Below are 115,343 nucleotides of genomic sequence, written 5' to 3'. Positions count from 1 at the left end.
GCCGCAAAAGCTATTTAAATGGATATCACCTCGCATACCCGAAATATCGCCGTCACCCTAGAAGGGTGCGGCTAATTCTACAAAGCCTGCAAAAGCAGGCTAAATTTCTTTAGCCCACAAAGGTGGGCTTGGTAACGATAGCCCCAGACTTCTAGCCTGCGGGCGTTATATCGGGTATGCGAGACAACATTTATCCCAATATTGAGCGCAGAAACCCATAATTTGCTACTTGAACCGACAAAAGAGCGATCGCATTTTCCACTCAGTAATTTTTGTAACAAATCCCGCAGACTACACTATAGTAATTCTCCAGTAGCCAATCGCTACAGTATGGGGAATTACCAATCCAATTGGGGAAAATTTGCGCCTAAAGCGAATTTAAACCCTAAATATGCTAAGAAAAACGTAAATCAATTCAATTATCTCTTAACAAGAAAGTATTTCTCTCACCATAAAAAAATATTTGCAACAGGATGAATCAGATTATTTTACAATTTGTAATATTCCGCTAAACACCTGCTAAATCAGCAAGTTCAGCAATTAACACCTGGGTAAAAACGCAATTTTCGCTTTACAAAACTCAACATTTGTAGAGTTAATTACTAATTAGCAATTATGTTGAAATTGATCCCCATTTATTTTTAATTCAATGTATGTAATGTGATTATTCTTAATTTCAGGAAATAACTCTACCCACACTTCCCCTCTGTTCAACAGACTCAGGAAACGCAGGGTAAATCACTCAGTAACCAGGGGATAATGCCCACTCGCCCTGAGCGGAGCCGAAGGGATGCCCTAAACAGTAAAATTATTTGCATAGCAAGCAGCGATGGCAAGATCAGCTACATCTACCAATCGCAAAGCCAAGTCTAAAACCCTGTCTCCCACAATTCCCAAGTGGGCAGATAATACAGAATTGGTGGGATTGGTGTTTGACCTAGAGGCGACTAGTTCGACTTCCCTCTATTCCCAGTACACAATTGGACTTCATGCTTGGTTTCTCGACCAAGTCAGACAATTTAATCCGGAACTTTCGGCTTACCTCCATGATGGGGAGTCAGAAAAGCCCTTCAATATTTCGGCGCTGGAAGGTCAACTCCTCCCTAGTGGTAGACAACTGCATCTAGAAGCCAAGCAAGTTTACCATTGGCATGTTAACGCCCTTTCTCCCAGGGTGGCACAGTTTCTCGTGCAATGGTTGACCCAATTGCCCCAAACTTTAGCTTTACGAGATGCACCTTTGCAAATTAAACAGGTGAGTCTCGCCCATTCCCCCACCACCTACGCCCAATTGTTAGATTCAGCTTTAGAGAAACAAACTAACGTGACTCTGAGCTTTGTTTCGCCTACCAGCTTTCGCCGTAAAGGTCATCATTTCCCCCTCCCGGTGCCCGTGAATTTGTTCCACAGTTATTTGCGGCGCTGGAATGACTTTTCGGGAATGGCTGTAGAAACGGAAGCTTTTCTCGACTGGATAGATGAAAGCGTGATTATCCATCAGCACCGCATCGAGTCGGTGAAAGTAGCGGCGGGTAAACGGGGTTCGGTGACTGGGTTTGTTGGGGCGATTTCTTGTGGTTTGAGTAAAACTGCTTTAGCTAATACAGAATTTACTAAATTATTTTATGCTCTAGTTAAACTCGCACCATACTGTGGTACAGGACATAAAACAACTTTTGGTTTAGGACAAACGCGCTTGGAATGGGTGGAACCGGAAGTTAATACATCTACCCAGGTATTAACAAATCTGTTGGGGGAACGGATTGCAGAATTAACGGCGATATTTACCGCCCAACGCAAACGCACGGGAGGCGATCGCGCTGATAAAATAGCTGCAACATGGGCAACTATTCTCGCCCGTCGGGAAATGGGGGAATCATTACAAGCGATCGCCCAGGATTTAGAAATGCCCTATACTACGGTGAAAACCTACGTTAAGTTAGCGCGACGGGCGTTGAAACAGGAAGATTGAAGTTTAAAAAGCACTCGCCTTGTGATTATTGAAACTGAGTGAGTAACCAATTACCCACTTGAGATTGATTCATTTCCCGACTACGACGTAAAGCTGCTTCTAAAACAGCGATCGCTAATCCTGGCAATACCTGCGATACTTGAATACGTTTACTACCCTGCTCGGCTATAGCGTAGGCGATAATTTGGGCATTTTGCACATCTACTACCCAATATTCTGATACATTTAACTCTTCGTAGAGACTCCGCTTTGTACCTAAGTCATCAAGTAGTGAAGTTTTCGCAATCTCAATTACTAAATCTGGTGCAGGATACAAATCAAGGTTGACAATTCCTGTTCCTGTGGGGATAGATTGGGCACGTTCTTTCACATAATAGGCAATATCAGGCTGACAATCTTGAATTCCAGTTTTGCGAAAGGTAGTTGTATCTAAACCTGTGGCGGGAATTCCTTTGAGGGCTGCAAATAGAGTGACTGCAAAGATGATTACTACATGGTTTTGACCATGATCAAAGCTAACTGGTGCTATTTCCAGCCTCATGTGTCCTTTGTAATAATAACTTTTGCTCTGATTGCTCAGTACATTGGTGAGGGTTTGTAAATATTCTTGCCAAGAAGCCAGAATCCATGTATCTGTTGGTAATTGGGTCTGAGTTTCACTCATGTTTAACCGTTGATTCACCCTTATGCCTATAAGCTATATCTTTTTTATAGCAAAAGGCAGATGGCAGGAGGCAGTTCGACGAAGTCGTTCTCGAAGAGTAGGCAGAAGGTAAAACTCTTGCTATTCCTAGCGTTCACGCTTTCAAGATGTCCTAACCTATGTGACTACAGCCATAACTCAAATTCTCAGCTTTTTGTTCAGTATTTTGACATCTAAGGGAACTCCAAAAAATAAATTATCCAACTTGTAGGGGCACGGCATCTACAAACTTTCGGTATTACCGATATTTTATCGGTGCCGTGCCCCTACCCCCGTGGGTATTTTTTTAATTGGAAGTCCCTAAACTCAAATATTGGACTTCAGAACGCGAATTTTCGAGATTTTTACGCGGATGATGGTGTTCCGAAGGCGAAGTTTCCTGTTCTGAGGTGGAATGATGGTGTTCGAGAGGCGAAGCTTTGAGATTTTTACGCGGATGATGGTGTTCCGAAGGCGAAGTTTCCTGTTCTGAGGTGGAATGATGGTGTTCGGGAGGCGAAGCTTTGAGATTTTTACGCGGATGATGGTGTTCGGAATGCGAAACTTTGTGTTCTGAGGTGGAATGATGGTGTTCGGGAGGCGAAGCTTTGAGATTTTTACTCGGATGATGGTGTTCGGAATGCGAAACTTTGTGTTCTGAGGTGAAATGATGCTGTTCGGAAGGTGAAGCTTCGAGATTTTTACTCGGATGTTGGTGTTCAGGAGGCGATCGCTAATATTTTCTTACCCAAGTTTTATTATTAAAATAAATTCAATTACGTTTCGATGAGCGTACAGGTATTGTATACATCTTCGCAGGTGAAGATCTGCAAGTTGTAATTTACCGTGATGGCAAGTGGAGGTTTAGATGAAACCAGACTTTGATACTATGAGTATTGCTGAACTGCGAGCTTATCTACTTTTACATCGAAATGATGATGAGGCTTTTTACAAACTTGCCGATCGCCTAGAAGCCAGTTCTGAGGATACTGACTTATACCCAATTCCAGATACACCAGAAAACATTGCCATCATGGAAGCAGCGATTCAAGAACAGGTGAGGAAGTTGGAACAGAAGCGACAAGGTTAAGCGATCGCTCAATCGCTTAACTCTCAATTTTTTGTGCGTGAACAGGTAAACTTTTATTGGCGAAAACCTCTGCAATCATTTGTGCGCGGGAGGAAACTTCTAGCTTGCGGAACATCCGCTTTAAGGCTTGCTTGACTGAATTTTCTGTAATCCAAAGTTGAGCGCCAATTTCTGCATTGGTGTATCCTTGTGCAACTAATTCTGCAATTTGTATTTCTCTGGGTGTAAGGCGATGAATTGCTAACGCTGGCTGTGGAGAATGCACGGTTGCTACCCAAGTTGATAAGTGCAAACAAAGGGCACTTAAATCTAACAGATTTTGCGTATCAAAGGCTGGCTTTCCTTGCTCGCGGGTTAAGCCGACACCACCTATTAATTTACCATTGCTAACCAATGGCCCTGCCATCACATGCCAATGATCCTGGCGCGGACAAATCAATCGCCAGGTTTTAGGCGATACTACTAATGCTTCGTGAACGGGGGTATGTCGCTCAACTATGTGACGCAATACGGGGTTGTGTTCAATGGATAAGGCGAGTTGAAAGGTTTGTTGTAGCTTGCTGTCAACTTTGGGAAGGCGATCGTAAAAGAATAAACCACACCTTTTTGCTGCAAAGTATTCTCCCAATTCTAGCAATACTTGCGATCGCAATTCTTGTTCGGTTTTGGCTTGGGCAATGGCTGTAAATAATGCTTGTAAGTTCGCCATGAGGGCAAGTTGTACTCGTTCGAGGACTAGGCGCATTCTGGTAATCATTTTAATCTGAGCCTGTGTGCAAATGCAGGAGAAATCTTATGTCTCAGTATGCTCATCCTGAAGTTTTAGTTGATACGCAATGGCTGTTAGAAAATCTCAACAATCCTCAGGTGCGGATAGTAGAAGTTGATACCAATCCTCAACTATACAAAGATGCTCATATCCCCGGTGCAGTTTTCTGGAATATCTTCTCTGATATACTTTTACCCAATTTGCAAATTAATTTTGACCCCGCAGCTATGGCAAATTTGCTGTCGCGTTCGGGTATAAATAATAATCAAACTGTGGTAGCTTACGGTAGTTATCCGGGTACGGGAGCTTGGATTTTTTGGTTATTAAAAGTGCTTGGACATGAGAATGTGCTGGTGCTGAATGGGGGATATCAAAAATGGATGGCGGAAAATCTCCCGGTAGCAACAGGTTTATCAGATTTTCCACCAAGCGAGTATTGTATCTCAGATATTGATTTAGAAAAGCGAATATTTTTGGAAGAAGTTCAAGCTTCGATTGGTAACCCAAATCGGGTATTGTTGGATGTGCGATCGCTTGCAGAATATCGTGGTGAATTCTTTTTCGATCAACCGCCTGTGGGGAAGGAACGCGCTGGACATATTCCCGGGGCTGTACATGTTGAGCATTTGCTGACTTTAAATGCGGATGGAACTTTTAAGTCTTTTGCCCAGTTACAAGCACTGTACGCTAGTCAGGGAATTACACCGGATAAAGAAATTATCCCTTACTGTGCTATTGGTGGGCGATCGGGTTTTACATGGTTTGTGTTGAAATATTTACTGGGTTATCCCCAGGTGAGAAATTTTGACGGTTCGTGGAATGAGTGGAGTCGAGTTCCTGATGTCGCTATTGAGAGATGAAAAAAGGTAGGGGGAAGAGGATTTTGGGGTTTTTGCACAGATGAGGGAATTATAACTAGTGGTTTGTCCCATTAGTTTTGATGGGTAAAAACGAACCGCGAAGACGCGAAGTACGCGAAGGAAGAGAAAAGAAGAAGAAACTTACCCCACATAATTAATGAGACAAACCACTAGATTGAACCGCCAAGACGCCAAGGACGCCAAGTTTGCAGGAATATTAATCAGAGGCGTTTCTAATTCACCTGAGACGAGATTAGCTTTCTTACTAATGAGAGAGAAACTAAAAATCTATTCTGTTCTATAGTTATTCACATTGCTGCGGATTCGGAAATGGTTGTTACTTTGTCGGAAAGTAGCAACCTTAATTTAATGCATTGTGAAAAAGCTAGATGTCTTTATTGATAGCTGAGTTTATCGTGACATCTGGTTAATTTTGCTTGGGCTGTTGGAGGGTGAGCCAGTGGAGACGCCGAAGATTCATGATTTTATTCCCAAAAAGCTTTCGGGTAAACAGGGGTTGTTGGTGGGGTTGGGGCTAGGTTTGATTTTAGCTATTGGTGGGATGACGATATTTTCTCGGTTTGGTGCGCAGCGTTCGGCTGCTCCGCCTGCTCCTCCTGCTGCGGCTAAAAATTCGGCTTTACCTGTGGAGGTTCAACAAGTTGGTACAAGTACGACGGAGGAAAGTTCGGATTTTGTGGGGGCGTTGGAAGCGCAGCAAAAGGTGACGTTACAACCGCAAATTCAAGGACGAATTGAGACGATTTTTGTGTCTAGCGGGCAACGGGTGGAGAAAGGTACGCCGATTGCTGCTTTAAGTTTAGATCAGACTCAGGCGAATGTAGCGAGTGCGATCGCAGCTGCGAATGCATCTCAAGCTGGGTTAAAAACGGCTCAAGCTCAACTCCAGCAAGCTCAGGCGCAACGCACTAAGGCGGCGGCAAATGTGGAGTTGCAACGTACCCAATTTAACCGGACGCAACAATTGGTGGCTGAGGGCGCACAAGCAAGACAGCAGTTAGATTTAGCCAAAAATAATTTACAAGCGGCGATCGCGGATTTACAAGCGGTTGATAAGGAAGTGGCGGCGGGAAATGCGGCGATTCGGCAAGCGGAAGCGAATGTTCGCGCGGCGCAAGCTAGTACGGCGGCGGCGCAGGTGAATGTAAATCAAAAACAAGTGGTATCGCCGATTACTGGTGTTGTCGGTGAATTCCCGGTGAAGGTTGGGGATTATGTGAATACTGGGCAAACAATCACCACAATTACTCAAAATGATGCCTTAGATTTGAATCTGTCTGTACCTTCCAATCGCTTGAAACAATTACGTGTTGGCTTACCGGTGCAGTTAATCGATCCTACCACTCAAAAGGCGATCGGTACGGGGTCAATTAACTATATTTCACCCACAGTAAGTCCTAATCAACAGTCGATTTTGAGTAAGGCTCGCTTTGCTAATTCCCAAGGTAGATTAAGGGATGGGCAATATGTGCAAGGGCGGGTGATTTGGAATCGTCAACCGGGTATTTTAATTCCGACTGTGGCGATTTCCCGGATTGGTGGACAAAGTTTTGTGTTTGTGACGGAAAATACTACGGTGAATGGTAAACCGCAGCAAATTGTTCATCAACGCTTAGTCAGGCTGGGCGAGATTCAAGGGACAAATTACCAAGTCCTCGAAGGGCTAAAACCAGGGGAAACAATTGTTACCTCTGGAATTCTCAAATTACGAGAAGGCACACCAATTCAACCACAATCTGAAAATTAGGACAAACGCTTGTGTCGATTGCGAATAATTTTATCAAACGTCCGGTATTAACTACCGTTTGTTCCCTACTAATTCTAATTTTGGGTGGTGTGTGTATTCCTTTACTGCCCTTAAATTACTTACCTGATATTGCGCCGATTCGCGTCCAGGTGTCAGCTAACTATACTGGGGCGGATGTGGCGACGGTGGAAAGTGCTGTGACAACTACCTTAGAACGGCAACTTAACGGTGTTGAGGGGATGCAGTACATGACCTCGAATAGTTCTGCGGGGAGTAGTCAAATCTCCGTATATTTTGGGTCGGAAACTGATAAAAATATTGCCCAGGTAAACGTACAAAATCGCCTTGCTAGGGCGACACCCCGCTTACCTACAAGCGTGCAACAATTGGGGGTAACTGCACAAACGGCTTCGACGAGTATTTTGTTGGTGTATACCTTTTATGCGGAAAATAACGAGTACGATCCGCTATTTATTAGTAATTATATTGATTTAAATTTACGCGATCAACTACTGCGTACTCCTGGGGTGGGGGATTTGACGATTTTTGGTGAAAAACGCTATGCAATGCGGTTGTGGCTTGACCCCAATGCGTTAGCGAGTCGCCAATTAACTGTGGCGGATGTGGCGACAGCATTGCGATCGCAAAATATTCTCGCTGGGGCGGGTACTATTGGTCAAGCACCCATCCCCCCCGGACAAAGTTATGAAATTCCCCTGCGGGTGAACGGACAATTTAAAGATGCGTCGGAGTTTGAGAATTTAGTCATTAAAGCTGGAAGTGATGGTAATTTAATTAAACTCAAAGATGTGGGTCGGGCGGAACTCGGCTCGGAGACTTACAGTAGTAATGCGAGAAATAATGGTAAACCCGCCATTGGGGTGGCGATTTATCAGTCACCGGGAAGTAATGCGCTAGATGTGGCGAAGAATATTCAGGCGCAAATGAATGAACTGATTAAGGACTTTCCCCCTGGTTTAAAAACTCAAATTGTTTACGATACGGTGGGATTTGTGCAAGCTTCGCTGGAAGAGGTGATAAAAACTCTAGTAGAAGCGATCGCGTTAGTTGTCTTGGTAATTTTTCTGTTTCTCCAAGACTGGCGTGCTACAGTGATTCCGATTATTGCGATTCCTGTTTCTCTAATTGGGGCGTTAGCATTCGCCTATGTATTTAGATTTTCCCTGAATAATTTAACTTTATTTGGCTTAATCTTAGCTACTGGGTTAGTAGTTGATGATGCGATTATTGTTGTCGAAGCGATCGCGGGTAAAATTGAACAGGGTGTGAGGCCTTTACAAGCTTCCTTTGAAGCTATGGAGGAATTGAGTGGTGCGATAATTGCCACATCTCTAGTATTAATGGCGGTGTTTCTTCCTGTGGCCTTTTTCCCTGGTTCCACCGGAAAACTGTATCAACAATTCGCCTTAGTTATTGCCTTTTCCATTACTATCTCTACATTTAACGCCCTCTCTTTCACTCCCAGCATGTCTGCAATCCTGCTGCGTCCACCACAACCTAAACGCGGCCCCTTGGGTTGGTTTTTCAATAAGTTTAATCAAATTTTGGCATGGATTATTCGCCGCTATTTAGCAATTGTTAATTTCTTAATTCGCCTGCGTTATGCTGTGGTGGCTTTATTTGTTGTCGGGTTAGCCGGGACTTATTTTATGTTTACCCATGTCCCCACTGGATTTGTCCCGACTGAGGATCAGGGGATTGTTTTGGGGATTATTCAAGCGCCAGATGGGGTATCTCTAGCTTACACTGATGAAGTAATTACCAAGTTGGAGGCCATTCTCCAAAAAGAACCGGAAATTGATAATGTGTTTGCGACTTCCGGCTTTGGCTTTGCGGGTAGCGGCTCAAATCGCGGGGTATTTTTCGCCAAGCTGAAACCTTGGGAAGAACGCACGCAAAAAGAACAAAGTGCTTCAGCAATTTTAGGGCGAATTAATGGTGCATTCCAAACCATCCCCCAAGCAATTATCACCGCCGTCAATCCCCCACCAATTCAAGGTTTTAGTACTTTGGGTGGTTTTGAGTTACAGTTGGAAGACCGTACCAACGGACGATTAACAATTGATGATTTTTATGCCAATGCTCAAGCCATCATCGCCGAAGCTAACCAACAACCAGCCCTGAGAGGGGGAGTATTTACCCAGTTTACTGCCAGCACTCCCCAATTTCAAATTGATTTCGACCGCAATCGCCTGCAAGCGTTGAATGTAGATTTTCAGCAAGCTGTAAATACCTTGGGTGCGGCGATTGGTTCCCAGTATGTGAATGATTTTACCTTGGGACAACAAAGTTATCGAGTGTACGTCCAAGCTGAGGGGAATTATAGGCGATCGCCAAATGATATTAATCAGTTGTATGTGCGATCGGCTAATAATCAAATGATTCGCTTGAGTGAGGTAGCAACGCTGACACCAATTACCGGGCCTTCGGTAATATCTCACTACAATGGCTTCCGTGCTATAAATATTCAAGGTAGGGAAGCTCAAGGTTTCAGTAGCGGACAAGCAATCCAAGCTATGCAACAAGCTGTAAATGCAGCCGCCTTACCTGGGGTAGGTAGCAATTGGACAGGAACCGCTAGGGAAGAATTATCTGCGGGTAATTTGGGAATTTTGATATTTGGCTTTGGGCTTGTGATGGTGTTTCTCACCCTTTCCGCCCAGTATGAAAGTTATATTGACCCAGCGATTATTTTATTAACTGTACCATTGGCGTTGTTGGGTGCGTTGAGTTCTTTAGCGTTGCGCGGGTTGGTAAATGATGTTTACGCCAACGTCGCTTTAGTGATGTTAATCGGCTTGGCTTCCAAAAACGCTATTTTGATTGTCGAGTTTGCTAACCAAGCCTTGGAACAAGGGATATCTATTCCCCAAGCTGCTTTAAGCGCCGCCCAAGAAAGATTTCGCCCGATTGTCATGACTTCAGCTTCGTCATTGCTGGGATTTTTCCCCTTAGTCATCGCTTCTGGTGCTGGTTCTGCTTCTCGTTGGTCATTGGGAACGGCGTTATTTGGTGGTTTACTAGTAGCAACGGTGTTAAGTTTGCTGGTTGTGCCGGTGTTGTATGTAATTATTAAGAATTTGGAAGTCCGTTTCTTAAAACGCAAACCAAATCGTCCAAGTACGCCACCTGATTCTGATAGAGATGGAAATGAGCCAGCAACGGTGACTGCTGTTAAGTCGAGTGCGATCGCTCATCCCACAGATAGCGATCGCTATCCTCATGATGGTAATTCATAATTGGGTAGCAGTGCGATCGCATTAATTTTGATTGGTAAAAAACGAACCGCGTTCGCGAAGCGTCTCGCAGAGAAGACACGAAGTGCGCGAAGGAAGAGAAAAGAAGAAGGAGTCAATTAACTTTCTCATTTCTCTTGTTTTCTTGCTACCCTTTGGGAACGACTACTCTGCGAGAACGCCTCCGGCGAACTTCAAATGTGTACTTTGTGTACTTCGTGCTTCGTTCCTGAATGTAACTTACTCGATAAGCCATTTCATCTTCTCGTTTTACTGTTTCACCTACTCGATAAGCCGTTTCATCTTCTGGTTTCAGTGTTTCACGCACTCGATAAGGCTTTTCATCTACTCATTTTCTTGTTTCATCTACTCGATAAGCCGTTTCATCTACTCGTTTTTTTATTTCACCTTCTCATTTCGGTGTTTCACGCACTTGTTAAGCCATTTCATCTACTCATTTTGGTGTTTCACGCACTTGATAAACTTTTTCCTCTTCCGATTTCCGTATCATCCATTAGCTATCACCCGCATTACTGACAAAAATTACGGGCGGGTTCACTTTTAAGTTATTACAACAGGTAAAAATTTAGCTCCCACTTTGGCAAATGTACAGATAATCGAAGTATCCCCTGGTAAGCTAGCCAAAGCTCATGAATACCAAACTTATCGCTTTCTCGGCAATTGTGTCTGCAGGTTTAGGTGCGGGAATCGGTTTTATTGTGGCTTATTTACTTCCTAGTCCCTATACCAGCCAAATGTATAAAGATTTAGGGCAAAAATATGCGATCGCAGGTGCAGTTGCTGGCTTGCTCATCGGTTCTAGCCAAGAAATGATTCGCGAACTCAAGCAAGAACGGGATGCAGAAGAGGAGTTTTTACGGGATTTCAACAAGGCTGTGCGCTCAGTTAGCAAACGAGAAGATTAAGATACAGTATACCCAGAACAAGCCACCAGATAGAGGAATTATGAGGAAACTGATGATAGCTTGAGATGATGGCAGTAAATAACAACCAAGAGTGTGAATCAGTCATTATTAATTGCTCTTACTCTCTTAGCATCCACCCTGTTACCAGTCAACATGGCTGTGACTGTGGAAGGTTCAAGCAATCATCCAATCAAAATGTCTTCATTTAATCTTAGTTCCCAAAAATGGCAAAAGCGTGTATTACTAATCTTTGCACCGTCTGTTAATCACCATGCTTATCAACAGCAGATACAGTTATTGCAACAGTATGATAGTGGTTTTACCGACCGGGATTTAGTTCTGGTTCAGGTTGTGGCAACAGATACAAGTTATGCCAATGGACAGTTAATCGATGAATCTTCTGCGGCTAATTTGCGATCGCGCTTTGGAGTTGACGAAGATAATTTTCGCGTCATTTTGGTAGGTAAAGATGGTGGTGTGAAGCGCCAAGATGCAGCACCAGTCCAAGCCACAGCAATATTTGACCAAATTGACGCTATGCCCATGCGCCAACAAGAAATGCAACAGCAAGGTAGAAGGTAACTATTATGATCGTTGTCCATCATCTTAACAATTCGCGATCGCAGCGCGTGCTATGGCTGCTAGAAGAATTAGATATTGAATACGATATCAAGTATTACGAACGCGACCCAAAGACGATGCTAGCACCAGCTTCCCTACGGCAAGTTCATCCCCTTGGCAAGTCACCAGTGATTACAGATGCACAACAGACCATTGCTGAGTCGGGCGCTATTATTGAGTATATAGTAGAGCGCTATGGTAATGGTCGGCTAGTTCCAGAATCCGGTACACCAGAGCGTCTGCGCTATACCTATTGGTTACATTACGCTGAAGGCTCGGCAATGCCACCTCTACTGATGAACCTGATTTTCAATCGTTTTCCATCTGTTGATAACAGTGTCAACGACGCATTTATTACGCCCCAGATTCAGCTTCACTTTGATTATATAGAAGCTGAACTTGGTAAGAGTACCTGGTTTGTAGGCGAAGAATTTACCGCCGCCGATATTCAGATGAGCTTTCCCCTAGAACTTGTTGCTATGCAAGCCGAACTCATCCAGAATCGACCAAAGATTCAGCAATTTATCGAACGCATCCATGCTCGACCGGCTTACAAACGCGCCCTTGAACGTGGTGGTAAATACAACTACGCCAACAGCATTTAATCAAAAACCCCACAGGTTAAAGTGGGGTTTTTTTGGTGTCAGTAAATCACACTACAATATTACTCACCTGGCAATAATTGCTTGACGATATTTAACCCATTACTCATAGTTTCATCCAACAATTTTGCATCGACATTTTTATCATTCGGGCTGTGATAATTTGGTTCATCACCCCGGTGGAAAAACAACACCGGCACTTTTTTACTCGCAAATGATGCATGATCGCTGCCACCATTATTATAGGAACCGGCTGTTTTAATATCTGGATCTATCGTTTGAGCGATCGCAGTTAATGCAGATGTGCCACTGATAAATAACTGCTGATTCACTCCCACCATATCAAAGTTCAACATGGCTTTTAACCCAGACAGAAATTCTGGTTTAGCTGTATCTACAAACGCTTCCGATCCATGTAACCCGTCTTCCTCGCCATCAAAGGCGATAAACCAAATTTGCCGAGCGAGTTTTGTGTTCGCTAAGTTACGCGCCATCCCTAGTACAACTGCTGTACCAGAAGCGTTATCGTTTGCCCCTGGGGAACCCTCCACAGAGTCATAATGTCCGCCAAGTATCAATTTTGGCTGTGTCACTCCTGGTAAATGGGCAATCACATTTCTACCTGTAACTACTTGCTGTTCTCCATTCACATTCAGAGTAACATTTACTGGTGTTTTTTGTTCTAGTAAGGGATTACCGCGATCGCCGGAAATTCCCAAGACGGGAATGGAAACTTTTTCTCCCAATCCCGCGCTAGTTAAATTCCCTGGTTCGTTGTTAACAACTACCAAACCAATCGCCCCAGCAGCTACCGCATTTTTCGCTTTTTGCGAGAAGCGAATTTTACCACGCCGTACAATAGCGATCGCACCTTTAACATTAACTTTGGCAAAGTCTTCTGTTTGTCCAAGGTTGGGAACTACTACCATTGGTGCATTCAAGTTTCCCTTAATTGTGCCATCCAGCGCTCGACCGGGAATAGTTGTACCATTGATAACTAAGTTAGAACCTAAGTCTACAAATTTCTCGTAAGTAAAAGTCTGAATTTTGGTCACATAACCAGCCTGACGATACCTTTCCACAAGATAGGCGCTGGCTTTTTCCATGACTGGCGTACCAGTGACACGGGGGCCGAAATTTACCAAAGCTTGGACATCTGCATAAATTTGATGAGTTTGATGAATTTGATTAGTGCGATCGCTTTCTTGTGCCTCAGCTTTGGGTAGAGATGCCACAATATTACTGACACGAGTTGATGGGAGACTGCAACCGGTTGATATTGACACTAGAATAGCTGCTAGTGCCATTTTAAACCAACAATTTGTAAGCTTTGGGGATAAAGGAGACATTTTCAGTAGATAGCAGGAGTAAGAAAAAACAATACTTTCCCTATATTTACGAGTTCGTCTGTGATGTCAAAATGTTCCCAGCTGGTGTGAAAAAGCAGGAGAGCAGGGGGTAAGGGGGATTAATCACTTTTTTATGTGTTCTGCCTGACAAACAAAGCCCACTTACGTGGGCTAATTAAATGTATCTTCATTAGTTTTTGACACTCCCCTGCCTAAAGGCGAGGGGATTCTTAAGACATTACTGTCTTAATATCCTGACTAATCAGGTTCCCAGGCTCACCGCGTTTGCTCATAGAGCGCGGTGATGTCTCCTTAGGTTTTTTTGGGCGTTTAGAGCCTTTCGGCTCAGGTTTCGCGGAGTCCCCGCGTACCCTAAAGGGTTCGGCAGTTGCTCTACTTGGGGAGACCCCAAGACCGCACTGCCTCACCATGCTTAATGCTCTATCTTTGATATTTTTTGCAGCATTAATGTCCGCATGACTCATGAATCCGCAACTCGTACAAATGAACTTTTCGTCATCACGATTATTAGCGTCTACATGACCACAGTTTTGACATTTTTGGCTGGTGTGTTTTGGATTGACCTTAATTACAACCTTTCCATGCTTCTCAGCAAGATACTCGATTTTAAATATCAATTCACCCCAGCTTGCATCAGAGATTGACCGATTTAAAGCTCTCTTTCTTGACTGTCCATTCTCTAAAAATCTGCCAGTACGTGCATCTATTTTTGGCTTGCATCTTTTCTTCATTGCTGAAACATTCAAGTTCTCAACAGCAATAGCGTCAACGTTTCTAGAAACAATCTTATTAGCTATATGCCATTGATATGCTTGACGTTTATCAGCAATTTTTTTCTGAAACTTACCTACATTTGTGGCTGCTTTTTTGCGATTATTACTGCCCTTTAACTTTCTACTAACTTGACGCTGCCTGTTTTTGAGGATGCGTTTAGTTTTTTTATTGGTTAAGAATTTAGGATTTTCAATCTGGTGTCCATCAGATAAATGCACCAATTTAGTTAATCCTAAATCACAACCAATTATTGATTGAACGTCAGACAATGGTCTAGCAACATAGTCTGGTACTGTTTTGTCTTCTATTTTGATAGAAACATACCACCCATCCTGACGCTTACGGATTGTTGCGGCTTTAATTGTGAAACTGCTGGGTATTTGACGAGAATTGTAAAATCTCATCCATCCTACCTTGGGTAGATAGATTTTATTTTTCTGTATTTTAATACCCATCTGGTAAGTAAAAGATGTGAAATTAGAGCGATTTTTAAATTTAGGAAATCCTCTACCCTCAAAGAAGTTTTTGTAAGCGGTGTCAAGACGTTTAACGTTTTGCTGCAACACTGTTGAGTCAATGCTAGCAAACCAATGTCTAGCTTTTTTTAATGTGGGCAACGCTGTAATTTGAATATCGCCAGCAGTACGTCTAGGATTGGCTTTTTTATCATCCTTCCAGGGTTCACCTGTAGCACCATTTTTGCTAACAAAACAAGTTATAGGGCAAGCCTCAGCTTTAGTTCTAACATCACAATAGTCACCTTGAATAAATTGTTGAGCGTATTGAGTTAGTCTGTCATTCAAACACCAGTTGTAATGGCTCCTGAGTATATCTACCCAGCTACACATTGTCGATGATTGCGTGGTGTTAGGTCTGAGTTTGTATACATAGTTTGCTAGCAAGTTTTATCACCCCCCTTTTGTTTTTAAAATGTATTGATTCTACTGTAACCATAGACAACAACGCAATATGAAATCAGAAAAAATATGGCAAGTTTTTCACCAGACGAGTATAGACATGAGGGAAACGCTATATCACTACTCAATTACCACTTTGTTTTCATCCCTAAGCGTAGAAAAAAGATATTAGTTGGCGCAATAGCAGAAAGGTTGCAGCAAGTTATTTGTGATGTATGTAATGAGAATAGGTGGAAAATTATTGCTATGGAGATAATGCCAGATCACGTGCATCTATTTTTGAATGCAAAACCTACAGACAATCCATCTTTGATGATGAATAGAATTAAAGGAAGGGCAAGTCATCACCTAAGAAAAGAGTTTCCAGAATTGCTTAAGCTTCCTACTCTGTGGACACCCAGCTATTTTGTATCTACTGCTGGAAATATATCCACAGCAAACGTAATTCAATATATAGCCCAACAAAGAGATTGAGCAACTGAAGCGTAAACGCTTTAACCCGTTTTCATCCCTTGTCTAAAGTACAGATGTAGCTTGTAGCGTGGCGGAAAGCTACATCTTCAAGGGTTTTCAACGGGGAATCCTATAATTGCAGAGTTCGTTAATCTTCACAAATTCTTACTAGATTTAAAAATCAGAAAAACCCCTAAAAAGACGAAAAAGTATCTAAATCCATAATCGATAAAATCTAAAGCAGTTTTGGTAAAGCTGAGGGATAAAAGACCAATACCTGCAAATAAAATCCCACTAATCATCAAAGAACAGGATATTATAGTTCTTCTTAAATCTCTAATCGCGTCAATTAGCTGTTTATTTTCTACCACAATCAACACCCTGAAATAGTTAAATAAGTACTTTACAACAAATGTAACTATTGACAGAGTAGGGTTAGGCTACTTTTTACTTTGACCATTGACCGCGCCAATTTTAGATTTTAGATTTTAGATTTTAGATTATTTCGGTTCATGCCCCGCCTCCGAAGTTCAGAGCGCCGGCTTCCGGCGCTCTGACTTCTCTCCTTGTGGGTGGAACAAATCCAAAATCGTCAATTTAAAATCCCCAAGCTGCATCCCGGAATCGGTGCAGTCAATCCAAAATCGTAAATCCAAAATCCAAAATTGATTGACATACTATTTCCAGTTCGGATTGTACCCCTTCGGGGAAGCAAGCTACGCGCAGTCTCTCGTTAATTTACCGCGTATTCTCAAAATTAATCCCCTCACTTATGGCTGTAACTTGGTGAAGAATTATTTGCAAACTAACACAGCACTAGAAAACAGCGATCGCTCTTTGTGTAACTAAAAAGAAAAAATAGCTCCTTCAAAAGGGCTTTTGAAGGAGTGATAATGAGGGCAGGAATTATTAATTAAATAGTATTTTTCATCCGTTATGGTGTACCCAGTTCATGACGGCTACTTATCGATAATTGAATGCTGGTATATGATTAACCCGCATCAACATTCAACCGTTTTCCGAATGGAGAGCATTTAAAGCCAGTTCAGAGGGATGAGATACTCCGTTAGCTGCGAGATTGACTTTTTCTAGTCTACGAAGCACAATCATACCGCGAGAGCGATTTGATGAGGAGTCTTTATCCACACAAGCTGCATATAGACGCTGAATTGAGCATTTCCAAAATCGGGTATATCGTTTGGGATTTGTATCTGCAATGGTGACTTCTTGAGTTTTTGGATCGTAGTCTGCCAATAAGGAGAAGTGTCCACCTTCTAAACTGGGATTTTCATGAGCAATCCGAGTATTGAAGTTAAGAATGTGAACATCAGTTTCATCACAAACAGCAGCTTCAACTTCCTTGATAAATACTTCAAACGTCATACTCGGTTTATCAAAATGTTCCATCCGAATAGACAGAGGTAAGCCTTTTCTTTCTATATATATTTTACAGGTGTCATAGGTTTCTGCTAAGGTCATACCATCATCTAAAACCGACGCGATCGGTAGCTGGGTGACGTAGAAAATCTCATCCACAGTCGTCAGATATCCCAATGCAGTCAGAGCATATGCGATCGCAGTGACATTACAACAGAAAATAGGCTGTTGAAACTGATGTAGTTGAATGATTTCCAAATCTCGCTTGGAAATCTGAGCTATGTTTTCAATATCCATTGATTTTTACTTTAATAGCTAATACCTAACTTTTGTATTGTGTCGCGGCACTTTTTACAGTCACATATTCTATTAGTAGTTTTGCGAAAATACAAGCACAGATAAGAGATTTAAGCAAATCAATTGGCATAGATAAGCTTAAACTCATCTACTTTGCGGATTTTAACTTTAATTAAACTTTTATGTATTGAGCATTTTACCCAGGTGTAAATACACCTGAGTTCGATATAACAGATTTATTTGGACTGACGCTCAGTTGTATTTTCTGAGTTTTGCGCCTCATCTCCCAGTTTAAGACTCTGGACTTTTTTTAAACTTTTGCAATAACAACTGCAAGGCTAAAGCCAATAAACCCACAGCTACTAAACCAAAGATTCCCGAACCCAAGGCGAATAAACCGACTACTAAGGTACGAACTGCGGAAGTTAAGCGCAGCACCAATTGATTATCTGAGTGTATTGGCTTGCTAGCAAAATTTGTAGCGATCGCAATCATCACCGAATAGATTGCGTAACCTAATCCTCCGGAAACGATCGCGCCACTAACACAGCGTACCGGACTTGTTTGGACTTCTGCGGAAGTCTCTGGTTGAGGAAGGGAATTTGGATCAGTCATACAATTTTAGATTTTGGATTTTGGATTGAGTAATTAAAGGCAGAAGGCAGAAGGAGTAAAATTTTTATATCCTGGTTTGGAGTAGTTATCTTTGGAGAGTTAGCTTCAAGGAGTAATGAACAATAATCCTCCTCTGCTTCCTCTGCTTCCTCTGCTTACACAGCGATAGGGTATTTTTGTCTTTAGCAGTCCCTAAACTGACGACGCGATTTTAATTCCATGTGAAGTGGTTCGCGTCACAAATAATTCTAAATCTTCGTCGGGGATGGCGGCTCTAATTTTTTGCTTAATTATTTCTGCTTGGGGTTGAGACTCAACTAAAGCAAACACTGAAGGGCCGGAACCTGACATCATGGTTCCTATCACACCTTCTTGTGCTGCAAATAATTCTCGCAGTTGTAGAACTTGGGGATACTCTGGTAAGACTACTCGCTCTAAATCATTATGTAATTTTTGGGCGATGTCAGTTACATCTTTATTGGCGATCGCTTTCACCATCCCCCCGGAATGCACTGCATTGGCACGAGCTACCAAGTCAGCAGTATCTTTAATATATGTATTGCCATACTGTTGACGATAGGTTTTGTACGCCCAAGCTGTGGAAACTTCCAAGCTGCGATACTTCGCCAATACTATATATATATTGTCTAAACTTGGTAGCGGTGAAAGTTGTTCGCCTCTCCCCGTCGCAATCACTGTTCCCCCTGCAATACAAAAGGGGACATCTGAACCGAGAACCGCACCTAATTCTTCTAATTCTGTTTGCGTTAGTCCTAAATTCCAGAGTAAATCTATCCCCACCAACACAGCTGCGGCGTTTGTCGAACCACCAGCCAACCCAGCTGCTACAGGTATATGCTTGTCGATGGTAATTTCTACACCACCATATTTAGCAAAGGTATCGGGAAATTCTTTCACCATCAATTCCGCCGCCCGATAAGCCAGATTTGTTTTATCTGTGGGGACTTGGGGGTGCTGAGAGTGGACGCGAATTGTATCTGTGCTGAGGGAACGCACGCTAATTTGATCGGCTAAGTCGATGCTTTGCAAGATCATCGCTAATTCATGAAATCCATCGGGACGGTCGCCAATGATTTCCAGATACAAGTTAATTTTAGCAGGGGCAATGAGGGTGTAAGAACGCATAGTAATTTTGGATTTTGGACTTCGTCGTGAGCGCTCAGTCGAACGATTTTAGATTTTGGATTTTTCTCCAAAACCTGCTAATCATCGGTTACAAGTAACTGATTTGCTAAAGTTACCCATTGAGAGACGCTGAGATCTTCAGCGCGTACTTGGGGATTTATCTCTAATTGTTCCAGTAAGTGAGTCAGGCGATCGCGTTCTACTACTGGTTGTAAATTATTTCGTAACATTTTCCGCTTGGCACCAAACCCTAATTTCAGCAAGTTCTCAAATTTTCGCGGATCATTTGCAGGTATTTCGATTGCTCTGGGACGCATTCTCACGACTGCGGAATCTACTTTTGGTGGGGGATAAAATGCACTAGCGGGGACTGTACAAATTAACTCACATGCTGCTAAATATTGCACCCTAATACTCAACGCCCCAAAGTTTGTCGTACCGGGTTTAGCATATAACCTGTCCGCAACTTCTTTCTGCACTAATAATACTATTGAATCAAATGGTTTCGGATTCGGATTCGCAATTGTGCCTAAGAGTTTTTCGATTATCGGCCCTGTAATGTTATAAGGTATATTCGCCACTACTTTATTTTGATTTTGAAAGTTAGGAAATGCGGCTACAATTTGCCCAACATCCAAAGTCAAAAAATCTCCTTGTAACAGCAAAAAATTTTCTTTTTTACCCAATTGCTTTGCCAATAAATCGCACAAATCGCGGTCAATTTCCACCGCCAATAAAGACTGCACCAACGGTAATAACCGACGAGTCAGGATACCTGTACCGGGGCCAATCTCCAGAATGCGATCGCTCTGTTGACAATCTGCCGCCTTGACGATTGCCTCTAGAGCCTTCTCACTTTTGAGCCAATGCTGCGCAAAGGCCTTGCGCGGTCGAACCATCTATTTCTCCTTCTATATCTACATTCCAGCCTTACACCAAAAATCCGTTTCTTACTTTTTTCTTACTTTTCACTCCCCCTTTTTTCCCGATTTTGTCCGGTTATATCTTGACAAATGCACTAAAATCTGATTCAGATGAGCAAAAGATTGGTAAAAATCAGACTTAAACCATTGTCTCTGAAGATGAGACTATTGACTTGGAAACTCTTGCTAAGGTATTATATAGATAATGGAAAAGGTGTGCGCATATAAAGTAATTCCTGCTAAAAAATATCTAATTATCAACCAATAGAGTCTGCTTTTCACCTCAAATTAAAAATAGGGAAATTGAGGCGATCGCCATTCAAACCTATTGCAGAAGACCAAGAGCTAGCAAATCAATTTCCGCCAGACAATAATTTAGCGAAATTCTCATAGTGAGCGTTGTATATTACTGAAAGTATTTTCAGCAAATCTGAGATAAACGCGAAAAAAACCATGTCAGACACACCCGCAGATAGCATTTGGATCGTCACCGACGACACCCCACAAATAGCCATTCCCGACAACAATCAAGGCGGGAATTTTAGAGGAATTAACCGCAGTGACGAAACCAGAGAAACGACAGGAAGCAAAGGCGTAACAGATGCAGTTCCAGTTTCTGCGCAAAAATTAGAACAAGAAATGACAAAATTTCTGGGAGTAGTAGGACGTTTATTCAATCAAGCAGAACAGCACACGCAAGTAAAATCGGGAATGCAGTTAGAAGAAATTGAACTATCAATAGAAATTAGTGGCGAAGGAGAAGTCAAGTTAATTGGTAGCGGTGCAAAAGCTAGCGGGAAAGGCGCAATCAAACTGACATTTAAACGCCAAGCAGCAACATAGGAGCAGATAGCGATCGCACTATGCAAAAATCTTTAGGTAATGTGTAAGACTAATGACACGTAAAACACTTCAAGGTTTAAATCCAGACAGCTACCAACACCCCTTTGATCGTAAAGCCTTGGCGACACTGCAAAAAATGCCAGGGTTACCACTACTGCTGAAAAAAATTAATGAGTATGGTATAGATCGTCTGCTGCGACTACAAACACTGGGTAACGAGTTTCGCGTCAACTCCCGTAACTTCCCCAAATTGCACAACGCTTTCATCGAAACATGCAAAATTCTGGACGAACCCGTACCAGATTTATATCTTTATCGAGGTACAGGACATATTTCCACCTATGCGATTGGCGTTGAGAAACCATTAATCGGCGTCAACCTAGAAACCCTGGAATGGTTGGAAGAGGAAGAACTATTATTTGTTTTTGGACATGAAATTGCCAGAATCAAAGGTAAATATTTAACATATCAACAACTGGCAGTAGTCATGCCATTTTTGAAAAACGTCATCAGCAGTACCACCCTAGGATTTGGTGGATTAGCCGCCAACGGTATAGAAATTGCATTATACAACTGGATTATGATGGCGAAATTTACCGCCGATCGCGCTGGATTGTTAGCATGTCAAGATATTGATATTGCGATCGCATCTTTGATGAAATTGGGTGGATTACCAGGTGAATACTTAACACCAGAGGTAATCGAAGACTTTACACAGCAAGCGCGTGAATTTAATTTCCAAGAACTTGAGGGATTAGACCAAGTTACCAAAATATTTAGTTTCATGGCATATCAAATTCCTTGGCATGTTATGCGAGCATCAGAATTATTGAAATGGGTAGAAACTGGCGCGTATACTCAATTAATGGAATCAGATCCTGCTCAACCACCGCCACAAGAGACAACAGAAGAGTCAGAAAATGTCAAAGATTGGGATTTCTTAGGTAACTGGTAGTTTAAAACGAGTATAATTTAGCTCCAGAGGCTAATTTTTCATCAAATTAGGTAAATCGGATGCTGAATGGTGCAGTTCTCCGCAATCGCTACAAAATCATCAAACTTCTGGGAAGCGGTGGGTTTGGAGACACCTATCTAGCAGAGGATTTAGGTATACCGATCAATCCTAAACCCAAGTGCGTCGTCAAGCGCCTGAAAACACAAAACCTCACCGACGAACAATTGGAATGGGTAAAAAACTCATTTGAGCAAGAAGCAGCCACCCTGTACAATTTGGGAAATCTTCACCCCCAAATTCCCAAATTATCAGAATATTTTCAAGTAGGGAACGAATTTTATTTAGTACAGGACTTTATTGATGGCGATGATTTCACCAAAATCATCACCCCGGGAAAAAATTTTCCTGAGACAACAGTTATCCAGCTTTTAGCAGAAATTTTAGAAGTGTTGGTAGTTGTCCACCAACAAAACATTATTCACCGAGATATCAACCCCAAAAATATCATGCGTCGTCGCCTCGATGGAAAAGTCATCTTAATAGACTTTGGCGCAGTCAAGCAGATAATGTTTCAGAATTCCGGACAAACTAGCCTGACTATGGGGGTAGGGACACCGGGTTTTATGCCTTTGGAACAATTCAATGGTAGACCAAAATTAGCCAGCGATATCTACGCCATTGGCATGGTGGGTATTCAAGCACTGACAGGAATACCACCACATTTATTAGATGATGATGAAAATGGTGAAGTAATGTGGCAGAATCGGGTAAATATTAGCGATTGCTTTGCCCAAGTATTAACAAAAATGGTGAGTCGTCGCGTAACTCAACGTTATCAAAATGCGACAGAAGCGTTACAAGCTATAAATTTATTAAATCAACCTCTTGCGCCCACAATTCTTGCAGTACCCATACCCAACCAAAATACCACAACCGCTTTAGCCCTCAAAAGTTTTCAATTTGAAGTTGTAACGGTAAATGCTACAGGGAAAATCACCAACCGCCAGAATCGTGAAGCGAAATACTTTGTCGAAAATTTGGGAAATGGTGTCACCTTAGAAATGGTGCAGATACCAGGGGGAACCTTTATCATGGGTTCGCCAACGACTGAAGCACACCGAAACAATGATGAAAGTCCACAGCATCAGGTAACAGTACCTGGCTTCTTCATGGGTAAATATCCAGTTACCCAAGCGCAATATCAAGCAGTTATGGGTGGTAACATTTTTCAGAAACTTCTTGGTAATAACAATAATCCTTCTCACTTCAAAGGTGAAAACCGACCAGTAGAAAATGTGAGTTGGGCTGATGCGGTTGAATTTTGTCAAAAGTTAAGCCAAAAAACAGGACGCACCTACAGACTACCCAGCGAAGCCGAATGGGAATATGCTTGTCGTGCAGGAACAACCACACCGTTTTATTTTGGCGACACCATTACCACTGATTTAGTTAATTACACTGGAAGTTACCCTTACACCTCCGCACCCAAAGGTGAATATCGTTTCAAAACAACACCTGTAGGAAAATTTCCACCAAACCCTTTCGGTTTATATGATATGCATGGCAACATATGGGAATGGTGTCTAGATAAATCTCATCATAATTACGAAGGTGCGCCCACAGACGGCAGTGCATGGCTGAGTGGTAATGATAACAATTATCAGTTGCTGCGTGGTGGTTCTTGGAATAACAACGCCAAGAATTGCCGTTCTGCGAGTCGCAACGCCCTCTCCCGCGCGTATCGTGACAATCTTGTGGGTTTTCGCGTAGTTGCGGTGGCTCGCGTAGTTGAGGTTGCTGTAGCGTGAGAATTCCTTGCCCTTTGCACTCTAGCCCTTTTGCCCTTTACACTTCTTATTCTTTTCCCTTCATTCCCCGCCTTCGGCGGAAAAAAATCTTTCAAAAAACTAATCAGACGTAGGTTGGGTTGAGGAACGAAACCCAACATTCCCACCCCAACACCCAACGCTGATGTTGGGTTTCACTTCGTTCAACCCAACCTACGAAGAGATTAATAAAATTATAAAAAAGCTAGGGGACATCCAATTTTTTAAATACCCAATCAATTTGTAGCTAGTAGGTTGGGTTGAGGCTTTGCGAAACCCAACATTCCTCGCATAACACCAAGCGCCGATGTTGGGTTACCCTACGGGAAGCCGCTCCGCGTCTACGTTCCTCAACCCAACCTACGAAGAGATTGATAAAATTATAAAAAAGCTCTCAAACAACAATTATATCTGCTCCCTCACCCAAGCACGAAACGCTCTCATCGCTGCATTTCTCCCCTCAGTTTTACTGCGCATTAAATATTCAGGAATAACTTGAGTAATAGGTAAATTAGGAAAAATTGCACTAGCAGTAGAGGCTACATATTTACCATTAATCATCACATTAATTTCTAATCTATTGCCCTTCCATCGCCATAATTCCGGCACACCTAACACCTCATAATTATTAAACCGCGTCCGCGAGGTAATATCAATTTCAATCGCTAAATCAGGCGGCGGATCGACAGTTAAATCAATTCTATCCTTCCCCCTTACAGCCGCTTCATTTTGAATGTAAAAACAATCATCAGGTTCTACCCCAGCATCCATTTTTTCTCGATCAAAAGTAGTAGATCCCAAACTCCAAAAGTCTATATCAAGTTCTTCTAGTAGAATTTCTACTAAATTGCCAATAATTTTCTTACTTACTTCATGTTCTGGTAGTGGAGCCATGATTTCCAACATTCCCTGACTGTAAGATATCCGCGAACTGCGATTTTCACCCAATTCAGCCAAAATACTTTTGTATATTGACCAGGATATATTTTTAATTAATAATTGATGTCCTACAGGTACAATTAGCTGGTTGAGTTTAAGTAACATAACTTGCCTCGCTGGTAAAATTCACCTAACTAGTACCAATTTCATCATACATTTAAAATAGCCGTTGGGCGCACCATAAACAATTTTAATGAAATATTTTGCATGATTTACTGCGATACTTCTTACTGTGTCACAGGAATCTCAATCACAAATTCTGCACCTTGTCCTGGTGTAGAATTACAAGATAATTTACCACCATGTCTATCAACTACAATTTGGTGACTAATTGATAAACCTAAACCAGTTCCTTTACCCACATCTTTAGTAGTAAAGAAAGGGTCAAATAACTTAGAAATAATTTCTGAATTAATTCCCTTACCATTATCTGCAATCCGAATCGCTACTATCTGACTATTAATAACTTCCGTACAAATGCGAATTTGGGGATTTTTGATATCTTCTACAGCATCAATAGCATTACTTAAAATATTCATAAATACCTGATTTAATTGCCCCGGATAGCAATCTATCAGGGGAAGTTCACCATATTCTTTCAAAATAACAATTTCTGGATGCTCTGGTTTAGCCTTGAGACGATTGTGGAGAATCATCAAAGTACTATCAATACCCTCATGAATATTCACCAGCTTAAATTCAGCTTCATCCAAGCGGGAGAAATTACGCAGCGATAGCACAATTTCTCGAATGCGCTGAGTTCCTACCCGCATGGATTGCAGAAGTTTGACTAAATCTTCTTTGATAAATTCTAAGTCAATCTCCTCAATTGCTGCGGCAATGTCTTCTGGAGGATTGGGGTAATATTCTTGATATAGTTCTACCAAGTGCAACAAATCTTGAGTGTATTCGCTCGCCGGAATTAAGTTACCATGAATAAAATTTACCGGATTGTTAATTTCATGGGCAACACCTGCAACCATATTCCCAATAGAGGACATTTTCTCACTGTGAATTAGTTGAATTTGGGTGTGTTGTAATTCCCGCAATGTATCTGCTAAATTCTGCGCTTGTTGTTGTAATTTAATTTCCGCTTGTTTGCGTTCAGTTATATCAGTTGATACGCCAAGAATTTGTTTCACCTTCCCCGCTTCATTGCGGTGAAAAGGAGTTTCTCTAGTGTAAAGCCAGCACCAATCGCCATTGGCGCGTCTGATGCGATATTCAAACTCAATAATATCCCCATCGTCAGCAGTCAGAAATTTTCCATGCTGATGGGCGACGGTTTCGCGATCGCCTGGATGCATAATAGTAGGAAGTAGATTATCTCCCATCTGCTCAATCTCTGCATTTGAGTAACCCAGAAGCTTGACAATTTCTTGATTAGCGTAAACATTACGCTGTTCTTCCAAATCAAAAATGTAGAGAATATGGGGAGAAGAATCAGTAATTCTTTGGATAAAATGTTGACTAGCTTGGAGTGCTTCTTCTGCTTGTTTACGCTCAGTAATATTAAAAGTTGTGCCGACAAGCCGATAAATTTCACCCGCGTGATTTCTTAAGGGATTAATTGTCGTAAACCACCAAGTTTCTTCATCGAAAAAGATGAGACATTCTTCGTAGGTAATAGTCACACCTTGAGCGATACAGCTTTGATATCGTTGATGTATAGCTACACCGTCAATCTCCCCAAATACCTCTTCTGGAGTCTTACCGATTATCTGTGCATTACTAAATCCTGTAGCTTGTTCTGTCGGTGAATTCCAGCCAGCAAACCGCAGTTCACCATTTTCCAGAACATTCACCACAAAGATTAATTGGGAAACACCATCATAAATACTGCGTAAAAACAGTTCTTGTGCTTGTAATTGAGTTTCCGCATATTTGCGTTGCGCAGCTTCCCGATAAGCATCGCTCATATCAATTAAACAACCATACCAAATTATTTCCCCAGCCGCTTGACGTTCAACACGAGAAAATGCTTTTACCCATTTTTCCAACCCATCAGGCGTAATTATCCGCCAATCTTGTTCAAAATTTTCTAGGGTTTGCGCGGAGTAATTCATCGCTTGGAATACTCGCGAATCATCTTCTGGGTGAATCTGGGAAAATAATAAGGAAGCATCTGCCATTATCTGTTGCGGTTCGATTTCAAGAACTTCGCGACATCCAGAAGAAACATAGGGAAAAGACATCTTCCCATCTGGATACAGACAAAATTCGTACAGCATCCCCGGAACATTATCTGCTAATCGCTGTAACCTAGCTTCAGTACAACGTAAAGCGGCGGTACGTTCTGCAATTCTAGCTTCTAATTCTTCATTGAGTTGTTTAAGTTCTGCTTCTACTTGTTTGCGATGAGTAATCACCTCCGTAAAGATAATAATTCCGCCAACTTCCCCAGATGCTTCATACCAAGGATGTATTTCCCACTTCACCCATTCAGGTTTACCATTAGCACCGATGAAGAAATCTTCAGCAGATTTTTCCCTAGCACCAGCTAAACAACGTTGATGAACTTCCCGCCAACCCTGGGGAATTTCTGGGAAAATTTCATAGTGAGAGCGACCGATAATTTCTGCATCACCCAAGTTATAATCTTCTCGCCAGCGCCGACTCACACAAAGGTACTGCATCTGGCAATCAAAAACAGCGATCGCAGCTGGTATGTAGTCAATAAACAACCGCATCTGCTGTAGACTAGACTGGAGGCTATTCAAGTAACTATTAGACTCCACTACCTGACGTAGTTCTATTAATTCTTGTTGCAGAGATTCATAGGTATTTTTATCTACAGAGATGAGATTGCAAGCCATAATTATTTTTACTTGCCTAATTGGGAGCTAAAATTAACTTTCAAGCTTTATTGTTCCCAATTCAATCTTGATAATTCGTAATTCGTAATTTCTTCTTGACAAAGAATTTAATCCATAGAGTAGAGACACAAAAAAATAATGACCAATGACAAATGACCAATGACAAATGACCAATGACTAATTTTAAGTCAACAACTCACCCAATTGATGCTGAATTAGCAATGCTTTCAACGTAGCATTTTCCGCTTTCAACGCCTGAGTCTCCGCTTCCAATTCACTAATTCTCGCTTTCAAAGCTTCCTTAGTTGTACCTTGTCGATGAATTACAACTTCTCGATAAATTGCTAAATTAGCATCCTCACTCATCCATCTTTGATAAGTCTTAGTATGCTCTTGCACTGTATGTCCCATATAATCTGCCATTGTTTTGATGGGAACCTGCAAGCGATGTCCGCGAATAGCGTAAGCGTGACGCAATTCGTAAGGACGAAAACCTAAATTAGCCGCTCTAAATCTAATATGCAGTTTTGCAGTTTTATTACTCAGCGTTCCCTCATTGTAAGGAAACTTAATATTTTTTAAATCAAACAATTCTACCCAATGGGGATGTAAAGGCGGAATTCCACAACTACGTTCGCCGGTTTTCGTCCCCTGAGTTAAACTAGGGTTTAAATAAACTAAATGAAAAGTATTACTAGGATTAATAAAAGCCTCGATATCAACAGCAAATAATTCATGAGGTCTTAAGCCATAACTTGCTAACATACCATAAGCCCATTGCCATTGCTCTGGTAGCGTAAAATTCTCTCTAATAGCATAGGTTGATAAAGGCATTCCCACTTGCGTAAAGCCTTGAATAATCTCTTCATCTGTGGGAACTTTCCGAATAGTTGGTTCCGGTTTAGGAGTAGCATAAGCAGCAATAGTTTTTAACCCATTAATTCCGCAAAATTCACAAAACTTCTTTAATTGCCATACTAAAAAAAATCTACCAGATGTATTAGGTTTAGTTTTTTCCAGCGCTTTCTCTAAAGCAGATAAAGATAAAGGTAAATCTTGAGGTAGCTTTTTCAAATGTCGCCAATAATGAGTTTCCCAAGTACGTATACCTTGGCGATTCTGCTCATGGGTTTTCCAAAATTCCCGCTCATAATCTTGAATCCATTCACCAATAAGCTTGGTAGAATTCTCCTGTTCGGGTAACGCTATCTTCTGCGCTTGTTTACCTAATAATTCTGGCGTCCAACGAAATTGCTTAGTGATTAATAATAAATCTAATTCCCTAGCTTTGACGACTGCCGTTTTTACACCAACATCATTAGCAACAAAACCAAAGGAAATGGTATACTGCTTACTTGGACTCCCATTTTTACCAACATCCCCCGGTTTACAGGGAAAAGTCCCCTGTAAGCCAATAGTTTTAGCACTAGTGAGCTTAAGTTTCACCTTCACCCTATCCAAACTTAACGCCGAGTTAGCTTGTGCAACAGCGTGTTTGATTCTTAAATATTCACGTTCGGCTTTCACACCTTCATCAGATGAAGCATGTTTAGCTTTCCATTGTTTCCACTTAGATGGTTCCCATTGATCAATTCCCACACCATCCCATTCAGCATTACGGAGGTCGTAAGTAGTAGATTCATTGCTAGACATAAGTAATTCTCGCAATTTCTAATTACTGTAAATTTTACGCTTTAAAAGTAGCTATAGCCTTGAAAATAAACGATGACAAACCCAAAAGTAAAGCTAGCTTCAACTAGCGCCAAAGTTAGCAAAAGCTATAAAATTATACGGAAATAAACTTAATAACACTGAAGTTAATAACACAACCCAACAAATATAAAATTATGCATACCACAATTGATACAACAAAAAGATATTTTTTAGGATTTATTGCAGCTGCGATCGCAACTAGCCTGAGCAGCTGTAACTCTAATCCCACCCCTAATCAAGAGAATATTAGCCAAACACCCGCGCCAACCACAACAGCTGCCATATCATCCCCATCCCCCAGCCAAACCCCCAGTATGGCGCAATTCAGAGCCAAATCAGAGGACGTTCAGACACCCACTCCTACAGAATCCCCTACAGATACACCCACACCCGCAGAATCTCCCACCACCAGCAACCAAACAACAGATGTCACTTTATATACAAGTGATACCCAATGTCAGCAATTAATTCCCCAAAAAGTACCAGTATCAGCCGATGAGCCTGTAAAAGCTGCGGTAGGTAAAATTTTAGAGAAAAGAGATTCAGGGGATTTTAGCTTATCGAGTTATCGAATTAACGTGAAAAATGGCGTTGCTACCGTTGATTTGCGCGTAGCACCTAACTCAAAACGCCAAATAGCTTCCCTTTCAAGTTGCGAACAATTTGCATTATTTGGTAGTGTCCGCAAAACATTAACAAGTAACGCTCAATGGAAAATTAAAGATGTGCGTTTTACCGAACGCGGTGAAGAAATTGTGTTTTAGTCAGTTGTCAGTTGTCAGTTGTCAGTTGTCAGAAGATTCATTTTTATTGTTCCTTGTGAGCGCATCTCATGGAGTCTCTTGCAAAAATCCTAATTTTCGCCTTCTTCTTTGCGTCTATGCGTGAGATTTTCTAATGATTAGTCAAAAAGGCGTTGCATATTTGCGGGATGAATTCAGACTTTTGGACAAAACTAAAAGTCGATTCTTTGCAACGGCAGTTGCTTCAAGTCGGGAAACCCGCCCAACGCACTGCCTCGCCTTTGCGCCTTTGCGTGAGATAAAAATCATCCCATCAATCAGCAACGCCGTCAAAAAAGCCAAAATATTTATACAAGAAGTCTATTCTTGATTGGGATTATGAGACGACAACCATTGTTCAACTAACTCTGTCATAATATCGCTCATTTGTCGTTCACTAGAAACAGCAGCAGCTTTTAATTTTCGATGTAAATTTTTCGGAAGATAAATAGTAGTGCGGATATATTCGGGATTAGTACTTTTGCTTAAAGAAGTAGGTTGAGTCTCAGTTATTGGTGGATTGTCTCGTTGTTGACGACTGCGAGCAGCATCAATTAAATCATCAAAACGACTAGTTTTTTTCTTATTATTCACAATAAAATCCTCCAAAAATAATTCGTAATTCGTAATTCGTAATTCGTTTGAATACATCTTTATCTACAAGTAGCAGATTTTCAATGTGGGTTTAAATCTATACTGAAAATCTCTTTAATTTTGAATTTTGAATTTTGAATTTTGAATTGTTATTTCCTGACCTACCTCAGCGTAACAGCGCCAAGCAATATGAGCGTAAGAATCTTTGACTGCATTCACAGGTACACCCTCTAAAGCAGCTCTTTGAAATACAGCCAACCGTCGAATTCCCGATTTAAATATCGGTATTCCGGCTTTTTCCAAAGCTGCTCTCGCTTCTTCTCCTGCTTTATTGGGATGAGGAGGAATCAGAGTCAGTAAAATGCGATAATTAGTTTTAAATTGCTTGAGAGATTCAACCATTTGCATAGTTGCAGCTAGTGCGATCGCATCTGGAGTCGTAGGTATAACTAACAAATCGCAACCTTGCGCAATAGTTTTTAATTCATCTGGGTTTGGTCTAGCTGGTGTATCAATCACAATATGTTCGTAAAGTTTTGCTAAAAGTATTCCCTGCTTTTCATCCGCAACTTTAAATGGTAAACAACCCCGGTTCGACCAATCCAACGCACTCCGGTTCAAATCACCATCTACTAGCAATGTATCAGCCGTATTTTGTAAGTATGTCGCCAGGTGTAGCGCGGTAGTAGATTTACCTACGCCTCCCTTAAAAGCCGCTACCGTAATAATCATTTTCAAGTACTCGCAAATAATCCCAAGATTCTACTGCATATCTAAACATCTAGATGTTAAATAAACATTCAGATGTTTAGATGTTTATTGAATGTTTGGACATTTAGATGTTTTATTTATGTAATTTACGTACATAAATAGTATGTATACAACTATTAAGTTTACAAAATATTTTCAGTAAAATGTAGACACTCAATAAAATATATACATACTATATTTAAGTATTAAGCAAATATTTTAAGAAACTCTTGCTACGTATAGGTTTCAGCAATTTTTAAATCAAGCATAATTTGCAAATTTAAAACAAAATGGTAGAGTTAACCAACCTCAAAACTAAAAAACGCCTGATGACTCAGACGTTTTAAACAATATTTGGAAAATAAATAAGTAATAGCAGTCAGCGCTAGCGAAAGCGCTCAATACCTTTTAATTGATTTAAATTTCGCGATTTTGAACCTTTGAATTAAATTTCGGTTCGCCAATAGCAGCTTTATCACCTAACTCACAAAGTGTTTTCGCTTCCTCAAGAGAATAGTTTTGTTCTAACTTAATCTCTGACTGTGTACAAAAACCTTGTCTAAACCACTCATAAGAGCGTTGATCCCCCCAAAAAGTGCGGTGGTTATCGCTTTGTCTTTTATACTGTCCTTGGGTGTTAGCTTTACAACCCTTATCTCTCCAAGCCGGGCCTTCTAACCATCTAGATTCATTATCACCTAAATCTATAAGGTAGCCGTCTTTTGATTCTGAGACGGCTTTAGCAACAACTTTTGCACTCGTTAAACGTTTCACGCAGTCAGCTAGGGCATTTTTTTTACACTCAGCTAGTGCTGCATCAGGAGATATGCCCAGCTTAGTATATTCCTTAACACAAGCTAATACTGCTGCATCTTGAGCTTTAGCCATTGTGTCAGTTAAACCTATGCCAGCTATAGCAAAAATACTAAATAAACCAACAATTTTAACTTTTTGGGAGGATTTAAGATGAATCATGGCATTATTTCATCAAATATTGATTAATTTACCATAAATTGTCTAAGTATACGGATAAAGATATTGAGAATCTTTATATTTACCAAGTAATCATCAAACCTGAAGTCAGAAGCATAGATAAATTAAATAAAAACTAGAAATACAATATGTATTGCCAATGGAAAAGCGCAAGTTGAGTAAATGAGTGGCTGGGGAATATTTACCAAACAACCCAAACACCACTCTTTACAACATCAGAGTTGTACAGTGTGAGCCTAACAGTGGTATATAGATAGATAGACAGGTTGAGCGAAAAAGTCTACAATCTGAACTTATTGCAGTAAATTTACCTATTCGCAATCAACCTAAGCATAGTAAAGATTTTCTAGTGTTTCAGGCTTGATGCTGGAGCGCTCTATTAATATTATGAAAGTCTTTTAGTAGAGGGCAGAAAACCGATGGATGTAAAGCTGATTTTAGTGGGATTAACAGTCGTATTCACAGTTTTGTGCTTGTTTTTTGGCACAAAAAATGGATTTTATGATTCCGATAACTATCACGGCAATGGTTCTGCACATTAAAAGAGGTTTGAAAATCGGCTTTTGACCCTCTGAACTTCGGAAAAGTTAACCAATTTTCCGAACTGGGGCCGGGTTAGGCTATGATATCCTCCCCCATCAAAAAAATCCGCATTTTCAGGGTGAAGGGGCGCAAAATGAAACTTACCCCTAGTTCACAAAACCAAAAACAACCCCTTAATTTTTGGCTTTTGGGATATTTCCATGACGATGAGGTTTAAGGGGAGGAGAACATGAGGGATCGAATTTCGTCGTCCTCTCGTGTTGATGCTGATGAGGGAACTAGCGAACTAGAATGTTTACCTTATAGTGTCCAACACAATGATGAGGGCGTATGTTTATTGATACGGATGGGGCCGTATCGCATCCTGTTAGATTGTGGTTTGGGGGATATTTCTTCACTGGTGAGGGAGTTAAAAAAATTGGCGCGTCAACGCAATTCCTCCCAACCAGTGGATTTAGTGTTGATTAGTCACGCTCACCCGGATCATGCTAGGGGTTTGCTAGCACTGCATCAGGCTTTTCCCCAATTAGCTATCTACGCCAGTGAAGTAACCAGCAAGTTGCTATCATTAAACTGGCTAGAAAAAGATCCTCAAGAAATTCCCCAATTTTGTCAAGCCTTACCATTGCGATCGCCTGTAGAATTTCATGAAGGGTTAGTAGCAGAATTGTTTCCCGCCGGACATCTTCCAGGGGCGGTGGCGATTTTACTTACCTACACAACCTCCCAGCGTTCCTACAAGTTACTATATACAGGAGACTTTTTCTTATCTAACTCCCGGTTAGTGGAAGGTTTGAGATTAGAAGAATTACGCGGCTTAGAGCTAGATGCTTTAATTATTGAAGGTACTTATGGCACATCACGCCATACCCACCGCCGCAACCAAGAAAATCAATTAGCCGAAAGAATTTATCGCGCAATTAGCGATCGCAGTTCTGTTATACTGCCCACACCCGCATTAGGGTTAGGTCAAGAACTGCTCATGCTATTACGCAGCCATCACCACTTTACAGGGAGAGATTTAGATATTTGGGTAGATGGTGCTGTCGCTAAAGGCTGCGATGCTTATCTAGAACTATTACCCCATCTCCCCCCATCAGTTCAAAACTTCGCCCGTCATCAACCGTTATTTTGGGATGAAAGAGTACGTCCTCGTGTGCGGCGGTTGCAAGCAGAACATCGTCCCCATATCGGGAAGACACCCTGTATAGTTCTCACAGACTCCACAGCCGACTTTACCCAATATTGTCAGCCAGAAACAGGCCCTTGGCTAATTCTCCTGCCAGAAAAAATTGATATAAAAGTTAAAAAAAAATATTTAGCACCCACCACCATTGAAGGTTATCTCCTCGCCCAACATAGCGATGGACCTGGAACTACCCAATTAATCCATAATTTACGACCCCAGCATGTCGTTTTTGTCCACGGTTCCCCAGCCTACCTAGCAGATTTAACCAGTTTAGAAGAACTACAAAACCGCTATCATCTTCATTCCCCAGCCGCCGGTATTTTAGTAGAATTGCCAATTGGCGATACATTTATCCAACCCGCCGCCCCAGAAACCAACTACGAAGGCGAACTCACAGAATCCGACAGCATCATCACAATTAGCCTTCCCGACACAATTACCGCCGATCCCCGTTGGCGACAATTTGCCGATACAGGTTTAATCGAAGCCCGTTGGCAAGGGGAAGAATTAGTCTTAAGGGGATTATCCCAGCGAGAACTACTCAATCAAAACAGCGATCGCTACATCTTGACAGATGTAGACTGTTGTGGTAATTGTCGTCATCAACGCGGCCAGCGTTGCTGGAATCCCAACTCCCCCCTGTATAACTTCAAAGTCACCCTTGAAGGTTACTGTCCCGCCTATGAGAGGTTGATGGAAAATGAGTAGAAGGGAGACAAGGGAGACAAGGGAGACAAGGGGGACAAGGAGGACAAAATCAATTCACGCATTCACGTATTCAGAAATATTTTTGACTTTTGACTTTTGACTTTTGACTTTTGACTTTTTATGCCCAATGCCCCATGCCCAAAAATTAAGAGTCCAGAGTGGAAATCTTGACCCTGGACTCTCAACTTTCGACTATTTGGAATTATTCAGGATTAGAGTCAGTGTAACGGTTGCGGATACGCTCTGCTTCCGGACAATCTTCGGTCATCAGAGGTTCTACATTACCGCGAGGTACTGACGCTAGCTTTTGGGTTACAGCACCAATACTTTCCAGCCGAACCATTTCTTCCCAAGAACAAACTTCATCTTCTTCTTCTGTTTCATAGCGTAGGGTCACTAAATCTCCCTCTATATCAATGATGCGGGCGCGTTCTATCCAGCGTTGCTGGTCCCGCAAGAATACACATACCTCCCGCCCATCGCAACACAATTGATAAATCTTGCGGTGTAGCATGTACTGCTTCTGCCTTTTTAAACAACGTAGTTAAACCTTTCAAAATCTGGGTTATGCCCCAGTGCATAATAACCTTAAGAAGTCAGTTTTACGGTTACGAATAACTAAGTGTTGTGACCCTCACCCAAGATTTGCTCCTAGTTGTCAGAATCTCAGGATTTTTAGAGTCATCACCGCCTAGCCATCGCGTGGGTGAAACTAAAACTCCTTCAGGGTAATTCAGCGAATGTATTCTTCGTAGAAGTCATACAATTCGGGATTTGTCCTAACTAGGTTAATCCTTGCTGGTGAGTTATGCCTACCATTATGTAATAATAGATACTCCAATATAACCATTGGTTGCGGTTGTTTGAGTTGCCTACTTGTAGTCATTGGCATTGCTGGGAAGTCCGGGAACTCGGCTGTACTTTTACCCCTATGTATTTGATCTTAACTCATTCTTTGGCTGTCCTGAATGGTTTTAAACAATAACAAGCCAAGAGTTTTTAAGTTGAGGGTTATTTGACTGATGTGACAAGTCCCGTTTAGGAGCGACTACGCAACGCCAAAGTCAACTTTTGTAGGGGTATCAGCAAGATTTGTTCTTTAAGGGAAATTCCATGAGTACTGTAGAGGATGCTTCTCGCTTAATTTGACCAGCACGAACCGCTGCATATAACTCGGTTAGGGCTAGCAAATCGTCAGACTGATAACACTTCGTTGCCAGAACTTGATGCAGTAGACCCTCTGATTCAACACTCAGACATCCAGTTTGGAAAGCAGATTCAACAATTGTGCGAATCATGTTGATTAGGGCTTAGTAAGCAATTTGTTACCTCCAGTATGGAATAAACCCTAATTTCCCAAACTGATATAAAACAGCGCCCATAGTGATTATAATTACACGATTATGTGATCTCCATCATAGATAAAACCCATACTATCTGACCACTGAATCGCCTTGATTTTAATACAGTTGAGAAATAAACCAGCCATAGTTTTCTACAAACGAAATGAAAATCAGACTAATGAATATGATAATCAAATATACATGATTTTTCAGTAAATGCCGATAGCTATTTGGTTAAATAAATCCTAAACTATAGCTAACTAAGGGAAAAACTGGCGGAAATCCTCATCGCGATCGCTTAACTTTACCCAATCGAGATTTAAATACCGTAATTTTTGCACCAAGCGATCGCAAGCTGGGCGTTCGGTTGCATAATGACCAGCATCAATTAAAATCAAATTGCGATCGCGACTTTCCTGAAATTGATGAAATTTACAATCAGAAGTCAGATAAGCAGTAGCACCAGTCTTGACAACCGCCGAAATATAACTAGCGCCAGAACCCCCTAATACAGCAATGCGCGAAATTTCTTGTTGTAAATCAGCAGATGGGGAAACTAGCAAATTCTTGGGAGTAAGGCGACTGTGGATAACTGCCAATAAATCCTTTAAACTCATCACAGGCTCGATTGTGCCTACTCGACCATATCCTAAGCCATTTTGGGTAGGGACAATGGGCGTTGCATCCTTCAATTCTAAAATTTGCGCCAAAACATCAGCCGTCCCGTCCTGTACTTGGTCAAAATTGGTATGAGCGCTGTAGATGCCGATATTGTGGAGAAAAGCTAACCGTACCATATCCGCGATCGCATCACCAACGCGGAAAGATTTGGCAGGAGCAAAAATCAGGGGATGATGGGCAAAAATTAGATTAGCATGAGATGCGATCGCTTCTTCCATCACCGCCAAAGTTGGCGTCAAACACACCAAAACCCTAGCAGATTCCTGTAAAATCCCCGGCTCCACCTGCCAACCACAATTATCCCAGCTTTCACACCAAGCCGGATTCGCCCATTCTTCAAACCACGTAATTAAGTCAGCAATTTTCATGAAATTTTAGTAGCTCACAAGCGGGCTAACTATTTTATGCCTAATTAAGCGCCAAGAAAACTGTGGCTTAAGTAATATTTAACGATCGCCATCAGCTATTTTGCTTTTAAGTGGCTGTTGACGGTTGACTGTTGACTGTTAACAGTCTTTAAAATTCTAACTAGAGATATGGACAACTAACTCTCTAACATGATTTCGCTGACGGTGTTCCCAAACATAAATTCCTTGCCAAGTTCCAAGTACCAAATGACCGCGATTAATGGGGATATGTTCGGAAGTGTGAGTCAATGCTGAACGGATATGAGCCGGCATATCATCAGGCCCTTCCGCATCATGAATGTACTTGCCTGATTCTGGTACAAGTTTCGCCATAAAATTAGCCAAATCTACCAACACATCAGGGTCAGCATTTTCTTGAATCACTAAACTAGCGGAAGTGTGGCGTAAAAATAGAGTACAAAGACCAGTTTCCACCCCCGACTCGGCAACAATCGCTTCAATTTTTGAGGTGATATTTTGAAAAGACTTGCCAGTAGTGGAAACTCTGAGTAGCTTTTGGTAATGAGTCATTTGCAATCAGTTAAAAGTCCACTGAGCGTCAGAATACGCTTGCTGATTGAGAATATATCACACAACTGGGGAAGAGATGGTCTGTCCGGTGAGCCAAAGTTCCAAGTGTAGGTTAGACCATTACCTGGGTCAATTGCTATCAGGAAACTCCAAAAAATAAATTATGCCAAATTGTAGGGGCGGGGTTACCCCGCCCCTACGAGTTGCGGGTTTGGTAAGTTAATGATTGGAATATTTTTTTATTTGGAAGTCTCTAAGAAATGTTTATTTCAAGAGGTAAGTTATGACTGATATGACTGCTGAGGAATTGTTAGAGCTTTATGCTGCTGGGAAGAGAGATTTTAGCGCTATTAATTTGATTGGAGTTAACTTGAGTGGTTTCAACCTAAGCGAGATAACCTTTACATGTGCTGAATTGGCACAATCTAATTTGATAGGTATTAAACTCCAAAGAGCCAACTTGCGAGGCGCTAATCTCTACGGTTCTGGATTGCTTGATGCTGATCTTACTGAAGCCGATCTTAGAGATGCTATTTTGGAGAATACTGACTTCAGTGGTGCTAATCTCAAAGGAGCTATTCTGGACGATGCTATCAAAGATGCTGTCTTGGAAGACACCATTATGCCAGACGGGCAAATTGTAACCTATTACCCCTGGGAAATACCAAATTAAATTTGACAATTCATAATTGATTTGATTCTGATAGTGCGATCGCTCCTAGCTCATAGCTAAAATTTAATTAGAAATCCAGATGACTGAGGAAATAGAAAGAGCCGATAATGATTCACCGTGGAAAGAAATATTAGAAGCATACTTTCCCCAAGCTATGCATTTTTTCTTCCCAGAAACAGCCAAATTAATTAACTGGGAACGTCCCCATGAATTTTTAGATAAAGAATTTCAGCAAATAGTCCGTGATGCCGAACAAGGCAGAAGATATGCAGATAAATTAGTCAAAGTTTGGCAAATACAAGGAGAAGAAATTTGGCTGTTAATTCATGTAGAAATTCAAGCCAAATCAGAAGATAATTTTGCCCAAAGAATGTTTTCTTATAACCTGCGGATATTTGACAAATTTGGTAAACCAGCAATTAGCTTGGCGATTTTGTGCGATGCTGACCCAAATTGGCGACCAAATCAATACAGTTACAATTATCCCGATACCAAGCTAAATTTTGAATTTGGCACCATCAAACTTCTCGATTATCAAAACAGATGGACAGAATTAGAAGCCAGCGATAACCCATTTGCAACGGTTGTCATGGCACATTTGAAGACACAGCAGACAAGTAAAAAACCAGGAGAACGCAAAACTTGGAAATTCAGTTTAATTCGGCGATTATACGAACAAGGACTGCAAGAAAAAGATATTCGTAACCTCTACCGATTTATCGACTGGGTTATGATTTTACCAAAAGCATTGGAAGCGGAGTTTTGGCAAGAATTTAAGCAATTTGAACAGGAGCGAACTATGAGCTATGTAACCACTGGTGAACGTATTGGCTACGAACGCGGAGAGCAAGAAGGTAGACAAAAACAAGCACAAGAGCTTGTGCTACGTCAAATAAAAAAACGGGTGGGAGAGTTAGCGCCAGAAGTTCAAGAACGCATTCAATCGCTTTCCCTAGTGCAATTAGAAGCACTGGGCGAGGCTTTGTTAGATTTTTCAGCACTAGAGGATTTACTTGGCTGGTTAGAAGCAAATATTACCTAGTAGTTGTAGCCAGTCGTGTTTGCAGAAGAAAACCCAACATTTATATTATTTTGTTGGGTTTTCTAGCCCCTAGCCCCTAAATTTATTTTTTCACCACTTGTAAACGCTGAGTTATCATTGTCATCCCATCTCCCCGTAAAATTACGGCTGAAAGCCATTGACTACCAGGAGTAGAGGGAGCGCGTCCGACTTTAAACAAACCGCCAGAATTGAGTAATTCTAAATCTACAGGTGTGGGATTGAGATATTTATCTGCTTGAATAGGTTCTTCTATGGCTGTTCCTAAGAGGAATTCATCACCTAGTGGTTCTTGGACGATCGCATCAAAATTATATTGCTGTCCAACTCTCACTTGTTGTGGTAACTTAACATCAACTTGCGGTGGTTTGCTACCAGAAGTGAGTAAAGTCCGTTCGGTCAAAATATCTTGACGGACGATTTTACCACCTGAGATGCGCTGACGGGACTTAATTGTGGCATTCAGCGCCATATTATTACTGTTAGCAGAAGGTAAGCCACTGATATTTGTGACTGTTTCCGCGACAATGACATTCCCTTCAGTGCGCCAAGATTGCAACTGAGTAGTGTATCTTAATTTGGGATATCGCTTCCAGAGGTCAATTAAGGCTTTTTCTAGGGTTTGGCGATTTAAACCGTCGCCATGAGTAAAATTAGGGCTGTAGAATTCGATTACCTTTTTTACATCACCTTGGTTGGCGGCTGCATCAATTTGTGTTAACAAATTCGTTAATTGCGCAGGTGCGTTTTGGGCGTATTTCTCGGCGGCTAGTCTTTGGGATATGGGTTTTTTGGCTGGTTGTAAGTTGCGTGGCGTACTAGCTTGACTAGATTGCCAAGTACTTGCAATGCTCACTGTCAGTATGGATAAAATTAGCCAGATGCTAGCGGGGAATTTGCGGTAGCGTTTCAGTAATAAGGTAATAATCTTAGTCATTGGCAAGAGTTTACTGATTTTACTTGATAAGGTAGGAAATTGTTTTATCTTAGTGAAGCTAAACAATAAATGGTAGAGGTTTAATGGTAGAAGAAGCACCGATTAGATTATTAGTAGCAGCCAGTGGGACTGGCGGACATCTATTTCCGGCGATCGCTCTGGCAGAAAAACTGTCAGAATATGATATTCAGTGGTTGGGCGTACCCAATCGCTTAGAAACTCAGCTGGTTCCTCAGCAGTATCAATTGCATACTATTGCAGTTGAGGGGTTTCAGCAAGGTTTTGGTATTTCCTCTTTACCTATTTTAGGTAAACTGCTGAGTTCGGTTCTCAAAGTTAGACGCATCCTCAAGCAGGGAAAATTTCAAGGCGTATTTACCACCGGCGGTTATATTGCAGGCCCGGCGGTGATTGCGGCGCGTTCTTTAGGAATTCCCGTAGTTTTTCACGAATCTAACGCTTTACCGGGAAAAGTAACCCGATTTTTTGGCCCTTGGTGTCATGCTGTGGCTATAGGCTTTGAAGCAGCTGCCCAGTATTTACCCCGTGCTAAAAATATATATGTGGGTACGCCAGTGCGATCGCAATTTTTAGATGACAATCATCACCCATCCCTAGATTTACCCATTCCTGATGGAGTTCCCTTAATAATTGTCTTTGGTGGTAGCCAAGGCGCAGTGGCGGTAAATAAGTTAGTTCGCACCGCCGCACCAGCTTGGTTTGATACTGGCGCTTATGTTGTGCATTTAACTGGCGAGAACGATCCAGAAGCGGATAGTTTAAAACATCCCCAGTATATAGCTTTGCCGTTTTATAACAATATGGCGGCATTGTTGCGGCGAGCAAATTTAGCCATTAGCCGTTCTGGTGCGGGTAGTTTAACAGAATTGGCGGTGTGTGGAACACCAGCGATTTTGATTCCTTACCCCTTTGCCGCCGAAGACCATCAAACCTATAATGCTAAGGTCTTTACTCAAGCCGGCGCAGCTTTAGCCTTTAAACAATCGGAGTTAACCCCGGAAATTTTGCAAACTCAAGTTTTAAACTTGTTGAACTCCCCCACAGAGTTAGCCAAAATGGGAGAGAAAGCAAAAGCGATCGCTATTCCCGATAGTGCAGATAAATTGGCACAATTAGTCCGGGAAGTAGTCGAGAGATAGACGTTGCTCAGGGATTTCCGACTAAAAATATCCCATTCCTGTGTAAGCACAGTCAGCAGAGTTAGAAGCATCTCATATTTATCTTCACTCTCCAAACTGGATAATTTAATTGCTGGAATTCCCTAAACCAACCTATTTTTGTTTCTCGCTAAATTTATAAAATTTGATATTTTTGCTTAATTTTATATTATGCTTTTTGGAAAAAAAGCTAAATTTTGACTATTAAAGCAGATTGCCAGTGGGTGAGGTACAGATAATCGTTGATTGTAGGGGCACTGGCACTGCCATGCCCAAAAGCGCGTACCTCATTTATCTGAAATATGCTGTAAATCAGGTTTATTTAAAAATTTTGGTGCTACTTTTAGTTGATGCATACATAAATTTATTATAATAATAATTTCAATAGCTTTTCAGCACATCAATATATTCTAGAGGGCATGGCAGTGCCATGCCCCTACCATCTTTCCTATTCTTCTTTTAAATGGGTATAAAAACACATTTTGATAGGGAATGTTTGTATATTATTTTTCGCCTAATCTGGTAAATGAATTGGCGAAACTGATTGCGCATCAATGTCAACCGTAAATTACCATATTATTAATGATTATTAATACCATAGTCCCAAATTATCAATATTATTCCTGATGAAGATGACAATTTGATTCATCTGCCGATATGCTGAATTTATAACGAGTTCTCATTTAGAGCAAATCAGAATGTTGATAGGTAGGGTTATGCAGAGGTTGACTTATAGTCCTCTAGTGATTACATTTTTCCTAGCAGTAGCAGGGCAATCAGCCATTGCTAAAAGCACGATAAATCATGCTCAAATGGGGATCAACTATGTCCAGATATCTCCAGATTCTACCGCAGAGCAGGCGATAAAAGTTGCTCAAAGTTCTAGTGAAATTGACGAGAAAGCAGCTGTAAAGTTAATTGAGAAACTACCACAAGTTAAACGCAAAGCCAGAGAAATTGAACGCTTATCTCGCGGAACTATTCGCGTAGCAACGATGCTTGACAGTTCCCCAACGCCAGAGACACCCTATTACACAATTCGTGTAGTAGAGAATCATGTAGACCACGTTGATACAATTTATCTATTTCGCGTCTTCAATCCTGGTGGTGAAATCCGAGTTTACGATATTCTTACAGATGATTATATCCCATTGCCAAATTGGAAACCTAACGGAAGGTAGGGTTTAGGCACTAGGAAGAGAAATGTTGATGGTTGGTGTGAGTGTAATTCTCTTTTCAAGGCTAGTATTTTGATGGGTGAAAATCTACATAGCAATGCCCAGCCAAATCATGATATGGTTGGCATTGCCAAATATACAAAATTATTGAGTAAAAATAATTCTCAAATGACTGAAAATAAGCCCTTAAGTCCTTGGAATTATAAACCTTGGTGGTGTCAGCCTTGGTCTATTCTCCTCACAGGTATAACTATCATTAGTGGTAGTTGGTTAATTTTTAAAACTATTTGGTTAACGGTGCTGATTTCTATCCCGATATTAATTTGGATGGGTTTCTTTTTATTAATTTGGCCGCAGCTAATTATGCGTAGCGGGATTTTAGATTCATATCAAAACAACAATCTAGAACAATAGATATAAATCATTGAGGATTGCTAGAGTATTCCTTCTTCCCTGTTCCCTATTCCCTGACTACGCCAATAATTTCAGGTATATTAACTTTTGACTCTTAGCTAATTTGAAGTAACCCTGACTACAACAGGATTTAATACAAAGCATTACTTGAGTTAGACGTTCCCAAAATTATTAATAATTAATCTTTTGGTTGTGCGGTCGAATTTCTGATTCACGGACTTCTCTTGCTGAGAAAAACAGAGATATTTTTTCAGTGATTTATATCTCACAAAAATAGGAATGTTCCGTTTACCGCACTTTTCCAATGTAATTACTAAATGGTATTAGAGGTTTCTCTATGCAGAAAGCCAACGATCAACAATCTTACTTCCGTAAATACCTTTCACTCGCACCTGTGCTGGCGGTTTTAACTATATCAATCGCCTTCTCTACCTGGGCTATTTTTAACTTCGTCTTCCCAGATTTGCTATTCCATCCTATGCCATAAGGGGAGATAATTGGGATTGGGCGATCGCACTTTACATGCGATCGCATCACTCATGCTGATTATTTAATTTCTTGCATACTTTTGACAATTTTTGTGACCAAATTCCTGGGTGTAAATCTCACAAGTTCCGCCAGTAATTTATTTTTTAACCCCGGAATAGCCACAGTTTTACCAGCCATTAACGCCTGATAACCGATTTTAGCCACTGTTTTTGCATCCATCATATTATTATTTTCTACCTGTCTAGCACCAGCAATTCCCGTTCTTTCATGAAAAGCTGATTGTGTAGGGCCTGGACATAAAGCTGTGACAGTTACACCAGTACCTTCTAATTCACTCGCTAGTGCTTGGGAAAATGATAAAATATAGGCTTTAGTTGCAAAATAAACAGCCATTAAAGGGCCTGGTTGAAAAGCCGCAGCCGAAGACAGATTTAAGACTTTTCCTCTACCTTCTTTGACCATATCTTTCAGGAATAACTTAGTTAAATGAGTGAGACATACTAAATTTACTTGCAACATTTCTAATTCAGTATTTAAGTTTGTCTCATTAAATAACCCATGAATCCCAAATCCCGCATTATTTACCAGCACATCAACTTGAATTACTTCTTGTTGTAATTCCTGAAAAATCTCCTCTGGTGATGTTTGGATAGATAAATCTTTGACAATAGTTTTGACAAAAATGCCAAATTGCTCTCGGAATTTATCGGCGACTTCAGCTAATTTATGAGCAATTCTATCTACTAATACCAAATTGTAGCCATTCATCGCAAAAATATAAGCTAATTCGTAGCCGATACCATTAGCCGCACCAGTAATTAAAGCCGTTTGTGTACGGTTTTTGGGAATTGTTGTATTCATATGACAAAATATAGAAATTTTACTTGATAGAGTTTGTAGGGATTTTGAGTAATCGACATTGGAACAAATCAGATGAGTTTATGGTCGTTACTTTTTTAAATACTTGCTTGATGCTTTTTAGCTCAATTACTGTCGTTTTCTCGAAATTTAACGCCATAACCAAATTTAAGTCAAATTTTTAGATCCTGAGTCATTAACGCTAGTAATTACGCCAGCATATTTTGAATATACTTTGCTAAATATCAAGCAGTTGTAGTTATCAGAACAAACTGGGAAAATTATAAAGTTCTAACTTAATCAATCACAAGTTTATCTAATACCAAAGTTATCTTCTCAAAATCCGTAGGCTGATTTTTTCTCATTCTCCAGTGAATCTCTACAGTAATAAGCTACAATAGCCTATTTATTTGGATAATGATAGTGAAAGTTTTTGTTTTTATATCTACATATTTAGGAAAATATAATCTAATCTGACTGTGATATTATTCATAAGTAAATATCAGGATATATCAGCAATATAAAAATTTAATTGTGATGAAAATGACCATAAAAAACCTCCTAAACAGGTAGTGCTTAAGAGGGTAAAATAAGCTGTTTTTTGATAAAAATACGATTAATTAACCACTTGAGAACCGTGGCTGCGGGGATCATCTTGACTAGCTGTTGGTGTAACTGGTGCGGAAAATTTAGAAACCTTGCCGCTAGTTTGGGCATAAGGTAAAGGAGAATTACTTAGTAAAGCTTCCAAATTACTAGCCATGACGGTACGCGGTTGATCGCCAATCGCCTGAGCGATCGCTTCCCCATCCTTACCCAAAAATACAAAATGGGGAATTCCATCTACCCGATATTTCAACATTTCCGGCAGCCATTTGGTATTATCGACATTCAGCATGACAAAATTTAGCTTGTCAGCATATTGCTGTTCTAACTCAGCTATATCTGGAGCCATTTTTTGACAGACTGTACACCAATCAGCGTAAAATTCCACCAGCGTGGGTTTACCGTTAGCGATCGCAACTTCTAGGGGTGTGGAGGATTCGCCTAACTTGGAGAGAGAAGCTGTAGTTGTTTCCGTTCGCAATCCTAAAACTAAAGCAACGCTAAGAGCGATCGCGACTATAGCGACTAAGAAATTTCTCACGCGCCCGCCTACAATTGATTCAGGCTTGGCTGGAAGATTAACAGGTGAATCTGGTGTCATAACAGAATTATTAAAACTTATTAAGCAGGATCATCTTCAGTTTAGCGGAAGGGGCTAGGGACTAGGGAAGACAATTGTACAGGGGACTTACAAAAAATAAATTACCCATATTCCGTAGTGCGAGCATCTTGCTCGCTGTTGTTCTAAAGCGAGCAAGATGCTCGCACTACAAATTGATTGGGTATTTAAAAAATTGGATGTCCCCAGACGCGATTCATCGCGTCTCTAAAAACTGACAACCGACAAATCTATGAAAAAACGAGTAACCTTAACATTTCCCAAACGCGCTGTGCAAATGCCGGTAACCTATAGACTGGCAAAAGAGTTTAACGTAGCTGCTAATATTATCCGTGCCCAAGTTGCACCTAATCAAATAGGTAAATTAGTGGTTGAACTATCGGGAGATATCGATCAGCTAGATGCGGCGATTGAATGGATGCGATCGCAAAATATCAATGTCTCTCACACCTTGGGCGAAATTATCATCGATGAAGATACTTGTGTCCATTGTGGTTTGTGTACTGGGGTATGTCCCACAGAAGCGCTGACTCTGCATCCAGAGACATATAAATTAACATTCACGCGATCGCGCTGCATTGTCTGCGAACAGTGTATTCCTACCTGTCCTGTCCAAGCAATCTCTACTAATCTATGATGATCTCGAATAAATCGGCCATAACATTGCGATCGCCTATTAACCTATTCTTAGCCGGAGAGTCATACACTACTAACAATGAAGGTTTACCAGCGACATCATTAAATAGAGTCATACCTTCTGCATGATCTTCCCGCTTTCCATAGGGAACATCTTGGACAAACTCTGGGTAACTCAGAGTATTTTCTGCTGAATTCGCACCCACTTGCCAACGGTAAATTTGTACTGGGCCATCTAAATCCATCGTCGGCCCGGCTAAAATCAGCACATCCTCTTTATCTAGACACAAATCGCGAATTCCTAGACCATTTAACCAGAGAAAGTGTTTTTTATATCCTTTGTTTTGCTCACCAATTGACTTTAATGTCATCAGTCCCAGGTGAGAATTTTCTAATTCGATTTCTAGAATTACAGCCCAACCACGCAATACAGGCCCTCGCAAACCTAGAAAAATGCGATTTTGATAAATACTAATTCCTTCAATATCAAAGCCATTATCTTTTCCCGGAATTGCTGCTTGAATATAAAAGCCTAAATGGGGATCGTTTGCTAAGGCTGTCATGAGCAAATTACCCTGGTTAGTTAACTCTAGTTTAGCGGCGCTTAATTGCTCATTTGGTTTATCTGGATGGGGACAAGATGAAAATAATTCTCCATTTACTAGGGGAATTCTACCTAAAATATAGCGGTTAGGTTCTGATGTTATTGTTGCTAATCTTTCAATATTTTTTACATCAGTATATTTGCTTTTAGGTTTTTGGCGTTTGTAGCTATGAGAACCAACAAACCATAAGTAGTAATCTGCATAAGCTAGTCCTTCAATATCAATTTCTTCGCTTTCTGGCGCTGGTAAATCAATATATTCTGCTATGGGGAATTGTTTATGGTCGCCAAATTTGTTACTTTCAATGAGCGAGAGTCTTTCTAAAGATGAGCTTTCGTCAGATCCTAACCATAGATGCTGCTGTGGAGTTAGCGCGATCGCACTCAAGTCTTTTCTGTGTTTAGCAAAACTCTCGAGGAAAGTTAAATATACTTGCTCTAAAAATGTTTTGTTATACATTTGACATAATTATTTCCACAATACATTTATAAATATTCTATTTGTGGTGTAATTTACACCAAATCTAGCTGTGGAGATAAAAACAATACCACCTTTGGTATTACTGCTATTTATGTCAACTATAGTTAAACTGAAATTAGCGATCGCAGATAATAACTGATGCTTGGGAAAAATCAGAATTTTGATCAAAATTTGAGTTACAAAACATCAAAAATTCCCTATGCAAATCTTTAACGAATGTTATGATGCAGTAATCAGATTGCGTATTGGGATTGGTGTAAGTGATGGAATTAGCGACAAATACTCCAGTGCAAACTCTCGGAAACTATGCATACGAGGCTGTACAAAAACATTATAAGAAAATTCTCAAGTGGGAAAAATCAGTCAAGAAAGATGAAGATCCCGAAGCATTACACCAAATGCGCGTAGGGATGCGGAGACTGCGTACTGCTGTCAGTAGATTTGCGATCGCTTTAGATTTACCCAAGCCTGTTAGTGATAAAAATATCGGTAAAATTGCTCGAAAGCTGGGTAGCTTAAGAGACTTAGACGTACTCAAAGAAAATTTAGAAAAAGACTATAAACCACGGTTATCTCATAAAGAACAGACATATTTGCATACAGCATTTGATGCGATCGCCAAACAACGGGAACAAGCATTATCTTTAGTCCTGACAACCTTAAAAGATGAAGCTTATAAGTCTTTCAAGCAATCAATGGAAGATTGGTTAGAAAAACCCATCTATAAAGATTTAGCTGATATTAGTATTGGACAAGTTTTACCAGATTTACTATTACCAGAAGTGAGTGAATTTCTCCTGCATCCTGGTTGGTTGATAGGAACTGAATTTGTAGACTCACAGTTAAAAATTCATCAAAATTGGGAAGCCGAAAAGATAGAACAACAATTAACCAAAGAAGGCGAAACACTACATGATTTGCGCAAACAAGCAAAACGTGTACGCTACCAAATGGAACTCTTTTCTGATTTATATAGCGAGTCTTACGCCGCTTACATAGTAGATGTGAAAAGTATCCAAGATATTTTGGGTTCGATGCAAGATAGCGTCGTCTTAACTGAGTGGCTAGAGAATGTCTTTAAGTCAGACATGCACAGTCATTTGCATGGACTGACTAAATTATTAGCAGACAATCGCTATCAATTATGGCAGAATTGGCAACCATTGCAAGAACGATATTTAAAAATCGAAACTAGACATGGTTTTCACTTAACAGTATTACATCCCAAAGAATCAGGTTTTTCTCCTGAATATGAGACTAACGCCCAGAAAGTTGGATAGGTGCTTCTAGGGATAAAACGTAAACACTGCTTTGGGGAATCTGGACAATTCTCGTATTTTCTGCGGAACGCAAACCGGAAACTAAGCCAATAGCGCTTCCCAGCATTGCACCTCTATCAAATTGTTCCGGATCGCCATTGCTAATAAAGCCTAAAGTACTGCCGGTAATTCTACCCCAAACAGAACCATTTTCTACAGCCTTATCATTAGCTCGTTTATGGGTAATAGTAGTACCAGGAATCATTTGACTCGATGCTTTAATCGAGACAATTCGCCCATTAATTACTAAGGATTGGGCGATAATTTTTGCACCGCCATCAGTCGGTTTTAAAACAATAGTTACCGGAGTATTTTCTGGTGCTACCACATTACCTTGAGCATCTTTAATTGCACTTGCTAAAGGAAGTGTCAAAGGATAATCTTTTTTTTGCCCCACATCAACAGTTACAGGGGCAGGAAATGACACAATAATAGCTGTATCTTGAGGGATAGTCATCTCTTGAGAAATTGCTTGGGGTTGAGGTGCTACGCTAGGAACTTGTTGCGCCATAGCTGGAACTGTAACAGCACCTAATAAAGATAGAGAACAAGCAAGATTTAAGAGAATTTGAGTTTTCATTGTCGTTTTCCTGTTGATATGAGTTATGTTGGCGAGGTTTTAACCCCTTCACTCCATCAATAGGTTTGCGATCGCAATTTTATGCAGACTGATTATACACCTGGGTTATTAAGTTTTGTAAATCTTCAATTGTCTCAAATGCGATCGCGCCTCGGAAAATCGCTGTTAACCTATCCAAATCAGTAATTTGGCTAATTTGTGACATTAATTGTAATCCCTCATTACCAAACTTCATTTCCAGCGTCATTTGAAGATTTGCTAGTGCTTGTTCCCGTTTACCTTGTTGTTCGCCTCGTTGTTCCCCACGGATTTCACCTTCACGCAAAATTTCTTGATACCAGGGTGACTCGCGTAATACTGTCATATCCCACCTCATAATTTGTTTCACTAAAGCGCTATCTAGTACAAACGTAGCAAAAAATGCTAAAACCGTTTCCATTTGGTTTAATTGTTCATCCGCTTGCAATAAACGTAAGGCTTCTCTAATTTTAGATTCGTCTTCACCACCTTGAAGAATTGGTACAAAGGGCAGTAAAGATGGTACAGGTTGTTCAAAAGCGATATTAGCATCAACTTCCCATAAGTTAATTACACGATAATCTTGATAGGCTGTTATCCCTGCAATATTCGATTCATATCTTGTAGGAATTTCTGTATTACTCGTTTTCAGAATATTGATTAATACAGGATAAGTTGGTAGATTATATTTTTCTTCAGCTAATCCCGCATAAGCACGCATTCTTTTTGGCATTTCTGGTTTGTAACGCAATTGTAATTCATTGAGAACCAGAAATTGTCCATACTGGGGACTTTCAACGCGGATAAGTACATCACTTTCTCGACTAATCCATTGAAATTCCGAATTGAGGATTTCATCTGCTATTAAATCAGGTATCTGCGTTACCCACTTTACCCAATTATTTGGAGCCAAACTAATTAATTTTTTAGTGCTAATATCAGCCGATTTAGACATAAAAAAATATAGATTCACCCATACATAAAATTTATCATACTTGATTTTAGATATTGAATTACGAATTATAAATCAGGACTTACGCGATAAATCTCCCAAACCTCTTTACTTCGTGTTCTTTGCGTACTTCGTGGTTCGTTTTTTCATGATTTTGCGTAAGTCCTATAAATAATATTTAGCTGCTTCCGTCATCTTAAAATGTAGTAAATTTTCATCGCCTAGTTCTTGAACTACTTCAGGTTTACATGGAAATTTACCCAACACATTCATAACTTCTAATGCTATAGATTTAGCTAAAAGCGGCGGTACAGAATTACCAACTTGACGAAATCCATGCCATTTAGTCACATGAAATCTAAACCAATCAGGATAAGAATGTAACCGCGCTGCTTCTCTGACTGTGATACATCTAGGCGTAAAAGGATGAATTGGGCGAGGCGAAGTAAACGAACCCCGATACATATCTGTACCTGCTCTTAAGGTATTACAAACACCAGCCGGATGCAATTTATGAAATCGACTAATTGGTTCTCTTTCGCCTTGAACTGTCGCTGCAAAACGTTCTCTAGTCGCATCTGAATGCTTGGTGCGGAAGCTAGAAGAGAGAATTCGCGAGTCAAATTTACGCGGGTAGGAATAATCATTATCTAAAGTCTGAATACCGCGAAGTATCAGAGCATAATTACTGGGTTTTCCATATTCTGCTGCTACCCAATCTCTTAGCAGTAACTCAGGATATTGTTCAACTTCTGGGATATCGCCAATTGCATCCCAAACTGTCGGACTTATGGGTAATAAAGATGATTTTTTCTTTGATGATGTATGAGGTTTAGCTATTTGCGTCAGCCGTTGGGGATATTTTGGTAATATTACATCTTCTCTTGCGCCTAACAGAAATAATCTTTCTCTCGCCTGTGGAACTCCATAATGAGCAGCGTTCAGAATTTGGTAACTTTCTTCTACTTGATAACCTTTAAGTTGAAATTCATAAATCAAATTTTGCAGAATTTGTTTATGTTCGCCAATAGTAATACCTCTGACATTCTCCATCACAAAAAATTTTGGTTGTAATTCCAAAACTAAGCGATAAAAATGAAATACTAAAGAGTTGCGCGGGTCATCAAAAAGTCGTTTCCCAATAATAGAAAAACCTTGACAGGGACTACCGCAGATGACTACATCAATTTCTCGATCGCCAATTTGCGATCGCTTTCTTATCTCTTCCCCGGTAGTATCCACTACAGTTTGGCATAACACCGTCCAAAAGGGAAAATTATATTCGTGAATTGCACAATGAATCGGATCAATTTCCACCGCCGCTAATACATCAAAGCCAGCTTGTTCAAAGCCAAGAGTCATCCCACCTGCACCTGCGAACAAATCAACTGCAATGGGTCGTTGGCTAATGCTGAGTTCTGAATTCTTCTTTCTCAGTCTCATTTATAATTTAGACTTTGACCTATAAAATCTGTTGCGGTGCGTAAACCAGCGATTACACGGAAATTATAATTTAAAGCAATATATTATATCACATCTCAACCCAAAAATTAATAATTTAGAAATAACTATTGTACAGACGCGATTCATCGCGTCTCTAACAAATCACAACTGACAACTGACAACTGACAACTGACAACTAACCAATCCGATTGTGATACGCTAACTGCGAGACAAAGCTATTAGGTACTGAAGATGACTAAACTGCGGGTAGGTTTGCTGTTTGGCGGTCGTTCTGGAGAACATGAAGTTTCAATTAGTTCAGCAAGAGCGATCGCAAAAGCTTTGAGTGCAGATACAAATGCTAGTAAATATGATATTCTGCCATTTTACATCCAAAAAGATGGTTTTTGGCAAGCAGGAGAAATTGCGCAACAAGTTTTAGACTCTGGCGCTGTTTATCAAAGTTCTGTTACCTCTCCTAATCTTTGGCAATTTCCTCCCCAAACACAAGAAGTAGATTTATGGTTTCCCATTCTCCACGGGCCGAATGGGGAAGATGGGACAATTCAAGGGTTACTCAGTCTCATGCAAGTTCCTTTTGTGGGTTCTGGGGTGTTAGGTTCGGCTACGGGGATGGATAAAATTGGCATGAAAATTGCCTTTGCTCAAGCTGGCTTACCCCAAGTAAAATACAAAGCAGTCACGAGAGCGCAAATTTGGTCAAATCCTTGTGTATTTCCCAAATTGTGCGATGAAATTGAAGCGGAACTCGGTTACCCCTGTTTTGTCAAACCCGCCAACTTAGGTTCATCGGTAGGAATTGCTAAAGTGCGATCGCGCCAAGAATTAGAAGCGGCGTTAGATAATGCAGCTAGTTACGATCGCCGGATTATAGTTGAAGCTGGAGTTGTCGCCAGAGAAGTAGAATGTGCAGTTTTAGGTAACGATCAACCCCAAGCCTCGGTTATTGGCGAAATTACTTATAATAGCGATTTTTACGATTACGAAACAAAATATACTCAAGGGCTAGCAGATTTACTGATACCTGCTCGGTTACCAGAAGCGATCGCTAGTCAAATCCAAGACATGGCATTAAAAGCCTTTGCGGCTGTAGATGCTGCTGGACTTTCCAGAGTAGATTTCTTTTACGTAGAAGCCACAGGAGAAGTATTGATTAATGAAATCAATACCCTACCGGGATTTACCGCAACTAGTATGTATCCTCAACTTTGGGCACACAGTGGAATCTCTTTCCCGGAATTAGTTGATAAATTAATCCAACTAGCTATAGAGAGAGATGCTACAGTCGCAGGAAAGAGTTAACCGCAGCCATGCAGTTAATAAATAGTTTTAAAGGTGGCAAACATCGGATTTTTGCGCCAAGTTTGCAGATTTAGTAGCTTAAACTGCAAACAAAAGTTACTTCATTACAAAATCTGACTACGGATACATGATACTTGCTTCCTCCAGTATGATCTTGGATCTAGAGGGGTAAAAATCTGAAAGTAATCTATGGAAAAAAGTCAGACTGTACAGCACGAGGCAACCCAACCTGCTGGGGTCACTCCAGAGCTGACAAACAGTAAATCGAAAACCATCCGTAGCTCGCAATTTCTGATACATCTGCTCACGCGCCATCCTTGGCTGTTGTTGATTGGGTTATCAGCAATATTTGTTGCAAGTGCTGTGCTTGCTTTATATAACCTGGGTTCTGTTGGGAATGTACAACAGCCAGAAGAGGTAGAGAAAAATCTAGATGTCGCCACCGTAGCCGAAGCAGTCAATAATACGCCCTCTGAGAACAATAATCCCACACCTTTGTGGATGGTTGCAGCGATCGCTCTCAGCTGTGCTAGTGGATGCTTAATCATTTTGCGCGTCCTCAACCGTCCAGCAAATGGTAAAACAATCCACAAAACAGCTAGACGTTATCCCATCCGCACAGTCCCTAGCAAACCACCAACAGTACAACCATCACCAGCCAAAAATCCTCCGGTTTTCGTCCCATCCTCATCATTCACTCCCCTAGTCTCCATGCAATCTCAGACAAAACCGCGCATGACAGTTCTACCACCAGAACAAAGCTATCGTCCAGAAAAAAGCAAAGAGTCTTTAGCAGATTTGATGGATATACGTAAGCAGAGTTCTTTGTCTGCAATTTTACGCAACTAATCATTCTTTTTAATTCACTCTTTTTTCAATCAGGTTATGGTAATTCCATAGCCTGATTTATTATTTAAGCGCATGTGCTTCTAACATTGCAGTCAACAGTCAACCGTCAACAGTCAACCGTCAACAGTTAACAGTTAACCGTCAACAGCCCTCACAATAGATTGCATTCTAGCGAAAATGCCAAATTGGCACCCCACTAACAGTTAGTAAAATTAAAATAAATTAGATAAACGACTTCAAGGGTATTGTTATCAGGGTCTACCAAGCCGCTCTGTTAAACCTACCCAAAATTACCCAAGTCTAGACTTAACTGGACAATGGTAGTTTTGGTGTTAACTTCCTGTTTCATAGTGGTCTTAGGATGACTCCTAAGAGGTTTTTCCACTCCGCAAGCTGACACGGTAGAGCTTACCGCCAAATCTGAGCATTTTGGAATATAGATTCCATCAAACCAACGCTCTAGATTCTTTGATGCGTTTAAATCTCTATCCTCAATGTGATTGCATTCTGGACAGACGTAAACGCGATTTTTCAACGGCATCTTATGACGATGCTGACCACAATTAGAGCAAATCTGAGAACTAGGAAACAACCTATCTACTAGCGTTAATTTACTAAAGAATTTCTCGGTTTTGTACTCTAATTGACGTTTTAATTCATACATACCACAATCAGCGATTGCACCTGCTAACTTATGATTTTTCAAAAATGCTTTGATTGACAAATCCTCTATTTTTATCTCGCTGTGGTTTTTAGCTAAAAAGTGGGTCAATTTGTGAATAGCATCTTTACGAATATTGCTGATTTTGGCGTGTATTTTACTTAGTTTCTTAACAGCTAATCGCCTATTTTTAGAACCTTTCACCTTACGACTAACACTACGCTGTAAACGCTTCATACGCTTATTCATGCGTTTGTAAGCTTTGGGATTTTTAAACACTTTACCATTGCTAGTTACAGCTAATTCTTTGATGCCAATATCAACGCCTACAATAGGTCTATCAGCATCAACAGATGGTTTTTCAATCTCATACTTGATTGAAATAAACCATCTGTCAGCTTGGCGTGAAATGACACAATTATGAATGAGCGTACATGGTAATGGTTCAGCTAATTTTACCCAGCCAATAGAAGGTAATTTAACACGCTTACCATCATTTTTAATTAATGGTTTTGCTTTGGTTCCAGCTTCTAAATAGAAAGAATCACGTTGACCTTTCTTTTTGAAAAGAGGTTGTTTTGATACCTTTTTAAAACATCTATCCCATGCTTGGCGTAAATCTGTTAATGCTTTTTGTGGTACGTTCTTGTTAGTTTCATAATACCAATAATTAACAGATTTAACCTCAGCAATCAACTTTTTGTGTAAATCAATTGCCGATGGTATTTTAATCGACTTGTCACAAGCGCGAAGTTCTAACACTTCTTTTATGTGAGCATTCGCCCAATTATAAGCATGACGCGCTACACCACAAGCTTTTTTGAATGATGTTTGTTGCTTGTTATTTGGTATCAGTGCTGTCTTGAAACTAAGTAACATTGCTCGACCTCCAATGTTTTATGTGTACATTCCGGTAATTTTGTCTATATCTGGGTAGAATTTAGCTTACAGTTTCAAACCCTTAAATCAAAATAGTTGATTTATTACTAAGCATGTAAAAGATAGTTTAGTTCTGCAGATAGCCATTCTTTAAACATTTTATCCAAAATCTCTTGATGTCTTTCTGGCGTTAACTCAGCCGGAATAAATTCTTCTACCATAAAAATGTAACTGGCTTGGTCTACAATCAGCGGCCCTAATAAATCTCCTGGTCTAGTACTAAACACAACTGCTGCGATATCTGGCTTCAAATTCCAGCGATAAAATTTGCCTTCATAACCACAATTAATGCGGCGTCTCTCATCAATATCATAAATGTGCGCAGCTTCATAAAAGCTGAGTTCGCCTTCTTCAATTTGATAACAAATCTCTTGAGCTAATTGTATATGTGGGACTACTATCTGATAAAGAATAACTTGATCGTAATCAAGCTGATTTTCAGAAAAATATTTTTCCACATCTTTGTTAAATAAAATCTGCGATAATTTTTTACTCAACAAACTATCGCGAATTCCCGCTTCCCAATCATCCGCAACAATTAGCTGATCGGCTAGCCATGCTAAAGTATCGCTGGCTTTGACTAAACGATTTTCATAGCGTAGTCTATCCGCTTCTGTTTGGATTTCTTCAGGAGTTAATGTTATTTCTCTTTCTTGGGCTGCACGATTAATAATTTTTTGATATAAAATATTATTACATAACTCTTTAACCTGTAAAGTCTTTTTGAGATATTCAATAATCTCTTCGGGAAAAATAATATGTCCTTTGAAGTCAATCATTTTTGTCTGTGTTGTCATTGTTCTAAATTTTGAGTAAAAATTGCCAATTGTAAGATATTTAAATTATAAGAATCACTCACAGCCCCTTGTGCGATCGCTTCTCTACTTAGATTTCCAGCGTCTAAGTTGCATAACTACTAATAAAGGCTGTTATCCTGACGATGGATCGTGCAACTTAAAAGCAGAATTTATTTGGACATATTAATCCACAGTAGAAAAAGTACCTTCTACTTGAGAAAATTAGCTTTCACACAGGGCAGATTAATTTATATTTATAGATTAAAGAATTCTGCCAAAAAAAGGTGGTCATTTTGGCGAAAAATATATTTATTTATCTGTATTTATCTGGATATACTTACTAGCTGCATCCAAATTGGTGAGAAAAAAATCTCAGGATATGTAGTATTTGTAGGATTGGTATTGCTACGTATATTGCAAAATTTATACCAATACTGCTAACTAAATAGGACTGACGCAGTGTCAGATATTTTTCATGCTTTTTGTCAATTGTCAATAGTCCATAGTCCAAAAACCTGAATTTTGACCATTGACTTTTGACTTTTGACCAGCCTTGTCAGGGTTTTTGTGTTCGGTGTGTAAGTCCTACTAAATAGATACCCGACTTTTTGAAAAAGTCGGGGAGCTGAACAATATGAAAAATCCTCATTGAGTGAATGAGGATTTGATCGGCTGTCAAAGCTCAAAAATCTAGCCCGCAGTTGCAGCTATTTTAAAGAATCGCGAGAATGGGTAATCAGGTTTTGATTAACGGCTTCGGGAAACAACAACAAATTATTACCGCCTTTGAGACTAGCCTGTTTTTTATCAGATGTTTCCAGATAATCTAGGTCATGAATTTTATTTAACCCCTGAGAACCACCGTTGTTAGAGGAAAGGTTAGCTGACAAGCTTCTATTAGTAGTTGAGACAATTGTACTTTGAGGTTGGCTATTTTCTTTAATTAAACGGCTATAAGTTCTTTGGGGAATAAAGTGCAGGGGATTGTAACCCACAAAACGGAGTAGTAGGACACAAGCCCAAGAATATCTACCTTCAGTAATAGCTTCTATAACTTGATTCAATTGTTCAGAACTAATAGCTTTTTGATAATTTTTTGGTTGAGAGGAAACTTGGTAGCTCATACAATTAACCCTTATTTTACTAGACTACATAGAAGTTTATAAATTGAGTCCGCCTTTTTGTAGCTGCTTAATTGGTTCTAGCAGCATATCTGCAATGCGACGGCGACGGATAATAATCTCCGCACTAGCTGTCTGACCGGGTTTAAATTGGATAGTTTGCTGGCGTGTTTTCACATAATTCCGGTCGAGGGCGATTCCCACCCGGTAGACAGCTCCTAGTTTTTCATCGGGCTGACTATCTGGGGAAATAGAGATCACTTTACCTGTAATCACACCATAATCTTGGAAGGGATAAGCATCAAATTTCACTTTGGCGGTGTTTCCTACTTTAATAAAGCCGGCTTCTTGAGTAGGTAATACAGTCTCTAGAATTAATGGTGCATTTTCAGGAGCAACTTCCGCGATTATTTGTCCTGGTTGAACTACTTCTCCACTATTTTTAACATTCAAAGACAGAATCATTCCATTCACAGGAGCAGCTAAAGACAGCTGTTTTAACAGCGCTTTGGACTGTTGCAGAAGTTTTTCTGTCTGCTGCATTTTGGCGTACAACTGAGTTTTTTCTACTTGCAGTTTTTGAATTGTTTGTTGAGTCTGAATTTGGACTGTGTTACCTTCAGCTTGCTTTTGGGCAAGTTGTTCTTGTAGTTGTTGAGCTTCTGCAAGAACTTGGCGTAAGTCTGCTTGTAGTCGTTTGGATTCTGTGAGCGTTTGTTGGCTTTCTCCTATTTGTTGGGTAATAGTTCGTTGGCGATCGCCTAGATTTTGCTGTGCTTGAAATATTTGGTCTTTGGAGATTGCGCCTTGGTCTGCTAAAGATTTTAACCGTTCTAATCTTTCTTGTTCCGCACTGGCAGCCACATTTAGCTGGGCTACAAGTGATTTGTTAATTTCGACTCTTTGTTGTCCTTGGGCGATCGCTACTTTTTGACTCTCAATTTTCGCTTCAGCTTGATTAATAACTGCTTCTTGCGCTTTGATTTCTGCATTATTAATCGCTAGACGGGTTTTCGCTTCTAATTGAGTTTTGTCTATTAAAACTTGAGTTTGAATTAATTGTGTTTTATAAGAGGCAATTTCTTGCGCTAACCTCTCAACTTCATTGACAGCAATTTCGCGGTCAAGTTGTGCTATTACCTGTCCTCTGGTTACCGTATCGCCTTCTTTGACATCCAGACGCGCTACTTTACCAGAGACTACTGTATTGATTTTATATGGCTTTCCTTGGGGGACTAATCTACCGGAAGCTTTACCTACTTCGTCAATTTGTCCTACTGTAGACCAAACTACAACAGAAATCCCAAACAGAATTCCCGCCAGCAGTATGTGATAGGGAAGAGCAGAGGGTGGATCGTCTAAAACTGTTTGTAAAGAAGTAGACCAATCACCTGATTTAGGTGGAACAGTCTGGGGAGTTGCTGGGGAAAAATCATCTGGGAAATTATGGCGCTGCTCCGTCGCTACCTCCGCAGAAGCAGCTGTTCCTCCATAAAGGTAGGCTGTTTCTTCGGCTAAATCTAGTAGTTGGTCATCTGCATCAAGAAATTTTTTCTTGATCGCTGATGATTCTACATGTCGAGCAACTAGGGATTTTAAAGGTTGTTTCATGGAAGCTCTCTATCATTGAAACTTCTCTCATTTAGCTACTTTTGCTCAGAAAATAGCTGTAATCAAGATGATTTTTTACCTGTAAGTAATTCAGGTTAAATGGAAATTATCTCAACATTATTGCTTGTTAAAGCTATCTTGCATGTCCAGCTATAAATCTACTACATCATCATAGGTTAGGGATAATAATTTATCTAAACACTTGGTAGTTCAAGTCTCCATATTCATCAACTTAGCTGGCTAAATTTTCAGTAATTACTACTTCTTATATCCATGCATAATGATTTCTGGAGACTCTATGATTCATTATGTATGTGCATAATTATATGATACTCTTTCTTACGAATGATGTTAGCCAAATTGGCTAGTTTTTTGACAGAAAAATGTAATCATCGGCACAATAATGGATTAAATTGATGTAATTGCTTATTTTTTCATGAAATCTTCACATTTATCACGTTATATCCTTGATTTAGTCGAAATACTAGTATGTTTCCTTTCTGATCTCAACCTGAATTTTGCAGTATTTAATCACCTAAACTAAACAATAACAATTATTTAATTAAATTATTTTGCAGAATTAATCATTCATAACTCCCCCCATTTTTTAAGTTTTTCTCAGAAAATCAGAAAAGTTGATGTTAATCACAATCGTTTGTCAATCCATAGTTTATAAAAATCATTGAGAATATTGGGCGGTTAACAAGTCCTGATTTGCATAGAGAAAACTTTGGCTATGCATCAATTTACCTAAATAACATTGATATTAAACATCTATTTGCTGTTGAGCTAGATGATAGTAAAGACCCTTGCTGGCAATTAGTTGATCGTGGGAACCTTGCTCAACAATGACGCCGCGATCTAGTACAAGAATGTTATCGGCATTTCTGACGGTAGAAAGACGGTGAGCGATGATAAAGGTAGTGCGATCGCGGCTGATGTATTGTAAATTTCTTTGAAAGCGGCGTTCTGATTCGGTATCTAGGGAACTAGTAGCTTCATCTAAAATCAAAATCCGGGGATTAGGTAATAAGGCGCGAGCGATCGCAATTCGCTGTCTTTGTCCCCCAGAAAGATTAGAACCCCGTTCCCCTACTTTGGTACTGTATCCCAAGGGTAAACTTTGGATGAAAGCGTGAGCTTCTGCGAGTTTACTGACTTCTACCACCCCTTCTAAGTTATATTCCTCCCGATATAAAGAAATATTCTCTAAAATCGTGCCTGAAAATAAAAAGCACTCTTGAGGAACTACACCCAATTGACGGCGTAAAGATTGCGGCGAAACATGGCGAATATCATGTCCATCAATCAAAATTTTTCCTGTAGTCGGATGGTATAAACCCTGTAATAAACTCACCAAAGTACTCTTACCAGAACCACTACGACCGACAATGGCTATTGTTTGACCTGGATGAGCTTCAAAGGAAATATTTTGCAGAATATTGCGATCGTCGTCAGAATTGTAACGAAAGGTAACATTTTCAAATTGCACATCGCCTCGGAGTTTCGGCAATACCATCAAAGATTTTTCCGTAGTTTCTTCCGGCTCGGTATTAAAAATATCATCTAACCGTTCTACAGAAACCATGACTTCCTGCAATTCATCCCACAAACCCACCAAGGACATCACCGGGCCAACTACGTTACCAATCAACATATTAAAGGCGACTAATTGCCCAATCGTCAGTTGGTCTTGAATAACTAGTGTAGCAGAATACCAGAGTAATGCCGTACTACCGACAGCATTAATTAATTCACTTACCACACTTAAACCAATGCCCAATTTATAACCGCGAAATTGAGCATTAATTGTACTGGTGAGATTGTCTTCCCATCGCCAGCGTAACTCGTGTTCGGCGGCTGCGGCTTTAACTGTAGCCACCCCTGTGAGCATTTCTACTAGGGTAGAACTTTGTTTAGCTGCTTCATTAAAAATTTCTCGCGACACTTGGCGCAGTATCGGACTAGCAAACACGGTCAAGAGGATTAAGGGTAATAGTATTGACAGCACCAATAAGGTTAATTGCCAGTTGTAATAGGCCATTAAACCTACATAGACTATTGCTGTTAACACATCTAACCAAGCACCAATCGCTTGACGAGTCAGGAAAGATTGAATTTTCTCGTTTTCTTGAACTCTGGTGAGGATATCGCCGACATGACGGGAGGCGAAAAACTGCAAGGGTAAGTTTAAAGCATGGCGGATAAATCCACTCACGAGGGTTAAGTCTACGCGATTGGAAAAGTTGACTAGCATGTATTGGCGCATACTTCCCAAAGCAATCCGCCAAACATTAAACACTAATAACCCCACCACCATGACTTGCAAGGTGCTTAAACTTTTATGAACTACGACTTGATCGAGAATAATCTGTGTAAATAAAGGCGTTACCAGACCAAATATTTGCAAAAGTATAGAGGAAGCAATGATCGGGATCAGCATTTTGCTATAGGGCAAAAATGCACCCCAAAATCTGCCTAAAGAAGGTTTACTATTAGGTGTTTGTTTTAACGCAGGTGTGGGGGTTAATAAGAGTGCGTATCCCGTCCAGTTAGCTTGAAATTCCTTCAGACTCAGCTTGCGCCGTCCCACTCCGGGATCGGAGACTATTACCTGATTTTTTTTGACTTTGTAAACAACTATATAGTGGTCTCCTTGCCAATGTGCAATCCAAGGATGCTGGCGATCGCTGAGGCGGTTAAAACTGGCGCGTACCGGTCGAGCTTGATAGCCTAAGGTTTCTGCTGCTGCGGCTAGGCTTTTGAGAGATGCTCCCCCGCGTCCCACATTGGCTAAATTCCGCAGAATATTAATAGTAAATTTTTTCCCCCAATATTGGGAAATCATCGCCAAGCAAGCTGCACCACAATCAGATGTACTCTGCTGTTGAATGAAAGGATAGCGTTTACCAAACCAAGGACGGCGGTATTTATGGGGATGGGGAAAGGGTATAGATTGCGAGTTGGGTTGGAGGGTGGGAGCTGGTTGTTCGGTTTGTACCTTGGGTGTTGGTTGCTCAAATAATAATGTCGGGGCGATCCGGCGAGGGCGATGGGGCGAGGCTCCATTGAGATCAGCATCAGCGATGGTGGGAACGATGGCGATCGCTGTTTCCCAATGCTCTAGGGGTAGTTTATAAGCGACTAAATCTGTTTGCGCTATCCAATCGTCGGGGATTTCTTGGGGATATCCCCAACTGTCGCCTATTCCGATTGCTGGTTGTGATGGGTTGTTTTGAGCGTGAATCTCACCACTACGTAAAAAGAAGCGTCCGCTATTGGCTGGGGTTGCTTGGGTTAGTACAGAGCCTGCGGGGATGTTGATTTGTTGTAAGTAGGGTAAAAATTCTTTGAGGGTATGGCTGGAAAGTGATGTCTGACGCCCAGTTCCTTTTTTGAGGCTAGATTGTTGTTGGCGCAGATCCTCCTTGATAACGGAACTTCCGCGCTGTTTTTGTAAATCGACTGTAGTTTTAAAGAACAGCAACATTTGCCGGGTAGCTGTGGTGCGTTGCAGGTAATCTGGGAGTTGGGGAATTTGGGCGCACCATGTTTGCAACTTAGCTGTAGAGATAAAGGCGATCGCCCCTGTACTAGCAGCGATCGCTTTGTAAGCTAAAGGGCGATCGCTAAATAACTCATCTGTACCAAAGCTATCTCCTGCTTCTAGTAATCCAGATGGTACTTCTCGTTGTGCCGCAACATCATACCCAACTAATCGCACTCGACCTGCACAGACTAGGTAAAAACCCTGGTGATTTTGTTCAGATTGAACAGATTTGTCTTCACTGGGGAATGTATTATATCTGACAATCTCCTGTCCCAAGGAAAAAGCGTTAATTGCAAATGCTTGACTAAAATTCGTGACTAAATTTTTATTTTCCGAGAGTATATTGAGTAATATCTCTTCTAGAAGCTGATGTGATTCGCTTTGGACATCACCAATACCTGCTTCTGCGTCTAATATTTTCTTCATAAAACACCCATACCCAACAGAATTTTTTTAAAAAAAAGTTTTCTATATCCAATGCTTGTTAATTTGTCAGCAGACAAAACTGGGGAATTATTCACTAGCAGTGTCATCCATATATCAATTGATAGTTATTTAGGTAATTGATTGACAACTGAACTACTAACAAAAATCCCCACAGTATCTATGGATCGTCACTATAAAAGTTACGTCAGCAACAATTCTGGTTTAGGCACATTCACAACTTGGAAGTCATACCTTGATGAAGATAAATTCAACCCGAAATGACAACTAGATCCATTCATTTAGGCGATCGCTCAACTGACGCAAAAAAAATGTTATTTGCAGTTAGTATTAACAACTTTCATCCTCCCAATCCGGATTAGAGCCGCTAACTACAAAGAAAAAACTGTCATTTTTTCGGAAAATTGCGTCAGTCTTCTAGGCATTCACTAATGAAAGACTAGTAAACTGTCTTAGAAAATAGCAATTAAGACAGCTTGCACCTCGATAAGATTGGTACTTTACAGTTGTAAACAATGTATTTACAAGATATTTTCGGATACATAAGATGCCACCTGGGAAAAATTAGCTAGCCGAGTCGAAGGGTTTTAAATATATTGCTGCTGTTTAGGCTTCTACGTACACACACACAAGAATACTACGCATTTCATAGTTGCTTTGTCAAGAAATGGCAACTTGAAAAAGCCCGCTTATACGTGGTTTACGGAATTCTTCACCATATCCTTAAAAAGTCAGGGCTATTTATAAAATTTTGGTAAAAGTCAGACCGATCTAAATTCAGTAAATTTAATTTAGGTGTATTATTTGCAACTTTTAACTTATTCAGTATAAAACTGATAATGTAAAGTACAAAAAGTTAAGTATTGATTAATTTTAAGTTAAAAATGCTCTAAATAATTATGTAACTGCAAGTATAAGTCATATGAGCAAAGGGTTTGAGCCGACTTTATTATTTCTTACCTATTTGCCTGTATTTGTACTTTTTTATTTATATGTCTGCAATATCTACCTTAAGGATGAGGGCTTAAAAGGATTTATATGACATGCAATCTAATTAAACATTTTGATGTAGATCGCAGTAGTCCATCACATTAATGTTGACTGGTTGCTGGTGTTTAAATCCCCGACTTAGGGACTTCCAGAAAATAAATTGTCCCATTTTCATAGTGGCAGATTCTTTCTCCTCTGCTTCCTCTGCCTCCTCTGCATACACAGCGATGGAATATTTTTTTAGTTGGAAGTCCCTTACCCGACAAACCGCCCGCAGGGTAGCCGCTCCGCATCTATAGACATTTAATTTGCAGATTAAATTTTATCAGTCTCTTGTGGGGTGGGCAGCGTTCGACTGAGCGCTCACGCCGAAGTCTTGCCCGCCCACACAATACAACTTAAATGCTGATTAGCTGATTGCGATCGCTAAATTTTCAAAACCTCATCCTCTAGCTAGACGAGAGAGGCTTGACTGGTTTTTTAAAATATGAGGGGAACTACACCTCTACAACCAATATGGCTCAGTTAACCATAATTTCAGGATAATTTCAGGTTTTTGGCGCTAACTGAACCGTATTACCTCTGAAGAGACAACTAATGAGGTCGTGACCTACTGCTATTTCTAGGGCTGAGTCATGTATGAACTAGTTCAAGCTGCCTTAAACAGTGATGATAAAATTGCTCTGCAAGAGCTAATTTTGGCACTTAAAGCCACTGGGAAGCCTTACTTCCTCAGAAATGAGATTTTACAAATCTTTGCTGACTATTGCCAGCAATCCCATCGTCCTATATACTTTTATTATGCCTCTGCTGTGGGCAAAATCATTAACTACTGTCATGAAATCATCTTAGAAAATGACAGTACTTGGTTTGTCGTTCGTCCCCGGATTGCGAGTCAGGAGGTGTGGCAATTAACAGGCGAGGGTGATGATTTCCAGCAGATGACACCCCAAGCCATACTAAATGTGAGAGACCGTTTAGTTAATCGCTACCAACCTCACATTTTAGATATAGATCTGCATCCCTTTTACGCTAATTCACCCACAATCAACGATCCGCGCAACATTGGTCAAGGGTTAAGTTTTCTCAACCGTTATCTATGCACTCAGGTATTAACAGATCCGCAATACTGTTTAGAGGTATTATTCCAGGTACTACATAGATTAAATTATGATGGCATTGGCTTGCTAATTAGCGATCGCATTACCTGTGGCGCACAACTAGCAGCAAGTATGCAGCAAGTACGCAAATTTTTGACTCAGCTAGATCCTGACACCCCATACACAAAATTTCGCCCTGACTTAGCAGAATTTGGCTTTGAGCCAGGTTGGGGTAACACAGCTTCCCGCATCAGCGAAACTTTAGAACTTCTGCAACGCTTAATTGAAAATCCCCAACCAGGACTTTTAGAAGCATTTGTAGCGCGGATTCCTGCTGTCTTTCGTGTCGTCTTAATTTCCATACATGGTTGGGTAGGACAAGAGAGAGTGCTTGGTAGAGATGAAACCTTAGGCCAAGTTGCCTATGTTCTTGAACAAGCGCGGAGTTTAGAGAACCAGCTGCGTCAAGAAATGGAATTAGCTGGTTTGGATATTTTAGGAATTCAACCCCATGTAGTCGTTCTCACCCGATTAATACCTAACTGCGAAGGTACATTCTGTAATTTAAGGCGAGAAAAAATCGCTGGTACAGAAAACGCTTGGATATTGCGGGTACCTTTTAGGGAATTTAATCGAGAGATTACCGATAATTGGATTTCTAAATATGAGATTTGGCCTTATTTAGAAACATTTGCTCATGATGCAGAAACAGAAATATTAACAGAATTCTCCGGTAAACCCCATCTATTAATTGGCAATTATACCGATGGTAATTTAGTCGCTTTTCTATTGGCGAAAAATTTGAAAGTTACCCATTGTCATATTGCGCATATTTTAGAAAAACCCAAAAATTTATTTAGTAATCTTTACTGGCAAGATTTAGAGGAGCAATATCATTTTTCTGCCCAATTCAGTGCCGATTTAATTAATATGAATGCAGCCGACTTTATAGTGACTGCATCCTACCAAGAAATTGTTGGTACACCAGAAACCATTGGTCAGTATGAATCCTACAAATTTTTTACCATGCCGGAGTTATATCACGTAATTGACGGCATAGATTTATTTAATCATAAATTTAACGTGGTGCCGCCGGGAGTAAGTGAAGATATATTTTTTCCCTACAGCCAATCTCTAAACAGAGATACGCAACTGCAAGCCCAAATTCACGATTTACTTTTTTACCGTCAAGATACAGATATTTTAGGCGATTTACATCAGCCAGAAAAACGACCAATTTTAACGGTAGCACCGATAATTTCAATTAAAAATTTAACTGGTTTAGCTGAATGTTTCGGTGAAAGTAAAGCCTTACAAGAACATTGCAATTTATTTATTTTAACTAGCAAGTTGCATACATCAGCCGCCGCCAACCCAGAAGAAGCAGCAGAAATTCAAAAACTGCATGACATTATCAATCGCTACCAGCTTCACGGTCATATTCGCTGGTTGGGAATGCGTCTGTCAAATCAGGAGATTGGCGAAGTCTACCGCCTAGTAGCAGATAAAAAGGGTATTTACGTCCACTTTGCCCGCTTTGAGGCTTTTGGCAGAAGTATTTTAGAAGCGATGATTTCTGGCTTACCAACATTTGCGACTCAATTTGGCGGCGCTTTAGAAATTATTGAAGAGCAAGAGCATAAATTTGTCCTCAATCCGACAGATTTAATCGGTTCTGCTACTAAAATAGATGATTTTTGTAGTCAATGCGATACTAATCCCGAATATTGGCAAGAAATTTCCGATTGGGCGATTCAACGAATTCGCAACAAGTACAACTGGAAATTACATAGCAATCAGTTAGTATTGCTAGCGAAAATTTATAGCTTTTGGAATTTCGTCGCCCCAGAAAACACCGAAGCCAGATTGCGTTATATGGACACACTATTCCATTTAATTTATAAACCCAGAGCCGACAGGATTTTAGCAAAGCACATGCATCGTTAGGGACAAGGGAAGAGGGACAAATGACGATTGTACAGACAAGGGTGCATCGCGTCTCTGACCAATGACAAATGACCAATGACAAATGACAAATGACCAATGACAAATGATAAACAAGACAATTACCGCGATTTTATTTATCAAGACTGGATTTTAACGGAAACCCAGTTTCACCCAGACCAATTGCAGTCTAGAGAAACCATTTTCACCATTGGCAATGGTTATTTAGGCACTAGAGGTAGCTTTGAGGAAGGGTACATGGGTGCATTACCGGCTACTTTTATCCACGGTGTTTATGATGATGTTCCTGTTGTCTATACAGAATTAGTCAATTGTCCTGATTGGTTACCATTGGTGGTGACGATTAATGGCGATCGCTTTCGTTTGGATCGAGGTGAGATACTAAACTATAGTCGCCAACTTGATGTCCGCCAAGGTCTTTTAACTCGTTCTGTACGTTGGCGCAGTCCGCAGGGAAGTACCATAGACTTGCATTTTGAACGCTTCGCCAGCATCGCCGATCGCCATGTCTTAGGGCAACGCTGTCAAGTTACGCCTTTAGATTTTGATGGGTTGATTGAAATTCAAGCCAGCATCAACGGCTACCCCGAAAACCCCGGTTTTAATCACTGGGAATATCTGGAACAAGACAAAACCGACAGAGGAATTTGGTTACATCGCCGCACTCGCAACTCCCGAATTGATATCGGTTTAGCAGCTAATTTGACTATCTCTGGGGCAGAAGCATCATTACAGGTTTACAGTGCGCCTGGTTATCCGACATTAAGCGCTACCTTCATGGCGACAGCCAATCAAACAGTCACAGCCGAAAAGGTAGTGACGATTTTTACCTCCCGCGAAGTGTCAGCACCAGAACAAGCCGCAAGGGAAAAACTAGTAGTTTTACCGAACTATGAAACACTTGTTTTAGAGCAGCAACAAGCTTGGGCAAAAATTTGGCAAAAAAGTGATATTATAATCGAAGGGGATGTTACAGCTGCTTTTGCAGTTCGCTACAATTTATTTCAGCTTTTAATTGCTGCTCCCCTAGATGACGATAAAGTGAGTATCCCTGCCAAAACCCTTTCTGGTTTCGGCTATCATGGGCATATTTTTTGGGATACAGAAATATTTATTTTGCCATTTTTCATCTATACCCAACCTGAATTAGCGCGAAATCTCCTGAGTTACCGCTACCACACCTTAAATGGAGCGCGACGGAAGGCGGCTCATGATGGTTATAAAGGTGCGATGTATGCTTGGGAAAGTGCTGATAGTGGGGATGAGGTGACACCGAGATGGGCGCTACCTAACGATCCTTATGGGGAAGATGTGCGGATTTGGTGCCGCGATCGCGAAATTCATATTAGTGCAGACATCGCTTATGCTATTTGGTTCTACTGGCAAGCTACAGGCGATGATGAGTGGATGCGAGACTGTGGCGCGGAGATTGTTTTAGATACGGCGATATTTTGGGGTAGTAGAGTGGAATTTAACCCCAAATACGAACGTTATGAGATTCGCGGCGTCATTGGAGCCGATGAATATCACGAATTTGTCCATAACAACACCTTCACCAACCGCCTGGTGCAATGGCATTTGGAACGCGCAATTAAAATTTATGATTGGCTGAAGGCGACATTTCCAGAAAAAGCTCAGGAATTAGAAGATAAATTACATCTAGGGACAAAACAGCGATCGCGCTGGCAAGATATCATTGCCAATATTTGGCTGCTGCAAGATTCTGCCACAGGAACGATTGAGCAGTACGAGGGGTTTTTCCAGTTAGAAGATATCGATTTAAATGAATACGAACCGCGCACTCGTTCCATGCAAGCCATTTTGGGGATTGAGGGAGCGAATAAACGGCAAGTTCTCAAACAACCAGATGTATTAATGCTGCTTTATTTAATGCGCCAATCTGGAGAATCGCCCTACGATGCCAAAACCTTGCAGGTAAATTGGGATTACTACGCACCCCGCACAGATATCACCTACGGTTCCTCCCTCGGCCCGGCTATTCACGCTATCCTAGCCTCAGACTTGGGGAAATCCGCAGCTGCTTACGAACGCTTCATGCAAGCGGCAATGGTAGATTTAGAAGATGTCCGGGGTAATAATAACGATGGTATACATGGGGCGAGTGCTGGGGGAATCTGGCAAACCGTGATTTTTGGCTTTGGTGGTATCCAAATGAGCGAAAATGGCCCTGTAGCCCATCCCCAGCTACCCCCTAGTTGGACGCGCTTGCAATTTCAACTGCATTGGCAAGGGAAATGGCATGAATTTGATTTGCGGAAAGAAGCAACTCCATCTGCTGATATTCGCGGCGTGATTTTTGATTTAGATGGAGTATTAACAGATACCGCAGAATACCACTATCGCGCTTGGCAGAAACTAGCCGATGAAGAGGGAATACCATTTAATCGGGAAGATAACGAAGCACTGCGGGGAGTATCGCGGCGGGAATCACTGATGCTGATTGTTAAAAATAGACAGTATACAGAAGCCCAACTACAAGAGATGATGGAGCGGAAGAATAATTATTATGTAGAATCAATTCAAAATATTACACCCAAGGATTTATTACCAGGTGCGATCGCGCTTTTAGATGAATTACGGCAAGGGGGAATTAAAATTGCGATCGGTTCAGCTAGCAAAAATGCCCACACAGTTGTCGAGAAATTAGGGATTGCTGATAAAGTAGATGCGATCGCTGATGGTTATAGTGTCGAAAAACCCAAACCCGCACCGGACTTATTTTTATTTGCTGCTAAAGAGTTAGGATTACCAGCAAATCAATGTATAGTTGTAGAAGATGCAGCAGCTGGGATTGAAGCTGGTTTAGCATCTGGGATGTGGACAGTAGGACTCGGCACAGTTGAACGTGTAGGTGCATCTCATGTAGTTTTGCCTAATTTAGCCGGGATTACATGGGCAGATTTAAAAGCGAAATTGGAAAAAATCACCAATCGTTGTGCAGCTAGTGGTAATCCCATTTAGAAATGGGTAGGGGCATGGCATTGCCATGCCCTCTAGAATATATGGATGTGTCGCCAATATTATTTAAATTGAGACAAAAATTATGCCATCAATATATATAGCATATTTCATGTAAATGAGCGCTTAGGGGCATGGCAGTGCCAGTGCCCCTACAATCAACGATAATCTGTACCTCATCAACTGGCAATCTGCTGTAATTCATTTCTGACTTTCTCCAGCATCTTTTCATATCGAGGTTCTTGTAAACCACTGCCGAAAGATCCATTTAAATATTCCTGAAGCAGTTTTTCTGCTGCTTTGTAATCGGCTATTGCACTTTCTTTCTTGCCTAAATCCTTGTAAAGATTACCTCTTAATAAATATTCGTCAACATAGGTATAGGGACTATCAATACTAATTGATTGAGTCAAATCTGAAATCGCCTTTTGTTTTTCGCCTAATTTTACATAAGATCTAGCCCTATTTGAATATGCAGGACTAGTAAAACCAAGTTTACCTGTATTTTGCCTAATTACTTCAGTATAGTCTGCCACTGCGGCTTTATAATTCCCAATTGCAGCGTAAGCATTTGCACGATGATAATAGGGTTCTTCAGCTTGAGGATTGAGTCGAATTGCTTGTGTAAAAGAAGAAACCGCAGCCAGTGAGTCTTTTTGACACTCTTCTTGAAAGTGTCCCATACCTATGAAATCGTTTACTGTATTAAGATGTGGTGGCTTGATATTTGGACATTCAGTAGAAGCATTAGAAGCTGGTATTTGAGCAATTAATGGTATCGAAAAACCTAGCAGCAAAATAGATGATGCATAAGCTAATAAGGAAGGTTTAGAGAAGGTAAATTTCATAATTATTTAAAGTATGACTAGCGTTTAATCGCCAAAGTTCTCGGTTTACTGAAATTAGTATAGCAATCCTAAATCATTGGTGAAATTTGCTAGTTCTCTGTTTTTCTCTAATTCTTGGCGTACTTGGCGTCTTCTCTGCGAGACGCTGCGCGTTGGCGGAAGCCTCTCGCAGAGAAGGCGGTTCATCAAAAAAAATATTTTCACAACTCAGATAGGATTGCTATATATCCAAAATCGCTCAACCCTGTGGATCGCTAAATGCAGGATTATTAATAAATGTGTCGTCAGTCAAACTGCGCAAGAATGCGAGTAAATCTTGTGTCTCAGCCTCAGATAATGTGAACCCAGAGATAAAGTTACTCTTCAAGGGATTGGTACTTCCTACTCCCGCAAACTTTCCGGTTTTAATAGTTCGTCCACCTGCCTTGTAATGTGCGATCGCTTCTTCTAAAGTAGCAATACTACCATCATGCATATAAGGAGCAGTTAAAGCAATATTGCGCAAAGTCGGAGCTTTAAAACGTCCCATATCTGATGGTTTGTGAGTTATTTCATAAACACCAGTATTATCTGCTGGGTAAGCTCCTTTACCATCTATATTGTAAAGCCCAGTGTTGTGAAAAGCGATTTCCACAAAAGCTAGGCGATCGTGCATCACTGAATCTGAGAAGTTAATACCACCATGACAGTGAAAGCATTCTAAATTTTCACTATTAAATAATTTTTCACCTCGTTTAGCCGCCAAAGAAATAGCATTAGAGTCACCGCCAAAGCGATAGCGATCGTAAGGTGAGTTTACAGAAATTAAGGTGCGTTGAAAAGCTGCTAAGGCTTTAGTGAGATTACCCAAACTAATTGCATCTTGACTATCTCCAAAAGCGGCTGTAAACATCTGGCGATATTTAGAATCATTTTCCAGCATCGCCAAAATTTGTTTCTCCCTTCCTACCATACCCATTTCTACCGGATGTTCCCCAAACATGGGTACTAAGGCTTGATTTTCTAACTTTGTCATCAAAGGGTTAGCCCAAGTCAATACGGGGTTGTAGGCAATATTCGCCAAACTCATAGAATTCCGGGGATGTGTTTCGCCAGTTGCGCCTACAGCTACGGGTTTACCATCAGTAAAGGCTAGTTGCTGAATATGACAAGAAGCACAAGAAAATTCCTTGGTGATTGATAGGCGCTTCTCATAGAAAAGGTGTCTTCCCAACGCCACTTTTGGCGGATTCATGGGGTTATCTGCTGGTACGATTGGTTTTGGCATCCAACTAGGCAGATTCCAATCATATTCTGAAGTTGGAGATGTACCAAAAGCTGTACTCAATCCAATTGCTAGGCAAATTGATAATAGACAAATGGTAGCTAGGGTAAACCAGCGAGATAATTTCATTCCACCGTCAAAAATTTCTGTCTAGAAGCGGGTTTACCTGCAAATGGTAAACCCAAGTTAGGCATAATCTCATTGCAATCTCCATCTTCCGGGGAAGACATACACCCCGCAGGAGTCTTGGGTTGGTTAACTGTGACGTTAGTATCGCCAATCAATGCTGCAAGATCCGCAATCACTGTATTTTTTTGCGGATCAAACTTGACAAAAATTACCTTTGATGTATTCAAATTAGTACAATTTGCTGGTTTTTGGCTACCCTCAACTGCTTGACAACCTGTACTTCCCAAGTGGATGGGAAAACCCTCTGACTTTTGACTTTGGGCATCGTGTTTCGCCCCTGGGGTAGGATTATTGGGGCTAACTAAATCAATCCGCGTAAATTTGTAGCCAAACAGCCAATTCCACCATAATGAGGTGAGATTTAGCGGTGATGGAGCAGTAACGGAATCAGCGTGATTGAGGTTGAAGGGGACACCTAAAGTAAATTGCAATCCTTGATAATTACCTTTGGGTACTGTACCAATAACTTGATTGCGCGTTTCTACAGTACCGTTAGCACAAGCACCAGATTTATTTTCAAAGTCTAGGAGAGCGACGTTTTGGTATTGCCATTTGCCATCCTGTGTTAAAGCTAGAGGTACAGCTTTACCATCGCTATCAATTAAAGCCACATCGGATACATAGAAGCGGAAATCCGAGAGAGTCATTTGTGTGGCTGGCTTACCTAAAGTATAGGTTTGTCCGCACTCAAAAGCCTGTTTGCCTACTTTGGCATTAAATTTAATTGTGACTTCTTGGGTAGGAGTAGTTTCAGCTATGCTTTTCGTATAATTACCGAGAATAGCAGTTATCGGCACTACTGCTATTGCCAAATATCGGAGGTGTCTGACTATAGGCATCTGGGCTGATTTCACAGACAACTGCATCACTTTCCTGAGAAACGATGGAAATACTTCCTCATTCTCGGTAACAACCAAATTGCTGTCAAATGACGGCTTGTCAAATTGATTGCGCTGGTGATTTACGGAGCAAGAGAGAGAATTTGATTTGACAATTTGTCTTTTGACAAGTTGACTCCGCAAAATCAACAATTTGACCAGCAAGTCTGCTGATGTGGTTTTTGTGGATTGTGGGGTAGCTTTGAAACTCAAACAGTTTGTCTATATAGCTATAGTCGGTACAATTTGTCTGCCGATCGCGCAGAAAGTTAATGCGCAACAGAAAAATACTGTTCGTGACTTACTCAGCGTTCAAGAGCGATCGCTAACGAGTACTCAAGATTTGCTCGCACAGTCAGCACCAACTCCCCAACCAATTAAAATTACTACTGTCCGCCTCAATCGTACAGAAAATAATCTTGAGCTAATTATCGCCACTCCAGATGGAGAAATATCCGCACCAGTCACTCTCAATGATGGAAATATATTTATTGCAGATATTCCCAATGCAGTGTTAGCTCTACCAGAAACAGCAGAATGGCGGGAAGACAACCCAGTAACTGGTATTGCTTATGTGAGCGTCATCCAGCAGTATAACAACAAAGTGCGCGTGACGATCGCAGCCCAGGGAAATCTACCTGCCATCACAGTGGTAAATCAAGCTAATAGTTTAGCGATCGCTATTACTCCCGATTCCCCAGATATCGAATTGACTGTCACCGCCCAAAAACGCCCAGAAAACGCCCAAGATGTACCTTTAAGTTTAACTGTCATTCCCCAAGACCAACTCGAATCCGCCCAAATTCGGTCTTTTCAAGATATCGCCAACAATACACCCAATTTTAGTTTTTTTCCCACCACCGCCGGCAGTGCTGACTTTAGTTACTATAGCCTGCGGGGATTGAATAACTTTAACTTTTTAGCCTCTCAAGACACCATTGGCTTTTACCTTGATGATGTTCCCTTAGATTATGGTGGGTTTTTAGATGTTAATTTGATTGATTTAGAACAGGTGGAAGTATTGCGAGGCCCCCAAAGTACTTTATACGGTAGAAGTAGTCCTGCGGGGGTGGTAAATATTATTTCTCGTCCCCCCAGCAATCAGCCAGAAATGGGAATTATTGCCGGTTATGGGAGCGACAATCAGCGAGAATTTCAATTATCCCTCAGCAATGCGATTATTCCCGATCAACTTTCATTTCGCCTCGTAGGCGCATACAATGCACGAGATGGCGTATTTGACAATATATTACTTAATAAGCCAGTGGGAGAGCGATCGCAAATTAGTGGACGCGCTCAAATTTTGTGGACACCGACACCAGAATGGAATATATCCTTTAACACTTACGCCAGTGACAACGATAACGGTAGTCCTACCTTTTCCCGACAAAATGCACCAAATCCTTTTCAAATCTCCCAAGAAGTCGATGGTTTTAACCGCCTCAGCACTAATACCCAATCGCTAAAAATTAGTTACAACGGTGCAGGATTTCGAGCTACATCCATCACCGCAAGACGATTTAGCAATCAAGTTACCTTGGTTGGTGATAATTTCCCCGGTGACTTGTTACAACAGGATTTGGCGATTAATTCTACTATCTGGTCGCAGGAATTTCGCTTACAATCTCCCGAAACTGCGGATCGTTGGCGTTGGTTACTCGGTGCTTACTATGAATCGAGAGATTTTAACGTAATTAACGATACTTTCAAATATACCGATGCAGGTGCAGCTGCCTTTGGTTTGTCTGCACCAGGAAACAATCGCATTTCCGCCGAACAAAATCGCCAAACTTACGCCGTATTTGGACAAATTGACTACAAACCAATTCCACCTTTAACTTTATTTGCTGGTTTGCGCTATGAAACTGCTGAAGCTGACCTCGCCCGTCGTCGTGTATTTGAAAATACCAACGGGACAGTAAATCAACTAAGTCCAGAACTGCGGGGAGCAACTTTGAGCAGCGATGAATTTATCCCCCGCTTGGGATTACAGTATAATTTTAGTCCCAATTTAATGGCATACGCCACAATCGCCAAAGGTTACAGACCGAGTGGATTTAACTACCGCGCCGATATAGAAGACACGCGCCGATTTCAAGAGGAAACTTCTTGGACTTACGAAGCTGGTTTAAAATCTTCTTGGTTAGACGATCGTTTGAGTGCAAACCTATCTGTTTTCCAAACCGATGTTGATAACTACCAAGTGTTGTTAACTGATGATTTTGGTTTTTTTAGAAATGTTACCAATGCAAATGTAAAAGTTACCGGACTCGAATTTGAGGTTAAAGCCACTCCCATCACCGGATTAGATGTAATTGCGGGAATTGGCTATGTAGACAGCAAATTCAAGAATTACAGAAATCCCTTTACAGGTGGAGATTTTAGCAACAATCGCGTTCCTTTCGCACCAGAACTAACCTATAACTTAGCAGTTCAATATCGCAGTTCCGGCGGAATTTTTGCCCGTGCAGAATTGCGTGGTTATGGTGTAACTTACTTTGATGATGCTAACCAAGTCAAACAAGATCCTTATGCGTTGGTAAATGCTCGTATTGGTTACGAAGGAGAAAAATATGGTATTTATTTATATGCCAACAACTTGTTTGATACGCGCTACATTACCTCTGGGTTCCTCTTCCCACCACCCAATGTGACTGCGGGATTTGGTGAGCCTGTAACTTATGGTGTACAAGTGAGAGCAAATTTTTAAAGCTTATAACCAATTTGGCGTAAAAAGCTTTGACGCGCTTTCACATCTGCCGGCGTTTCTAAACCTTTGGGCGAAAATCCATCAATTACACCCAAAATTCCTCTACCTTGCTCGGTTTGAGCGACAATTACCTCTACAGGATTGGCGGTAGCGCAGTAAATCGTACAGACTTCTGGACATTGCTTAATCGCATTGAGAAAATTGATAGGATAGGCGTCCTTGAGTAAAATAATAAAACTGTGACCTGCACCGAGCGCGATCGCATTATTAATTGCTACATCTTCCAAAACGCGATCGCTTCCCGTACTTCTGACTAAACAAGGGCCTGAAGCTTCGCAAAAAGCAATGCCAAATTTCACCTGTGACGATATACTTACCATAATTTCGTGCAGGTCTTCCACCGTTTTGATAAAGTGGGTTTGCCCCAAAATCACGTTACAGCCTTCGGGAATTTGCATTGCCACTGCTTTGAGTTCCATGTTGCTTGCCTCTAAGTGCAGGACTCTTGGACAACAAAGTTGTCATGAAACTATTTTTGTATTGCGGGGAATCATCCACCCCAGAAATACACAATTCCTTACAGGAAAGCAATTTCAACTAATTAATAAGCTTTCTTTATCCAAATAAAAAACAAAAATATTTGCTTCTATGGTTAACAATCTCTAAAGTTATATCAGCTAGTCAAGCTAAAATAGACTAGCAAGCTTTTACTCATATTATGAGAAAAAAGTCAACAGTAAAACTTAATTTATTAATTAATATATTACACCTGTGGAAATCTCTAACAAATCTGAATACGCACTTCTAGCTCTGTTAGAGTTGGCGAGTCGTTACTCTAGTGGCGAATCTCTCCAAATTCGGCAGATGGCTGTACTACAGGATATCCCCAACCGCTACCTAGAGCAATTGCTCGCAACTTTGAGGCGTGGCGGTTTAATTAAGAGCATCCGGGGAGCCAAGGGAGGTTACGTTTTAGCAAGGGAACCGCGCAAAATCACTTTACTGGAAGCTTGGAGCTGTATTGAAGGGGTAGATGCAGTCACCCCCAAAGTTGAGCAACATGGCAAAACCTTAGAAACCCAAATTATCCAGGAAGTGTGGCAAGAAGCGCGTCAAGCGGCTAACGCAGTTTTAGAAAGTTACACCCTCCAAGATTTATGCGATCGCCGCAGCAAGCACCGCGACAAAGAACTGATGTACTACATTTAATTAACCTAAGACAGGGGAAAACTTATAAAACGTTTCTCCCCTGCTTCCTCTGCTTCCTCTGCTTATCCAACTACTTCTTCTCTGGCTGTTGGGAAATAGAGAGAGTATAGTTAACCTGGCGTTGAGATACATCCCCTACATAAAAAGAGTATTGTCCAGATTGCCAGTAACCAGCCAATTCCGCCTTACCTTCAGAACTATCTGCGAGAACGCAAAATTTACCTCCAGGCCCGTCAATTAGCAAAGTTGGCTGTCCTTTACTCTCTACAGTGACGCGCAAGTAAGGCAGGGATTTTGGTACTTGAATAACTTGACTAGGTTTAGTAGGAATATTACCACAATTACTTTTGACAGCAGCATCAGATTTGCCATTTAATACTACTGGGTCGGAGCTTAAGTTAGCACTAATGATGTTGGCAGGGGTTTGCGCCAAATTAGCATCACTCAGTACCAAACTCATAGCCAAAGCTGCGGGAACAACCGTAAATAGTTGATGTGTTTTCATATTATTCAGTAAATGCTCCCGACTGATAAGTAAGCGATATTTTTAAACATAATCTAACTTTTAAGACGATGATAATGAGATTATGTTCCAAAATACAAGGTATAAATTCTCATCTTTACATATCAAAAATATAGGACATAAAATGAATTAAAAAACTGTAAAGTAAATATTTGCCAAGAAAGCATAAATCATCAACATATACGGAGATTTGTGCAATTTAAATACTCAGTATATAAGTAGTCAGTAAATATTTTTGTTCGCGATCGCACCTGTACTATTTTGGAATGTCCGGATTAGTGACAAATAATCATGAAATCATTGCCATAAAGGTGTTTGAGGAAGTTATTAAATTGAAATTTTGACGCAAAATAGACGCAAAATATAAGTGTTAAGTTATTTAAAACCATCAGGCAAACATATACATCAGCTAAAATCACAGACAAAACCGCCTACAAGCTGAGGTAGAAAAGATTCATGAATCCTCAACCAGAAGAAGACTTGCAACGTCGCCTGCAAAACCTAGAAGCACAGATTAATTCTTCGTCGCCACAAGTTTCCCCACCAGAAACACCAAAACCAAGCTTTGAGTTTAGTTTTGCCAGCTTAAATTCTCAGTTAGTGAGATTGCAAAACTGGTTTAATAGCTTGACGGACATGAAAAAACTAGTAGTTTTAGGCGTGACGGCGCTTTTAGGCATAGCAGTGGTGCAAGCATTGCTCAAACTTGTAGCTTCCGTCATTAGTCTGGCAGTGTTGGCAGTGTTGGTGTATGTTGGATACAAATTTTTTGTGTCTAGTAATTTTCAACAGAAAAAATAGCTGAGTTAAACCGTATCCAGAACGGTGTAAAAATAAATTCAAAGGTAATTCAGACGATGACGACACCAGTTGTTAGGAGTGGTAACGATCGCTCTAACCGATCAAAAAATCCCGAAAAATCCCATTCACTGTCATTAGTAACGAGACGTTTTGCTGCTTGGGCTGCGGAAATCACCTTAGTAGCTGCTAGCGGGTTGATTCCTTTTGGTTTAGGCGTTTATGCCAATTCCAAGAGCGATTTAAATCGCGTACCCCTGAATCCATTATTAGTAGTCACAGAAAGAGCGATCGCTCGTCCTTTAGCTTTACCTGTGAGCTATGGTATTCGTAATGTAGCTTGGCCGACGAATATTTTGTGGAGTTTAGCGATATTCGCACCTGTAACTCTCTCTACTTGGCAGTTATATTTACTCGCAAGAACAGGTAGCACAATCCCCAAACGGCGCTTAGGCGTTCGCGTCGTCAACGAACAAGGAAAAGCACCCGGATTTGGTGCAGTTATACTGCGTGAAGGTGTTGGACGTTGGACTGTACCTTTATCTGTCGCTTATTTGCTGTGGCGCTATAGCTTAGGCTTTCCCAATTTAACTTTATTTGCCTCCTTGGCATTATTGGCGATCGCAGCTGAAAGCATGGGCTTACCATCAAAGCAAGGTCGGCGCTCATTTCATGATATTGTCGCAGGTACTTATACAGTAGATGCCAATCGTCCCTTACCCAGCTCGCTCTCAGTTGAGAATGCAGGAGCGGAAGATGCATCGGCAGAGGATGAAGGCGATTATTCCCAAATCCATCCTTTATTGGCAAAAATCCGCCAGAATCCTAATCTTACCATGATTGCCGTCGCTCTGGTAAGCATGACAGCCGTATTAGCAACCTTAGTCGGCACGCAAATTTACATTCAAACCCAAGAAACCCTGCGGAAATCGCAGCAAATCAACAGTCAACAATTCCTAGAACTAATTAAACAGCTAAATCCCAACTCAACTGCTAGTGTAGAAGAACGCCGCACCGCAATTCTGGCGATGGGAACTCTCAACGATCCCCAGGCGATTCAATTTCTCACCGATTTACTAGTGAAGGAACCCAACCCTACCCTAGTAGATACAGTTCAACAAGCTTTAGTTCATGTCGGCTTAAATGCTATCCCCGAATTAAAAAATCAAAATCAGTTTTTAGCTGGCGAATTAGCATCAGCCGACAAAAATGCGATCGCCGATTTAGAATTAAGACAAAAGCGCTTACAACTCAATCAAAAAGCCATCAACAAAATTCTTGCTGTTTACAGTGGTAAAAACCACGGAATCGATATGAGTAGTACTCAGTTAGGTTCCACTGGCGCAGAAGCTAATCCCCTGTTCAACTTGGTATTAGACAACATCGATTTGTCAGGAATTAAATTCAAATCTGCAAATCTCAACCAAAGTAGTTTTCGCGGTAGTCGCTTTCGCAGCGTTGGTGAAGATGGGCGCTGGGATACCTACGACGATGTAGTTGCCGATTTGAGCCAAGTGCAGATGAAGCAAGCCAATTTCACCGACGCCATTCTTAGCCGCGTCATCATGAACCGTAGCGATTTGAGCCGTGCTACCCTCAACAGAGCCAACTTATCCGATGCCCGTCTCATTGGTGCCAACCTCAGCAGCACCCAACTAGTAGGAGCCGATTTACGCGGCGCTGTGCTGGAAAATGCCAGCTTAACCGGAGCAGATTTAGGTGATGCCAAATTAAACGAAGCTGATTTATATGGAGCGCGTTTAGGGCGAGTTACTGCCATAGGTACACAATTAGCCTACGCCAACTTAACCAAAACCGATTGGCAAAGCTCAGATTTATCAGGAGCCGATTTAGAACATGCGAATCTCAGCAATGCTAATTTAACCGCTACCCGTTTGACTGGTGCAGTGTTGCGTTCAGCGCAAATGCAAAACGCCAATTTCCAAAATGCCGATCTCAGCTTAGTTGATTTACGGGGAGCCAATGTAGCCGGCGCTGATTTTCGCGGCACAATTCTCTCACCCAGCAAGCAAGATCCAGCAGATGAATTCGTTCAAACACCATCAAAAGGTTCCGTTTCCGCCGTAGTTCAAGGAGTTGATTTTTCTCAAGCCAAAAACCTAGATAGTAAACAACTGGCTTACATTTGCACTCAAGGCGGCATTCATCCTCGCTGCCCTTAGGGGATTGGCGCAGGGAGCATTGTAGAGACGCGATTCATCGCGTCTCCACCCAATGCCCAATGCCCCATACCCAATGCTTATTCTTCACAACGGCGATAACATAGGTATTAAAAGGAACTTAATAATTTCAGAGGGTGTGAGGAGCAATGAAAAATCTCTGGTGTTTGATGACAGTTCTGGGGGTTGGTTCGCTGTTGAATCTGGCTACCAGTATTCAGCCAGCACAAGCTCAAGTTGCCTATGGCAGTTATATTGGTGTCGGCCCCTCTGTGGGATTGAGTGATGGTGCGCAAATCGGTGGGGTGATAGCTTTTCGTTATAAGCTTTTAGAATCGCCAATTTCTTTCCGCGCTCAAGCTTTAGTCGGTCAGGGTACAGCAGTTGTACCTACAGTTTCTTATGATGTTCCCCTAAATTGGCAAACTGATGCCTATTTAGGTGCTGGTTTGACTTTAGCTAGTGGAGACGATCCTTCTCCTGTAGGTAATAAAATTAGTTTTGCTTTACAACCTGGCATTGATTACGTTGTCCCCAATAGCAACACGGTAATTTTTGGTAACGCCATTATCGCTTTTGATGCTTACCGCGATGGTAGTGGTACTGCTTTCTCTTTGCAAGGTGGCGTTGGTTTAAGATTTTAATTTAGTTAGTTAAATCAAAATTTGGCAACTCAAATTCCCAAGTCATTAAGGCGTGGGATTTTTTGTTTTTGGGCATGGATGAGGGACTAGTGGTCTGTCGCCAAAATTTCGAGGGGTACAAAACGAACCGCGTTCGACGAAGTCGTTCCCGCAGGGTAGACGCGAAGTGCGCGAAGGAAGAGAAAAGAAGAAGACACTTAGCATACATAATTAATGAGACAGACCACTAGTACTCTGTCAATTTTGTTTTGAGGGGTTTTTGGTAGTGCGGGCAGCGTTCGACTGAGCGCTCACGCCGAAGTCTTGCCCGCGTGAGCGAGACGCTCACACTACTGTCCCTCATTTCAACCCTGACAGACTACTAGAGGTTAGGGATGATTTTCTCCCTTGTCCCCCTTCCCCCTACCCCTCCGCCCCATTCCTTTGCCATTTTCGGAATATCGGGAGCAATTTTTGTGGTTTTCTAAGTCTTATGTTAGGAAACCAATTTTTCTGGGGAGTGAATCATGTCACAAATCACACGCCGTCACTTTTTACAGTTTGCCGGCTCTACTTTGGCTACACTGGGTTTAAGTCAGTTAGATATTATTCAACAAGGCGATCGCTACAGCCAAGTTTTAGCCCAAGGTACAAAGCGAAAACTGGCGCTCTTAGTGGGAATTAATGAGTATCAAGATATACCAAAATTATATGGTTGCGTGAATGATGTGCAGTTGCAACAGGAATTATTAATTCACCGCTTTGGCTTTAATCCTCAAGATATTGTGACTTTAACCGATCGCCAAGCTACCCGTAAGGGTATTCTTACAGCATTTGAAGATCATCTAATTAAGCAAGCCAAGCCAGGGGATGTAGTGGTGTTTCATTTTTCTGGACATGGTTCGCGGGTACGCGATCGCGATCGCGATGCACCAGACGGACTCAACAGCACTATAGTACCCATTGATGCCACTTTACCTCCGGGATATCCCGAAAAAGCTGGCCCGGTGCAGCATATTATGGGACATACTCTATTTTTACTCATGTCTGCATTAAATACAGAAAACGTCACCGTAGTCCTAGATAGTTGTCATTCTGGTGGTGGTAAGCGGGGGAATTTCCGGGTGCGGGCGGTGGAAGGCGGCGAAAAATTCCTTCCCAGCCCTGAGGAATTAGAATATCAAAGTCAATGGCTGAAAAAATTGGGTATGTCCCCCCAACAATTTATCGAATTGCGCCGCAAAAACGTGGCTAAAGGCGTGGTGATTGCTAGCGCTAAACGCGATCAATATGCTGCGGATACTTCCTTTGATGACTTTTATGCAGGGGCATTTACTTATATCTTTACTCAGTATCTTTGGCAACAACCCGGCGATGAATCGATTAATAGTGCGATCGCCAATGTCAGCCGCAGTACAACTATCTTCGCTCGACAAACAGGTAATTTTCAAGAACCAGAATTAGAAGCCAATATCAAGCAACAACCTAACGCCCCGATTTACTTTACACCTACACCTACAGTTGCGGCTGAGGGGGTAGTGACTAAAGTTACAGGCGATGACGTTAAATTGTGGCTCGGTGGACTTGATTCGGAAAGTTTAGAAGCATTTACCAAAAATGCCGTGTTTACAATTTTGGATGATAAAGGTGGCGAACGCGGACTAGTAAAATTAGAATCTCGTCAAGGATTAAATGGACAAGGTAAACTGATCAAAACTCCGCAACCAGTCCAACCAGGAACTTTATTACAAGAACGAATTCGCAGCATTCCCAATGATTTAACTTTAAAAATTGGGCTGGATGAATCTTTAGGAAATAACACGCAAGCAGCGCAACAAGCTTTACAAAAAATTCCTCGCATTGAACCTAAACCATTAGGAAAACAAGAGGTGCAATATATTTTTGGAAGAATGACTGAGGCGATAATTCAGGAATTACGGAAACGAAAATTACCTAATTTGCCGGCAGTTGGTAGTTTTGGTTTATTTTTACCAGGACTGACTTATATAATTCCTACTTCTTTCGGCGCAAATAATGAAACCGTAACTGATGCAGTTAAACGTTTGCAACCCAAACTTAAATCTTTATTAGCGACGCGGATTGTCAAGCAATTACTCGGCAATATTAATTCATCGCGAATTAATGTAACTGCTTCTATGACTATTGCTGGTAGTCAAGGAATACTTGGTCAAACCTTCCCCATTCGCGGAGTCCAAAAAGCAGATCCAGGCACAAATCAACCAGGATCGCCAAATCCTGTACCATTTGCCAAATCTGGTTTGCAAAAATTACCTATCGGCACACAAATTACATTTCAAATTCAAAATAATGAACCACAACCGTTATATATCAGTATTTTAGTGATTGATGCCCAAGGAGAAATGGCGATTATCTTTCCCAATAATTGGTCATCAGCAGAAGATGCCGCTTTAGTAGAAGGTAAGCAAAAATTAATTATTCCTCAATCTAGCGATAGTTTTAAATTAGTCATTGGCGAACCTTTAGGAATTTCTGAAGCTTTAATTATTGCTAGTACTACACCTTTAAGAACTGCATTAAAAGCGTTAAAAGAAATTGCCAGAGTTAGGGGAGTCCAAAATCGTAGCGTTCCCATTGATGTGACTAATGAACTATTAGACGTAACCAACAGCTTACTCAATGACTTAGATGCAGGTACTCGTGGCGCGATTAATGTGGAAGGAATACAACTTCCATCAGGTGTGCGGGGAATTGATACCAAGAAGTTAGCCGGAATGGCGATCGCTTTTGAGGTAGTACCAGCTAATACCGCTTCACTTTAAAAATGATACACATAGGCAAGCAGAGGGGCAGAGGAAGCAGAGGAAGCAGAGGGGCAGAGGAAGTGATTTGTATCAGTAATTTCGTGAATTGGTATAAGTAGATAGGGGAAAGGGGGACAAGGAGGACAAACAATTCAAAATTCAGAATTTTATTTGACTTTTGCCCCATGCCCAATGCCCAATGCCCCATGCCCAATGCCCCATGCCCCTATTCCCTAACTTTTTAAATACTCACTTTGTCAGTTTCTCAATTTACGTTATTTTTGGTATTACAAGAATAACCTACTTGGTTAACTTTAATTCCCAACTAAACATCCAGCATTGTGAGTGCTAAACGTCTGCCAGAAACCACCGCCTATGTCAAAGTTACCCGCCAATCTTGGCAACACGGCTTCCTTGAGGGTGAAGTGAGTGCCGGTGGGTATGAGTGGCAGTTCCAATGGCATTTTCGCCGGGGAGAACTGTCTGTAAAGCCTTCTCAAGGTCGTGCCTTGATTAAAGAACCTCTAGGTCGTTTTTTGGAAAAACAAGATTACCAATTAGAACCCGGAGGAGACTATGCTTTTACTATTCGCGCTGAACTTTAGGTATTTCTAACTATTGTTAATGTATTTTTGCTGTGAGTCCCTAAATTGAGTCAGGTTAATTATTAACTGATTCAACTAGACGATTTAAATATCTTTCAATTAACAAAATGGCCACAATGTCATCTATCGGTCGCGGTGGTTGTCGCATACCCTGCGGTAATAGTTTGGTTAGTCCTTTGGGGGGGTACATTTGCCAATAGCGATCGCGTGCTTCTAAAGTAGAGTAGCGTTCATCGACTAAAGCAATATTCAACGGTTCGGCTAATTCTTGATTCAGCCGCTTTTTCCATTGCTTGGCTGTAGTTTGGTCGCCCATCACCATTAAGGATACAGCAAACCTCTGACGTAGTTTTTCAATAGTCGCGATCGCTTCATTTGCAGCTACTACCTCATGATAATGAAGTTGTCTATCTATACCGATGACTGCTAACCCACATTTATCGCGACCGGGATCGAAGCCTAAAATTACTGCTTCTGTCGGTGATGATTCACGGAGATTCATAAGTAATTCCAATTCAAAATTCAAAATTCAAAATTAAGAAATTTATACCAATTGGAAACAAGAATGCGACAGATAGTAGGGGCACTGGCACTGCCATGCCCTCTAGAATATTTTGATGTGTCGCAAAGATTATTTGAATTGGTATTAGACATATTCAGGACGAATAAAGTTTATATTCTGCCACCTGCTTTTCTCAAACTTGTATAATTTTTAATTCCCAATTTAATTATTGACTATAGGACTCAATACTGCTCGGTTAAGCTCAAAAACCTTAACCCGCGTAGGTTGGGGAGCCACTGCGTTGTCCGGGTTTCCCGGCTTGTTCGCCGGAGGCGTTCCCGCAGGGTAGCAAGTGGCGTTTGAGGAACGTAGACCCAACATTTGGGTAGCTCTGTTGGGTTTCGCAGAGCCTCAACCCAACCTACAATTTTCCTTAACCGAGCAGTATTGCTATATGACTCATATTTGATTTGGAGAAAAAAACTCAGTACACTTTTATTCCTTCTTACCTGTTCCCTGTTCCCTGTTCCCTGTTCCCTGAATCAAAGCGGATTCCTACTATTTTTTTAAGTACTAAAAATAACTTGTCCGTTAAATATGGCTATTAGTTTTACTCTCAATGGCCCGGCGGTAAAAGTGTCCTCAGCTGCGATCGCTTTAATTTCTAAAGGTTGCTCAAATTGTCTTAATTGGGCGACAAACCGCAAAAAAGTACCATCTATTTGTACAGTTTCGACGATCCCCGCATTCCGGGCGCGAAATTGGGAGGCAGAAATCAGTAAATCCAGCCTCTGTCTCAACTGATAAGATGTCATAGTTTTAGGATCGGCGGTAGTCGTCGCTAGTACCTGTCCCTGAGAAAAGACGAGTTGATTTTTGGCTGTATCCGTAAAGAATTCTATCTGCTTTTCGCCTCTAACGTAGTTACCAGCAGAGAAAATGCGCATGACATATTCCCGCCCATCCTCAATTTGTTTCACTAATTGTTCAATTCTATCTTGGGTAACCTGTAAAATTTGTTCGTTACTGGCTGTAATTGTCCCTGGTTCGGCTAATTCCTGCAAAGCATTCTGATTAGCGTCTGTTAATAGTTGAGTTATCGCCTGACGCGCCGCCGCAGGCTTTTGAACTTGAATTACCGCCGCCGCTAAAACTTGACCCCGCACCAAGGCTAATTTACCTAAGCGCAGGTCGCGGTAAGATTGATAATATTTTTCTAGTCTGGCGACTTCTTGCTCTAGATAGTTTTGTTGCTTTTCCAATTCCTTGAGTCGTGATTCCCGCATGGTAATCACTTGTTCCCGCGCGGCTACTTCCCGATTGCGCTTTTGAATTAGTTGATCCAGTTGGGAGATTTTTTGATCTCGCTGTTCAATGGCTTCTTGGCGATTGGCTAATTCGCGATCGCGGTTTTCAATGGCTTTTTTCGCTTCATCAATGGCTTTTTTGGCTTCAGCGTACAGCCTTTGACGTTCTATCTTGCGTTGTTCAATTTCTGCTAATAAACTCTTTTTCTCGTCATAAACGCTTTGCAATTCGCTGATTGCTTTTTGATATTGGGCGACAACTTGACCTAATTGATTTTGAGTCCGTTGTAACTGATTTTGCGTTTGGGCTTGTTGAGTCAAAGTGCGGTTGAGTTGGGCTTGAGTCGCCTGTTGTTTGGCATTCGCCGCCTGTAAGGACTGATTAATTGCTTGTAAGTCTTTTTGCGCCTGCGCTTGTTCTTTTCTTGCTTGGTTTAACTCCCCTTCTACTTGACTTTTTTGCGTTTCTGCGGTTTTTAATTGTTCGCGTTTATTTCTTAAGTCTTTTTGAATATCTTCTAACTCAAAGACCCCTTTACGCAATCCTTCATCCGCAGCAAATAAAATTGCTAAAGTTGAGGCGGAAATTAAAGTGCCAGTAAAAATGGTCACTAGTACCGCCGTATTTTTGGGACGTAGCTTAAACAGAGAGAGGCGTGCTTTGCCAACTCTGGTACCAATGCGATCGCCCAAAGTGGCAAGCATACCCCCCAAGAATAAAATTGCTGCAATGAGGATGTACCCGGTGGTCATCTTCAGCTACCGAAATGCTTCCAGATACAGCCTACTACTTTCAAACATTTTTTGTGGGGAATTAGAGATTGACAATCACTGAATTTACTGGCTTGGCTTGTCATTTGTTAGTTGTTTTTGGTCTAATTTGATGCGCCACCCCTTTGAGAGTAGCCCTGCGGTCATTTTGCGTTCCACAAAAAAGCAAGTGGCGTGGCGCGATAGAGATAAGCTAATGCGCGTCTAAATTGCATAAATACTGATCGGGGCTGTTAACTGTCAACGGTCAACGGTCAACGGTCAACAGTCAACAGCCTTGACGATAGATTGTGCAACTTAAAAGCAGAATAGCTGAATGTGCAACTAACTGCTGACAATATCAAGGGTTGTGTTGGTAATGGAGTATTTTATCAATTTTGGGAGCGAACTCTAGGATTGGTGTTACCCCAAAAACACAACACTTGTCATCTCTACTTATCCCAATTGCTTTTAAGTGAATTGTCTACTTAAAGTCACCGGTTTATGCACAGTAATCTTTTTCTTGTGGATTGAAATCATCTTTTTCTCACGTAAATCTCCCAGTAACCGAGTGACGGTGACGCGAGTAGAACCAATTGCTTCCGCGATCGCCTGATGAGATAACTTCAGATCAATTGTGATCCCATCAGCGCAAGGAACGCCAAAATCTCGACAGAGAATTAATAAAAAACTTACTAACCTAGAACCCATATCTCGGTGTGCAAGAGTTTCAATCATCATCTCTGTTTGTAAAATTCGCGAAGACAGACCTCGCAGCATTAACATTGATAATTCTGGATTTTCCTTGAGTGCTTGCTCTACCTGTTCAATTGGCGCTGACAGTAATTCTACAGGCGTAAATGCAACGGCATGGTAAAATCTATCCGACTTGTTTCCCGTCAGTAATGACAGCACGCCAAAAACACTATTTTCCCGCAGCAATGCTACTGTTATTTCCTCTCCTGCTTCATACACCCTAGAAAGCTTCACTGCACCTTTTAATAGAAAATAAACTCGTTCAGCAGGATCGCCAGGAAAAAAGATCGTTTTATTGCGTTCAAACGTTTCGACAACCGGAGGAAACGCTCCAGTTGCCATCTGACGAAAAACATTTGCTAGGGCTTTATCTTGTGTCACGATCATCTCCCTTCCCCTACCCAATGCCGGAAAAACAAAAACTGATTACCTAAGAATACACCTGAAAAATCAATAAAGCACCGTCAACCTTTTTGTACTTTCCTATACTCCAAATCCTTATTTCCTAGCTATTTGTTTATAATGATACATAATTATTGATATTTTTAGCGAGAACTTTTTGAAAAGCCCCTTGTAATAGCTTAATTCAAAGGTTTATTAAAGGTAAAATCAAGATATCTTGAGAATTTATTAAGAAATAAACAATCATTTTATAACTATTAAACACTCGTACTAATAATCATTTTCACAAATCCTCTGGAAAACCAAGTCAAAGTAACCTCAGATTCTAGTATGCTCTAGCATGATTGTTTACTTTAAAAAAGTTATATGCTGGATCTGACTGGAAAAAACGCTCTGGTTACAGGTATTGCCAACAACCGCTCAATAGCCTGGGGAATAGCTCAACAACTGCACAAAGCAGGCGCAAACTTAGGTATTACCTATTTACCAGATGAGCGCGGCAAAATGGAGAAAAAAGTTGCCGAGTTGGTAGAACCTCTCAACCCCAGCTTATTTTTGCCATGTGATGTCCAAAACGACGAACAGATTCAGTCTACCTTTGAAACTATCCGCAGTCAGTGGGGAAAACTAGATATTTTAATTCATTGTCTGGCTTTTGCCAATAAAGACGATTTAAGCGGAGATTTTAGCCAAACATCGCGGGCAGGCTTCAACACAGCATTGCAGGTTAGTACATACTCCCTCGTACAATTAAGTGGTGCAGCCAAGCCCTTAATGACAGAAGGCGGCAGTATCCTCACACTTTCATATTTGGGTAGCGTCAGGGCAGTGCCTAACTATAACGTGATGGGCGTTGCCAAAGCCGGTTTAGAAGCCAGCGTGCGTTACCTAGCAACGGAACTCGGCCCGCAAAATATTCGCGTCAATGCTATCTCTGCTGGCCCCATCCGCACCTTAGCCTCTAGTGCTGTAGGCGGCATTTTAGATATGATTCATCATGTAGAGCAAGTTGCCCCCCTACGACGTACAGTCACCCAAGTAGAAGTAGGAAATACAGCAGCCTTCCTTTGCAGCGATTTGTCTAGCGGCATTACCGGACAAGTCATATATGTCGATGCTGGATATGAAATTATGGGAATGTAGTTAGTTTTGGGCATGGGGCATTGAAACAATTTTGGATTTTGGATTTTGGATTTTAGATTGGAATCCAAAATCACAAATCTAAAATCTAAAATTCCTTGTCCTCCTTGTCTCCCTTGTCCTCCATATCCCTCTCATTAGTTATGCAAATCAGCGATACTTCCAGTCAGGACTTAGTCCAACGTCAAGTTAATATTTCTCAATACGAACAATCTCTTACCAGTCCCAGAATTGCCTCTGTTCATCGCACTACAGGCGAAACCGATGTGCAAGTTACGGTTAACCTTGATGGTACAGGAATCTGCAAGGCAGCAACGGGTATTCCCTTTTTAGATCACATGCTGCATCAAATTGCTTCCCACGGTTTAATTGACTTAGATGTCCAAGCCAAGGGAGACTGGGAAATTGACGATCACCACACCAACGAAGATGTGGGTATTACCTTAGGGCAAGCCTTGAGTAAAGCACTAGGCGATCGCAAAGGCATTATCCGCTTTGGTAATTTCCTCGCCCCATTGGATGAAGCTTTAGTACAGGTAGCATTGGATTTTTCTGGCAGACCTCATCTAAGTTATGGTCTACAGATTCCTACGGAGCGAGTGGGAACCTATGATACCCAACTAGTACGGGAATTTTTTGTAGCAATAGTCAACCACAGCCAATTGACACTACATATTCGTCAACTAGATGGCATTAATTCCCATCACATTATTGAAGCCACATTCAAAGCTTTTGCCAGAGCCATGCGCATCGCCGTAGAAATCGATCCCCGGCGTGGGGGGATGATTCCCAGTTCTAAAGGCGTGTTGTGAATTAGGGGGATGGGGGAGGCATGAATTGCTTTTGACTGTTGACTGTTGACTGTTGACTGTTGACCAATGCCCAATGCCCCATGCCCAATGCCCCATGCCCCATGCCCCATGCCCCATGCCCCAATGTTATTTCTTGCTCCCCAATGGGTAACCTGTAATTGGATAAAAAGTTACAGCCATAAGGTGCATAGAACGGAGATGAAGTCTGTTGTAGATGTTTCTGATTCTCGATTGAATACTCCCGATACTCCACCAGTAGTATTAACTTCAGAGTTGCGTAAGGTCTACCGTACTGGCTTTTGGATGCAGCAAAAAGTTCTATCGCTCAAAAGTTGCTCTTTGATTGTTTACCCAGGAGAAACTTTTGGCTTATTGGGGCCTAATGGTGCTGGTAAAACAACTTTGTTAAAACTATTACTAGGAATTATCCGTCCCACTTCTGGGCGGGGGTTATTGCTGGGTAAACCACTGGGCGATCGCAGTGTGAAGCAATATATTGGTTATCTGCCGGAAAATCCTTATTTATATGACTATCTCACAGGCTGGGAATTTTTGCAGTTAGCAGCCGGACTATTTCAAATTCCCCAAAATATCCAACGTCAACGCATTCCTGAACTATTAGAATTAGTCGGGTTATCTTTAGCCGATGCGCGTAAAAAACAAATGCGTCGCTATTCTAAAGGAATGTTACAGCGTGTGGGCATGGCACAGGCATTAATTAACGATCCCAAGTTAATATTTTTGGATGAACCGATGTCTGGTCTCGATCCGATGGGACGCTACCAAATGCGGGAAATTATCTTAAAATTGAAAGCTGAAGGGAAGACAATTTTTTTCAATAGCCATATCCTCAGTGAAGTAGAACAAATTTGCGATCGCGTCGCCATTCTTTCTCAAGGGGAACTAATTTGCACTGGTTCCTTCTCAGAACTTTTAGGTAATTCCACTGCCTATCACATCAAAGGTGAAGGCGGCGATGTCGAATTTCTTCAACAATGGATACCCAACATAACCTTTAAAGCTGATAATTCTTGGCAAGGTATATTACCACAAGATAATTACTACGATTTTCTCACCAACCTCCGCATGACAGGCGCTCAAATCCTGGCTATGAATTTGTCTCGTCCTTCCTTAGAAGAGTTCTTTATCCAACAAATTCAACAAAAAAATCATTCTCTTAAATAATTTCACTGACAAAAACATTTCATTAACTTTTACCTGATTCTCTGCGTACCTCCGCGTTTAAATTTCCCTGAAAATCACATCAGCCAACAACATTAATTTCTATCCCGACGCAAAAAGTCACTTAAATCATGAGGATATTGACAAGATTCCTCAATTTAAGTGACTTTAGGTTTAAATGAACTTTATAAAAATTTTAAACCTGCTAAATAAATACTGCTCCGGAAGGTCAAGTTTTTCTAAGAAAATAAAAATGTTAGAGAGCTTGAATAATTCAGTATAGTCACGATTAGAATGTTTAGTCAGTACTTTAGCAATTGTAGTTTCAGAATATCGGGTAAATATGCTTAATACAGGTTTGCTGAAAATCCTCATCCAATCAAGTCTGGGTGTGGTCTTTTTAACGGCTGTCAATGTTGCTGCGCCATCTGCCAGCCTAGCTCAGCGACAACCAGTATCACAGATTCCACCGACAACAACACCAGCAGCATCAGCATCTATAGATACAAACTATACATTAGGTGGGGGCGACCTCATCCGTGTAAACGTGTTTGAAGTACCAGAATATACTGGGGAATACCAAATTCCTCCTGGTGGCTCGATTAATTTACCTTTAATTGGTAGTGTTTCAGTTCTAGGGCTAACTACCGAACAAGCTGCTGACGAAATTTCTCAAAGATACAGCCGCTATTTGAAACGTCCCCTGATTTCTGTAAACCTGTTGTCACCTCGGCCGATTAATATTTTTGTGGCGGGAGAAGTAACGCGCCCAGGTGCTTACACTCTCAGTTTACAGGGAGGCGCGGGAAATAATCCTGGTGTTCAATATCCAACTGTATTAGCAGCCCTAACCACAGCTCAAGGGGTGACATTAGCAGCAGATGTCACTCAAGTGCAATTGCGCCGGAAGTTAGGACGCAATGGCGAGCAAACAGTCACCCTGAATTTGAAAGAGCTGATTCAAACAGGTAGAATCGGTCAAGATATTACCTTGCGGGATGGAGACACAATTGTTGTGCCCACAGCCGCTACCTTTAACGTAGCAGAAGCACGCAATTTGTTTGCCGCTAACTTTGCCGCCGATCCTAGCAGACCACGCACAGTTGCTATTATTGGTGAAGTTAACCGTCCTGGATCTTATATGGTGACACCAGGTTCCACCACAGGGGGAGAAGGGGGAGCAGCTGGTACTGGTTTACCCACTTTAACTAGAGCGATTCAACTGGCTGGGGGGATTACAGCACAAGCTGATATTCGCAGTCTCAAGCTACGCCGTCCTACCAGAACTGGCTCAGAACAAACTATAGATGTTAATCTCTGGCAATTATTACAGAGTGGTGATGTCAATCAAGATGTGATTGTCCAAGATGGTGACACAATTGTTGTACCCACAGCCACCGAAATTAACCCAGCAGAAGCGACTCAATTAGCTAGTACTACTTTATCTCCTACCAGCATTCAAGTGGGTGTGGTTGGTGAAGTGAAAAAACCAGGCGCTGTGGAACTCAAACCGAATAGTTCCTTAAATCAGGCTTTATTGGCTGCTGGTGGCTTTAACGATGCAAGAGCAAAAAGCGGTGCTGTAGACTTGATTCGCCTTAACCCCAATGGTTCTGTAACTAAGCGTGTTGTACAAGTAGATTTCTCTCAGGGAATTAACGAAAAAACTAATCCTATCCTCCGCAATAATGATGTGGTGGTAGTCAGCCGTAACGGTACAGCTAGGACTGGTGATACCTTGGGTGTATTGTTCAATCCTATCGGTGCTGTTTTGGGTATTCTCAGAACGATATTCAACGGATTTTAGATCTGGCGTGCAACTGGGGGTATTGGTTGATATTTCTACCCCCAGAAGGCAACAAAAACAACACTTTACTAGTCAAGGTTATGCGTTATCATCTAGCACCCCCAGGAGACTCCCGCCACAACGCAGTTTGGCGGTGAGAGGAATGGGGACGAGCGAGAAGCTTCACAATGAAGTCTAGTTGCTGCAAAGCAGTAACAGACGACTCTTTGAGCGACGAGTGAGTAATTAAATTTTGGTGCATGGCGGGTTGTACGCATTTCACAGATTTAAGGGTAAAATGTGAAGTATGGAAAAAGCCTACCGTTACAGAGTGTATCCAACTGCCGAGCAAGAACAGATATTGCGCCGGACAATTGGTTGTGTGCGGTTGGTGTTTAACAAAGCTTTGGCAGCGAGAACTGAAGCTTGGTATGGGAGACAACAGAAGGTTGATTACGTTCAAACTTCTGCTATGTTGACGCAGTGGAAAAAACTTGAAGACCTCCAGTTTTTGAATGAGGTTAGTTGTGTACCACTGCAACAAGGTTTGAGGCATCTGCAAACTGCTTTCACTAATTTCTTTGCGGGTAGGGCAAAATACCCCAACTTCAAAAAGAAACGTAGCGGCGGTAGTGCAGAGTTTACCAAGTCTGCTTTCCGGTGGAAGGATGGACAAGTCTATCTGGCTAAGTGTTCTGAACCACTGCCTATTAAGTGGTCTAGGCAACTGCCCAAGGGGTGCGAACCTACAACCATCACAGTTAGGCTTGAACCTTCTGGACGCTGGTTTGTCAGCTTACGAATTAATGATCCAACTGACGAAACCTTGAAACCCGTTGACAGTGCTGTAGGGTTGGACGTTGGGGTGAGCAGTCTTGTTACCCTGAGTACGGGTGAAAAGATTGCTAACCCCAAAGCGTTTGACAAGCACTATCAGAAGTTGAGAAAAGCGCAAAAGTCTTTGAGCCGTAAACAAAAGTCCTCTCGTAACCGAGATAAAGCCTCGCTCAAATTTGCTCGGATTCAAGCTAAGATTTCCGACGTAAGAATTGACCATCTGCATAAACTGACAACCCGACTGATTCGTGAAAACCAAACGATAGTGGTTGAGGATTTGGCAGTTAAGAACATGGTCAAGAATCCCAAGCTCGCCCGTGCTATCAGTGATGCTGCATGGGGTGAACTGGTGAGACAACTGGATTACAAAGCTCTTTGGCATGGTCGAAACTTGGTAAAAATTGACCGATGGTTTCCTAGCTCTAAACGCTGTGGCAACTGCGGGCATATTGTCGATAAACTGCCGTTGAATGTTAGAGAGTGGGATTGTTCCAACTGCGGAACACACCATGACCGAGACATTAACGCGGCTAAAAATATTTTGGCGGTGGGACACACCGTTGCAGTCTGTGGAGCGAGTGTAAGACCTGATAACCATAGCGTTAAAGGGCAACTGCGAGAAACCCGTAAGGGAAGGAAACAGAAACCTAAGTCGTGAGTCTTGGGAATCTCCCGCTACACTGCTCTTGTTAGCGGGAGAGGATGTCAATGGTAACTCATAGCTAATGGCTAATATGCTTTTTAAACTAGGCAGACAGCAACGTAAAATCTCTTGGGTGCAAGGGTTACTGTGTAGCATAACCATTGCTCTGAGTTGGGGTATGGCAACACCTGCTACTTTTGCCGCCCAAAAGGTGAATATTAAGTTAGGGCCATTTCAGCAATCAATTGCGATCGCTGATTTGGAAACATTTGCCAAAACAGGTAAACTACCCCAAAATCTCCAAGTTTTTGGCGCTTTATTATCTCCCCAAATCCGCGAATTAATGACTCGTCGTCTGGAGGTAGATCCAGAAGTAGCCGATAAATTCTTTGATGATTTAGTGCGATCGCCTCAAGGTCAACAATTAATTGCTTCCTTAGGAGCAGCTATCCCTGGTAGTACTGTAGAAGGTTTGCAAGCCGCACTCAATTTATCTTTGCGTCAAGTTAATGGTTTGAGTTTCTTGGGCTTTTTACGAGCTTACCCCGGAGAAACGGTAACAGTAGATGCCAGTAAAGCCGTAGAAATAGCTATCGCCTTAAACACAAATTACCTTGAAAGTCAAGCTTTAAGCACTTTATTAGCCAGAGATTTATTTGTTAAAAATACTACATTTAATCCCAGCTTCGATCCGGCAGTAATTGGTAAACAAGTAGTACAGCAACAAACTATAACTTTACAAGACCAACAACGTAAAAGAACGATTCCTGTAGATATTTATTGGAGTCAAGGTAAGACACAATCACCACTAGTGGTATTTTCTCACGGTTTTGGGGCTAATAGACGATTTTTTGCTTATTTAGCCCGTCATCTGGCCTCCTATGGGGTAACGGTAGCGGCAATTGAACATCCAGATAGTCAAATTACCGCCATTAATCGCAACTCCCCACCAGATAATTTAGCTCAACTACTAGAGCCGAGAGAATTTATTGAACGACCAAAAGATATTAGTTTTTTACTCGACGAATTAGCCAAGCGCAACAATCAGCCAGGAGAACTGCAAGGAAGATTCACCACTGATAATGTAACTGTTATCGGTCATTCTTTAGGCGGGTATACAGCTTTAGCATTGTTAGGGGGAGAAGTTGACTTAAAAGCTGTGCGCGAATTCTGTCAAAATTCCCTCTCCTTTAACCAAGCACCGGGAGATTGGTTACAATGTGCAGCAGCTCCGTTAACAGAGAAAAAACTACAGTTAAAAGATGAACGAGTAAAAAGTGCGATCGCATTTAATCCTTTAATCGGTAAACTCTTTGGCGATAATGGTCTCAATCAAGTTACCCAGCCAGTATTATTTTTAACTGGTACAGAAGATTCTCTCACCCCAGCACTCAAGCACCAAATCCAGCCTTTTGCCCAACTTAGAGGTAACAAATATTTAGTTACAGCTATCGGTGGTACGCACTTAAGTATTAGCGATCCTGCCTATAGCATGAGTCAGGTAACTACCATTGTCAAAGAAAAGCGCGGTACAGAAACCAATTCCCTGCGTCAATTAACTCGTGGTGTTACCTTAGCCTTTGTCAAACAATCAACCCCAGAAGCCAAAATATACCAACCATTTCTTACCCCAGCTTACGCCCAATCCCTCTCTACATCAGAAATACCTTTACGGCTAAATTCTGATTTACCAGGAAGTATCAAAACTTGGCTGAGTTTGACAGCAAATCCCGATTTAGGACATTTGAATGCAGCCTTTGCCGAATTAATTTTAAAACCTACCTCATTAGCTAGTGCGATCGCTAATTTTGCAACTTAGCATGTTTTGAAAATGGGCATAGGGCATTGCCCTAACTACAAATACTGATATTTTTTCACCAAATCAAATCGGATTCCTATATACAGCAGATTGCAAATTTGTGAGCTACAGATAATCGTTGATTGTCGAATTGGTGAGGTACAGATAATCGTTGATTGTAGGGGCACTGGCACTGCCATGCCCCGAAGCGCGTACTCATTTATCTGAAACACACTGTATTTGAAATTTCAACAAGTACCTCAGGAATTAGTGAATTAGGAGTAGGTTGGGTTGAGGCTTTGCGAAACCCAACATATTTCAACTATCGTACCATCAGCCGTAATCATCGTATTCAATGGTTTCAATCCCTTCGCGCATTCTGCCAAGAAAATTTTGGTTTTAGATAGGATAGGGGTGAACCGGGCTGCGAGCTAGATACCTTGCCAGGATGTAAGCAAGATGCTTTAATAGCGGGTGCATTCAGCCACATTGCTTTGATTGTAGCAAACCAGCTGCAACCGACGAACCAATGTTTAAGCTGATGTTTAAAAAATTACAAACTCAAAACATTAGACTTAGAGATAGGACAAGATAGTACCATGTCCTTTAAACTAAAATTTCTCCAAAAGCAAGCATAGGAGCATCTATGGAGCCAATCATTGCTATAGTCTTTGCACTTATAGGTTACGCCTTAGGATCGGCAAAGTTAATTAACCAGGGTAATGTCGCCTTGGTGGAAAGATTAGGGCGATATCACCGCAAACTTAATCCGGGGTTGAACTTTATTGTTCCCTTGGTGGATCAGATTGTCATGGAAGATACTACCAGAGAGCAATATATCGACATTAAGCCCCAGAATGTAATCACTAAAGATAATATTTATCTAGAAGTTGATGCTATTCTCTATTGGCGGATTAAAGATATAGAAAAGAGCTTTTACGCCATTGACGATTTGCAAGGCGCACTGGTACAGTTAGCCCACACCACACTCCGAGAAATTATTGCGCAGAATACTGTCGAAGAAACCAATGTTTCCCGCCGGGAGATGGATAAAGCCATTTTAGATCAGTTAAATGAAACAACTGCTGGTTGGGGTGTGGAAATTATCCGCTTGGATATTCAGCGCATTACCCCACCAGAAAGTGTACGCAAGTCAATGGAAGAAGAACGCGCTGCCGAAATTAAAAAACGGGCGCTGATTTCGGAAGCAGAAGGCGAACGGCAAGCGGCAATTAAGAAAGCTGAAGGAACTATGACTTCCATGCAGATAATTGCCGAAGCTTTGCGTACCAATCCAGAAAGTAAGGAAATTCTGCGTTATTTAGTAGCTCAAGACTATATCAACGCTAGCTACAGATTAGGCGAAAGCCCTAATGCTAAAGTTGTCTTTGTCGATCCCGGTAAAAGTGGAGACTTGATGAAAGAGGTAATTGCTGAATCAGCCACTCATGAAGGCAATGGTAATGGCGGTTAGTCTGGTGCTGAATGCCGATATATGGCATCAGTTACCAGCAAGACATCGCGCATTTCTTTGACATCATGAACGCGGAGGATATCAGCGCCATAAAAAATCGCCGCACAGCAAGCCGCAGCTGTGCCCCAAACTCTTGCTTTGGCATCCGGTTGATTTAAAATTCGCCCAATAAAACTTTTACGCGATGGCCCTACTAAAATAGGGCAATTTAGTGCTTTCAATAAATCCAAGCGGCGAAAAATTTCTAAATTTTGCTCATAATTCTTAGCAAAACCAATACCAGGATCGATTATAATCTTCTGCTCATCAATGCCCACAGCCATTGCCGCAGTAATTTGCTGTGCGAGAAAATTATAAATTTCTGTCATTAAATCTTGATAATCAGTTTGTTGTTGCATATTCTGCGGATTTCCCCGGATGTGCATCAACACTATCGGCACTCCCAAGCTGGCTACTGTGGGTAACATTTGCGGGTCAAATGTGCCGCCAGAAATATCATTAATTAAATCAGCACCAGCCGCCACAGATGCTTTTGCTACTTTTGCTCTAGTTGTATCTACAGAAATAGGTAGGTCAATTTCTGCCCGTAGCGCTTGCACAACTGGAAGGACGCGCTGCAATTCTTCTTCCAGAGTGATTTGCTCTGCCCCTGGGCGCGTGGATTGTCCACCGACATCAATAATATCCGCACCAGCAGCTACTAGTGCTTTCGCTTGGGCTACAGCTCCATGAATATTATTAAATTCCCCGCCATCGCTAAAGCTATCTGGCGTAACATTTAACACGCCCATGAGGTAAGTCTGCTGTCCCCATTGGAAACAGCGCCCCCGGATTTTGAGGTGAGGTAACATATTTGCTGATTTAGGAATGGGGACAAGGAGGACAAGGAAGACAAGGAGGACAAGGAATTTTAGATTTTGCGAAAAGTCGGAGCGCCGGCTTCCGGCGATCTGAACTTTTCAAGACAGATTTGCGATTTTGGATTCCAATCTAAAATTTAAAATCCAAAATCCAAAATTGTTTTAATGCCCCATGCCCAATGCCCTATGCCCATTACTTATAATTGACAATTCTGGCGAAACTGTCAGCTTCGAGGCTAGCGCCGCCGACGAGAACGCCATCGATTTCTGGTTGAGCCATAATTTCATCAATATTATTGGGCTTAACTGAGCCACCATATTGAATGGAAACGTTAGCATTGGTCAACTGACTGCGAATGATGCCAATTACCCGATTTGCTTCTGTGGCTTCACAAGTGTCACCTGTGCCAATTGCCCAAATGGGTTCGTAAGCAATTATTAAGTTATTTTGATCGACATCTACTAGACCTTTCTCTAGCTGACTGATAATCAAGGATTCGGTTTTGCCACCATCTCGTTGTTCTTTGGTTTCGCCTACACAGAGAATGGGGGTAAGACCAGATTTCTGTGCAGCTTTTAACCGGAGGTTAACGGTTGCGTCTGTTTCGCCAAAATATTGTCTGCGTTCGCTGTGACCTACAATGACAAAGCGCACCCCGATTTCTGTCAGCATGGGGCCAGAAATTTCTCCTGTGTAGGCTCCATTTTCTTCCCAGTGGACATTTTGCGCGCCCAGTTGAACGCGGCTACCATGCAAATACTTGGACAATATGCTTAAGTCGGTGAAAGGAGGACACAGTAATACTTCGCGATTGTCTGGTGTCTCCTCTAGGTGAGGCAAAAATCCGCGTAAAAACTCTTCGGATTCTGCCTGGGTTTTGAACATTTTCCAGTTACCGGCAATAACTATTTTCCGCACAGGTGATTTAGTCAAGTTCCTAACGCTATTTAGATGCATTTTTCAATGTACTACTTTTTCGGACAATCCTCTTGCCTTAACCTTTAAACTACCTATTGGGATATTAAATCCTCAGTGCGTGGGTTAATATTTGTGATATTTGTGACTTTGTATGGCTTGGGGATAATAATGAATTTTCAGCCAGGAATGTCTAATTATGCCAGGGTGCGAGCTGTGATGGTAACTTGGGGATGCGTTGGCGAAGCCCACCGTTCGCGTAGCGTTCCGCAGCAAAGGTATCGCACTTTTTCACTTATTTCATTTTATCTCAAACAAAAAATACTTGCTGCATAAGTGAATGTACGGTGAATGAGCGATCGCGCAGAATCTCAGGCTAAAGACGTTAGGCTAGAAATACATTTGCTAGCTATAAAAATTTCTAACTATGCCCTACAGTCAATTTACCATTGAAAAAGTGAAACAAGATTTTCACCTGACTACTGTAGAGGGAGTACGCTTTTTTCCTGACTCGCTCCAACCTATACAACCTAGTCCCAGACTGCAAGCTATTTTAGAAGATTTACCTTGGGCGATCGCAGTGGATACAGAAAAAGCTCGTTCTGAGGTGATTATTAATCCCGTATTACTAGAAGTGCGGCGCATCCTCAAGGCTTCAATTAGCGTCTTTTCTGGGGAGGAATTTAACGTTGACGCCAGTATCGGGTTGAATGGTGTATGTGATTTTTTAATCAGTCGTTCTCCCGAACAGTTAACAGTGGAAGCACCTGCGATTGTAATTGTTGAGGCGAAAAAATCTGATTTAAAATCGGGAATTGGACAATGTATGGCGGAAATGGTAGCCGCACAAAAATTTAATGAAGCTAAAGGACAATCGATTACAGCAGTTTACGGTACAGTCAGCAGTGGTACGCAATGGCGATTTCTCAAGCTGGAAGGACAAACTGTCACTATTGATTTAACCGATTATCCGCTCCCACCGTTAGAAACTGTTCTGAGTTTTCTGGTGTGGATGGTGAAAGCAGGGTGAAGCAGGAATAGTGTGTTTTTCTCTGTCAATGCCTGCTAAAACACACTAGGATCGGAATTGAGTTGTGCAGGTAGTCAGGAGGAGAAAGAAAATAACTTTATTTATTAAACCGCCAAGACGCCAAGAGCGCCTTCTCTGCGAGAGGCTTCCGCCAACGCGCAGCGTCTCCCCTTGGGAGAAGAATTCTGAAATTGTGTATAAGTCATATAGAACTGATGCACAAACTACGGAAGAATCGAACCACGTTCGCGAAGCGTCTCGTAGAGAAGACACGAAGAAATAAGAGTGTCAAAGGTATTTTGCGTAAGTCCTGTCATATATATTTATACTTTTATTCCCTTCTGCCATCTGCCCTCTGCCCTCTGCCTTTTGATAAACCATGACTTCGATATTGCCCGAACCTCATCACAGCAATTCACCCAACTGGGAGGAAGAATTAGATAGTGCCATTTTTAGTTTTGAGGATATTCAAACAGAACTCAACTATAAACGGGCACAAACGGCGTTACGTAATTTAGTAGCTAATCTCGACCTCTCCCCCCAAGAAAAGCGGGGTTTAGAGACAGAAATTGACGATTTGGAAACCATGCTAGGGAAATTAGACCGCATGGTACTACAAATTGCTGCTTTTGGCATGGTGGGACGGGGGAAATCTTCGCTATTAAATGCTTTAGTGGGACAACCTGTGTTTGAAACCGGGCCGTTACATGGGGTAACTCGCGATGCACAAACGGTGAATTGGAGTATCAGCGAAGAGTTAATTGGCGAAACAGAAAAAGCTTTGCGGGTGACTTTACCTGCTGGGGGTCAATCGCAGGTAGAATTAATCGATACGCCGGGATTAGATGAAATTGATGGCGATACCCGTACAGCTTTAGCGGAACAGGTAGCAAAACAGGCAGATTTGATTCTGTTTGTGATTTCTGGGGATATGACAAAGTTAGAACATCAGGCGCTTTCGCAGTTGCGGGAAGCTGGTAAACCAATCATTCTGGTGTTTAACAAGGTAGACCAATATCCCGAAGCGGATCGGATGGCAATTTATCATAAAATTCGAGATGAGCGGGTAAAGGAATTAGTCTCGCCTTTAGAAATTGTCATGGCGGCTGCTTCACCATTGGTAAAAACGGCGGTGATGCGGGCTGATGGTAGTCGCGGTATTCAGTTACGGACGGGGAATGCGCAAATTGATGAACTAAAGCTGAAAATATTAGAAATTCTCCAACGAGAAGGTAAGGCGTTAGTGGCGTTAAATACTATGCTTTACGCAGATGTGGTGAATGAGCAATTAGTCCAGCGTAAACTGATGATTCGCGAACAAAATGCCAATCAGCTAATTTGGAAAGCGGTGATGACTAAGGCATTAGCGATCGCACTTAATCCGGTGACTGTTGTTGATATACTGAGTAGCATTGCTATCGATATTTTTCTGATTTTGGGATTGTCTAAGCTTTACGGTATTCCCATGACTGAAGCCGGGGCTGTACAATTGCTGCAAAAAATTGCCTTGAGTATGGGCGGTATTGGTGTCAGTGAACTCTTGGCTAATTTAGGTTTAAGTGGGTTAAAAACAATACTGGGAATTTCGGCAACGGCAACAGCAGGTGTAGCTATCGGCCCTTATATTTCCGTAGCTGTTACCCAAGCTGGGGTTGCTGGCGTTTCTTCCTACGGAATTGGACAGGTAACAAAAGCTTACTTAGCTAATGGTGCGACTTGGGGGCCTGATGGGCCGAAAGCGGTAATTAGTCAGATTTTATCAACTTTGGATGAAACTTCCATTCTCAACCGGATTAAAGAAGAATTAAAGCTGAAGGTAAAATTGAAGAATTGAAAATTGCGATCGCATTAGGGACTTACAAAAAATAAATTACCCATATTTCGTAGTGCGAGCAGCGTTCGACTGAGCGCTCACGCCGAAGTCTTGCTCGCTGGTGTTTAAAAGCGAGCGAGACGCTCGCACTACAAATTGATTGGGTATTTAAAAAATTGGATGTCCCTTATCCCAAATTAGGTATCGTTAAGTAACACATTGCCAAACTTTAATTGTCATATCACGGCTACCACTAACAAGGGTTTTACCATCGGGACTGAAAGCCAAACAGTTAACCCAGTCGGTATGATGAGCTAAAGTATAAAGCTGTTGTCCTGTTTTCACATGCCATATTCTCACAGTATGGTCGGCGCTACCGCTAGCTAGATACTCACCATCAGGACTAAAAGCCACAGCCCAAACATAACTGTGATGTCCGGCGAGGGTGTTAATTTCCTTAGCTGTACTGGGATTCCATAGCTTGAGAGTTTGATCGTAACTGCTACTGGCTATAATTTGCCCATCGGGACTAATGGCGACACCTGTTACCCAACTGGAATGTCCCACCAATGTCAGCAACAGTTTTTTACCTTTGACTTTCCAGATTTTGACAGTGCGATCGCCACTTCCACTAACTAATATATCCTGGTTAGGAGACATAGCCAGGGAATAAACTACATCAGCATGTCCTTTGAGAACTTGGAGTAATTGCCCCATAGCTATATGGGTAATTTTAATTGCATTATCTGTACCGCCGCTATATAGAGTTTGTCCATCAGCACTAATAGCAACAGCAACTACAGGGGTTGAATGTACCTTAATTGTGTTGATTAATTTCCCTGTAGATACTTGCCAAATATTAATATTTCCATCATTACTACCACTAACTAAGGTTTGACTATCTGAGCTAAAAGCTAGACATCTGACCCATTTACTATGACCAGTTAAAGTATGTAATAATTGCCCTGTTTGCAAATGCCAAATTTTCACAGTTTTGTCGCTTGTGCCACTAGCAATATATTGTCCATCTCGACTAATTGCTGTTGCTAAAACCCAACCTAAATGATTTAAAGTATTTACACATTTCCAAGGTGAACTTTGATTTTGTGAATCAGAGGTTGGTGGCTTTGGTGATGATGTAGGTTGAGGCGGTTTGATTTTCTGTTGAAGTTCTAATTTGGCAGCATTTTGGAAATCAGATTTAGCTCGATTTTCATAGCCTAATTTTGAGCAAGCTAAACCACGATATTTATAAGCTTCAAAGTAATTGGGATTGAGGCGAATCGCTTGACTAAAATCTTCAATTGCTTCTGTATATTTGCCTTGTTGAGCATTTTTAATGCCGCGTTGATAGAAAGTTTCGGCATTAGATTGATAAGCATCAACCTTGATATCCTCTGTTGACGAAGATTTATTTGCAGATTGATTTATCGTCGCCTCTGCTGGATGAGACTTTAATTTATCGTAAGCTTGATTAATTTCTTTAATTTTTTCCTCTGCTACCAGCTTTTGCTGCGGTTCCAGAAAACTATCTGGATGCCAAATTTTGGCGAGACGGCGGTAAGCTTGCTTGATGTCTTGGGGTGATGCATCAGGTTTCAATTCCAGAATTTGGTAGGCACGATTGATATCAAGGCGCATACTGGGATATAGGTAGGTAACAGATTGAAACTATGCTTAGTATTCCCAAAAATCTGCTTGATATGACTGCTTCATGAAAAAGGGAAGAGTGTAATAGTTTTATCTTTATTGCCGCTAGCTAACAGCTTACCATTGGGACTAAAGGCAACTGCATAAACATCACCATCGGGAGATGAAAAGGTAGAGAGTTCTTTGGGATTATTTACTTGCCATACTTTGATTGTTTTGTCTTGACTACCACTGGCTATAATTTTGCTATTTGGATGAAAGGCGACAGAACAAACACGATCTAAATGTCCTGTAAAGGTGTGCAATTCTTGACCATTTTCTACATGCCATAACTTTATTGTTTTATCCCAACTACCACTTGCTAATGTTTTACCATCTGGACTGAAAGCTAGAGAATTAATTCCACCAAACCAGTCAGCATGACCAATAAGAGTTAAAGCTTTTTGTTTAGTCAAGTACCAAAGTTTAATAGTTTTATCATTACCAGCACCTCCACTAGCTAAAATATTACCATCTGGACTGAATGCAACACATAAAACATCATCTGTATGTCCCTTAAGTGAGTATAATTCTCTGCCTGTTTCTAACGACCACAATTTAACAGTTTTATCTTTACTGCTGCTAGCTAAAGTTTTGCCATCTGGGCTAAATGCAACAGCATAAACCTTATCTTCATGTCCTATGAATGTGCTAATTTCATTTCCGTTGTTCACATCCCATAATTGAATAGTTTTATCATCGTTAGCACTAGCTAATTTTTTGCCATCGGGACTAAAAGCTACTGAATTCACGCCTCCAAACCAGGAAGATTCTCTGAGTTTCAGGGTGCGAGATTCTTGATTAGCTAAATGCCAAATTTTTATAGTTTTGTCATCACTACCACTGGCTAGCATTTCGCCATTAGGGCTAAAGACAACAGACTTTACTTGATCTGAATGTCCTTTCAGGCTGTGTACAAATATTAAATCTTGCATAGCTAAGTAACGTATAAATTTACACTCACTCTATTGTAATAACCTTGTTCGTGAAATTGCGATCGCGATCGCTAAACAAACGCTATTGTGCATACTGGGAAATAGACAACACATTGAAACTATGCTTAGTATTCCCAAAAATCTACTTGATATGACGCAAACACCCCATGCTGGTTATCATTGGGATGGTAGCGATCGCCGTTTTTTTGAAGGGTGGTATTATCGCGTTACTTTACCCGATTGTGGGCAAACTTTTGCTTTTATGTATTCTATTGAAGACCCTATCGGTAATCAACCTTATAGCGGTGGTGCAGCGCAAGTCTTAGGGGCGAATGATGAATATTTATGTCGGACTTTCCCAGATGTAAAAAAATTCTGGGCGAGTAAGGATGTGTTAGCTTTAGGTCATTGGGGACAAACAGATTTAACCACTAAACCTTTTTACCTTCTCCCCCCAGAGTTTACCAGCCACATTCAACAAGGTTATCAAGCTACAGCGACTTTAAATCAGGGCATAATTAGCGATCCGGCTACTGGTAAATACTGCCGTTGGGAGTATGAAATTAAGCCAGTATATTGCTGGGGTAATCATGGCAGTCTACAACAATCAACTGCTGGCTGGGTATCATTTTTACAAATTTTTGAGCCGGGATGGCAGATTTTAATGGCTCACGGTTTAGCTAGCGGTTGGATTGATTGGAATGGGAAAATATACGAATTCACTAACGCCCCAGCTTATGGTGAGAAAAATTGGGGCGGTGCGTTTCCTAAAAAATGGTTTTGGTTAAATTGTAATAGCTTTGATGGCGAAGCAGATTTAGCATTAACCGCCGGGGGTGGCAGACGGGGTGTATTGTGGTGGATGGAATCTGTCGCGATGATTGGCTTGCATTATCAAGGTAAGTTTTATGAATTTGTACCTTGGAATTCACAAGTTACATGGAATATTCAGCCTTGGGGAAGATGGGAAATGCAAGCGAGAAATTCCCATTATGAAGTTGAGTTAATTGGAACTACAGATTTACCGGGTACACCTTTACGTGCGCCAACAGCAGAGGGTTTAATTTACTGTTGCCGAGATACTATGCAAGGCAAACTAAATTTGCAATTGCGTGATGTTAGTGAAGGTAAATCTCAAATTATTCTTCAAGCACAAAGTTCTTTATGTGGCGTAGAAGTTGGTGGTGGTTCTTGGGATGAGGCGTGGCAGTCTAGTTAGCAATACTGCTATTATTATATATGGTTACTAATTGGGGCTGTGGCTCAGGTGGATAGAGCAAGCGCCTCCTAAGCGCTAGGTCGTGCGTTCAAGTCGCACCAGTCCCGTAGATATCCTAAATCCCTGGAATCCTTGTCTTTAATAGGTTTCGGGGATTTATTTTTTTGTCTATTTGCTGAAATATAGTACAGAAGCACTGTCTAGCATTTGTTAAACAACCCAAATTGACTATCAAATGACTATCATAAATATGGTAGGTTAGAGTTAGCGTCTAAGATATTCATTATGCAATCAGGAAAACGTAATAGTAAAGGTTCCGTCATAGTTAACAGTTTTCGTAATCGCTTGCGGTTGCAGTTACCGCGACAATTATTTAATGGAAAGCAAAAATACTTAACTTTGGGACTAGATGACACACCAGGGAACCGCCAGATAGCGGAAGCCAAAGCCAAAGAGATAGAGAGAGACATTCAAGCTAATATTCTGGTTCCAGGGACATTTGACTACACATTAAATAAATACCGTCCTGAATCCTTTCGATTAGTAGAAGCAGAGAAATCAGAATATCCTGTTAGCCTTAATGAAATTTGGGAACAATTTATAGAACACAAAAAGAAAATCTCATCACCCAGCACAATGAGATTTCAATATAGAGTTTTTAGCAACTACCTATCAAAGTTACCTACTCATGATTTAGAGAAAGCAGTTGAAATTAGGGATTGGGTTTTAAGTAATATTCCTCCAGAATCGGCTAAAAGGTTTATTGTGCGTTTAAGTGCTTGTTGTGATTGGGCAATTGAGTCTCAAATTATTACTAATAATCCTTTTAAGGGCATGTCTAGTAAAATCACAATTCCTAAATCTCAAAAAAATGATGATGGCGAAATAAACCCATTTAGTGTATATGAAAGAGATTTAATAATTGAAGCATTTAGGAGTAATAAATTTTGTTCTAAATACTCTAGAGTTAAGCATTCTTATTATGCTGACTATGTAGAGTTCTTATTTCTCACTGGTTGTAGACCTTCAGAAGCGATCGCACTGGAGAGAAAAAACATTTCTAGCGACTTTAGATATGTAACATTTGATAGTGCAGTTGTGCTAACAGACAACGGATTAGCCAAAAAATCAGGATTAAAGACTCAAGAGAAAAGGAGATTTCCGGTTAATCAAAAACTCAAACCTATAATTGAAAGAGTATGCGAAGGTAAAAACAATGATGATATTTTGTTTCCTAGCCCTCAAGAGAAAACTTACATTGATACTGGCAACTTTAGAAACCGTGTATGGAAACCTGTACTAGATGGATTAGGAATTGAATACAGAAAACCTTATCAAACTAGACACACTTTTATTACCTTAGCGCTAGAAAATGGATTAGATGCGAAAGATGTCGCTAGATTAGTTGGTAATTCTCCTGAGATAATTTATAAACACTATGCAGGTAATAAAAGAGATTTGTTTGTTCCAGAGTTTTAACTACCCCACTAGAAAATTATACCAGTCAAAAGAATGCACCAGATTGTAGGGGCACTGGCACTGCCATGCCCTCATGAATATTTTGATGTGTCGCTTTGATTATTTGATTTGGTATTATATTGCCACATTGTCAGCAAGCCACCCTACTACAAACACGATCGCACTTCCTCCGCTCCTTGTCACAAGAGCGATCGCTACAATATCTCTTATATCGCAGATGGCTATCGGATGAAGTTAATCGATCGCATTGCATCGGATGAGGTTTTAGAACAGGCGTTGCCAAGGATGTGTGACAAACGCGCCCACCATCATTTTAATTCGGATGTTTGGCAGGTGCGGCGGTGGTGGCAGGAGAAAAAATTACGTTTACAGCAGCTATTACGGGCAGGAAGCTATCAGTTTCGGGAATTACGATTGTTTTGGGGTGAAGATGAGCGGGTCGAGTAAGGGATTGGGGAAAACGACCAAAACGCTGGACACACAACCGTAACCCAGAATATCCCGAACAAGGAACCCCCCAAGGGGGAGTGCTAACATCGCGCTCAACGGGATAGAAGACATACAAAAAATAAATTACCCAAATTCCGTAGTGCGAGCAGCGTTCGACTGAGCGCTCACGCCGAAGTCTTGCTCGCTTTTAAATACCAGCGAGCGAGACGCTCGCACTACAAATTGATTGGGTATTTAAAAAATTGGATGTCCCTAGAAGACATACATCAAGCAGTCCGCTACGCAGATGATCTGGTGGAAAACTGAAAAAACAAAAATCTCCATTTTTGGCAGAAAATAATCCATGGTCTCAGGGGTTGAATCAAACTAAACTCAAGGTATAGAGAATTTAGGATTTGTAATTGATGTATTCGGTCAACACTGAATATAGCAAGAATCAAAATTGTAAATTTATGCAAATTGAATTGATTCAATATATCTAACTCCAAATATTTATGTAAATGTCAGACTTTTAAAATTTATTCCTATTGCTCGTCATTGGAGAACACATCACGAACATGGCTGCCCAACAATTGACCCCAAAAAATTCTGTTTTACAACAAACGCCCATTGCCATTATTGGTATGTCAGCTTTGTTTGCCAAATCCAAGAATTTACAAGAATACTGGGAAAACATTCTAGCTCAAGTAAATGGTATTTCTGAAGTTCCAAAAACAGCTTGGAGCATTGAAGACTATTACGATCCCGATCCCACAACTCCTGATAAAACTTATGCTAAAGCGGGGGGATTCCTCCCAGAAATCGATTTTGATCCTATAGAATTTGGATTGCCTCCTGATACTATTGAGGCTTTAGATTCAGCAAATTTACTATCTTTGGTATTAGCAAAACAAGCCTTAAAAGATGCTGGTTATGGTGAAGGAAAAGAATTTAATCGAGAAACCACAGGGGTAATTTTAGGGGCTAGTGGACTTTGGAAAAGTATTACTCCATTAACCACTCGCTTACAGTATCCCGTATGGGAAAAAGTTTTAAAAAATAGTGGTTTATCACCAGAACAGACCGAAAAAATTATTGAAAAAATGAAGGCAGCTTTTGTGCCATGGACAGAAAATTCTTTCCCCGGTATGTTGCCTAATGTAGTAGCAGGAAGAATCACCAATCGTCTAGATTTGGGAGGAACGAACTGCGTTGTTGATGCGGCTTGTGCCAGTTCTTTAAGTGCTTTAAAAATGGCAATTAGTGAACTGATTGAAGGTCGTTGTGACATGATGTTGACGGGGGGGTTTGATACAGATAACTCCATCCTCAACTACATGTGTTTTAGTAAAACCCCAGCTTTTTCTAAAAAAGACTATCTTAATCCCTTTGATGCCACATCCGATGGCATGATGGTAGGTGAAGGATTAGGAATGTTAGTTCTCAAGCGTCTGGCAGATGCAGAACGAGACGGCGATCGCATTTATGCAGTAATTAAAGGTATTGGTACTGCCAGTGATGGTCGCTACAAGAGTATATATGCTCCTCGTCCAGAAGGGCAAATGAGAGCTTTACGGCGAGCCTATGAAGACGCAGGATTTTCACCCGCCACTCTGGGATTAATGGAAGCCCATGGTACAGGCACACCAGCGGGAGACTTATGTGAATTTACGGCTCTCAATCAAGTTTTAACGGAAAATCAAGCAGCAAAACAACAAATTGCCCTTGGTAGTGTGAAATCGCAAATCGGTCACACCAAAGCTGCGGCTGGTGCTGCCAGCTTAATTAAAGCTACCCTAGCCTTACATCATAAAATCCTCCCGCCCACGATTAATGTTACTGAACCCAATCCTAAATTCAAAATCGAAGAGTCTCCCTTTTATCTCAACACAGAAACCCGTCCCTGGATGCAAAAAGGCGATACTCCCAGACGAGCTGGGGTGAGTTCTTTCGGATTTGGTGGTACAGACTATCATGTGGTTCTGGAAGAATATACCCCGACACTTCCCCAAGGAGGCGATCGCATCCATTCCACAGCCCAATCTATTTTATTGTGGGCTGATACACCACAAGAATTATTTCACAAGTGTCAAGCTACTCTTGAGCAACTGCAATCAAACAACGGCGGCGAACAATATCACCAACTGCAAAATCAGAGTAAAACAGCCCTCATCCCCCAAACATCAGCCCGTGTTGGCTTTGTGGCTACCTCTTTAGAAGAAGCCCAAAAATTATTGAAAGCAGCCATCAAACAACTGCAAATCCAGCCCCAAGCCCAAGCCTGGGAACATCCCCAAGGAATTTACTACCGCCAAACTGGTTTATCCCTCCAGGGCAAAGTTGTGGCATTGTTCCCCGGACAAGGGTCTCAATATGTAAATATGGGGCGAGAAATTAGCTTGAACTTTCCAGAGATCCAACAAGCTTATCAAGCTCTGGATCAGTTGATGGCTCAGGATAACTTGCCAGCTTTATCTGATGTTGCCTTTCCGATACCAGCCTTTACCCCAGAAGCAATCAAGCAACAGTCCCGGCAGTTACAGCGCACAGAAAACGCTCAACCTGCCATTGGAGCCTTGAGCCTGGGATTGTATAAAATCTTGCAAAAAGTCGGATTTCAGCCAGATTTTGTCGCTGGCCATAGCTTTGGGGAATTAACCGCACTGTGGGCGGCTGGAGTTTTTAGCGATGAGGATTATTGTTACCTGATCAAAGCCAGGGGTCAAGCCATGGCTATTCCCCAAGCTAATAATGATTGCGATCAAGGTACGATGTTAGCTATCAGTGGTAATGTGGCGAAAGTCAAGCAACTGATCGCCGGCATGACAAAGGTGCAGATTGCTAATTATAATGCCCCCGAACAAGTCGTATTATCTGGTTCTCAACCAGAAATTGCCACCCTTGAGAAAGTGTTGAGCAAACAGGGCTATTCTGTCACTCCTTTACCTGTGTCTGCTGCTTTTCACACTCCCTTTGTTCAACATGCCAGTCAACCTTTTGCAGAGGCACTCAATCGGGTAAGGTTTAATGCTCCCAAAATTCCTGTCTATGCAAACATGACGGGTAACGCCTATCCTGCCGAAGCTACCGCCATCCGGTCACTTTTAGAAGCCCATCTGTTGAATGCGGTTCAGTTTGTGCAGGAAATCGAAAATCTTTATGCTCAAGGAGGTTATTGCTTTGTTGAAATTGGGCCTAGGCAAATTCTGACCAACTTAGTTAAGCAGACATTAGGCGATCGCCCCCATGTCGCCATTGCCCTTAACCCCAGTCGTCAGAAAGATAGTGATGTCCAACTACGTCAAGGAGTTATCCAACTACGGGTAATGGGATTATCCCTGAGGGATCTTGATGCTTCTCCCGTAAAATTTACTGCTCAAACCAGTAAATCTAAAGGTTTATCTATTAAGCTCAATGCCACTAACTACATCAGTGACAAAACGAAAGCTGGCTTTGAATTTGCTTTCAAACCTGAGCCTTTGGTGCAACCAGTTTCAACCCCTGTGGAAGAAGTTGAGTCTGATACAGCAAATGTTGTCTTAGACTCCCCTATTCAACCTTTGGTTGCTTCATCAGCTGATGAAGTTGCCATTACCCCCGTCTCTGTGATGGAAGACTCGATATCTCTACCACAAATTTACCATCAACCTAATTACGACTTTATTATTTCTGAGGATGAAGTAACTACAATGAATAACTCTACTCAAAATACTATCGCCCATCTTTTTCAACAGTTTTATCAACATCAAAGAGAAATCCTACAAGTTCACGAACAATACGTGAAGACTCAATCCCAAAGTTTTCAAGCATTTCTACAATTACTGCAACACAAGGAAATTCTGATTCCTCAAACTTTAACGCCTGCTGTTAAGCAACCAACAGTTGTTGTATCAGAATCAGTGGTATCTGAAGCTCCCAATGTACCTGCCGCACCCGTGGTTGAACTGCCTAAGCCAGCTCCTCAACCTGTAGCTGAACCTGTGCATATCTCCCATATTGCTAACTATTTAGAGCCTCGTCATTCTGCTCCTACTCCTGAACCCACACCAGTTGTCAGAGAAACTGCTTCTCCTGTAGCTAGTGACAGTTTCATCAGTAAAGCCTTACTGGAGGTTGTCAGCGATAAAACTGGTTATCCTACAGAAATGTTGGAATTAGAAATGGATTTAGAAGCCGATTTAGGAATTGACTCAATTAAGCGTGTGGAAATTATGGGAACTCTACAGGAGTCTTTTCCCCAATTACCCAAACTTAGCCCCGAAGAACTAGCAGAAAAGCGTACCCTCGCCCAAATTGTCCAATATTTGGCAGGGCAAATGATGGTGGCAGAAAAAAAAATAGCTTAGTGATGACGGCTCCGAGGATTCGGAGCCATGGAGAAATAGGACGTTATCAGGTGAAACTGATGTCTTTACCCGCCCCTGATTTTTGGAATCTTCCTACCAGCCCTTACCAAACTTGTTTATTAACCGATGATGGTTCATTAACAACAACGGAAGTAGCTCAATGTTTAAGCGATCGCGGATGGCAGGTGATAGTTCTCAGTTTCCCAAATTCTTTAGTTCCTAAGCGTCCTGTTCTTCCTGCTACGGTTCGGCGTGTGGTTCTGAGCAATTTGAGTGAAGAACATTTACAAGATCAATTAGCAGGAATTTTCCATACCTATGGTTTGATTGGAACTTTTATTCATTTACACCCTATCAGCCAGTGCCTTTGCCATCAGCCAAATCCGCTAGTAAATCCTGATAAGGCAATTCTTAAACAAGTATTTTTATTAGCCAAACATCTCAAATCTAGCTTAACTCAAGCGGCAAGCCAAGGAAGAAGTAGTTTTCTGACTTTAGCGCGTTTGGATGGAGAGTTTGGATTAAGTGAGCAAAAGGATTTTAGTGCAATTAGCGGCGGATTATTTGGATTAACCAAAACCTTAAATTTAGAGTGGCCTTCTGTCTTTTGTCGTTCCCTGGATATTAGCCCTGACTTAGACGCAACCACTACTGCTCAAATTATCCTGGCAGAATTGCACGATCCTAATGCTTTAATTCAAGAAGTGGGATATACCACAAAAGGTCGTGTTACTTTGACTTGTGAATTAGCTCCTTTAACGATTTAAATTCCCAGGAGTTTAGCAAAAATATTTTTAGGACTTACGCACCGAACATAAAAACCCTCACACGGGTGGTCAAAAGTCAAAAGTCAATGGTCAAAATTCATGTTTTTGGACTATGGACTATTGACCATTGACAAAAAGCATGAAAAATATCTGACACTGCGTAAGTCCTAATTTTAACTAAACTCCTCTCTATTTTTACCTGTTGACGACAGATTATTTTTGGTTTTATTTAACAGTTATAGGTCATAACTGAGAAATGCTAATTACTGGATTTATCCCATGAATACTAATACTAAACTGAATTCATCATCTGTCGTGATTGTGAGCGGTGGTGGCAGAGGAATAACCGCTGAATGTATGATTTATTTGGCTCAACAATATCAGTGTAAATTTATTTTACTTGGTCGTTCGGCAATTTTAGCAGAACCGGAATGGAGCATTGGTTGTGTTGATGAATCGGAATTAAAAAAACGAATTATGCAACACTTAATAAAACAGCAAGAAAAACCAACGCCGATCAAAGTGCAGAATCTTTATAAAAAAATTTGCCAAAATCGCGAGATTCATCAAACCCTAGCTGATATTAAAAAAGGAGGAGGTCAGGCAGAATATTTAAGTGTTGATGTCACAAATTCCTCGGCTCTCAAATCTGCGTTAGCTCCCGTGATTGGAAAATTTGGACAAATTACAGGCATTATTCATGGGGCAGGAAATCTAGCAGATAAGTTAATTGAGAATAAAACAGAACAGGATTTTGAAACTGTTTACAATGTTAAAATAGCAGGCTTACAGAGTTTATTAGATTGTGTAGACATTTCCCAATTAAAGTTTATTGCTTTATTTTCTTCTTTTGTTTCCTTTTATGGCAATGTCGGTCAATCTGATTACTCTTTAGCTAATGAAATTTTAAATAAGTATGCTTATTTGTTGCAAACCAAATATCCCAACTGCCATGTAGTTTCTTTTGGTTGGGGGCCTTGGGATGGAGGCATGGTAACACCGCAGCTAAAACAATTATTTGCAGGAAAAAATATTAAACTAATTCCTCTGAACGTAGGCGCAGAAATTTTGGCTGAAGAGTTAACCCAAAACCAGTCAAAAGTCCCCCAAATTATTGTTATGAGTCAAGGAATTTCTGTCTTACCAAAAGTTTTGAGTCCGGAAAAACATAGCTATCGTTTATATCGGCGCTTAACGTTGCAGAGTAATCCTTTTGTTTACGATCATGTGATTGGCGGTCATGCGGTTTTACCTGCTGTCTGTGCTTTAGCTTGGATGACAAATATTTGCGAACAATTTTATCCAGGTTATCATTTTTTGAGTTGTCAGAAATATAAGGTTCTCAAGGGTATTGTTTTTGATGAAAATTTAGCTAATTTATACTGTCTTGATTTAACAGAAATAGAAAAATCTGATGCAGAAATTCAGCTAGAAGCCTTGATTTGGAGTGAAACC

The 115,343-nt window shown here is 41.2% G+C and carries 97 protein-coding genes and 1 tRNA gene (1 of these 98 only partly in view); 52 read left to right on the top strand and 46 right to left on the bottom strand.

Annotated elements, in window-relative coordinates:
• Window positions 1–829 precede the first annotated feature (829 nt).
• The gene (cas6, locus tag AACW45_RS05430) at window positions 830–1,972 is read left to right on the top strand and encodes a CRISPR-associated endoribonuclease Cas6 (protein ID WP_190631826.1); all 1,143 of its coding nucleotides are present in this window, start codon (window positions 830–832) and stop codon (window positions 1,970–1,972) included.
• Window positions 1,973–1,997: 25 nt separating this feature from the next.
• On the opposite strand, the gene AACW45_RS05425 is transcribed toward cas6, so the two are convergent.
• Window positions 1,998–2,636: a Uma2 family endonuclease gene (locus AACW45_RS05425; protein ID WP_190631824.1), complete on the bottom strand. Its 639-nt coding sequence runs from the start codon at window positions 2,634–2,636 to the stop codon at window positions 1,998–2,000.
• Window positions 2,637–3,424: 788 nt separating this feature from the next.
• Between AACW45_RS05425 and AACW45_RS38375 the strand changes: the two genes are divergently transcribed.
• Window positions 3,425–3,526, top strand: coding sequence for a DUF6888 family protein (locus tag AACW45_RS38375; RefSeq protein ID WP_373462086.1), 102 nt, complete (start codon window positions 3,425–3,427; stop codon window positions 3,524–3,526).
• Complete coding sequence (locus tag AACW45_RS05420) at window positions 3,523–3,744, top strand: DUF6887 family protein (RefSeq protein WP_190631822.1); 222 nt, start codon at window positions 3,523–3,525, stop codon at window positions 3,742–3,744. Before AACW45_RS38375 ends, AACW45_RS05420 begins: the two co-directional genes overlap by 4 nt.
• Before the next feature lie 16 nt (window positions 3,745–3,760).
• Here AACW45_RS05420 and AACW45_RS05415 read toward each other — a convergent pair whose 3' ends face one another.
• Window positions 3,761–4,453, bottom strand: a complete 693-nt coding sequence (locus AACW45_RS05415) for a LuxR C-terminal-related transcriptional regulator (RefSeq protein ID WP_190631902.1) — start codon at window positions 4,451–4,453, stop codon at window positions 3,761–3,763.
• A gap of 86 nt (window positions 4,454–4,539) precedes the next feature.
• On the opposite strand from AACW45_RS05415, the gene AACW45_RS05410 reads away from it, so the two are divergent.
• From AACW45_RS05410 to AACW45_RS05400, 3 genes are all read left to right on the top strand, one after another.
• Window positions 4,540–5,373, top strand: a complete 834-nt coding sequence (locus AACW45_RS05410) for a sulfurtransferase (protein WP_190631820.1) — start codon at window positions 4,540–4,542, stop codon at window positions 5,371–5,373.
• Between the two features lie 460 nt (window positions 5,374–5,833).
• Entirely contained in the window at window positions 5,834–7,141 is a 1,308-nt protein-coding gene (locus AACW45_RS05405; protein ID WP_313933763.1) for an efflux RND transporter periplasmic adaptor subunit, read from the top strand.
• An 11-nt stretch (window positions 7,142–7,152) separates the two neighbouring features.
• On the top strand, window positions 7,153–10,401 hold the full coding sequence (locus AACW45_RS05400) for an efflux RND transporter permease subunit (RefSeq protein ID WP_190631818.1): 3,249 nt from the start codon (window positions 7,153–7,155) through the stop codon (window positions 10,399–10,401).
• Window positions 10,402–10,546: 145 nt separating this feature from the next.
• On the opposite strand, the gene AACW45_RS05395 is transcribed toward AACW45_RS05400, so the two are convergent.
• On the bottom strand, window positions 10,547–10,726 hold the full coding sequence (locus tag AACW45_RS05395; protein ID WP_190631815.1) for a hypothetical protein: 180 nt from the start codon (window positions 10,724–10,726) through the stop codon (window positions 10,547–10,549).
• A 322-nt stretch (window positions 10,727–11,048) separates the two neighbouring features.
• On the opposite strand from AACW45_RS05395, the gene AACW45_RS05390 reads away from it, so the two are divergent.
• The 3 genes from AACW45_RS05390 to AACW45_RS05380 all read left to right on the top strand — a co-directional run bounded on the left by AACW45_RS05390 (window position 11,049) and on the right by AACW45_RS05380 (window position 12,550).
• Window positions 11,049–11,324 (top strand): hypothetical protein, encoded by a 276-nt coding sequence (locus AACW45_RS05390; protein ID WP_190631814.1) that lies wholly within the window; start codon window positions 11,049–11,051, stop codon window positions 11,322–11,324.
• A gap of 93 nt (window positions 11,325–11,417) precedes the next feature.
• A complete protein-coding gene (locus AACW45_RS05385; protein ID WP_190631812.1) occupies window positions 11,418–11,906 on the top strand; it encodes a DUF4174 domain-containing protein in 489 nt (162 codons plus the stop codon).
• 5 nt (window positions 11,907–11,911) lie between these two features.
• Window positions 11,912–12,550, top strand: a complete 639-nt coding sequence (locus AACW45_RS05380; RefSeq protein WP_190631810.1) for a glutathione S-transferase family protein — start codon at window positions 11,912–11,914, stop codon at window positions 12,548–12,550.
• Between the two features lie 59 nt (window positions 12,551–12,609).
• Here AACW45_RS05380 and AACW45_RS05375 read toward each other — a convergent pair whose 3' ends face one another.
• Both AACW45_RS05375 and AACW45_RS05370 read right to left on the bottom strand, forming a co-directional pair.
• The gene (locus AACW45_RS05375) at window positions 12,610–13,833 is read right to left on the bottom strand and encodes a M28 family metallopeptidase (RefSeq protein WP_313933762.1); all 1,224 of its coding nucleotides are present in this window, start codon (window positions 13,831–13,833) and stop codon (window positions 12,610–12,612) included.
• 293 nt (window positions 13,834–14,126) lie between these two features.
• Window positions 14,127–15,593 (bottom strand): RNA-guided endonuclease InsQ/TnpB family protein, encoded by a 1,467-nt coding sequence (locus AACW45_RS05370; protein WP_190631805.1) that lies wholly within the window; start codon window positions 15,591–15,593, stop codon window positions 14,127–14,129.
• 84 nt (window positions 15,594–15,677) lie between these two features.
• On the opposite strand from AACW45_RS05370, the gene tnpA reads away from it, so the two are divergent.
• The gene (gene tnpA, locus AACW45_RS05365) at window positions 15,678–16,082 is read left to right on the top strand and encodes an IS200/IS605 family transposase (RefSeq protein WP_190631803.1); all 405 of its coding nucleotides are present in this window, start codon (window positions 15,678–15,680) and stop codon (window positions 16,080–16,082) included.
• Between the two features lie 134 nt (window positions 16,083–16,216).
• Here tnpA and AACW45_RS05360 read toward each other — a convergent pair whose 3' ends face one another.
• The 5 genes from AACW45_RS05360 to rsmA all read right to left on the bottom strand — a co-directional run bounded on the left by AACW45_RS05360 (window position 16,217) and on the right by rsmA (window position 20,395).
• Window positions 16,217–16,432 (bottom strand): hypothetical protein, encoded by a 216-nt coding sequence (locus AACW45_RS05360; protein WP_190631801.1) that lies wholly within the window; start codon window positions 16,430–16,432, stop codon window positions 16,217–16,219.
• A gap of 637 nt (window positions 16,433–17,069) precedes the next feature.
• Window positions 17,070–17,735 carry a phytochelatin synthase family protein gene (locus tag AACW45_RS05355; protein ID WP_190631798.1) on the bottom strand — a complete coding sequence of 222 codons (666 nt, stop codon included), beginning with the start codon at window positions 17,733–17,735 and terminating at the stop codon, window positions 17,070–17,072.
• 291 nt (window positions 17,736–18,026) lie between these two features.
• Window positions 18,027–18,350, bottom strand: coding sequence for a DUF3082 domain-containing protein (locus AACW45_RS05350; protein WP_190631797.1), 324 nt, complete (start codon window positions 18,348–18,350; stop codon window positions 18,027–18,029).
• 192 nt (window positions 18,351–18,542) lie between these two features.
• A complete protein-coding gene (ispE, locus tag AACW45_RS05345) occupies window positions 18,543–19,496 on the bottom strand; it encodes a 4-(cytidine 5'-diphospho)-2-C-methyl-D-erythritol kinase (protein ID WP_190631795.1) in 954 nt (317 codons plus the stop codon).
• A gap of 77 nt (window positions 19,497–19,573) precedes the next feature.
• Entirely contained in the window at window positions 19,574–20,395 is an 822-nt protein-coding gene (rsmA, locus tag AACW45_RS05340; RefSeq protein ID WP_190631793.1) for a 16S rRNA (adenine(1518)-N(6)/adenine(1519)-N(6))-dimethyltransferase RsmA, read from the bottom strand.
• 477 nt (window positions 20,396–20,872) lie between these two features.
• Here rsmA and AACW45_RS05335 point away from each other — a divergent pair, with 477 nt between their 5' ends.
• The 3 genes from AACW45_RS05335 to AACW45_RS05325 are packed head-to-tail and all read left to right on the top strand — an operon-like array spanning window position 20,873 to window position 24,025.
• Complete coding sequence (locus AACW45_RS05335) at window positions 20,873–21,262, top strand: Pepco domain-containing protein (RefSeq protein ID WP_190631792.1); 390 nt, start codon at window positions 20,873–20,875, stop codon at window positions 21,260–21,262.
• Between the two features lie 52 nt (window positions 21,263–21,314).
• Window positions 21,315–22,217 carry a M48 family metallopeptidase gene (locus AACW45_RS05330; protein WP_190631790.1) on the top strand — a complete coding sequence of 301 codons (903 nt, stop codon included), beginning with the start codon at window positions 21,315–21,317 and terminating at the stop codon, window positions 22,215–22,217.
• Between the two features lie 59 nt (window positions 22,218–22,276).
• Complete coding sequence (locus tag AACW45_RS05325) at window positions 22,277–24,025, top strand: bifunctional serine/threonine-protein kinase/formylglycine-generating enzyme family protein (protein WP_190631788.1); 1,749 nt, start codon at window positions 22,277–22,279, stop codon at window positions 24,023–24,025.
• Window positions 24,026–24,448: 423 nt separating this feature from the next.
• Here the strand turns inward: AACW45_RS05325 and AACW45_RS05320 are convergent, their stop codons facing one another.
• The 3 genes from AACW45_RS05320 to AACW45_RS05310 form a co-directional block, all read right to left on the bottom strand.
• Window positions 24,449–25,087 carry a Uma2 family endonuclease gene (locus tag AACW45_RS05320; protein ID WP_190631786.1) on the bottom strand — a complete coding sequence of 213 codons (639 nt, stop codon included), beginning with the start codon at window positions 25,085–25,087 and terminating at the stop codon, window positions 24,449–24,451.
• 122 nt (window positions 25,088–25,209) lie between these two features.
• Window positions 25,210–27,798: a PAS domain-containing sensor histidine kinase gene (locus tag AACW45_RS05315; RefSeq protein WP_190631784.1), complete on the bottom strand. Its 2,589-nt coding sequence runs from the start codon at window positions 27,796–27,798 to the stop codon at window positions 25,210–25,212.
• 183 nt (window positions 27,799–27,981) lie between these two features.
• A complete protein-coding gene (locus tag AACW45_RS05310; protein WP_190631782.1) occupies window positions 27,982–29,451 on the bottom strand; it encodes an integrase in 1,470 nt (489 codons plus the stop codon).
• A gap of 194 nt (window positions 29,452–29,645) precedes the next feature.
• Here AACW45_RS05310 and AACW45_RS05305 point away from each other — a divergent pair, with 194 nt between their 5' ends.
• Together AACW45_RS05305 and AACW45_RS05300 are read left to right on the top strand one after the other, a co-directional pair.
• Window positions 29,646–30,275: a GerMN domain-containing protein gene (locus AACW45_RS05305; protein WP_190631780.1), complete on the top strand. Its 630-nt coding sequence runs from the start codon at window positions 29,646–29,648 to the stop codon at window positions 30,273–30,275.
• A gap of 133 nt (window positions 30,276–30,408) precedes the next feature.
• Entirely contained in the window at window positions 30,409–30,624 is a 216-nt protein-coding gene (locus tag AACW45_RS05300; protein WP_190631779.1) for a hypothetical protein, read from the top strand.
• Here the strand turns inward: AACW45_RS05300 and AACW45_RS05295 are convergent.
• The 3 genes from AACW45_RS05295 to AACW45_RS05285 all read right to left on the bottom strand — a co-directional run bounded on the left by AACW45_RS05295 (window position 30,615) and on the right by AACW45_RS05285 (window position 32,612).
• A complete protein-coding gene (locus tag AACW45_RS05295; RefSeq protein WP_190631777.1) occupies window positions 30,615–30,887 on the bottom strand; it encodes a CopG family transcriptional regulator in 273 nt (90 codons plus the stop codon). The genes AACW45_RS05300 and AACW45_RS05295 overlap by 10 nt on opposite strands.
• A gap of 114 nt (window positions 30,888–31,001) precedes the next feature.
• Window positions 31,002–31,619 (bottom strand): ParA family protein, encoded by a 618-nt coding sequence (locus AACW45_RS05290; protein ID WP_190631775.1) that lies wholly within the window; start codon window positions 31,617–31,619, stop codon window positions 31,002–31,004.
• 435 nt (window positions 31,620–32,054) lie between these two features.
• Window positions 32,055–32,612: a hypothetical protein gene (locus AACW45_RS05285; RefSeq protein ID WP_190631773.1), complete on the bottom strand. Its 558-nt coding sequence runs from the start codon at window positions 32,610–32,612 to the stop codon at window positions 32,055–32,057.
• Window positions 32,613–33,402: 790 nt separating this feature from the next.
• On the opposite strand from AACW45_RS05285, the gene AACW45_RS05280 reads away from it, so the two are divergent.
• Window positions 33,403–35,070: an MBL fold metallo-hydrolase gene (locus AACW45_RS05280; protein ID WP_190631771.1), complete on the top strand. Its 1,668-nt coding sequence runs from the start codon at window positions 33,403–33,405 to the stop codon at window positions 35,068–35,070.
• Between the two features lie 202 nt (window positions 35,071–35,272).
• On the opposite strand, the gene AACW45_RS05275 is transcribed toward AACW45_RS05280, so the two are convergent.
• From AACW45_RS05275 to AACW45_RS05255, 5 genes are all read right to left on the bottom strand, one after another.
• Window positions 35,273–35,584, bottom strand: coding sequence for a DUF6679 family protein (locus AACW45_RS05275; RefSeq protein ID WP_086765716.1), 312 nt, complete (start codon window positions 35,582–35,584; stop codon window positions 35,273–35,275).
• Between the two features lie 219 nt (window positions 35,585–35,803).
• Window positions 35,804–35,956, bottom strand: a complete 153-nt coding sequence (locus tag AACW45_RS05270; protein ID WP_190631910.1) for a hypothetical protein — start codon at window positions 35,954–35,956, stop codon at window positions 35,804–35,806.
• Window positions 35,957–36,152: 196 nt separating this feature from the next.
• Entirely contained in the window at window positions 36,153–36,368 is a 216-nt protein-coding gene (locus AACW45_RS05265) for a hypothetical protein (protein WP_096641911.1), read from the bottom strand.
• A gap of 305 nt (window positions 36,369–36,673) precedes the next feature.
• The gene (locus AACW45_RS05260; protein ID WP_190631769.1) at window positions 36,674–37,462 is read right to left on the bottom strand and encodes a Nif3-like dinuclear metal center hexameric protein; all 789 of its coding nucleotides are present in this window, start codon (window positions 37,460–37,462) and stop codon (window positions 36,674–36,676) included.
• 156 nt (window positions 37,463–37,618) lie between these two features.
• Window positions 37,619–38,032 (bottom strand): secondary thiamine-phosphate synthase enzyme YjbQ, encoded by a 414-nt coding sequence (locus AACW45_RS05255; RefSeq protein ID WP_190631767.1) that lies wholly within the window; start codon window positions 38,030–38,032, stop codon window positions 37,619–37,621.
• Window positions 38,033–38,315: 283 nt separating this feature from the next.
• Here AACW45_RS05255 and AACW45_RS05250 point away from each other — a divergent pair, with 283 nt between their 5' ends.
• On the top strand, window positions 38,316–38,705 hold the full coding sequence (locus AACW45_RS05250; RefSeq protein WP_190631765.1) for a pentapeptide repeat-containing protein: 390 nt from the start codon (window positions 38,316–38,318) through the stop codon (window positions 38,703–38,705).
• Window positions 38,706–38,784: 79 nt separating this feature from the next.
• Window positions 38,785–39,747, top strand: a complete 963-nt coding sequence (locus AACW45_RS05245; RefSeq protein ID WP_190631763.1) for a DUF4351 domain-containing protein — start codon at window positions 38,785–38,787, stop codon at window positions 39,745–39,747.
• Between the two features lie 82 nt (window positions 39,748–39,829).
• On the opposite strand, the gene AACW45_RS05240 is transcribed toward AACW45_RS05245, so the two are convergent.
• The gene (locus tag AACW45_RS05240) at window positions 39,830–40,702 is read right to left on the bottom strand and encodes a nuclear transport factor 2 family protein (protein WP_190631760.1); all 873 of its coding nucleotides are present in this window, start codon (window positions 40,700–40,702) and stop codon (window positions 39,830–39,832) included.
• Between the two features lie 83 nt (window positions 40,703–40,785).
• On the opposite strand from AACW45_RS05240, the gene murG reads away from it, so the two are divergent.
• From murG to AACW45_RS05220, 4 genes are all read left to right on the top strand, one after another.
• Window positions 40,786–41,862: an undecaprenyldiphospho-muramoylpentapeptide beta-N-acetylglucosaminyltransferase gene (gene murG, locus AACW45_RS05235; protein WP_190631758.1), complete on the top strand. Its 1,077-nt coding sequence runs from the start codon at window positions 40,786–40,788 to the stop codon at window positions 41,860–41,862.
• Window positions 41,863–42,578: 716 nt separating this feature from the next.
• Window positions 42,579–43,061: a hypothetical protein gene (locus tag AACW45_RS05230; protein WP_242045633.1), complete on the top strand. Its 483-nt coding sequence runs from the start codon at window positions 42,579–42,581 to the stop codon at window positions 43,059–43,061.
• Window positions 43,062–43,226: 165 nt separating this feature from the next.
• Window positions 43,227–43,472 (top strand): DUF6737 family protein, encoded by a 246-nt coding sequence (locus tag AACW45_RS05225; protein ID WP_190631756.1) that lies wholly within the window; start codon window positions 43,227–43,229, stop codon window positions 43,470–43,472.
• A gap of 337 nt (window positions 43,473–43,809) precedes the next feature.
• A complete protein-coding gene (locus AACW45_RS05220; RefSeq protein WP_190631754.1) occupies window positions 43,810–43,959 on the top strand; it encodes a PsaJ protein in 150 nt (49 codons plus the stop codon).
• A gap of 59 nt (window positions 43,960–44,018) precedes the next feature.
• Here the strand turns inward: AACW45_RS05220 and AACW45_RS05215 are convergent, their stop codons facing one another.
• On the bottom strand, window positions 44,019–44,822 hold the full coding sequence (locus AACW45_RS05215; RefSeq protein WP_190631752.1) for an SDR family NAD(P)-dependent oxidoreductase: 804 nt from the start codon (window positions 44,820–44,822) through the stop codon (window positions 44,019–44,021).
• Window positions 44,823–45,435: 613 nt separating this feature from the next.
• Window positions 45,436–46,026 carry a thioredoxin family protein gene (locus AACW45_RS05210; RefSeq protein WP_190631750.1) on the bottom strand — a complete coding sequence of 197 codons (591 nt, stop codon included), beginning with the start codon at window positions 46,024–46,026 and terminating at the stop codon, window positions 45,436–45,438.
• A 250-nt stretch (window positions 46,027–46,276) separates the two neighbouring features.
• Between AACW45_RS05210 and AACW45_RS05205 the strand changes: the two genes are divergently transcribed.
• Window positions 46,277–46,681, top strand: coding sequence for an NIL domain-containing protein (locus tag AACW45_RS05205; protein WP_096641900.1), 405 nt, complete (start codon window positions 46,277–46,279; stop codon window positions 46,679–46,681).
• Here AACW45_RS05205 and AACW45_RS05200 read toward each other — a convergent pair.
• On the bottom strand, window positions 46,671–47,744 hold the full coding sequence (locus AACW45_RS05200; protein WP_190631748.1) for a DUF3616 domain-containing protein: 1,074 nt from the start codon (window positions 47,742–47,744) through the stop codon (window positions 46,671–46,673). The genes AACW45_RS05205 and AACW45_RS05200 overlap by 11 nt on opposite strands.
• 284 nt (window positions 47,745–48,028) lie before the next feature.
• Between AACW45_RS05200 and AACW45_RS05195 the strand changes: the two genes are divergently transcribed.
• The gene (locus tag AACW45_RS05195) at window positions 48,029–49,045 is read left to right on the top strand and encodes a CHAD domain-containing protein (RefSeq protein ID WP_190631745.1); all 1,017 of its coding nucleotides are present in this window, start codon (window positions 48,029–48,031) and stop codon (window positions 49,043–49,045) included.
• On the opposite strand, the gene AACW45_RS05190 is transcribed toward AACW45_RS05195, so the two are convergent.
• The 3 genes from AACW45_RS05190 to AACW45_RS05180 all read right to left on the bottom strand — a co-directional run bounded on the left by AACW45_RS05190 (window position 49,023) and on the right by AACW45_RS05180 (window position 52,077).
• The gene (locus AACW45_RS05190) at window positions 49,023–49,664 is read right to left on the bottom strand and encodes a hypothetical protein (RefSeq protein WP_190631744.1); all 642 of its coding nucleotides are present in this window, start codon (window positions 49,662–49,664) and stop codon (window positions 49,023–49,025) included. The genes AACW45_RS05195 and AACW45_RS05190 overlap by 23 nt on opposite strands.
• Window positions 49,665–49,743: 79 nt before the next feature.
• Window positions 49,744–50,637: an Rpn family recombination-promoting nuclease/putative transposase gene (locus tag AACW45_RS05185; protein WP_190631742.1), complete on the bottom strand. Its 894-nt coding sequence runs from the start codon at window positions 50,635–50,637 to the stop codon at window positions 49,744–49,746.
• Window positions 50,638–50,799: 162 nt separating this feature from the next.
• On the bottom strand, window positions 50,800–52,077 hold the full coding sequence (locus AACW45_RS05180; protein ID WP_190631740.1) for a DNA cytosine methyltransferase: 1,278 nt from the start codon (window positions 52,075–52,077) through the stop codon (window positions 50,800–50,802).
• 252 nt (window positions 52,078–52,329) lie between these two features.
• Here AACW45_RS05180 and AACW45_RS05175 point away from each other — a divergent pair, with 252 nt between their 5' ends.
• Together AACW45_RS05175 and AACW45_RS05170 are read left to right on the top strand one after the other, a co-directional pair.
• Window positions 52,330–53,400: a D-alanine--D-alanine ligase family protein gene (locus AACW45_RS05175; protein ID WP_190631738.1), complete on the top strand. Its 1,071-nt coding sequence runs from the start codon at window positions 52,330–52,332 to the stop codon at window positions 53,398–53,400.
• 189 nt (window positions 53,401–53,589) lie between these two features.
• Complete coding sequence (locus AACW45_RS05170; RefSeq protein WP_190631736.1) at window positions 53,590–54,249, top strand: hypothetical protein; 660 nt, start codon at window positions 53,590–53,592, stop codon at window positions 54,247–54,249.
• Window positions 54,250–54,529: 280 nt separating this feature from the next.
• On the opposite strand, the gene AACW45_RS05165 is transcribed toward AACW45_RS05170, so the two are convergent.
• The 5 genes from AACW45_RS05165 to AACW45_RS05145 form a co-directional block, all read right to left on the bottom strand.
• The gene (locus AACW45_RS05165) at window positions 54,530–55,789 is read right to left on the bottom strand and encodes an RNA-guided endonuclease InsQ/TnpB family protein (protein ID WP_190631734.1); all 1,260 of its coding nucleotides are present in this window, start codon (window positions 55,787–55,789) and stop codon (window positions 54,530–54,532) included.
• Window positions 55,790–55,896: 107 nt separating this feature from the next.
• Window positions 55,897–56,628, bottom strand: a complete 732-nt coding sequence (locus tag AACW45_RS05160; RefSeq protein WP_190631896.1) for a peptidylprolyl isomerase — start codon at window positions 56,626–56,628, stop codon at window positions 55,897–55,899.
• 725 nt (window positions 56,629–57,353) lie between these two features.
• Window positions 57,354–57,770, bottom strand: a complete 417-nt coding sequence (locus tag AACW45_RS05155; protein WP_190631732.1) for a HetP family heterocyst commitment protein — start codon at window positions 57,768–57,770, stop codon at window positions 57,354–57,356.
• Window positions 57,771–57,806: 36 nt separating this feature from the next.
• Window positions 57,807–59,378, bottom strand: a complete 1,572-nt coding sequence (locus tag AACW45_RS05150; protein ID WP_190631730.1) for an HlyD family efflux transporter periplasmic adaptor subunit — start codon at window positions 59,376–59,378, stop codon at window positions 57,807–57,809.
• 766 nt (window positions 59,379–60,144) lie between these two features.
• Window positions 60,145–63,354, bottom strand: a complete 3,210-nt coding sequence (locus tag AACW45_RS05145; RefSeq protein WP_190631728.1) for a peptidase domain-containing ABC transporter — start codon at window positions 63,352–63,354, stop codon at window positions 60,145–60,147.
• A gap of 1,643 nt (window positions 63,355–64,997) precedes the next feature.
• On the opposite strand from AACW45_RS05145, the gene AACW45_RS05140 reads away from it, so the two are divergent.
• Window positions 64,998–67,409: a sucrose synthase gene (locus AACW45_RS05140; RefSeq protein WP_190631726.1), complete on the top strand. Its 2,412-nt coding sequence runs from the start codon at window positions 64,998–65,000 to the stop codon at window positions 67,407–67,409.
• Between the two features lie 96 nt (window positions 67,410–67,505).
• Complete coding sequence (pgmB, locus tag AACW45_RS05135; protein ID WP_190631725.1) at window positions 67,506–70,409, top strand: beta-phosphoglucomutase; 2,904 nt, start codon at window positions 67,506–67,508, stop codon at window positions 70,407–70,409.
• Between the two features lie 176 nt (window positions 70,410–70,585).
• On the opposite strand, the gene AACW45_RS05130 is transcribed toward pgmB, so the two are convergent.
• The 3 genes from AACW45_RS05130 to AACW45_RS05120 form a co-directional block, all read right to left on the bottom strand.
• Entirely contained in the window at window positions 70,586–71,254 is a 669-nt protein-coding gene (locus tag AACW45_RS05130; protein ID WP_190631723.1) for a tetratricopeptide repeat protein, read from the bottom strand.
• Window positions 71,255–71,492: 238 nt separating this feature from the next.
• Complete coding sequence (locus tag AACW45_RS05125; RefSeq protein ID WP_190631720.1) at window positions 71,493–72,647, bottom strand: methanobactin export MATE transporter MbnM; 1,155 nt, start codon at window positions 72,645–72,647, stop codon at window positions 71,493–71,495.
• Window positions 72,644–73,561: an MbnP family copper-binding protein gene (locus AACW45_RS05120; RefSeq protein WP_313933761.1), complete on the bottom strand. Its 918-nt coding sequence runs from the start codon at window positions 73,559–73,561 to the stop codon at window positions 72,644–72,646. Before AACW45_RS05120 ends, AACW45_RS05125 begins: the two co-directional genes overlap by 4 nt.
• Before the next feature lie 208 nt (window positions 73,562–73,769).
• Here AACW45_RS05120 and AACW45_RS05115 point away from each other — a divergent pair, with 208 nt between their 5' ends.
• Window positions 73,770–76,295 (top strand): TonB-dependent receptor domain-containing protein, encoded by a 2,526-nt coding sequence (locus AACW45_RS05115; RefSeq protein ID WP_190631892.1) that lies wholly within the window; start codon window positions 73,770–73,772, stop codon window positions 76,293–76,295.
• Here AACW45_RS05115 and AACW45_RS05110 read toward each other — a convergent pair.
• Window positions 76,292–76,774: an adenosine-specific kinase gene (locus AACW45_RS05110; RefSeq protein ID WP_190631718.1), complete on the bottom strand. Its 483-nt coding sequence runs from the start codon at window positions 76,772–76,774 to the stop codon at window positions 76,292–76,294. The genes AACW45_RS05115 and AACW45_RS05110 overlap by 4 nt on opposite strands.
• A 292-nt stretch (window positions 76,775–77,066) precedes the next feature.
• Between AACW45_RS05110 and AACW45_RS05105 the strand changes: the two genes are divergently transcribed.
• Window positions 77,067–77,504 (top strand): RrF2 family transcriptional regulator, encoded by a 438-nt coding sequence (locus AACW45_RS05105; RefSeq protein WP_190631716.1) that lies wholly within the window; start codon window positions 77,067–77,069, stop codon window positions 77,502–77,504.
• Between the two features lie 70 nt (window positions 77,505–77,574).
• Here the strand turns inward: AACW45_RS05105 and AACW45_RS05100 are convergent, their stop codons facing one another.
• Window positions 77,575–78,009, bottom strand: a complete 435-nt coding sequence (locus AACW45_RS05100; protein ID WP_190538857.1) for a hypothetical protein — start codon at window positions 78,007–78,009, stop codon at window positions 77,575–77,577.
• A gap of 474 nt (window positions 78,010–78,483) precedes the next feature.
• On the opposite strand from AACW45_RS05100, the gene AACW45_RS05095 reads away from it, so the two are divergent.
• The 5 genes from AACW45_RS05095 (at window position 78,484) to AACW45_RS05075 (ending at window position 85,016) form a co-directional block, all read left to right on the top strand.
• The gene (locus AACW45_RS05095) at window positions 78,484–78,828 is read left to right on the top strand and encodes a hypothetical protein (RefSeq protein ID WP_190538858.1); all 345 of its coding nucleotides are present in this window, start codon (window positions 78,484–78,486) and stop codon (window positions 78,826–78,828) included.
• A gap of 56 nt (window positions 78,829–78,884) precedes the next feature.
• Complete coding sequence (locus tag AACW45_RS05090; protein WP_190631714.1) at window positions 78,885–81,008, top strand: pentapeptide repeat-containing protein; 2,124 nt, start codon at window positions 78,885–78,887, stop codon at window positions 81,006–81,008.
• Between the two features lie 146 nt (window positions 81,009–81,154).
• On the top strand, window positions 81,155–81,649 hold the full coding sequence (locus AACW45_RS05085; RefSeq protein ID WP_190538860.1) for a hypothetical protein: 495 nt from the start codon (window positions 81,155–81,157) through the stop codon (window positions 81,647–81,649).
• 506 nt (window positions 81,650–82,155) lie between these two features.
• Window positions 82,156–84,429 (top strand): caspase family protein, encoded by a 2,274-nt coding sequence (locus AACW45_RS05080; protein ID WP_190631712.1) that lies wholly within the window; start codon window positions 82,156–82,158, stop codon window positions 84,427–84,429.
• Window positions 84,430–84,752: 323 nt separating this feature from the next.
• On the top strand, window positions 84,753–85,016 hold the full coding sequence (locus AACW45_RS05075) for a DUF3146 family protein (RefSeq protein ID WP_096641881.1): 264 nt from the start codon (window positions 84,753–84,755) through the stop codon (window positions 85,014–85,016).
• Window positions 85,017–85,071: 55 nt separating this feature from the next.
• On the opposite strand, the gene AACW45_RS05070 is transcribed toward AACW45_RS05075, so the two are convergent.
• From AACW45_RS05070 to ntcA, 3 genes are all read right to left on the bottom strand, one after another.
• The gene (locus AACW45_RS05070; RefSeq protein ID WP_190631709.1) at window positions 85,072–85,518 is read right to left on the bottom strand and encodes a pre-16S rRNA-processing nuclease YqgF; all 447 of its coding nucleotides are present in this window, start codon (window positions 85,516–85,518) and stop codon (window positions 85,072–85,074) included.
• A gap of 566 nt (window positions 85,519–86,084) precedes the next feature.
• Complete coding sequence (locus AACW45_RS05065) at window positions 86,085–87,578, bottom strand: DUF3084 domain-containing protein (protein ID WP_190631707.1); 1,494 nt, start codon at window positions 87,576–87,578, stop codon at window positions 86,085–86,087.
• Window positions 87,579–88,046: 468 nt separating this feature from the next.
• Window positions 88,047–88,718: a global nitrogen regulator NtcA gene (gene ntcA, locus AACW45_RS05060; RefSeq protein WP_010998529.1), complete on the bottom strand. Its 672-nt coding sequence runs from the start codon at window positions 88,716–88,718 to the stop codon at window positions 88,047–88,049.
• 381 nt (window positions 88,719–89,099) lie between these two features.
• Here ntcA and fabI point away from each other — a divergent pair, with 381 nt between their 5' ends.
• The 4 genes from fabI (at window position 89,100) to AACW45_RS05040 (ending at window position 93,674) form a co-directional block, all read left to right on the top strand.
• On the top strand, window positions 89,100–89,876 hold the full coding sequence (gene fabI / locus AACW45_RS05055; protein ID WP_096641878.1) for an enoyl-ACP reductase FabI: 777 nt from the start codon (window positions 89,100–89,102) through the stop codon (window positions 89,874–89,876).
• Window positions 89,877–90,016: 140 nt separating this feature from the next.
• A complete protein-coding gene (gene hisB, locus AACW45_RS05050) occupies window positions 90,017–90,685 on the top strand; it encodes an imidazoleglycerol-phosphate dehydratase HisB (RefSeq protein ID WP_190631705.1) in 669 nt (222 codons plus the stop codon).
• A 198-nt stretch (window positions 90,686–90,883) separates the two neighbouring features.
• On the top strand, window positions 90,884–91,870 hold the full coding sequence (locus AACW45_RS05045) for an ABC transporter ATP-binding protein (RefSeq protein ID WP_190631890.1): 987 nt from the start codon (window positions 90,884–90,886) through the stop codon (window positions 91,868–91,870).
• A 340-nt stretch (window positions 91,871–92,210) separates the two neighbouring features.
• Window positions 92,211–93,674, top strand: coding sequence for an SLBB domain-containing protein (locus AACW45_RS05040; RefSeq protein ID WP_190631702.1), 1,464 nt, complete (start codon window positions 92,211–92,213; stop codon window positions 93,672–93,674).
• Window positions 93,675–93,762: 88 nt separating this feature from the next.
• On the opposite strand, the gene AACW45_RS05035 is transcribed toward AACW45_RS05040, so the two are convergent.
• The gene (locus AACW45_RS05035; protein WP_190631700.1) at window positions 93,763–93,936 is read right to left on the bottom strand and encodes a hypothetical protein; all 174 of its coding nucleotides are present in this window, start codon (window positions 93,934–93,936) and stop codon (window positions 93,763–93,765) included.
• 24 nt (window positions 93,937–93,960) lie between these two features.
• On the opposite strand from AACW45_RS05035, the gene AACW45_RS05030 reads away from it, so the two are divergent.
• The 3 genes from AACW45_RS05030 to AACW45_RS05020 all read left to right on the top strand — a co-directional run bounded on the left by AACW45_RS05030 (window position 93,961) and on the right by AACW45_RS05020 (window position 98,405).
• Window positions 93,961–95,148: an RNA-guided endonuclease InsQ/TnpB family protein gene (locus AACW45_RS05030; protein ID WP_190631698.1), complete on the top strand. Its 1,188-nt coding sequence runs from the start codon at window positions 93,961–93,963 to the stop codon at window positions 95,146–95,148.
• A gap of 76 nt (window positions 95,149–95,224) precedes the next feature.
• Window positions 95,225–96,952 carry an alpha/beta hydrolase gene (locus AACW45_RS05025; protein WP_190631888.1) on the top strand — a complete coding sequence of 576 codons (1,728 nt, stop codon included), beginning with the start codon at window positions 95,225–95,227 and terminating at the stop codon, window positions 96,950–96,952.
• Window positions 96,953–97,577: 625 nt separating this feature from the next.
• A complete protein-coding gene (locus AACW45_RS05020) occupies window positions 97,578–98,405 on the top strand; it encodes an SPFH domain-containing protein (protein ID WP_190631697.1) in 828 nt (275 codons plus the stop codon).
• On the opposite strand, the gene folP is transcribed toward AACW45_RS05020, so the two are convergent.
• On the bottom strand, window positions 98,402–99,256 hold the full coding sequence (folP, locus tag AACW45_RS05015; RefSeq protein WP_190631695.1) for a dihydropteroate synthase: 855 nt from the start codon (window positions 99,254–99,256) through the stop codon (window positions 98,402–98,404). The genes AACW45_RS05020 and folP overlap by 4 nt on opposite strands.
• A 202-nt stretch (window positions 99,257–99,458) precedes the next feature.
• Window positions 99,459–100,184 carry a triose-phosphate isomerase gene (gene tpiA, locus AACW45_RS05010; RefSeq protein ID WP_190631885.1) on the bottom strand — a complete coding sequence of 242 codons (726 nt, stop codon included), beginning with the start codon at window positions 100,182–100,184 and terminating at the stop codon, window positions 99,459–99,461.
• 168 nt (window positions 100,185–100,352) lie between these two features.
• Between tpiA and AACW45_RS05005 the strand changes: the two genes are divergently transcribed.
• The 3 genes from AACW45_RS05005 to AACW45_RS04995 all read left to right on the top strand — a co-directional run bounded on the left by AACW45_RS05005 (window position 100,353) and on the right by AACW45_RS04995 (window position 103,045).
• Window positions 100,353–100,517, top strand: a complete 165-nt coding sequence (locus AACW45_RS05005; RefSeq protein ID WP_190631693.1) for a hypothetical protein — start codon at window positions 100,353–100,355, stop codon at window positions 100,515–100,517.
• Window positions 100,518–100,608: 91 nt separating this feature from the next.
• Window positions 100,609–101,211 (top strand): hypothetical protein, encoded by a 603-nt coding sequence (locus AACW45_RS05000; RefSeq protein WP_190631691.1) that lies wholly within the window; start codon window positions 100,609–100,611, stop codon window positions 101,209–101,211.
• A 379-nt stretch (window positions 101,212–101,590) separates the two neighbouring features.
• Window positions 101,591–103,045 (top strand): GTP-binding protein, encoded by a 1,455-nt coding sequence (locus AACW45_RS04995; protein WP_190631689.1) that lies wholly within the window; start codon window positions 101,591–101,593, stop codon window positions 103,043–103,045.
• Window positions 103,046–103,231: 186 nt separating this feature from the next.
• On the opposite strand, the gene AACW45_RS04990 is transcribed toward AACW45_RS04995, so the two are convergent.
• Together AACW45_RS04990 and AACW45_RS04985 are read right to left on the bottom strand one after the other, a co-directional pair.
• Window positions 103,232–104,665 (bottom strand): DnaJ domain-containing protein, encoded by a 1,434-nt coding sequence (locus tag AACW45_RS04990; RefSeq protein WP_190631687.1) that lies wholly within the window; start codon window positions 104,663–104,665, stop codon window positions 103,232–103,234.
• Between the two features lie 71 nt (window positions 104,666–104,736).
• Window positions 104,737–105,648: a WD40 repeat domain-containing protein gene (locus tag AACW45_RS04985; protein ID WP_190631685.1), complete on the bottom strand. Its 912-nt coding sequence runs from the start codon at window positions 105,646–105,648 to the stop codon at window positions 104,737–104,739.
• 121 nt (window positions 105,649–105,769) lie between these two features.
• Here AACW45_RS04985 and AACW45_RS04980 point away from each other — a divergent pair, with 121 nt between their 5' ends.
• From AACW45_RS04980 to AACW45_RS04950, 7 genes are all read left to right on the top strand, one after another.
• Window positions 105,770–106,867, top strand: a complete 1,098-nt coding sequence (locus AACW45_RS04980; protein ID WP_190631683.1) for a tocopherol cyclase family protein — start codon at window positions 105,770–105,772, stop codon at window positions 106,865–106,867.
• A 33-nt stretch (window positions 106,868–106,900) separates the two neighbouring features.
• Window positions 106,901–106,974: transfer RNA gene (locus tag AACW45_RS04975), tRNA-Arg, on the top strand.
• A gap of 178 nt (window positions 106,975–107,152) precedes the next feature.
• Window positions 107,153–108,346, top strand: coding sequence for a site-specific integrase (locus AACW45_RS04970; protein WP_190631681.1), 1,194 nt, complete (start codon window positions 107,153–107,155; stop codon window positions 108,344–108,346).
• Between the two features lie 108 nt (window positions 108,347–108,454).
• Window positions 108,455–108,793: a hypothetical protein gene (locus tag AACW45_RS04965; protein WP_190631679.1), complete on the top strand. Its 339-nt coding sequence runs from the start codon at window positions 108,455–108,457 to the stop codon at window positions 108,791–108,793.
• A 560-nt stretch (window positions 108,794–109,353) separates the two neighbouring features.
• Window positions 109,354–113,121, top strand: a complete 3,768-nt coding sequence (locus AACW45_RS04960) for a type I polyketide synthase (RefSeq protein ID WP_190631677.1) — start codon at window positions 109,354–109,356, stop codon at window positions 113,119–113,121.
• Window positions 113,122–113,180: 59 nt separating this feature from the next.
• A complete protein-coding gene (locus AACW45_RS04955; RefSeq protein WP_199331057.1) occupies window positions 113,181–113,888 on the top strand; it encodes a hypothetical protein in 708 nt (235 codons plus the stop codon).
• Between the two features lie 279 nt (window positions 113,889–114,167).
• On the top strand, window positions 114,168–115,343 hold the 5' portion of the coding sequence (locus AACW45_RS04950) for an SDR family NAD(P)-dependent oxidoreductase (RefSeq protein WP_190631674.1). The gene runs 579 nt beyond the window's last position; only the first 1,176 of its 1,755 coding nucleotides appear in the window; it begins with the start codon at window positions 114,168–114,170; its stop codon lies off the right edge, out of view.

This window comes from Calothrix sp. FACHB-168 (assembly GCF_963889195.1).
Lineage (GTDB): Bacteria > Cyanobacteriota > Cyanobacteriia > Cyanobacteriales > Nostocaceae > Aulosira > Aulosira anomala_A.
The sequence above is the reverse complement of the archived record's forward strand: the minus strand, read 5'-3'. Positions and strand labels throughout refer to the sequence as shown.

What these genes read in the sequence shown, in the direction of transcription:
- AACW45_RS05275 (WP_086765716.1), bottom strand. Translation starts at nt 35,584, where the DNA reads ATGCTACACCGCAAGATTTATCAATTGTGTTGCGATGGGCGGGAGGTA.
- AACW45_RS05255 (WP_190631767.1), bottom strand. Translation starts at nt 38,032, where the DNA reads ATGACTCATTACCAAAAGCTACTCAGAGTTTCCACTACTGGCAAGTCT.
- AACW45_RS05100 (WP_190538857.1), bottom strand. Translation starts at nt 78,009, where the DNA reads ATGAAAACACATCAACTATTTACGGTTGTTCCCGCAGCTTTGGCTATG.
- AACW45_RS05045 (WP_190631890.1), top strand. Translation starts at nt 90,884, where the DNA reads ATGAAGTCTGTTGTAGATGTTTCTGATTCTCGATTGAATACTCCCGAT.
- AACW45_RS05070 (WP_190631709.1), bottom strand. Translation starts at nt 85,518, where the DNA reads ATGAATCTCCGTGAATCATCACCGACAGAAGCAGTAATTTTAGGCTTC.
- folP (WP_190631695.1), bottom strand. Translation starts at nt 99,256, where the DNA reads ATGTTACCTCACCTCAAAATCCGGGGGCGCTGTTTCCAATGGGGACAG.
- AACW45_RS05030 (WP_190631698.1), top strand. Translation starts at nt 93,961, where the DNA reads ATGGAAAAAGCCTACCGTTACAGAGTGTATCCAACTGCCGAGCAAGAA.
- AACW45_RS05005 (WP_190631693.1), top strand. Translation starts at nt 100,353, where the DNA reads ATGAATTTTCAGCCAGGAATGTCTAATTATGCCAGGGTGCGAGCTGTG.
- AACW45_RS05095 (WP_190538858.1), top strand. Translation starts at nt 78,484, where the DNA reads ATGAATCCTCAACCAGAAGAAGACTTGCAACGTCGCCTGCAAAACCTA.
- AACW45_RS05205 (WP_096641900.1), top strand. Translation starts at nt 46,277, where the DNA reads ATGAAAAAACGAGTAACCTTAACATTTCCCAAACGCGCTGTGCAAATG.
- murG (WP_190631758.1), top strand. Translation starts at nt 40,786, where the DNA reads ATGGTAGAAGAAGCACCGATTAGATTATTAGTAGCAGCCAGTGGGACT.
- pgmB (WP_190631725.1), top strand. Translation starts at nt 67,506, where the DNA reads ATGACAAATGATAAACAAGACAATTACCGCGATTTTATTTATCAAGAC.
- AACW45_RS05230 (WP_242045633.1), top strand. Translation starts at nt 42,579, where the DNA reads ATGTTGATAGGTAGGGTTATGCAGAGGTTGACTTATAGTCCTCTAGTG.
- AACW45_RS05200 (WP_190631748.1), bottom strand. Translation starts at nt 47,744, where the DNA reads ATGTATAACAAAACATTTTTAGAGCAAGTATATTTAACTTTCCTCGAG.
- AACW45_RS04980 (WP_190631683.1), top strand. Translation starts at nt 105,770, where the DNA reads ATGCTTAGTATTCCCAAAAATCTACTTGATATGACGCAAACACCCCAT.
- AACW45_RS04990 (WP_190631687.1), bottom strand. Translation starts at nt 104,665, where the DNA reads ATGCGCCTTGATATCAATCGTGCCTACCAAATTCTGGAATTGAAACCT.
- AACW45_RS05160 (WP_190631896.1), bottom strand. Translation starts at nt 56,628, where the DNA reads ATGATTGACTTCAAAGGACATATTATTTTTCCCGAAGAGATTATTGAA.
- AACW45_RS05150 (WP_190631730.1), bottom strand. Translation starts at nt 59,378, where the DNA reads ATGAAACAACCTTTAAAATCCCTAGTTGCTCGACATGTAGAATCATCA.
- AACW45_RS05140 (WP_190631726.1), top strand. Translation starts at nt 64,998, where the DNA reads ATGTATGAACTAGTTCAAGCTGCCTTAAACAGTGATGATAAAATTGCT.
- AACW45_RS05415 (WP_190631902.1), bottom strand. Translation starts at nt 4,453, where the DNA reads ATGGCGAACTTACAAGCATTATTTACAGCCATTGCCCAAGCCAAAACC.
- AACW45_RS05380 (WP_190631810.1), top strand. Translation starts at nt 11,912, where the DNA reads ATGATCGTTGTCCATCATCTTAACAATTCGCGATCGCAGCGCGTGCTA.
- AACW45_RS05315 (WP_190631784.1), bottom strand. Translation starts at nt 27,798, where the DNA reads ATGGCTTGCAATCTCATCTCTGTAGATAAAAATACCTATGAATCTCTG.
- ntcA (WP_010998529.1), bottom strand. Translation starts at nt 88,718, where the DNA reads ATGATCGTGACACAAGATAAAGCCCTAGCAAATGTTTTTCGTCAGATG.
- AACW45_RS05265 (WP_096641911.1), bottom strand. Translation starts at nt 36,368, where the DNA reads ATGATTCGCACAATTGTTGAATCTGCTTTCCAAACTGGATGTCTGAGT.
- AACW45_RS05310 (WP_190631782.1), bottom strand. Translation starts at nt 29,451, where the DNA reads ATGTCTAGCAATGAATCTACTACTTACGACCTCCGTAATGCTGAATGG.
- AACW45_RS05025 (WP_190631888.1), top strand. Translation starts at nt 95,225, where the DNA reads ATGCTTTTTAAACTAGGCAGACAGCAACGTAAAATCTCTTGGGTGCAA.
- AACW45_RS05350 (WP_190631797.1), bottom strand. Translation starts at nt 18,350, where the DNA reads ATGACTGATCCAAATTCCCTTCCTCAACCAGAGACTTCCGCAGAAGTC.
- AACW45_RS05130 (WP_190631723.1), bottom strand. Translation starts at nt 71,254, where the DNA reads ATGAAATTTACCTTCTCTAAACCTTCCTTATTAGCTTATGCATCATCT.
- AACW45_RS05300 (WP_190631779.1), top strand. Translation starts at nt 30,409, where the DNA reads ATGATTAGTCAAAAAGGCGTTGCATATTTGCGGGATGAATTCAGACTT.
- AACW45_RS05090 (WP_190631714.1), top strand. Translation starts at nt 78,885, where the DNA reads ATGACGACACCAGTTGTTAGGAGTGGTAACGATCGCTCTAACCGATCA.
- AACW45_RS05355 (WP_190631798.1), bottom strand. Translation starts at nt 17,735, where the DNA reads ATGGATATTGAAAACATAGCTCAGATTTCCAAGCGAGATTTGGAAATC.
- AACW45_RS04960 (WP_190631677.1), top strand. Translation starts at nt 109,354, where the DNA reads ATGGCTGCCCAACAATTGACCCCAAAAAATTCTGTTTTACAACAAACG.
- AACW45_RS05325 (WP_190631788.1), top strand. Translation starts at nt 22,277, where the DNA reads ATGCTGAATGGTGCAGTTCTCCGCAATCGCTACAAAATCATCAAACTT.
- AACW45_RS05425 (WP_190631824.1), bottom strand. Translation starts at nt 2,636, where the DNA reads ATGAGTGAAACTCAGACCCAATTACCAACAGATACATGGATTCTGGCT.
- AACW45_RS05335 (WP_190631792.1), top strand. Translation starts at nt 20,873, where the DNA reads ATGTCAGACACACCCGCAGATAGCATTTGGATCGTCACCGACGACACC.
- AACW45_RS05250 (WP_190631765.1), top strand. Translation starts at nt 38,316, where the DNA reads ATGACTGATATGACTGCTGAGGAATTGTTAGAGCTTTATGCTGCTGGG.
- tnpA (WP_190631803.1), top strand. Translation starts at nt 15,678, where the DNA reads ATGGCAAGTTTTTCACCAGACGAGTATAGACATGAGGGAAACGCTATA.
- AACW45_RS05215 (WP_190631752.1), bottom strand. Translation starts at nt 44,822, where the DNA reads ATGAATACAACAATTCCCAAAAACCGTACACAAACGGCTTTAATTACT.
- AACW45_RS05245 (WP_190631763.1), top strand. Translation starts at nt 38,785, where the DNA reads ATGACTGAGGAAATAGAAAGAGCCGATAATGATTCACCGTGGAAAGAA.
- AACW45_RS04985 (WP_190631685.1), bottom strand. Translation starts at nt 105,648, where the DNA reads ATGCAAGATTTAATATTTGTACACAGCCTGAAAGGACATTCAGATCAA.
- AACW45_RS05145 (WP_190631728.1), bottom strand. Translation starts at nt 63,354, where the DNA reads ATGAAGAAAATATTAGACGCAGAAGCAGGTATTGGTGATGTCCAAAGC.
- AACW45_RS05155 (WP_190631732.1), bottom strand. Translation starts at nt 57,770, where the DNA reads ATGAGCTACCAAGTTTCCTCTCAACCAAAAAATTATCAAAAAGCTATT.
- AACW45_RS05240 (WP_190631760.1), bottom strand. Translation starts at nt 40,702, where the DNA reads ATGACTAAGATTATTACCTTATTACTGAAACGCTACCGCAAATTCCCC.
- AACW45_RS05165 (WP_190631734.1), bottom strand. Translation starts at nt 55,789, where the DNA reads ATGTTACTTAGTTTCAAGACAGCACTGATACCAAATAACAAGCAACAA.
- AACW45_RS05260 (WP_190631769.1), bottom strand. Translation starts at nt 37,462, where the DNA reads ATGAAAATTGCTGACTTAATTACGTGGTTTGAAGAATGGGCGAATCCG.
- AACW45_RS05390 (WP_190631814.1), top strand. Translation starts at nt 11,049, where the DNA reads ATGAATACCAAACTTATCGCTTTCTCGGCAATTGTGTCTGCAGGTTTA.
- AACW45_RS05330 (WP_190631790.1), top strand. Translation starts at nt 21,315, where the DNA reads ATGACACGTAAAACACTTCAAGGTTTAAATCCAGACAGCTACCAACAC.
- rsmA (WP_190631793.1), bottom strand. Translation starts at nt 20,395, where the DNA reads ATGGTTCGACCGCGCAAGGCCTTTGCGCAGCATTGGCTCAAAAGTGAG.
- hisB (WP_190631705.1), top strand. Translation starts at nt 90,017, where the DNA reads ATGCAAATCAGCGATACTTCCAGTCAGGACTTAGTCCAACGTCAAGTT.
- AACW45_RS05280 (WP_190631771.1), top strand. Translation starts at nt 33,403, where the DNA reads ATGAGGGATCGAATTTCGTCGTCCTCTCGTGTTGATGCTGATGAGGGA.
- AACW45_RS05180 (WP_190631740.1), bottom strand. Translation starts at nt 52,077, where the DNA reads ATGAGACTGAGAAAGAAGAATTCAGAACTCAGCATTAGCCAACGACCC.
- AACW45_RS05085 (WP_190538860.1), top strand. Translation starts at nt 81,155, where the DNA reads ATGAAAAATCTCTGGTGTTTGATGACAGTTCTGGGGGTTGGTTCGCTG.
- AACW45_RS05285 (WP_190631773.1), bottom strand. Translation starts at nt 32,612, where the DNA reads ATGATTCATCTTAAATCCTCCCAAAAAGTTAAAATTGTTGGTTTATTT.
- AACW45_RS05110 (WP_190631718.1), bottom strand. Translation starts at nt 76,774, where the DNA reads ATGGAACTCAAAGCAGTGGCAATGCAAATTCCCGAAGGCTGTAACGTG.
- AACW45_RS05125 (WP_190631720.1), bottom strand. Translation starts at nt 72,647, where the DNA reads ATGAAATTATCTCGCTGGTTTACCCTAGCTACCATTTGTCTATTATCA.
- AACW45_RS05175 (WP_190631738.1), top strand. Translation starts at nt 52,330, where the DNA reads ATGACTAAACTGCGGGTAGGTTTGCTGTTTGGCGGTCGTTCTGGAGAA.
- AACW45_RS05195 (WP_190631745.1), top strand. Translation starts at nt 48,029, where the DNA reads ATGGAATTAGCGACAAATACTCCAGTGCAAACTCTCGGAAACTATGCA.
- AACW45_RS05290 (WP_190631775.1), bottom strand. Translation starts at nt 31,619, where the DNA reads ATGATTATTACGGTAGCGGCTTTTAAGGGAGGCGTAGGTAAATCTACT.
- AACW45_RS05020 (WP_190631697.1), top strand. Translation starts at nt 97,578, where the DNA reads ATGGAGCCAATCATTGCTATAGTCTTTGCACTTATAGGTTACGCCTTA.
- AACW45_RS05270 (WP_190631910.1), bottom strand. Translation starts at nt 35,956, where the DNA reads ATGACTACAAGTAGGCAACTCAAACAACCGCAACCAATGGTTATATTG.
- AACW45_RS04970 (WP_190631681.1), top strand. Translation starts at nt 107,153, where the DNA reads ATGCAATCAGGAAAACGTAATAGTAAAGGTTCCGTCATAGTTAACAGT.
- AACW45_RS05305 (WP_190631780.1), top strand. Translation starts at nt 29,646, where the DNA reads ATGCATACCACAATTGATACAACAAAAAGATATTTTTTAGGATTTATT.
- AACW45_RS05320 (WP_190631786.1), bottom strand. Translation starts at nt 25,087, where the DNA reads ATGTTACTTAAACTCAACCAGCTAATTGTACCTGTAGGACATCAATTA.
- AACW45_RS05040 (WP_190631702.1), top strand. Translation starts at nt 92,211, where the DNA reads ATGCTTAATACAGGTTTGCTGAAAATCCTCATCCAATCAAGTCTGGGT.
- AACW45_RS05170 (WP_190631736.1), top strand. Translation starts at nt 53,590, where the DNA reads ATGGAAAAAAGTCAGACTGTACAGCACGAGGCAACCCAACCTGCTGGG.
- AACW45_RS05410 (WP_190631820.1), top strand. Translation starts at nt 4,540, where the DNA reads ATGTCTCAGTATGCTCATCCTGAAGTTTTAGTTGATACGCAATGGCTG.
- cas6 (WP_190631826.1), top strand. Translation starts at nt 830, where the DNA reads ATGGCAAGATCAGCTACATCTACCAATCGCAAAGCCAAGTCTAAAACC.
- AACW45_RS04955 (WP_199331057.1), top strand. Translation starts at nt 113,181, where the DNA reads ATGTCTTTACCCGCCCCTGATTTTTGGAATCTTCCTACCAGCCCTTAC.
- fabI (WP_096641878.1), top strand. Translation starts at nt 89,100, where the DNA reads ATGCTGGATCTGACTGGAAAAAACGCTCTGGTTACAGGTATTGCCAAC.
- AACW45_RS04995 (WP_190631689.1), top strand. Translation starts at nt 101,591, where the DNA reads ATGACTTCGATATTGCCCGAACCTCATCACAGCAATTCACCCAACTGG.
- AACW45_RS05000 (WP_190631691.1), top strand. Translation starts at nt 100,609, where the DNA reads ATGCCCTACAGTCAATTTACCATTGAAAAAGTGAAACAAGATTTTCAC.
- AACW45_RS05065 (WP_190631707.1), bottom strand. Translation starts at nt 87,578, where the DNA reads ATGACCACCGGGTACATCCTCATTGCAGCAATTTTATTCTTGGGGGGT.
- AACW45_RS05225 (WP_190631756.1), top strand. Translation starts at nt 43,227, where the DNA reads ATGACTGAAAATAAGCCCTTAAGTCCTTGGAATTATAAACCTTGGTGG.
- AACW45_RS05185 (WP_190631742.1), bottom strand. Translation starts at nt 50,637, where the DNA reads ATGTCTAAATCGGCTGATATTAGCACTAAAAAATTAATTAGTTTGGCT.
- AACW45_RS05080 (WP_190631712.1), top strand. Translation starts at nt 82,156, where the DNA reads ATGTCACAAATCACACGCCGTCACTTTTTACAGTTTGCCGGCTCTACT.
- ispE (WP_190631795.1), bottom strand. Translation starts at nt 19,496, where the DNA reads ATGCGTTCTTACACCCTCATTGCCCCTGCTAAAATTAACTTGTATCTG.
- AACW45_RS05210 (WP_190631750.1), bottom strand. Translation starts at nt 46,026, where the DNA reads ATGACACCAGATTCACCTGTTAATCTTCCAGCCAAGCCTGAATCAATT.
- AACW45_RS05190 (WP_190631744.1), bottom strand. Translation starts at nt 49,664, where the DNA reads ATGAAAACTCAAATTCTCTTAAATCTTGCTTGTTCTCTATCTTTATTA.
- AACW45_RS05220 (WP_190631754.1), top strand. Translation starts at nt 43,810, where the DNA reads ATGCAGAAAGCCAACGATCAACAATCTTACTTCCGTAAATACCTTTCA.
- AACW45_RS05420 (WP_190631822.1), top strand. Translation starts at nt 3,523, where the DNA reads ATGAAACCAGACTTTGATACTATGAGTATTGCTGAACTGCGAGCTTAT.